The sequence below is a fragment of the Mesorhizobium sp. M0208 genome (genome assembly GCF_040322015.1).
GTDB lineage: Bacteria > Pseudomonadota > Alphaproteobacteria > Rhizobiales > Rhizobiaceae > Mesorhizobium.
The window spans coordinates 1-112,089 of record NZ_JAMYSP010000008.1; the positions used below are offsets into that span (position 1 = coordinate 1).

At 61.7% G+C, this 112,089-nt stretch carries 112 protein-coding genes, 1 tRNA gene and 1 pseudogene (1 of these 114 only partly in view); 76 read left to right on the top strand and 38 right to left on the bottom strand.

What is annotated here, in order from left to right; all coding sequences use genetic code 11:
• Positions 1-219 precede the first annotated feature (219 nt).
• A complete protein-coding gene (gene gltX, locus NKJ17_RS10490; protein WP_352688246.1) occupies positions 220-1,593 on the top strand; it encodes a glutamate--tRNA ligase in 1,374 nt (457 codons plus the stop codon).
• On the opposite strand, the gene NKJ17_RS10495 is transcribed toward gltX, so the two are convergent.
• The gene (locus NKJ17_RS10495; protein ID WP_352688248.1) at positions 1,511-2,713 is read right to left on the bottom strand and encodes a DUF2865 domain-containing protein; all 1,203 of its coding nucleotides are present in this window, start codon (positions 2,711-2,713) and stop codon (positions 1,511-1,513) included. The genes gltX and NKJ17_RS10495 overlap by 83 nt on opposite strands.
• Positions 2,714-2,970: 257 nt before the next feature.
• Between NKJ17_RS10495 and NKJ17_RS10500 the strand changes: the two genes are divergently transcribed.
• A complete protein-coding gene (locus tag NKJ17_RS10500) occupies positions 2,971-3,591 on the top strand; it encodes a DUF1287 domain-containing protein (protein ID WP_352688250.1) in 621 nt (206 codons plus the stop codon).
• Between the two features lie 12 nt (positions 3,592-3,603).
• Here the strand turns inward: NKJ17_RS10500 and NKJ17_RS10505 are convergent, their stop codons facing one another.
• The gene (locus tag NKJ17_RS10505) at positions 3,604-5,928 is read right to left on the bottom strand and encodes an NADP-dependent malic enzyme (protein WP_352688252.1); all 2,325 of its coding nucleotides are present in this window, start codon (positions 5,926-5,928) and stop codon (positions 3,604-3,606) included.
• Between the two features lie 399 nt (positions 5,929-6,327).
• On the opposite strand from NKJ17_RS10505, the gene NKJ17_RS10510 reads away from it, so the two are divergent.
• Positions 6,328-7,728 carry a selenium-binding protein SBP56-related protein gene (locus tag NKJ17_RS10510; protein WP_352688254.1) on the top strand — a complete coding sequence of 467 codons (1,401 nt, stop codon included), beginning with the start codon at positions 6,328-6,330 and terminating at the stop codon, positions 7,726-7,728.
• Positions 7,729-7,752: 24 nt separating this feature from the next.
• Entirely contained in the window at positions 7,753-8,418 is a 666-nt protein-coding gene (locus tag NKJ17_RS10515; protein WP_254820173.1) for a hypothetical protein, read from the top strand.
• Positions 8,419-8,558: 140 nt separating this feature from the next.
• On the opposite strand, the gene NKJ17_RS10520 is transcribed toward NKJ17_RS10515, so the two are convergent.
• Positions 8,559-9,338, bottom strand: a complete 780-nt coding sequence (locus NKJ17_RS10520; RefSeq protein WP_352688257.1) for an SDR family oxidoreductase — start codon at positions 9,336-9,338, stop codon at positions 8,559-8,561.
• 120 nt (positions 9,339-9,458) lie between these two features.
• Here NKJ17_RS10520 and NKJ17_RS10525 point away from each other — a divergent pair, with 120 nt between their 5' ends.
• Together NKJ17_RS10525 and NKJ17_RS10530 are read left to right on the top strand one after the other, a co-directional pair.
• A complete protein-coding gene (locus NKJ17_RS10525) occupies positions 9,459-10,280 on the top strand; it encodes a UDP-2,3-diacylglucosamine diphosphatase (RefSeq protein WP_352645534.1) in 822 nt (273 codons plus the stop codon).
• A gap of 127 nt (positions 10,281-10,407) precedes the next feature.
• Positions 10,408-11,625 carry an MFS transporter gene (locus NKJ17_RS10530; protein WP_352478998.1) on the top strand — a complete coding sequence of 406 codons (1,218 nt, stop codon included), beginning with the start codon at positions 10,408-10,410 and terminating at the stop codon, positions 11,623-11,625.
• Here NKJ17_RS10530 and dgcA read toward each other — a convergent pair.
• Positions 11,596-12,579, bottom strand: coding sequence for an N-acetyl-D-Glu racemase DgcA (gene dgcA / locus NKJ17_RS10535; RefSeq protein WP_352688259.1), 984 nt, complete (start codon positions 12,577-12,579; stop codon positions 11,596-11,598). The two genes, NKJ17_RS10530 and dgcA, sit on opposite strands and share 30 nt — an antisense overlap.
• A 77-nt stretch (positions 12,580-12,656) precedes the next feature.
• Here dgcA and NKJ17_RS10540 point away from each other — a divergent pair, with 77 nt between their 5' ends.
• The 4 genes from NKJ17_RS10540 to NKJ17_RS10555 all read left to right on the top strand — a co-directional run bounded on the left by NKJ17_RS10540 (position 12,657) and on the right by NKJ17_RS10555 (position 16,742).
• Positions 12,657-13,841, top strand: coding sequence for an ABC transporter permease (locus NKJ17_RS10540; RefSeq protein WP_352645537.1), 1,185 nt, complete (start codon positions 12,657-12,659; stop codon positions 13,839-13,841).
• Between the two features lies 1 nt (position 13,842).
• Positions 13,843-14,661 (top strand): ABC transporter ATP-binding protein, encoded by an 819-nt coding sequence (locus NKJ17_RS10545; protein ID WP_352507853.1) that lies wholly within the window; start codon positions 13,843-13,845, stop codon positions 14,659-14,661.
• A gap of 13 nt (positions 14,662-14,674) precedes the next feature.
• The gene (locus NKJ17_RS10550; protein WP_254820180.1) at positions 14,675-16,048 is read left to right on the top strand and encodes an MlaD family protein; all 1,374 of its coding nucleotides are present in this window, start codon (positions 14,675-14,677) and stop codon (positions 16,046-16,048) included.
• A 127-nt stretch (positions 16,049-16,175) separates the two neighbouring features.
• Positions 16,176-16,742, top strand: a complete 567-nt coding sequence (locus NKJ17_RS10555) for an ABC-type transport auxiliary lipoprotein family protein (RefSeq protein WP_352688261.1) — start codon at positions 16,176-16,178, stop codon at positions 16,740-16,742.
• 105 nt (positions 16,743-16,847) lie between these two features.
• On the opposite strand, the gene NKJ17_RS10560 is transcribed toward NKJ17_RS10555, so the two are convergent.
• Positions 16,848-23,234, bottom strand: coding sequence for an apolipoprotein A-IV repeat region-like domain-containing protein (locus NKJ17_RS10560; protein WP_352507855.1), 6,387 nt, complete (start codon positions 23,232-23,234; stop codon positions 16,848-16,850).
• A gap of 286 nt (positions 23,235-23,520) precedes the next feature.
• Between NKJ17_RS10560 and NKJ17_RS10565 the strand changes: the two genes are divergently transcribed.
• The 3 genes from NKJ17_RS10565 to NKJ17_RS10575 all read left to right on the top strand — a co-directional run bounded on the left by NKJ17_RS10565 (position 23,521) and on the right by NKJ17_RS10575 (position 25,417).
• The gene (locus NKJ17_RS10565) at positions 23,521-23,889 is read left to right on the top strand and encodes an Hpt domain-containing protein (RefSeq protein WP_352507889.1); all 369 of its coding nucleotides are present in this window, start codon (positions 23,521-23,523) and stop codon (positions 23,887-23,889) included.
• 97 nt (positions 23,890-23,986) lie between these two features.
• Positions 23,987-24,307: a 2Fe-2S iron-sulfur cluster-binding protein gene (locus NKJ17_RS10570; RefSeq protein ID WP_352688263.1), complete on the top strand. Its 321-nt coding sequence runs from the start codon at positions 23,987-23,989 to the stop codon at positions 24,305-24,307.
• Positions 24,308-24,388: 81 nt separating this feature from the next.
• Positions 24,389-25,417 carry an NAD(P)/FAD-dependent oxidoreductase gene (locus NKJ17_RS10575; RefSeq protein ID WP_254817396.1) on the top strand — a complete coding sequence of 343 codons (1,029 nt, stop codon included), beginning with the start codon at positions 24,389-24,391 and terminating at the stop codon, positions 25,415-25,417.
• A 27-nt stretch (positions 25,418-25,444) separates the two neighbouring features.
• Here the strand turns inward: NKJ17_RS10575 and NKJ17_RS10580 are convergent, their stop codons facing one another.
• Positions 25,445-26,926 (bottom strand): MDR family MFS transporter, encoded by a 1,482-nt coding sequence (locus NKJ17_RS10580; protein ID WP_352507856.1) that lies wholly within the window; start codon positions 26,924-26,926, stop codon positions 25,445-25,447.
• 224 nt (positions 26,927-27,150) lie between these two features.
• Positions 27,151-27,768 carry a DUF922 domain-containing Zn-dependent protease gene (locus tag NKJ17_RS10585; RefSeq protein WP_352507857.1) on the bottom strand — a complete coding sequence of 206 codons (618 nt, stop codon included), beginning with the start codon at positions 27,766-27,768 and terminating at the stop codon, positions 27,151-27,153.
• Positions 27,769-27,864: 96 nt separating this feature from the next.
• Between NKJ17_RS10585 and folP the strand changes: the two genes are divergently transcribed.
• From folP to folK, 3 genes are read left to right on the top strand one after another with little or no spacing between them, the layout of a single operon-like run.
• Positions 27,865-28,710: a dihydropteroate synthase gene (gene folP, locus NKJ17_RS10590; RefSeq protein ID WP_352507858.1), complete on the top strand. Its 846-nt coding sequence runs from the start codon at positions 27,865-27,867 to the stop codon at positions 28,708-28,710.
• Positions 28,711-28,713: 3 nt separating this feature from the next.
• A complete protein-coding gene (folB, locus tag NKJ17_RS10595) occupies positions 28,714-29,073 on the top strand; it encodes a dihydroneopterin aldolase (RefSeq protein ID WP_023674838.1) in 360 nt (119 codons plus the stop codon).
• Positions 29,057-29,569, top strand: a complete 513-nt coding sequence (gene folK, locus NKJ17_RS10600) for a 2-amino-4-hydroxy-6-hydroxymethyldihydropteridine diphosphokinase (protein ID WP_352507859.1) — start codon at positions 29,057-29,059, stop codon at positions 29,567-29,569. The genes folB and folK overlap by 17 nt, the downstream gene beginning before the upstream one ends.
• A gap of 24 nt (positions 29,570-29,593) precedes the next feature.
• On the opposite strand, the gene NKJ17_RS10605 is transcribed toward folK, so the two are convergent.
• Together NKJ17_RS10605 and NKJ17_RS10610 are read right to left on the bottom strand one after the other, a co-directional pair.
• Positions 29,594-30,145 (bottom strand): DUF924 family protein, encoded by a 552-nt coding sequence (locus NKJ17_RS10605; protein WP_502896223.1) that lies wholly within the window; start codon positions 30,143-30,145, stop codon positions 29,594-29,596.
• A 17-nt stretch (positions 30,146-30,162) separates the two neighbouring features.
• Positions 30,163-31,998, bottom strand: a complete 1,836-nt coding sequence (locus tag NKJ17_RS10610; RefSeq protein WP_352507860.1) for a monovalent cation:proton antiporter-2 (CPA2) family protein — start codon at positions 31,996-31,998, stop codon at positions 30,163-30,165.
• Between the two features lie 228 nt (positions 31,999-32,226).
• On the opposite strand from NKJ17_RS10610, the gene NKJ17_RS10615 reads away from it, so the two are divergent.
• Entirely contained in the window at positions 32,227-32,493 is a 267-nt protein-coding gene (locus NKJ17_RS10615) for a hypothetical protein (RefSeq protein ID WP_352688266.1), read from the top strand.
• Between the two features lie 62 nt (positions 32,494-32,555).
• On the opposite strand, the gene NKJ17_RS10620 is transcribed toward NKJ17_RS10615, so the two are convergent.
• The 4 genes from NKJ17_RS10620 to NKJ17_RS10635 form a co-directional block, all read right to left on the bottom strand.
• Entirely contained in the window at positions 32,556-33,110 is a 555-nt protein-coding gene (locus tag NKJ17_RS10620; protein WP_352688268.1) for a hypothetical protein, read from the bottom strand.
• Between the two features lie 87 nt (positions 33,111-33,197).
• A complete protein-coding gene (locus NKJ17_RS10625; protein ID WP_352507864.1) occupies positions 33,198-34,292 on the bottom strand; it encodes a YcjF family protein in 1,095 nt (364 codons plus the stop codon).
• Entirely contained in the window at positions 34,289-35,767 is a 1,479-nt protein-coding gene (locus tag NKJ17_RS10630; protein WP_352688270.1) for a YcjX family GTP-binding protein, read from the bottom strand. The genes NKJ17_RS10625 and NKJ17_RS10630 overlap by 4 nt, the downstream gene beginning before the upstream one ends.
• Positions 35,768-35,829: 62 nt before the next feature.
• A complete protein-coding gene (locus NKJ17_RS10635) occupies positions 35,830-36,333 on the bottom strand; it encodes a SixA phosphatase family protein (RefSeq protein WP_352478984.1) in 504 nt (167 codons plus the stop codon).
• A gap of 263 nt (positions 36,334-36,596) precedes the next feature.
• Between NKJ17_RS10635 and dksA the strand changes: the two genes are divergently transcribed.
• Positions 36,597-37,013: an RNA polymerase-binding protein DksA gene (gene dksA, locus NKJ17_RS10640; protein ID WP_023674847.1), complete on the top strand. Its 417-nt coding sequence runs from the start codon at positions 36,597-36,599 to the stop codon at positions 37,011-37,013.
• Between the two features lie 82 nt (positions 37,014-37,095).
• Here the strand turns inward: dksA and NKJ17_RS10645 are convergent, their stop codons facing one another.
• Positions 37,096-37,854: a hypothetical protein gene (locus NKJ17_RS10645; RefSeq protein ID WP_352478983.1), complete on the bottom strand. Its 759-nt coding sequence runs from the start codon at positions 37,852-37,854 to the stop codon at positions 37,096-37,098.
• A 201-nt stretch (positions 37,855-38,055) separates the two neighbouring features.
• Between NKJ17_RS10645 and cckA the strand changes: the two genes are divergently transcribed.
• Together cckA and NKJ17_RS10655 are read left to right on the top strand one after the other, a co-directional pair.
• Positions 38,056-40,629 (top strand): cell cycle histidine kinase CckA, encoded by a 2,574-nt coding sequence (gene cckA / locus NKJ17_RS10650; protein WP_352507866.1) that lies wholly within the window; start codon positions 38,056-38,058, stop codon positions 40,627-40,629.
• Positions 40,630-40,712: 83 nt separating this feature from the next.
• A complete protein-coding gene (locus NKJ17_RS10655; protein ID WP_254817383.1) occupies positions 40,713-41,423 on the top strand; it encodes a purine-nucleoside phosphorylase in 711 nt (236 codons plus the stop codon).
• 49 nt (positions 41,424-41,472) lie between these two features.
• Here the strand turns inward: NKJ17_RS10655 and NKJ17_RS10660 are convergent.
• Positions 41,473-41,867, bottom strand: a pseudogene (locus NKJ17_RS10660) (hypothetical protein).
• A gap of 301 nt (positions 41,868-42,168) precedes the next feature.
• Between NKJ17_RS10660 and urtA the strand changes: the two are divergent.
• From urtA to NKJ17_RS10690, 6 genes are all read left to right on the top strand, one after another.
• Entirely contained in the window at positions 42,169-43,479 is a 1,311-nt protein-coding gene (urtA, locus tag NKJ17_RS10665; protein WP_502894309.1) for an urea ABC transporter substrate-binding protein, read from the top strand.
• Positions 43,480-43,580: 101 nt separating this feature from the next.
• Positions 43,581-45,197: an urea ABC transporter permease subunit UrtB gene (gene urtB, locus NKJ17_RS10670; RefSeq protein ID WP_352507868.1), complete on the top strand. Its 1,617-nt coding sequence runs from the start codon at positions 43,581-43,583 to the stop codon at positions 45,195-45,197.
• Positions 45,194-46,426, top strand: a complete 1,233-nt coding sequence (gene urtC, locus NKJ17_RS10675) for an urea ABC transporter permease subunit UrtC (RefSeq protein ID WP_352688273.1) — start codon at positions 45,194-45,196, stop codon at positions 46,424-46,426. Before urtB ends, urtC begins: the two co-directional genes overlap by 4 nt.
• Before the next feature lie 7 nt (positions 46,427-46,433).
• On the top strand, positions 46,434-47,180 hold the full coding sequence (gene urtD / locus NKJ17_RS10680) for an urea ABC transporter ATP-binding protein UrtD (protein WP_352478979.1): 747 nt from the start codon (positions 46,434-46,436) through the stop codon (positions 47,178-47,180).
• Positions 47,181-47,250: 70 nt separating this feature from the next.
• Positions 47,251-47,946 (top strand): urea ABC transporter ATP-binding subunit UrtE, encoded by a 696-nt coding sequence (gene urtE / locus NKJ17_RS10685; protein ID WP_352688276.1) that lies wholly within the window; start codon positions 47,251-47,253, stop codon positions 47,944-47,946.
• Positions 47,947-48,162: 216 nt separating this feature from the next.
• Positions 48,163-48,363, top strand: coding sequence for a hypothetical protein (locus NKJ17_RS10690; protein WP_352507871.1), 201 nt, complete (start codon positions 48,163-48,165; stop codon positions 48,361-48,363).
• Between the two features lie 43 nt (positions 48,364-48,406).
• On the opposite strand, the gene NKJ17_RS10695 is transcribed toward NKJ17_RS10690, so the two are convergent.
• From NKJ17_RS10695 to NKJ17_RS10735, 9 genes are all read right to left on the bottom strand, one after another.
• Entirely contained in the window at positions 48,407-49,213 is an 807-nt protein-coding gene (locus NKJ17_RS10695) for a DUF72 domain-containing protein (RefSeq protein ID WP_352507872.1), read from the bottom strand.
• A gap of 28 nt (positions 49,214-49,241) precedes the next feature.
• A complete protein-coding gene (locus NKJ17_RS10700; protein ID WP_502896224.1) occupies positions 49,242-49,712 on the bottom strand; it encodes a GNAT family N-acetyltransferase in 471 nt (156 codons plus the stop codon).
• Complete coding sequence (locus NKJ17_RS10705; RefSeq protein WP_352507874.1) at positions 49,709-50,119, bottom strand: DUF302 domain-containing protein; 411 nt, start codon at positions 50,117-50,119, stop codon at positions 49,709-49,711. The genes NKJ17_RS10700 and NKJ17_RS10705 overlap by 4 nt, the downstream gene beginning before the upstream one ends.
• Positions 50,119-53,040 carry an excinuclease ABC subunit UvrA gene (uvrA, locus tag NKJ17_RS10710; protein ID WP_352507875.1) on the bottom strand — a complete coding sequence of 974 codons (2,922 nt, stop codon included), beginning with the start codon at positions 53,038-53,040 and terminating at the stop codon, positions 50,119-50,121. Before uvrA ends, NKJ17_RS10705 begins: the two co-directional genes overlap by 1 nt.
• A 705-nt stretch (positions 53,041-53,745) precedes the next feature.
• Positions 53,746-54,042, bottom strand: a complete 297-nt coding sequence (locus NKJ17_RS10715; protein WP_352479042.1) for a hypothetical protein — start codon at positions 54,040-54,042, stop codon at positions 53,746-53,748.
• 98 nt (positions 54,043-54,140) lie between these two features.
• Positions 54,141-54,746 carry an ATP-dependent Clp protease proteolytic subunit gene (locus tag NKJ17_RS10720; RefSeq protein WP_254817374.1) on the bottom strand — a complete coding sequence of 202 codons (606 nt, stop codon included), beginning with the start codon at positions 54,744-54,746 and terminating at the stop codon, positions 54,141-54,143.
• A gap of 25 nt (positions 54,747-54,771) precedes the next feature.
• Positions 54,772-55,296: an SRPBCC family protein gene (locus NKJ17_RS10725; protein WP_352507876.1), complete on the bottom strand. Its 525-nt coding sequence runs from the start codon at positions 55,294-55,296 to the stop codon at positions 54,772-54,774.
• Positions 55,293-55,607: an ArsR/SmtB family transcription factor gene (locus tag NKJ17_RS10730; RefSeq protein WP_352478973.1), complete on the bottom strand. Its 315-nt coding sequence runs from the start codon at positions 55,605-55,607 to the stop codon at positions 55,293-55,295. The genes NKJ17_RS10725 and NKJ17_RS10730 overlap by 4 nt, the downstream gene beginning before the upstream one ends.
• Positions 55,608-55,688: 81 nt before the next feature.
• On the bottom strand, positions 55,689-56,078 hold the full coding sequence (locus tag NKJ17_RS10735) for a cupin domain-containing protein (protein ID WP_352478972.1): 390 nt from the start codon (positions 56,076-56,078) through the stop codon (positions 55,689-55,691).
• Positions 56,079-56,289: 211 nt separating this feature from the next.
• On the opposite strand from NKJ17_RS10735, the gene NKJ17_RS10740 reads away from it, so the two are divergent.
• Complete coding sequence (locus NKJ17_RS10740) at positions 56,290-56,802, top strand: single-stranded DNA-binding protein (RefSeq protein ID WP_352448761.1); 513 nt, start codon at positions 56,290-56,292, stop codon at positions 56,800-56,802.
• Between the two features lie 123 nt (positions 56,803-56,925).
• Positions 56,926-57,351: an OsmC family protein gene (locus NKJ17_RS10745; protein WP_352507877.1), complete on the top strand. Its 426-nt coding sequence runs from the start codon at positions 56,926-56,928 to the stop codon at positions 57,349-57,351.
• An 8-nt stretch (positions 57,352-57,359) separates the two neighbouring features.
• Here the strand turns inward: NKJ17_RS10745 and NKJ17_RS10750 are convergent, their stop codons facing one another.
• Positions 57,360-57,989 (bottom strand): MarC family protein, encoded by a 630-nt coding sequence (locus NKJ17_RS10750; RefSeq protein ID WP_254817370.1) that lies wholly within the window; start codon positions 57,987-57,989, stop codon positions 57,360-57,362.
• 74 nt (positions 57,990-58,063) lie between these two features.
• The gene (locus NKJ17_RS10755) at positions 58,064-58,594 is read right to left on the bottom strand and encodes a hypothetical protein (protein WP_352507878.1); all 531 of its coding nucleotides are present in this window, start codon (positions 58,592-58,594) and stop codon (positions 58,064-58,066) included.
• A gap of 86 nt (positions 58,595-58,680) precedes the next feature.
• On the opposite strand from NKJ17_RS10755, the gene NKJ17_RS10760 reads away from it, so the two are divergent.
• Positions 58,681-59,508 (top strand): helix-turn-helix transcriptional regulator, encoded by an 828-nt coding sequence (locus NKJ17_RS10760; protein WP_352507879.1) that lies wholly within the window; start codon positions 58,681-58,683, stop codon positions 59,506-59,508.
• A 148-nt stretch (positions 59,509-59,656) separates the two neighbouring features.
• Entirely contained in the window at positions 59,657-62,464 is a 2,808-nt protein-coding gene (gene gyrA, locus NKJ17_RS10765; RefSeq protein ID WP_352688280.1) for a DNA gyrase subunit A, read from the top strand.
• A 54-nt stretch (positions 62,465-62,518) separates the two neighbouring features.
• Here the strand turns inward: gyrA and NKJ17_RS10770 are convergent, their stop codons facing one another.
• Positions 62,519-62,671 (bottom strand): hypothetical protein, encoded by a 153-nt coding sequence (locus NKJ17_RS10770; RefSeq protein ID WP_352478968.1) that lies wholly within the window; start codon positions 62,669-62,671, stop codon positions 62,519-62,521.
• A 195-nt stretch (positions 62,672-62,866) separates the two neighbouring features.
• Here NKJ17_RS10770 and coaD point away from each other — a divergent pair, with 195 nt between their 5' ends.
• The 7 genes from coaD to tgt all read left to right on the top strand — a co-directional run bounded on the left by coaD (position 62,867) and on the right by tgt (position 67,467).
• Complete coding sequence (gene coaD / locus NKJ17_RS10775) at positions 62,867-63,367, top strand: pantetheine-phosphate adenylyltransferase (RefSeq protein ID WP_352507881.1); 501 nt, start codon at positions 62,867-62,869, stop codon at positions 63,365-63,367.
• A gap of 74 nt (positions 63,368-63,441) precedes the next feature.
• Positions 63,442-64,032 (top strand): peptidylprolyl isomerase, encoded by a 591-nt coding sequence (locus tag NKJ17_RS10780; RefSeq protein ID WP_254817364.1) that lies wholly within the window; start codon positions 63,442-63,444, stop codon positions 64,030-64,032.
• Between the two features lie 28 nt (positions 64,033-64,060).
• Positions 64,061-64,573, top strand: a complete 513-nt coding sequence (locus NKJ17_RS10785) for a peptidylprolyl isomerase (RefSeq protein WP_352688283.1) — start codon at positions 64,061-64,063, stop codon at positions 64,571-64,573.
• Positions 64,570-64,968, top strand: a complete 399-nt coding sequence (locus NKJ17_RS10790; protein WP_352507882.1) for a hypothetical protein — start codon at positions 64,570-64,572, stop codon at positions 64,966-64,968. Before NKJ17_RS10785 ends, NKJ17_RS10790 begins: the two co-directional genes overlap by 4 nt.
• A gap of 12 nt (positions 64,969-64,980) precedes the next feature.
• Complete coding sequence (gene queA / locus NKJ17_RS10795; protein ID WP_352507883.1) at positions 64,981-66,069, top strand: tRNA preQ1(34) S-adenosylmethionine ribosyltransferase-isomerase QueA; 1,089 nt, start codon at positions 64,981-64,983, stop codon at positions 66,067-66,069.
• Positions 66,059-66,328 (top strand): hypothetical protein, encoded by a 270-nt coding sequence (locus tag NKJ17_RS10800; RefSeq protein WP_352507885.1) that lies wholly within the window; start codon positions 66,059-66,061, stop codon positions 66,326-66,328. Before queA ends, NKJ17_RS10800 begins: the two co-directional genes overlap by 11 nt.
• Positions 66,329-66,336: 8 nt before the next feature.
• Positions 66,337-67,467 carry a tRNA guanosine(34) transglycosylase Tgt gene (gene tgt, locus NKJ17_RS10805; protein ID WP_352507887.1) on the top strand — a complete coding sequence of 377 codons (1,131 nt, stop codon included), beginning with the start codon at positions 66,337-66,339 and terminating at the stop codon, positions 67,465-67,467.
• 8 nt (positions 67,468-67,475) lie between these two features.
• Here the strand turns inward: tgt and NKJ17_RS10810 are convergent, their stop codons facing one another.
• Positions 67,476-67,895, bottom strand: a complete 420-nt coding sequence (locus tag NKJ17_RS10810) for a DUF4864 domain-containing protein (RefSeq protein ID WP_352688286.1) — start codon at positions 67,893-67,895, stop codon at positions 67,476-67,478.
• Positions 67,896-68,131: 236 nt separating this feature from the next.
• Between NKJ17_RS10810 and NKJ17_RS10815 the strand changes: the two genes are divergently transcribed.
• The 15 genes from NKJ17_RS10815 to glpK all read left to right on the top strand — a co-directional run bounded on the left by NKJ17_RS10815 (position 68,132) and on the right by glpK (position 84,530).
• Entirely contained in the window at positions 68,132-68,368 is a 237-nt protein-coding gene (locus NKJ17_RS10815) for an Lrp/AsnC ligand binding domain-containing protein (RefSeq protein WP_023674883.1), read from the top strand.
• 172 nt (positions 68,369-68,540) lie between these two features.
• The gene (locus tag NKJ17_RS10820) at positions 68,541-69,953 is read left to right on the top strand and encodes a circularly permuted type 2 ATP-grasp protein (RefSeq protein WP_352478961.1); all 1,413 of its coding nucleotides are present in this window, start codon (positions 68,541-68,543) and stop codon (positions 69,951-69,953) included.
• A gap of 149 nt (positions 69,954-70,102) precedes the next feature.
• On the top strand, positions 70,103-71,044 hold the full coding sequence (locus NKJ17_RS10825; protein WP_023674885.1) for an alpha-E domain-containing protein: 942 nt from the start codon (positions 70,103-70,105) through the stop codon (positions 71,042-71,044).
• A gap of 61 nt (positions 71,045-71,105) precedes the next feature.
• On the top strand, positions 71,106-71,900 hold the full coding sequence (locus NKJ17_RS10830) for a transglutaminase family protein (RefSeq protein WP_352507888.1): 795 nt from the start codon (positions 71,106-71,108) through the stop codon (positions 71,898-71,900).
• 31 nt (positions 71,901-71,931) lie between these two features.
• Entirely contained in the window at positions 71,932-72,663 is a 732-nt protein-coding gene (locus NKJ17_RS10835) for a proteasome-type protease (protein ID WP_254817354.1), read from the top strand.
• 58 nt (positions 72,664-72,721) lie between these two features.
• On the top strand, positions 72,722-74,134 hold the full coding sequence (locus NKJ17_RS10840) for a pyridoxal phosphate-dependent decarboxylase family protein (RefSeq protein ID WP_352508448.1): 1,413 nt from the start codon (positions 72,722-72,724) through the stop codon (positions 74,132-74,134).
• Positions 74,135-74,244: 110 nt separating this feature from the next.
• Positions 74,245-75,012: a DeoR/GlpR family DNA-binding transcription regulator gene (locus NKJ17_RS10845; RefSeq protein ID WP_254817352.1), complete on the top strand. Its 768-nt coding sequence runs from the start codon at positions 74,245-74,247 to the stop codon at positions 75,010-75,012.
• Between the two features lie 126 nt (positions 75,013-75,138).
• Positions 75,139-76,665 carry a glycerol-3-phosphate dehydrogenase gene (gene glpD / locus NKJ17_RS10850; protein ID WP_352508449.1) on the top strand — a complete coding sequence of 509 codons (1,527 nt, stop codon included), beginning with the start codon at positions 75,139-75,141 and terminating at the stop codon, positions 76,663-76,665.
• A gap of 39 nt (positions 76,666-76,704) precedes the next feature.
• The gene (locus tag NKJ17_RS10855) at positions 76,705-77,784 is read left to right on the top strand and encodes an ABC transporter ATP-binding protein (protein WP_254817350.1); all 1,080 of its coding nucleotides are present in this window, start codon (positions 76,705-76,707) and stop codon (positions 77,782-77,784) included.
• A 9-nt stretch (positions 77,785-77,793) separates the two neighbouring features.
• On the top strand, positions 77,794-78,861 hold the full coding sequence (locus tag NKJ17_RS10860; RefSeq protein ID WP_352508450.1) for an ABC transporter ATP-binding protein: 1,068 nt from the start codon (positions 77,794-77,796) through the stop codon (positions 78,859-78,861).
• Position 78,862: 1 nt separating this feature from the next.
• Positions 78,863-79,729 carry a carbohydrate ABC transporter permease gene (locus tag NKJ17_RS10865; protein ID WP_023674893.1) on the top strand — a complete coding sequence of 289 codons (867 nt, stop codon included), beginning with the start codon at positions 78,863-78,865 and terminating at the stop codon, positions 79,727-79,729.
• A 1-nt stretch (position 79,730) separates the two neighbouring features.
• Complete coding sequence (locus tag NKJ17_RS10870) at positions 79,731-80,645, top strand: carbohydrate ABC transporter permease (protein ID WP_352478954.1); 915 nt, start codon at positions 79,731-79,733, stop codon at positions 80,643-80,645.
• A 173-nt stretch (positions 80,646-80,818) separates the two neighbouring features.
• Positions 80,819-81,085: a DUF2160 domain-containing protein gene (locus NKJ17_RS10875; RefSeq protein WP_031193610.1), complete on the top strand. Its 267-nt coding sequence runs from the start codon at positions 80,819-80,821 to the stop codon at positions 81,083-81,085.
• A 78-nt stretch (positions 81,086-81,163) separates the two neighbouring features.
• Positions 81,164-82,891: an ABC transporter substrate-binding protein gene (locus tag NKJ17_RS10880; RefSeq protein WP_352688289.1), complete on the top strand. Its 1,728-nt coding sequence runs from the start codon at positions 81,164-81,166 to the stop codon at positions 82,889-82,891.
• A 145-nt stretch (positions 82,892-83,036) separates the two neighbouring features.
• Complete coding sequence (gene glpK / locus NKJ17_RS10885) at positions 83,037-84,530, top strand: glycerol kinase GlpK (RefSeq protein ID WP_352688291.1); 1,494 nt, start codon at positions 83,037-83,039, stop codon at positions 84,528-84,530.
• Between the two features lie 79 nt (positions 84,531-84,609).
• Here glpK and NKJ17_RS10890 read toward each other — a convergent pair whose 3' ends face one another.
• Together NKJ17_RS10890 and NKJ17_RS10895 are read right to left on the bottom strand one after the other, a co-directional pair.
• The gene (locus NKJ17_RS10890) at positions 84,610-85,089 is read right to left on the bottom strand and encodes a BA14K family protein (RefSeq protein WP_254817344.1); all 480 of its coding nucleotides are present in this window, start codon (positions 85,087-85,089) and stop codon (positions 84,610-84,612) included.
• Positions 85,082-85,348 carry a hypothetical protein gene (locus tag NKJ17_RS10895; protein ID WP_352688293.1) on the bottom strand — a complete coding sequence of 89 codons (267 nt, stop codon included), beginning with the start codon at positions 85,346-85,348 and terminating at the stop codon, positions 85,082-85,084. Before NKJ17_RS10895 ends, NKJ17_RS10890 begins: the two co-directional genes overlap by 8 nt.
• A 49-nt stretch (positions 85,349-85,397) precedes the next feature.
• Here NKJ17_RS10895 and NKJ17_RS10900 point away from each other — a divergent pair.
• The 3 genes from NKJ17_RS10900 to NKJ17_RS10910 all read left to right on the top strand — a co-directional run bounded on the left by NKJ17_RS10900 (position 85,398) and on the right by NKJ17_RS10910 (position 86,782).
• Positions 85,398-85,473, top strand: a tRNA-Lys gene (locus NKJ17_RS10900).
• A 233-nt stretch (positions 85,474-85,706) separates the two neighbouring features.
• Positions 85,707-85,901 carry a hypothetical protein gene (locus NKJ17_RS10905; protein WP_352688295.1) on the top strand — a complete coding sequence of 65 codons (195 nt, stop codon included), beginning with the start codon at positions 85,707-85,709 and terminating at the stop codon, positions 85,899-85,901.
• 53 nt (positions 85,902-85,954) lie between these two features.
• On the top strand, positions 85,955-86,782 hold the full coding sequence (locus NKJ17_RS10910; RefSeq protein ID WP_352688423.1) for a restriction endonuclease: 828 nt from the start codon (positions 85,955-85,957) through the stop codon (positions 86,780-86,782).
• 169 nt (positions 86,783-86,951) lie between these two features.
• Here the strand turns inward: NKJ17_RS10910 and NKJ17_RS10915 are convergent, their stop codons facing one another.
• From NKJ17_RS10915 to NKJ17_RS10935, 5 genes are read right to left on the bottom strand one after another with little or no spacing between them, the layout of a single operon-like run.
• Positions 86,952-87,347 carry a hypothetical protein gene (locus tag NKJ17_RS10915; protein WP_254817343.1) on the bottom strand — a complete coding sequence of 132 codons (396 nt, stop codon included), beginning with the start codon at positions 87,345-87,347 and terminating at the stop codon, positions 86,952-86,954.
• A 45-nt stretch (positions 87,348-87,392) separates the two neighbouring features.
• Positions 87,393-88,517 carry a DNA-processing protein DprA gene (gene dprA / locus NKJ17_RS10920; protein WP_352688297.1) on the bottom strand — a complete coding sequence of 375 codons (1,125 nt, stop codon included), beginning with the start codon at positions 88,515-88,517 and terminating at the stop codon, positions 87,393-87,395.
• Positions 88,514-89,101 (bottom strand): glycerol-3-phosphate 1-O-acyltransferase PlsY, encoded by a 588-nt coding sequence (plsY, locus tag NKJ17_RS10925; protein ID WP_352688299.1) that lies wholly within the window; start codon positions 89,099-89,101, stop codon positions 88,514-88,516. Before plsY ends, dprA begins: the two co-directional genes overlap by 4 nt.
• Before the next feature lie 57 nt (positions 89,102-89,158).
• Complete coding sequence (locus tag NKJ17_RS10930; RefSeq protein ID WP_352688301.1) at positions 89,159-90,445, bottom strand: dihydroorotase; 1,287 nt, start codon at positions 90,443-90,445, stop codon at positions 89,159-89,161.
• Positions 90,442-91,407 carry an aspartate carbamoyltransferase catalytic subunit gene (locus NKJ17_RS10935; RefSeq protein ID WP_352688303.1) on the bottom strand — a complete coding sequence of 322 codons (966 nt, stop codon included), beginning with the start codon at positions 91,405-91,407 and terminating at the stop codon, positions 90,442-90,444. Before NKJ17_RS10935 ends, NKJ17_RS10930 begins: the two co-directional genes overlap by 4 nt.
• Before the next feature lie 155 nt (positions 91,408-91,562).
• Here NKJ17_RS10935 and NKJ17_RS10940 point away from each other — a divergent pair, with 155 nt between their 5' ends.
• The 8 genes from NKJ17_RS10940 (at position 91,563) to NKJ17_RS10975 (ending at position 97,841) form a co-directional block, all read left to right on the top strand.
• Positions 91,563-93,191, top strand: a complete 1,629-nt coding sequence (locus NKJ17_RS10940; RefSeq protein WP_352508461.1) for a DNA alkylation response protein — start codon at positions 91,563-91,565, stop codon at positions 93,189-93,191.
• 159 nt (positions 93,192-93,350) lie between these two features.
• Positions 93,351-93,905 carry a hypothetical protein gene (locus tag NKJ17_RS10945; protein WP_352688305.1) on the top strand — a complete coding sequence of 185 codons (555 nt, stop codon included), beginning with the start codon at positions 93,351-93,353 and terminating at the stop codon, positions 93,903-93,905.
• The gene (locus NKJ17_RS10950; RefSeq protein ID WP_352478942.1) at positions 93,905-94,216 is read left to right on the top strand and encodes a DUF6105 family protein; all 312 of its coding nucleotides are present in this window, start codon (positions 93,905-93,907) and stop codon (positions 94,214-94,216) included. The genes NKJ17_RS10945 and NKJ17_RS10950 overlap by 1 nt, the downstream gene beginning before the upstream one ends.
• A gap of 17 nt (positions 94,217-94,233) precedes the next feature.
• Complete coding sequence (locus NKJ17_RS10955) at positions 94,234-94,668, top strand: hypothetical protein (protein ID WP_352688307.1); 435 nt, start codon at positions 94,234-94,236, stop codon at positions 94,666-94,668.
• Entirely contained in the window at positions 94,653-94,919 is a 267-nt protein-coding gene (locus tag NKJ17_RS10960; RefSeq protein WP_352508463.1) for a hypothetical protein, read from the top strand. The genes NKJ17_RS10955 and NKJ17_RS10960 overlap by 16 nt, the downstream gene beginning before the upstream one ends.
• Complete coding sequence (locus NKJ17_RS10965) at positions 94,916-95,236, top strand: hypothetical protein (protein WP_352508464.1); 321 nt, start codon at positions 94,916-94,918, stop codon at positions 95,234-95,236. The genes NKJ17_RS10960 and NKJ17_RS10965 overlap by 4 nt, the downstream gene beginning before the upstream one ends.
• A gap of 503 nt (positions 95,237-95,739) precedes the next feature.
• Positions 95,740-95,985: a hypothetical protein gene (locus tag NKJ17_RS10970; RefSeq protein ID WP_352508465.1), complete on the top strand. Its 246-nt coding sequence runs from the start codon at positions 95,740-95,742 to the stop codon at positions 95,983-95,985.
• The gene (locus NKJ17_RS10975) at positions 95,982-97,841 is read left to right on the top strand and encodes a hypothetical protein (protein ID WP_352508466.1); all 1,860 of its coding nucleotides are present in this window, start codon (positions 95,982-95,984) and stop codon (positions 97,839-97,841) included. The genes NKJ17_RS10970 and NKJ17_RS10975 overlap by 4 nt, the downstream gene beginning before the upstream one ends.
• Before the next feature lie 276 nt (positions 97,842-98,117).
• Here the strand turns inward: NKJ17_RS10975 and ruvX are convergent, their stop codons facing one another.
• Positions 98,118-98,594, bottom strand: coding sequence for a Holliday junction resolvase RuvX (gene ruvX / locus NKJ17_RS10980; RefSeq protein WP_352508467.1), 477 nt, complete (start codon positions 98,592-98,594; stop codon positions 98,118-98,120).
• A 116-nt stretch (positions 98,595-98,710) separates the two neighbouring features.
• On the opposite strand from ruvX, the gene NKJ17_RS10985 reads away from it, so the two are divergent.
• The 6 genes from NKJ17_RS10985 to NKJ17_RS11010 all read left to right on the top strand — a co-directional run bounded on the left by NKJ17_RS10985 (position 98,711) and on the right by NKJ17_RS11010 (position 103,076).
• On the top strand, positions 98,711-99,418 hold the full coding sequence (locus NKJ17_RS10985) for a metal-dependent hydrolase (RefSeq protein ID WP_352508468.1): 708 nt from the start codon (positions 98,711-98,713) through the stop codon (positions 99,416-99,418).
• Between the two features lie 23 nt (positions 99,419-99,441).
• Entirely contained in the window at positions 99,442-99,858 is a 417-nt protein-coding gene (locus NKJ17_RS10990; protein ID WP_352478939.1) for a hypothetical protein, read from the top strand.
• A gap of 76 nt (positions 99,859-99,934) precedes the next feature.
• A complete protein-coding gene (gene gatC / locus NKJ17_RS10995; RefSeq protein ID WP_352508470.1) occupies positions 99,935-100,222 on the top strand; it encodes an Asp-tRNA(Asn)/Glu-tRNA(Gln) amidotransferase subunit GatC in 288 nt (95 codons plus the stop codon).
• Between the two features lie 7 nt (positions 100,223-100,229).
• Complete coding sequence (locus NKJ17_RS11000; RefSeq protein ID WP_352508471.1) at positions 100,230-100,688, top strand: GNAT family N-acetyltransferase; 459 nt, start codon at positions 100,230-100,232, stop codon at positions 100,686-100,688.
• A complete protein-coding gene (locus tag NKJ17_RS11005) occupies positions 100,688-102,253 on the top strand; it encodes an amidase (protein ID WP_352508472.1) in 1,566 nt (521 codons plus the stop codon). The genes NKJ17_RS11000 and NKJ17_RS11005 overlap by 1 nt, the downstream gene beginning before the upstream one ends.
• A gap of 28 nt (positions 102,254-102,281) precedes the next feature.
• Positions 102,282-103,076 carry a YdcF family protein gene (locus tag NKJ17_RS11010; RefSeq protein WP_352688311.1) on the top strand — a complete coding sequence of 265 codons (795 nt, stop codon included), beginning with the start codon at positions 102,282-102,284 and terminating at the stop codon, positions 103,074-103,076.
• Here the strand turns inward: NKJ17_RS11010 and NKJ17_RS11015 are convergent.
• Positions 103,025-103,768 carry a DUF599 domain-containing protein gene (locus NKJ17_RS11015; protein ID WP_352508474.1) on the bottom strand — a complete coding sequence of 248 codons (744 nt, stop codon included), beginning with the start codon at positions 103,766-103,768 and terminating at the stop codon, positions 103,025-103,027. The genes NKJ17_RS11010 and NKJ17_RS11015 overlap by 52 nt on opposite strands.
• Positions 103,769-103,938: 170 nt before the next feature.
• On the opposite strand from NKJ17_RS11015, the gene NKJ17_RS11020 reads away from it, so the two are divergent.
• The 4 genes from NKJ17_RS11020 to NKJ17_RS11035 all read left to right on the top strand — a co-directional run bounded on the left by NKJ17_RS11020 (position 103,939) and on the right by NKJ17_RS11035 (position 107,416).
• Positions 103,939-105,342, top strand: a complete 1,404-nt coding sequence (locus NKJ17_RS11020; protein WP_352688313.1) for an L-serine ammonia-lyase — start codon at positions 103,939-103,941, stop codon at positions 105,340-105,342.
• 85 nt (positions 105,343-105,427) lie between these two features.
• Positions 105,428-105,865, top strand: a complete 438-nt coding sequence (locus NKJ17_RS11025; RefSeq protein WP_352508476.1) for a DUF1489 family protein — start codon at positions 105,428-105,430, stop codon at positions 105,863-105,865.
• Positions 105,866-105,986: 121 nt separating this feature from the next.
• On the top strand, positions 105,987-106,718 hold the full coding sequence (locus NKJ17_RS11030) for a vWA domain-containing protein (RefSeq protein ID WP_352508477.1): 732 nt from the start codon (positions 105,987-105,989) through the stop codon (positions 106,716-106,718).
• Positions 106,718-107,416, top strand: a complete 699-nt coding sequence (locus NKJ17_RS11035; protein WP_254817325.1) for a DnaJ domain-containing protein — start codon at positions 106,718-106,720, stop codon at positions 107,414-107,416. The genes NKJ17_RS11030 and NKJ17_RS11035 overlap by 1 nt, the downstream gene beginning before the upstream one ends.
• 48 nt (positions 107,417-107,464) lie before the next feature.
• Here NKJ17_RS11035 and NKJ17_RS11040 read toward each other — a convergent pair whose 3' ends face one another.
• Positions 107,465-108,853, bottom strand: coding sequence for an SPOR domain-containing protein (locus tag NKJ17_RS11040; protein ID WP_352508478.1), 1,389 nt, complete (start codon positions 108,851-108,853; stop codon positions 107,465-107,467).
• Between the two features lie 298 nt (positions 108,854-109,151).
• On the opposite strand from NKJ17_RS11040, the gene NKJ17_RS11045 reads away from it, so the two are divergent.
• From NKJ17_RS11045 to clpA, 3 genes are all read left to right on the top strand, one after another.
• Positions 109,152-109,481 (top strand): phasin family protein, encoded by a 330-nt coding sequence (locus NKJ17_RS11045; protein ID WP_023674920.1) that lies wholly within the window; start codon positions 109,152-109,154, stop codon positions 109,479-109,481.
• A gap of 274 nt (positions 109,482-109,755) precedes the next feature.
• Positions 109,756-110,082: an ATP-dependent Clp protease adapter ClpS gene (gene clpS / locus NKJ17_RS11050; RefSeq protein WP_023717744.1), complete on the top strand. Its 327-nt coding sequence runs from the start codon at positions 109,756-109,758 to the stop codon at positions 110,080-110,082.
• Positions 110,083-110,088: 6 nt separating this feature from the next.
• Positions 110,089-112,089, top strand: partial view of an ATP-dependent Clp protease ATP-binding subunit ClpA gene (gene clpA, locus NKJ17_RS11055; protein WP_023674922.1) — the 5' portion only. It continues 468 nt past the right edge of the window; only the first 2,001 of its 2,469 coding nucleotides appear in the window; its start codon is at positions 110,089-110,091; its stop codon lies off the right edge, out of view.

Genomic DNA, 112,089 nt, shown 5'->3' on the forward strand with positions numbered 1-112,089 from the left:
CCCCGCGGTGCCGGGGCCATGGGGGAATCTCCCGCGGGCTTTGCGACCCCCTGGGGGTTTAATTGACAATCGCCGTGGTTTTGTCCGGGGTGCGGCGCGGCAGGTTTTTATATAGGTGCGGCGCTGCAGTCTTTTCTTAGCCTTTGTCATGTTCTATGTCTGCCGCCGAGCGCGGGGGCGCGTCTTGTCAACAGCAAAACCATCCGGTACGCCCCCCTCATGACAGTTACCGTCCGTTTCGCCCCGTCACCGACCGGCCGCATCCATATCGGCAATGCGCGCACCGCTTTGTTCAATTGGCTGTTCGCCATCAAGAACAAAGGCCGCTTCATCCAGCGCTTCGACGACACCGACGTTGCCCGTTCGACGCAGGAGTTTTCCGACGCTATCCTGTATGACCTGCATTGGCTGGGCATCTTCCCCGACGCCACGGAGTACCAGTCGCGGCGCGTGGAAATCTACGATTCCGCACTGGAGAGGCTGAAGGAGGCGCGCCTCGTCTATGCTTGCTATGAGACGCCCGAAGAGCTCGACCTGAGGCGCAAGGTGCGCCGCACGCGTGGCCTGCCGCCAGTCTATGGCCGCGAGGCGTTGACGCTGACAGCTGAGCAGGTGGCGGAATATGAGGCCGATGGGCGGCGGCCGCACTGGCGCTTTCTGCTGCCCAACTTCACCGGTGATCCGCTGCAGCCGGAGCGCACCGAAATCCACTGGAACGACCTGGTGCGCGGCGAAGAAACCGTCGACCTCGCCTCGCTTTCAGACCCGGTTCTGCGGCGTGAGGACGGCACCTACCTCTATACATTACCTTCGGTCGTCGACGACATCGACATGGGCGTCAGCCATGTCATTCGCGGCGACGACCACGTCACCAATACCGGCGTCCAGATAGCCCTGTTCCAAGCACTTGGCGCGGAGCCGCCGGCGTTCGGCCACCACAATCTCCTGACAACGGCATCAGGCGAGGGACTTTCGAAGCGCACCGGCGCGCTGTCCATCCAGAGCCTGCGTGAGAGCGGCATCGAGCCGATGGCGGTGGCTTCGCTGGCGGTGCTCGTCGGTACCTCGGAAAACGTCGTAGCGGTGCCAGCGATGGCCGAGCTAGCCGAGCGCTTCGATCCGGCTGCAACATCGAAATCCGCCGCCAAATTCGACCCGGACGAGCTCTTCGTGCTTAACCGCACGCTGCTGCACCACATGCCGTTTTCAGAGGCGCGCGACCGGCTGATCGTGCTCGGCATCTCCGGCGAACAGGCCGAGCCTTTCTGGCTGGCGGTGCGCGGCAATCTCGACAGGCTGGCCGATGCGGCGATCTGGTGGCGTACGCTTCGAGACGGTCCAGAGGAGCCGGCGGAGTTTTCCGACGAGGACCGCGACTTTCTTCGCCAGGCATTCGAGCTGCTGCCGGAAGAGCCTTGGAACGGCACTGTCTGGAAGGACTGGACGGGCAAGATCCGAGCGGCGAGCGGCCGCAAGGGCAAGGCCCTGTTCATGCCGCTCAGGCTGGCGCTTACGGGACAGTCTTCCGGTCCGGAGCTTGCAGATCTGTTGCCGCTGCTGGGTCGGGAAGGAACGTTGGCCCGACGACCCTGACCTTGCGCTGCTCCGGCGGCGGCAGCGACGTCGGCGAGGGCACAGGTTTGGCGGCAAGCCGTCTGATCGCCTCACGGTTGAGGCCGCCTTGCGAATTGGCCAAGGTCTCCGGGTCGGCGCCCGGATCAGGCTTGGCAACCGGCAGCGGAATGAACGGGGTGGTCTCCACGCTCGCCTTGGATTGTGCCGGGGTTGGCGGGTTGCCGGCGATGATCTGGAAATTCTGCACGGCATTGCAGCCACAGGTCGGCGGCCGGGGCGTGTCGGATTGCTTGTAAAGGTAGGCCGTCGACAGTTCGATATAAGGCCTGCCGGTCACTGAAGACGTCATCGACGCCGAATCGTCGTTCATGCCGCGCGTGTAGAAAACCTGCATCTCGGTGCCGGGGCAGCTCGATTCGCAGTTCTTCTGGTCGCGCTCGAAATCGCCCAGCGAGGCAGCATTCGACATCGGGAAGAAATAGCCGTCGCAGGTCCGCACGCACATGGTGCGGAATTCGCGTCGCGGCTGGCCCAACTCGTCGGCGTTGTTGAGGATGCTGCGGATGTTGCGCGGCTGACTTAGCTCTTCAGCCTGGTCGAGCTCTTCGGGCTGGTCGGGCGCACCAGGTTCACTGCCCAGAAGCTGGTCGAGCAGGCTTCGGTTGCCGTTTTCACGGCTGGCTTCGCGGTCAGGTGTGGGCGTCGACGCCGCATCATCGCGGCAGCCATTGGCGTCAAGCGAGGCCAATATGCGCGCGCGATCGCGTCGCGAACCACCGTCGGCAAGCTCACTGCGCTTGGCCTGCAAGGCGTCGAGATTGGCAGCCATGCGATCGATGGTGGCGTCGAGTGCCGCGCATGCGTTGGCGTTGCGGCGAGACAGCGAGAAGCCGCAGCCGGCGCTGCTGGACTGGCTGACGGCTTTTGAAATCTGCTGGCGCTGCCGGACGATCGCGTCGTCGTATTTCCTGAGCAGGCCCGGCTTGCCGCCGCCACCACGAGAAGCGGCGCCAAGATCGGCTTCAAGCTGGCGGCAGAGGCGCGAAGCGGCCTGCGACTGAGTGACGGCAATGCCGCACAGTAGCAGGACGCCGAGCAGCGCGGCTGCCCGCGTCAGCTTGCAATGTGCGCCCGTCATCCCTCCGGACCTCCACCTGCCTGTCATTCAGAACTACCGCGCTCGCGGTTAACCGTTCGTTTAGCATACCGCCGATTCCGGCTTCGGCTCAAATCGGCGATGGCTTGCGCCTGTGCGCGATCACGACGAGGGCTGTCATGCCGACCACCCCCACGGCCTTTTCGCACAGAGCCAGTACCGCGACATCCTGGCGTTGCACGAAAAAGGCGTATTCGCCGAGAAGAATGCCTGGATTCAGTAATGCCCGGAGGCTTGGGATGACCTCGATTACCCGTCGAGCCGCGGTGCAATTTGGTCTTTTATGCCTGGCGATGCCGGTCGCCATGTCGCAGGAAAAGCTTGTCACGCCGGATTGGGGCACCAGATTGGTCGAAGCCGCTCGTGAGCAGATCGGCGTCACCACGCTCTACGATCCGACCTATACACGCCTGGCCTATCCTGGCGGGGACGTTGAGCCAGAGCGGGGTGTGTGCACGGATGTCGTGATCCGTGCCTATCGCCGCGCCTTCGATCTCGACCTGCAAGAATTGGTGCATGAGGATATGCGGGCCAATTTTGCCGCCTATCCGAAGGCTTGGGGCTTGAAGGCGCCTGACCGCAACATCGACCACCGCCGTGTGCCCAATCTTGCGGTCTATTTCGAGCGGCGCGGTGCTGCCTTGCCCGTCACCCAAGACCCCGCCGATTATCGGCCTGGGGATCTCGTCGCTCAGATGCTGCCCGGCAATCTGTCGCATATTGCCATCGTGTCGTCCAATCACCCCACTGTGGTGCCGACAAGAAGGCTGGTTATTCACAACATCGGCGACGGCGCTAGAGAAGAGGACACTTTGTTTGCCTTCAGGCAGACAGGGCATTTCCGGTTCAAGCCAGTCTGAGAAGGCCCATCGCTAGCCCAGATCGATGATGGCTTGCGCCTTATGCGCGGCTTCGACCACTGCCAGTGCCGTCATGTTGACGACGCCGCGCGAGGTGACCGACGGTGTCAATATGTGCGCCGGGCTGTCGGTGCCGAGCAGGATCGGGCCGACATGCAGCGCGTCCATCATCGTGCGCAGCGCGGTCAGCGTGATGTTCGCCGAATCGAGATTGGGAAACACCAGCAGATTGGCTTCGCCCTTCAGCCGCGAATGCGGATAGACGCGTTGGCGCAGCTGCTCCGATAGTGCCGAGTCGGCATGCATCTCGCCGTCGCATTGCAGGTCGGGCGCGATGCGCGCCAGGATCGCCGCCGCCTGCCGCATCTTCATGGCGCTTGGCGAATCGCGGGAGCCGAAATCAGAATGCGACAGCAGCGCTGCCTTGGGCTCAATGCCGAAACGCTGAATTTCCTCGGCCGCCAAAACGGTCATTTCCGCAATTTCTTCGGCGGTCGGATCGACGGAGACATGGGTGTCGGTGAGGAAAATGATGCCGCGCTGCGAGATCAGCATGGACAGCGTCGACAGGTCGCGATCCCTAATGCCGGGGCGCGGCCCGATGATCAGCGTTACGTTGCGCAAATGGCGCTCGAAACGGCCTTCGAGCCCGCAGACCATGGCGTCGGCGTCGCCGCGCTTCAGGGCAAGGGCCGCGATCACCGTATTGTCGGTGCGCACCATGGTGCGCGCGGCTTCCGTCGTCACCCCACGCCGGCCGGCAAGCTCGATCAAAAGGTCGACATAGTGGCGGTAACGCGGATCGTCTTCCGGGTTGATCAAGCCGAAATCGACGCCCGGCTTGATGCGCAGCCCGTAGCGCTTCAGCCGCACCTCGATGACATGCGGGCGGCCGATCAGGATCGGTTCGGCAATGCCTTCCTCGAGCACGACCTGGGCGGCGCGAAGCACGCGCTCGTCCTCGCCGTCGGCATAGATGACGCGTTTGGCGCTCGACGTCTTGGCCATCGAGAACACCGGCTTCATGACCAGGCCGGAGCGGAAGACGAAGCGGTTCAGCTTGTCGATATAAGCGGCGAAATCGGTGATCGGCCGGGTCGCGACGCCGGTCTCGCAAGCTGCCTTGGCGACAGCAGGGGCAATGCGCAGGATCAGCCGCGGATCGAAAGGCGAGGGGATCAGGAACTCCGGACCAAAGATCGGCGTCTCGCCGGAATAGGCACGCGCGGCAACGTCGGACGGCTCTTCGCGGGCGAGCGCTGCAATCGCTCGCACAGCAGCCATCTTCATCTCTTCGTTGATGGCGCTTGCGCCGCAATCCAACGCGCCACGGAAGATGTAAGGAAAACAGAGTACGTTATTGACTTGATTGGGGAAATCGGAGCGGCCGGTGCAGATCATCGCGTCGGGCCGCGCCGCCCGTGCTGCTTCCGGCATGATTTCGGGATTGGGATTGGCCAGCGCCAGGATCAGCGGCTTTGGCGCCATGTGGTGGAGCAATTCCGGCTTCAGCACGCCGGCAGCAGACAGGCCGAGAAACACGTCGGCGCCGGGCAGAACGTCGGCCAGCGTACGCGCCTCGGTGTCCTTCACATAAGGGTCTTTCCAGCGGTCCATCTCCTCGACGCGGCCCTTATGGGCGACGCCGAACCGGTCCGTGACCCAGATGTTTTCGACCCGCGCGCCGAGCGAGACCAGCAGGTTGAGGCAGGCAAGCGCCGCAGCACCAGCGCCCGACGTGACGATCTTGATGTCCGAGATGGACTTGCCGGCGAATTCCAGCCCGTTGAGCACGGCGGCGGCGACGATGATGGCGGTGCCGTGCTGGTCGTCATGGAAGACTGGTATGCCCATGCGGGCTTTCAACTGCTCCTCGACTTCGAAGCATTCGGGCGCCTTGATGTCTTCCAGGTTGATGCCGCCGAAGGTTGGTTCCAGCGCCGAGATCGTTTCGACCATGCGCTCGATGCCCGGTGCGTCGATCTCGATGTCGAAGACATCGATGCCGGCGAACTTCTTGAACAGCACCGCCTTGCCTTCCATCACCGGCTTGGAGGCGAGCGGACCGATATTCCCGAGGCCCAGCACCGCCGAACCGTTGGTGACAACTCCGACCAGATTGGCGCGGGCTGTATAGTCGGCGGCGGTTGCCGGGTCGTCGCGGATTTCAAGGCAGGGGGCGGCGACGCCCGGCGAATAGGCAAGCGCCAGGTCGCGCTGATTGCCCAGCGGCTTCGTCGCCTGGATTTCAAGCTTTCCGGGACGGGGGTGCTTATGGAAATAGAGCGCCGCTTCGTCGAGGTCGGATCGGGCCGCCTTCTTGCTTTCGCCTGTCATGACGGCCGCCTCCTCAGTTCAGTCCGTTTGGTGTTTTGAGTCTCTTAGCATGCAGCCGAGGCTTTTCGAGAGGTGATATGTCGCAAGCGCGAGCTTGCGGCTTGCACCCCCGCCCTCCTGTGCGGTCTGCCATTGAGATGTTGGGGCGATAGGCGGGGTGCTGCGGCGAGGTACGCCGCCCAGTTCGAATGTCTGGTGGCGCTCGTCGCTCACAGAGGCCTTGCGGCGAAACAAGTCGACATTGCAGTTCTCCAAAATCCGTGAGATTCTTCGAAAAGTCGCACGAAATAGCGTGCGAACAACAAAGCGCCCCGACGTTTTCGGCGGACATCCAAACGCATCACAGATCGTGCCCCTGATTGTCGGTCGGACTGCTTAACCTGCCAAGGGAGGACGACAATGACTGTACGGCCAGACCCGACTTTCCACGCGACTGCCAAGCTCGCAATGCAGGCGCCAGTCGAAAATTTTGCCTACACTTTGATGTTGAGTCCCGACTTCTCTCAGCCAGATGGACTAGCCATAGTTGACGTAAACCCGAAGTCGAAGGACTACGGCAAGGTCGTCCATAGCGTGATAATGCCGAACAAGGGCGACGAGTTTCACCATTTCGGCTGGAACGCGTGCTCTTCGGCCCTTTCGCCGCTGAATGGTCACCCGTTTCTCGAGCGCCGCTTTCTGATCATTCCCGGTATTCGATCTTCGCGCATTTACGTCATCGACACCAAGGGCGGACCGACCAAGGCCAAGATCCACAAGGTCATCGAGCCAGAAGAAGTGTTTGCCAAGACGGGCTATTCCAGGCCTCATACGATTCACTGCGGTCCGGAAGGTATTTATGTCTCGACGCTTGGGGGCGGTGGCCCTGACGGCACCGACGGACCTCCCGGCATCTTTGTCATGGATTGCCAGACGTTCGACGTCATCGGGCGCTACGAGATCGATCGCGGGCCGCAGGACAAGCAGTATGATTTCTGGTGGAACCTGCCACGCGACTACATGGTCTCGAGCGAGTGGGCCCTTCCGCCCCAGTTCGAGCAGGGCATCGTGCCTGAAGACCTCCTGTCGAACAAATACGGACACCGGGTGCATTTCTGGAATTTGCGCGAACGCAGGAACGTGCAGACCATCGATCTGGGCGCCAACCACCAGATGGCGCTGGAAGTCCGCCCCGCCCATGACCCGGTCAAGGAATACGGTTTCCTTGGAGTGGTCGTCGACACGACAAACCTCGAGGGATCGATCTGGACCTGGTGGCGCGAGGGCGGCAAATTCCATTGCGAAAAGACGGCGACCATCCCGCCCGAGGCAGCCGCCAAGGATGACCTGCCGCCGTTGCTTCAGGGCTTCGAGGCGGTGCCGCCGCTAGTAACCGACATCGACCTGTCGCTCGATGACCGATTCCTCTACGTATCCTGCTGGGGCACCGGCGAGATGCGCCAATACGATGTGACCGATCCGATGAAGCCTAAGCTTGCAGGGTCCATCCATATTGGCGGCATCACGCGCAAGGCCAAGCATCCCGGCGGCGGCGACTACAGGGGCGGACCGCAAATGGTCGAGATCAGCCGCGACGGCAAACGCGTTTACTGGACCAACTCCCTGTATTCGACTTGGGACGATCAGTTCTATCGCGATGGTATTCCGGCAGCCATGGTCAAGGCCAATGTCGGCGAGAACGGTGGAATCACCCTGGACAAGGACTTTTATGTCGAGTTCCCCGAGGGGTATCGCTCGCACCAGATTCGTCTGGAAGGTGGCGATTGCTCGACGGATTCGTTCTGCTATCCGTCGGTGTAACCGACTGCCCGGGTCAATGAAGCGATGAGCGAGTGGACGACGGCCGGTCTCTGGCTGGCCGTCGTCGCCAGCGGCATTTATCACGGCATCAATCCTGGCATGGGCTGGCCGTTGGCCGTTTCGGCCGGCCTTTTGGACAGACGTGCCGGCGAATTGTTTCGGGCGCTCGGCCTTTTGGCAATAGGCCACTTTGTGGCGATGATCGGTATCCTGCTGCCCTTCGGCGCGATGCTGACGCTCATCGTCTGGGAACGACAGATTCGCATCGCGGCGGGGTTGATTGTGATCGCAGCCGGGATCTATCTCCTGATCAACCGGCGCCACCCGCGTGTTCTTGCCCGTATCCCGCCGGCGCAATTGGCCTTGTGGTCTTTCGCGGCCGCCACCGCGCATGGCGCCGGGCTGATGCTGGTGCCGATTTATCTCGGCTTGTGCCAGGCAGGCGATCTCGATGTTGGACACCAGGCGGCTACCACGCTCATGGCCGGTAATCTGATCACCGCCACCACCGTCTCCGTGGTCCATACGGCCGCGATGATTGTAAGCGGCGGTGTTATCGCCATTGCCGTCTATCGATGGCTCGGACCCAAGTTCATCTCACAAAGCTGGTTCAATCTCGACACTGTGTGGGCCCTGAGCCTGATCCTGGTGGGCGGAATTGGGATCGCGAGTATCGGATTCGCTCGCTAGCTTGCATGCATTGGCAAAGGAATTCTCCCTTCTGCGAATGTCAGGAAGGTCAGATCGCATCATGCGGCGCTCGCACCCAACAACCGCAAAGGGTCGTTCTTCCGCCGTCCAGAGGGTAACCAAGCGTTTGGATTCTACCACTAGAACGCGCTGACGTAGAGGCCGCCGTCGACCGGTACGTTCTGCCCGGTCAGGTAGCCGGCATGGACCGAGCACAGGAAGGCGCAGATCTGGCCGAATTCCTCCGGCGTGCCGAGCCGTTTGGCCGGAACATTGGCTGCTGCTTGCGCCTTGCGCGCGGCAGCTGCCGCCGGATCCTCGACACTGCCGGGTTCATGCGGGCCGCGCAGCCGGTCGGTGTCGAGTTTTCCCGGCAGCATGTTGTTGATCGTCACATTGCGGTCGATCACCGTCCGCGCGACGCCGGCGAGGAACGAGGTGAGGCCGGCGCGGGCGCCGGACGACAGGTCGAGGCCGGGGATAGGCACATAGACGGACAGCGAGGTGATGTTGACGATGCGGCCGAAGCCGCGCGCCGCCATGCCGTCGATCACGGCCTGAACCAGTTCGACAGGGGTTACCATGTTCTGGGTGACGCCCTCGAGGATCTTTTCGCGGTCGAGCGCGCGGAAATCGCGAAACGGCGGACCGCCATTGTTGTTGACGAGGATGTCGGGATCGGGGCAGGCGGCAAGCAGCGCCTTCTGGACATCGGGCTTGGATATGTCGCCGACGATCTCGGTCACCTTGACGCCGAATTTCTCCCGCAGTTCAGCGGCGGTTTTGGCCAGCACGTCGGCGCTGCGGCCATTGACTACCAGATCGCAGCCTGCCTCCGCCAGTGCCATGGCGCAGCCGCGTCCCAAGCCTTTGCTCGAAGCGCAGACGATGGCCTTCTTGCCGCGAATGCCGAGATCCATGGTGATTTTCTCCTCTGATTGCCGCGGCAACCTATCCGGATGGCTGGACCAATCGCAACCGTCATACGGTTGTTGCATGAATCGGGGCATAGCCTCACGCGAAAGCAACGGTGACAAATGATGTCCGGCGCAGAGCCCCGCACTTTCCGCAGCATGTTCATCTCCGACGTCCATCTCGGATCGAAAGCGGCGAAGGCCGAGTTCCTGATCGATTTCCTGCGCCATCACGATGCCGATATCATCTATCTCGTCGGCGACATCGTCGACGGCTGGCGCTTGAGACGAAGCTGGCATTGGCCGCAGAGCCACAATGACGTCGTCCAGAAATTGCTGCGCAAGGCGCGCAAGGGCGCCAGCATCACCTACATCGCCGGCAATCACGACGAGTTCGCGCGCCAGTTCCAGGGCGTGCATTTCGGCGGCATTGTCGTCGCCGACCGCGCCATCCACGAGACCGCCGATGGCAAACGCCTTCTTGTCATTCATGGCGACCAGTTCGACACCGTCGTCCACAATGCGCGCTGGCTCGCCTATCTCGGCGATTACGCCTATGACGCGGCGATGCTGGTCAACCGCGTCATCACGCGCCTGCGCCAGGTGCTCGGCCTGCCTTACTGGTCGTTCTCGTCCTGGGCCAAGGTCAAGGTCAAGAAGGCGGTGAATTTCATCGGCTCGTTCCAGACCGTGCTGACCGAGGAGGCGCGCCGCTCGCACGTCGACGGCGTCATCTGCGGGCACATCCACCACGCCGCGATCGAAAGCTACGAGGACGTGCAGTACATCAACACCGGCGACTGGGTGGAGAGCTGCACGGCGGTGGTCGAGCATTTTGACGGCCGGATGGAAATCCTGCACTGGGCGCATGTCCTGCCGGAGACTCCGGTCGGCGGCGAGGTGCTCGTGCCGATCGACATCAAGGGCAGGGCAGTCCAGGCGGCTTGACCAAAACCCGGCCGCCCTCGCTTCAATCGGTTAGTCCAGCGGTTTCATCGACTTTTTCGCCGTGTTATGCAGCGGCAGATGTGGTGGGCCGACCCGGCTGAATGCCGTGCCGACGGATCGCCTGTCAATGTCCTCGCTGCCGCCGCTTTCGCCCGAACAGCTCGTCAAGCCACGCCATTTCGAACTGCGCATGAGCTTGATCTTCTTCACGCTCTTCGTGCCGCTCGGAACGCATGTGCCGTATTTTCCCCTGTGGCTGCAGGCCAAGGGGTTCCACGCCGAGCAGATAGCCGTGATCCTCGCCGCGCCGATGTTCCTGCGTGTGGCAACGACGCCTTTTCTTACCGCGCTGGCAGACAAAGCGAGCGACCGCGCCAATGTCTATGTTGCGCTGGTCGCCGCATCGCTGATCCTGTCCGCCGGCTACCTCCTGCCGCCGACCTACGCAATGGTACTTGCCGTATCCCTGGCGCTGACGGTCGTTTGGACGCCGCATTCGCCGATTGCCGATTCGCTCGCCCTTTCAGGCGTTCGCCGCTTCGGCTCGAACTACGCCGGTATGCGCAAATGGGGCTCGATCTCCTATCTCTGTGCTAATCTCGCCGGCGGTTTCATCTTGTCGGCGAGCGGTGCTCAGGCTGTCCCGGTGATCATCTTCGTGTCGTTATGCGCTGCGCTAGCCGCCGGGCTGATTGCGCCGCGCCTCGGCCGCCCGCGCCGCGCCTCGCCGCTTTCGGCTGCCGACATTCAGCAATCGGCGTCAAAACTCCTCAACCCGTATTTTCTTTATTTTTCGACCGGGGTCGGCGTCATCACCGCCAGCCACGCGTTTCTCTACGGCTTCGTGTCGATCTACTGGAAGTCGATCGGCATCAGCGATTCGGTTGTTGGGCTGCTGTGGGGGTGGGGCGTCGTCGCCGAGATATGCATGTTCGTCGTCTTCACCCGGGCTTTCGCCTCCTTCTCGGTCGTGTCGATCATGCTGATTGCCGGGACAGGCGCTATCGTGCGCTGGATCGCCTTCCCTTTGATCTGGCCGCTTGGGCTTGGCGTTGGCGGGTTTTTCGCGATCCAGACGCTGCACGCGGTTTCGGTGGCGCTGGTGCTAATTGGCCTGCAAAAGATGATCGGTGAGACCGTCGTGGAAGAACGCACCGGGGCGGCGCAAGGCATCGCCTACTTTTCCAACGGCTTCTTCATGGCGGTGGCGACGCTGATTTCCGGTCCTCTTTACGACCGCTTCGGCGCGAGCGGCTTCTTTGCTATGATCCCGATCGCCCTGACGGGCCTGGCGCTGATCGGGCTTGCGGCGCGTTCAGCCCCACAGCGCCGGCTCGGGCGGTGACACCAGCGACCCTCGATAGACGAGACCGGGAACGCGGTCGCGGGCTAGCAGCAACGGACCGTCGAGATCGACGAAATCGGCATCCTGCGCCAACAGAACGGCCGGCGCCATCGCAAGCGATGTGCCGACCATGCAGCCGACCATAACGCCAAGACCCAGTTCGCGGGCGCGGTCGCGAAGCACGAGCGCTGCGGTCAGGCCGCCGGATTTGTCGAGCTTGATGTTGATGGCGTCGTAGAGGCCGACAAGCGCTCCAATATCCTTCGCCTCGTGCACGCTTTCGTCGGCGCAGATCGGCACCGGATGCGCGATGTGGCGAAGAATACCGTCATGTCCCGCCGGCAGCGGCTGTTCGATCAAGGCGATACCTTGCGCAGCGGCAAAGGCGAGGTTTTCTACGATGTTATCGTTCGTCCAGCCTTCGTTGGCATCAAGAATGATTCGGCTGTCGGGTGCCGCCGCCGTCACTGCGCGGATGCGGGCGATGTCGTTGTCGCCGCCGATCTTGACCTTGAGCAGCGGGCGCTGGGCGTTGGCGCGGGCCTGCGCCGCCATCGCTTCCGGCTCGGCGAGCGACAATGTGTACGCCGTCTCAAGCGGTCGTAACGGAACGCTTCGTATCGTATGCGCCACCGGTGTTCCGCTGATCTTCGCTTCCAGGTCCCAGAGCGCGCAGTCGATGGCGTTGCGTGCCGCGCCGGCAGGCATGGCACCGAGCAGGGCGATGCGGCTGATGCCGTGCGCGATCTCACTGCGCATCGCCTCTATCGCGCCACGCACACCCTCAACGGTCTCGCCATAGCGCTTGTAAGGAACGCATTCGCCGCGCCCTGTACGGCCGTTTTCGGTGATGGCGCAGGAAATCACCTCCGCTTCGGTCTTCGAGCCGCGCGAAATGGTAAAGGTCCCGGCTATCGGAAAGCGCTCGGCCTCGACCGAAATGACACGCGCCATATTTTTCTGCTCCGGCTGTGCACAAGGAGGATGTCGGCAAATCGACAGCTCGGCCCCGTCAGGCTAAACAGGACGCCATGTTGACCATCCGCAAACGCGACGCAAGCGGCCCTGCCAAGGAGCCCGACCACCAGCCGCGCATCGCGATCGGCGAGGAGGGCGGCGTTCTCGGCTGCGCTTTCTCGGGAAGCTGGACGACACGCACCGTGGCGCTGGTCGATGCCGAGATGCGCAAGATCGAGAAGCGCAGCGGCTTCCAGACGCTGGCGCTCGATCTGTCGCAGATCGAGAAGATGGACACTGCCGGGGCGTGGCTGATCGATCGCCTGGTGAGCAGCTTCGAAAAGAAGGGCGTCGAGATCAAGATGCAGGGGCAAAGCGAGATTGCCTCGATCCTGCTTGGCGCCGTCGGCGATGCGGTTCGACGCGAGCCCGGATCCGGTCCGGCAAAGCCGCCCAACTTCATCATTCGGGGGCTCGAGGCGGTAGGCCGTCGCGTCTATGAGATGCGCGACGATTTCCTGGCCGCAATGAACATCCTCGGCGCCACGATACGCGGCTCTCAGATGAAGCTTGGCCGTGGCCATGCCGTCAATATGGCGGCGATCTTCAACCAGATCGATCGCATGGGCGTCGGCGCCATACCGGTGGTGGTGCTGATGTCGGCCATCGTCGGTGCGATCGTTGCCCAGCAAGGCGCCTATCAGCTCAGTTATTTCGGCGCCGACATCTTCGTCGTCGACCTGGTCGGCGTGCTGATCCTGCGCGAGCTCGGCGTTTTGATGACGGCGATCATGATCGCCGGCCGCTCCGGTAGCGCGATTACCGCCGAGATCGGCTCGATGAAGATGCGCGAGGAGGTCGATGCGCTGAAGGTGATCGGTCTTAATCCAATCGGCGTGCTGGTGTTTCCGCGGTTGGTCGCGCTGGTCGTCGCGCTGCCTTGCCTGACGATCATCGCCAACTTTGCAGCACTGGGCGGCGGCATTTTGGCTGCATGGCTCTACTCTGATATTGCACCGGCAGCGTTCATCGATCGGCTGCGTGTCGCAATCGACCTCAGCACCATCTTTGCGGGCCTGATCAAGGCGCCGTTCATGGCCATGATCATCGGCATAATCGCCTCGGTCGAGGGCATGAAGGTTGGCGGCAGCGCCGAATCGCTCGGCCAGCATGTCACCGCCTCAGTGGTGAAGTCGATCTTCGTGGTCATTATCCTCGACGGGCTTTTCGCCATGTTCTATGCAGCGATCGAGTTCTGAGATGGAGCTGCCGGGCACAAACACGACCAAGGTGGCGACGAAGGCCAAAGAAGACGAGATCGTGCTGTCAGCACACGACATCACCGTATCGTTCGCCGACCAGGTCGTTCTCGACAAATTGTCGCTCGATATCTGGCGCGGGGAGATTCTCGGCTTTGTTGGTGCCTCCGGTGCGGGCAAATCTGTTCTCTTGCGCACCATCCTTGGCTTGACGCGCAAGCAATCGGGAACAATCAAACTGTTCGGCGTCGACGTCGAGAAGGCAACCGAAAGGGAGCGCCTTCGCATCGACATGCGGCTTGGCGTGCTGTTCCAGCATGGCGCTCTTTTTTCGGCGCTGACGGTCCTCGAAAACGTCCAGGTGCCGATGCGTGAATATCTCGATTTGCCGAAGAAGCTGATGGACGAACTTGCCATGCTTAAGGTGGAGTTGGTCGGACTGCCGCCGGAGGCGGCGCAGAAATTCCCCTCCGAGCTCTCCGGCGGCATGATCAAGCGTGCCGCCTTGGCGCGCGCCCTGGCGCTCGATCCGGACATCGTTTTCCTCGACGAGCCGACGTCCGGCCTCGATCCAATTAGTGCGGCTGAATTCGACGAATTGGTCGTCAAGCTGCGCGATACGATGGATTTGACCGTGTATATGGTCACGCATGATCTCGACACGCTGTTTACCGCGTGCGACCGCGTGGCGGTGCTTGGCAACAAGAAAGTGCTGGTCGAGGGCACGATCGACGACATGCTCAGGAGCGAGGAACCCTGGGTAAAATCCTATTTCCGCGGAAAACGCGCCCGGCAACTTGATCTTGCGGCGCGCGCATAGCCATAAGTGAGCAATGGAAACCAGGGCCAACTACGTCATTGTCGGCATTTTCACGCTGGCCGCGATCCTCGCGGCTTTCGCTTTCGTCTATTGGACGGCGGCTATCGGCGAAAGGGGCGAGACGGCGGTGCTGCGCGTGCGCATTCCAGGCTCCGCTTCGGGGCTCGGCCGTGGCAGTTTCGTGCTGTTCAATGGCGTCAAAGTCGGCGACGTGCGCCGTGTCTATATCGACGTCGACAATCCGACTGCTGCTATCGCCGACACCGAAATAGACCGGAATACGCCTATCACCAAGTCGACGCAGGCCGATATCGGGCTTGCCGGCCTCACCGGCCAGGCCAACATCGAGCTCAAGGGCGCCGACCCCAAGGAGCCAAAACTCCTCGACGAGGCGGAAAAGGAAGGCCGCGTCGCCGAGATCGTTGCCAACCCGTCGGCGGTCACCAACCTGTTGCAGACGGCGCAGAACATCTTCACCCGGGCCGACAAGGTCCTTTCGGAGCTCGAAGGCTTCACCAAGGATGTGCGCGGGCCGCTGACGCAGACCGTCAACAATGTCCAGACCTTCTCCGATGCACTGGCCAGGAATGCGGACGGCGTCGACAAGTTCCTGGCCAGCGTCAGCTCGCTGGCGGATGAACTGAAGGGTGTTTCGGGCAAGCTCGACGGCACGCTGAAGGCGGCGGAAGGGCTACTCAATGCCGTCGATAAGGACCAGATCAAGAGCATCGTCGCCAACGTCGACACGGTCACCGCCAATCTCAAGGAAACCAGCAAGCAGTTCGACACGGTTATCAAGAACGTCGACACGGCGGTCGGCTCGATCAACGACTTCGCCCAGAAGACGCAAGGCACGCTGGCCAAGGTCGACGGCGTTCTCGACGGCATCGATCCGGCTGAGGTGCGCACCGCGCTGGCCAATATCCAGAAGGCCAGCGAAAACGCCAACGAGGCTGCCGCCGACATCGCCAAGGTGACCAACAAGTTCGCCAACCGAGCCGATGACATCGATGAAACCATCAAAGACGCGCACCAGCTCGCAGGACGCCTAAACGATGCCTCGGTGCGAGTCGACGGTATCCTTGCCAAGGTCGACAAACTGCTCGGCTCCGGCCAGGCCGACGGCGTCATGGCCGACGCCAGAGCGACGCTGAAATCGTTCAAGCAGGTCGCCGACACGCTGAACGCCCGTCTCGGTACCATTACCGACAATCTGGCGCGGTTCTCGGGACAAGGGCTGCAAAACGTCGAAGCGCTGGTCCAGGACAGCCGCCGTTCGATCAATCGCATCGAAGAGGCGGTAACCGATCTCAGCCGCAACCCACAAAGGATCTTGTCCGGCGGCGAGGGCGAGGTCCGGCAGTTCGACGGCAGGGTGCGCCGTTGACTTCGATCCCCGACCACCGCAAGAACATAGCTGGCAGATGCGCATTGTTTCCACGATCCGGGGGGGATCGCGTTTGAAGTCGATCAGTTCAGGCAGCATCACATCGGGTGGGTCTAAGGTCGGGGCGATGTTGCTGGCGCTTTCGCTTGCAAGCTGCGCGGCCTTGCCGGGCGGCAGACCGGCGCCGCTGGATACGTTCGAGCTTTCGGCGCCGTCGCTGGAAGCGCGTGCCCACAGCCGTCGGCAGATACTCATCGCCCAGCCTTCGGCGCTCAAGGCGCTGGATAGCCAGAACATCGTCATCAAGCCATCGCCGCGATCGATCCAGTATCTCAAGGGCGCGCAATGGGCCGACCGGCTGCCGATGATCGTACAGGCGCGGCTGGCAGAGACGTTCCAGCGCTCGGGCAGCTTCACCGGCGTCGGCAAGCCGGGCGAGGGGCTGGCGATCGACTATCAGGTGATCGTCGAGATCCGCTCGTTCGAGGTGCGTGTCGATGGCGGCGAACATGCCGAGGTCGAGCTGTTCGTGCGCCTGTTGAACGACCGCAACGGTGAAGTGCGCGCTTCGAAGACGTTTAGCGCCATCGCGCCCGTTTCGGGCAATGGCAACCAGGCCTATGTCGGCGCGCTCGATGCCGCGTTCGGCGATGCGGCCGGGCAAATCGTCCGCTGGACCGACACTGTGATATGACGCGGCCGGAACTGCTGGCACGGCACTCTACAGCGCCAATGGAATTCAGTACGGCATGAAAAAGGCGGGAAATCCCGCCTTTTCATTTATTCTCTATCGCCCGCTCTAGTGAAGGCGGCCGCTGGCGTGTGCCAGCATCGTGTAGACCTTGCCGGTATCCGAGGTCAGGTAGGTCTGTGCCATGATGTTGTCGCGGTCGTTGCGCGACACGTCCTTGAGCAGCTTTTCGAAATCGTCGCAGTAACGATCGACAGCAGCTCGGAACTCCGCCTCCGACTGATATTTGCGGCGGATCTCGTCGAACGTCTGCTGGCCCTTCAGCGTGTAAAGTCGGCGCGTGAAGACGTCGCGTTCGCCGCGCCGGTAGCGGTTCCACAGCTCGATCGAGGCATCGTGATCGATGGCGCGGGCGATATCGACCGAGAGCGAGTTCAGCGATTCCACGACATGAAGCGGCGAACGCGCAGCGGGAGCCGGGCGCGGCGCTTCGGCGGGTGCCGCCGGCTTGGCATCGTCTTCGCGCGATGCACCGGTCAGGAGGTCGCGCACCCAGCCGCCTTGCGGCGTGCGGCCGTTGGGGTCGCGCTGGCGCGGCGCTTGGTCTGCGGAGCGTTCGAGGTCGAGCGTGCCGCGCAGCGCCGTCTCGCCCGAAGGCGCCTGCGGGGGACGGCGTTGTTCTGGAGCCGGAGCCGGGCGACGTGGCGGCTCAGCGGCGCGTGCGGCAGGCGCTTGCGGCGCCGGACGCAGGTTGCGCTGTTCCGAACTGTCGGCGCTACGGCCAGATTTCGCAACGATTTCAGAAAGTTCCTTCAGCGCGTTGATCTGCTCTGAAACGGCACGGCGGATAGCCGTGGTCGATTCCTTTGCCTCTTCCGGCATCTCGATGACGCCTTTCTTGAGCTCGGCGCGGGTGAGGTCGAGCTCGCTCTTGATCGAGCCGGCGGTACGCCGCATCTCCTCGGTCGCATCGGCAAAGCGCTTGGTGGCCGAATCGACCACTTCGGAAATCGCGATACGGATCTTGTCGGCGGATTCCAGCGTCTTGCCTTCGGCGTTCTGCAGCGTTTGGCCGACCAGATTCTCGAACGAGCGCATGACCCTTTCGAGATCTTCCGATTTCTTGACAAGGCCGACGGCGAGGTCCTCCAGCGACGATTGCCTTTCGAGCGTGTGCTCGAGATTGCTCTGGGCCGAGCTCAACAGGTCCGAGGCACTGGAAAGCAACCGGCTGTGCTCGTCGAACTTGGTGGCGATGGAAGCAACCTCTCGCAAGGTCGAGGACGACAGCTCGGTGAGCCGCGTCGTGTTCGAATCGACCAGGCGCGCCGAACTGGCGAAGGTCTGCGCGGTCTTTTCCGTGGTCGCTGCGAAGCTTTGCGTGCTCCCGGTCAGGCGTTCTTCAACCTGGCCGAGATTGCCTGCCGCCTGCTCGATCAATTGACCGAGCTGCGAGCTGGAAGTGGTCATGCGGCCGATGAGGTCGGCAACGCTGTCGGCAAGCGTCGAGCGCGCGCCTTCGACGGCCGACAGGGTTTCTGCCGTGCGGCTGGCGAGGGCGTCGACGAGGGCGGCGTTTTGAGTGCGCAGCTTCTCGGTCGCACGTTCTGTGACCTCTTCCATGCTCTTTTGCAGCTCGGAGCCGCCCTGGGCAAAGCGCTCGACCAGAGGCCGTGCCGTCTCGTCCAAGATTTTCGATATTTCAGCCGAACGTGCCGCAAGCATCGTATTGAGCTCGCGAGTATTGGCACCGATGGTCTTTGCAGCGTCATTGGTGCTCTGGCCGATATGCTGGCCGACCGCGGTGAAGGTTTCGGCGATCGTGTTGGCACGCGAGACCAACTGCGCCTCGGCGTTCGCGACCTGCTCGTTGAGCTTTTGGCCCATTGTCTCGGCGGAGTAGGCGAGGCGGTTCTCGACGCCGGCGACCTGCTCCTCGACGCGGGCCGCTGTGGCAGCCGCACTCGATGCCAGGCGTTCGTCGGCACCGGCGAGCACCTGCTCGATTTCACGGGCATGGACGGCGAGTTCCTGGCCAGTCTGTCTGGCGCGCTCGGCAACCCGCTGCTCGGTGCTGGTGAAGGCGCCGACAATGGTGTCGGCATGTTCGCCGATGGCAGTGCTGCTGTCGGCGATACGGGATACCAGGCGATGATCCGCCTCCTCGAAGATGCGGCCGATCTCGGACGCACGGGCCGAAAGTGCTTCGGAGCCTTCGGCAATGCGCGAAATAAGTTGCTGGTCGGCGGCATCGAAAATGCGACCCAGATCCGACGCGCGTGCCGCGAGCGCTTCGGCGGATTCGCCGATGCGCACGCCCAGCCGCTCGTCGGCCGTTTCGAAATTGCGCAGGATGTCGCCGGCACGTGCCGCCAGCGACTGGGCCGTTTCGATGGCGCGAGAGACCAGCCTGTGGTCCGCCGCGTCGAAGGTGCCGGCAATCTCGCTTGCTCTGGCTGCCAGCTGATCGGCCGTTTCCTGCGCGCGCGCGAGCAAGGTGTTCGACGTGTCGTCGACGCGGGCAATCAAGGCGCTCGACGCATCCTCGGCGCGCGCGGCAAGACGACGGTCCGCCTCTTCAAAGGTGCGGGCGATGTCCTCCGCCCTGGCGAGCAGGGCAGCCGAGGTCTGCTCGGCACGCTCGGCGATCTTGCGGTCGGCATCGCTGAATGCCGCGCCCGCCTGCTCATGCAGCGCGCTGGTGACTTCCAGGACCTTTTCGCGCAGCGCCCCGGCGACGAAGACCGCGCTTTTTTCGAGCACACTGCGAACGTTGTCGACACCCGTCGACAGCGCCCGCTCCATGGTGCTGGCGCGCTCCTCGATGATGCCTGTCTGCCGGCTGAACGCCTGCTCGATCTTTTCTACGTCGGCAGCGATTGCATCGGAGATGTCGGTGCTCCTGGCGGCGATCTGGTCGATATGGCCGGACAGCGAACGGTCGACATCCTTGCGCGTTTCGGCGAGCCTGGAGAGATCGTCCTGCAATGCGCGGGTCAGCATGTCGCGGCCCTCGCTCAGCTTGCCGACATGACCGGCGACGATCTCGTCGACCTCGCTGCGGCTCATTGCAAGCCTCTCCAGGTCGGCTTCCAACGCGCGCCTGAGGATGTCGCGGCCTTCCGCCAGTTTCTCCACCTGGCCGGCAACCAGCCCATCGATGCTCGAACGGCTTTCGGCCAGCTTGGCGAGATCGTCCTCGAGCGCCTTCGACAGGGTCGAGCGGTCCTGGACGAGCTTCTCTGCGTGGGTTGCGACAAGGCTGTTGACGTTGCCGAGATCGGCTTCCAACGCACGCGAAAACTGCGCGCGATTATCGGTCAATAGCTGCGACTGATCGGCGATGGCGCCCCTGATCGTGTTGAGATCGGCCTCCAAGGCGCGCTTGAGGATATCGCGGCCTTCGGCCAGTTTCTCGACCTGGCCGGAAACCAGTCCGTCGATGCTCGAGCGGCTTTCGGCCAGCTTGGCAAGATCGTCTTCCAAGGCGCGCTTGAGGATGTCGCGACCCTCGGCCAGCTTCTCGACCTGGCCGGCGACCAACCCGTCGATGCTCGAACGGCTCTCTGCCAGCCTGGCAAGATCGTCCTCGAGCGCTTTCGAGAGGGCCGAACGCTCTTCGGTAAGCTTGTTCATATGTTCGGAGACGACGCCCCGCACGGTCTCGAGATCGGTCTCCAGTGCCCGCGACAGCTGACCACGGTCTTCCGCCAGCTTTTCGGACTGGCTGGCGATGACGCCCTTGACAGTGCTCAGATCGGCTTCGAGCGCACGCTTGAGGATGTCGCGGCCCTCTGCCAGCTTTTCGACCTGGCCGGCAACCATCACATCGATGCTCGAGCGGCTTTCGGCCAACTTGGCGAGATCGTCTTCGAGCGCCTTCGAAAGGGTCGAACGGTCTTCGGCAAGCTTGTTCATGTGATCGGAGACAACGCCCCGCACAGCCTCCAGGTCGCTCTCCAGCGCCCGTGACAACTGGCCACGGTCTTCCGCCAGCTTTTCAGACTGGCTGGCGATGACGCCCTTGATCGCGTTCAGGTCCGATTCGAGCGCGCGCTTGAGGATGTCGCGGCCTTCCGCCAGCTTCTCGACCTGGCCGGCAACCAGCCCATCGATGCTCGACCGGCTTTCGGCCAGCTTGGCAAGATCGTCCTCAAGCGTCTTCGAAAGCAGGCTGCGGTCATCGGCGAGCCTGCCAGAATGATCAGCGATCAGACTCCTGATGTCGGAGAGGTCGTTATCGAGTGACTGGGAAAGGCCGCTGCGGTCTTGCGCCAATTTCGCCGAATGCGCCTCGATGAGGCCATTGATGCCGGCGATGTCGGCTTCCAGCGCACTGGCGAGTATGGCGCGACCCTCGGCGATCTTTTCGACCTGACCGGCGACGAGGCCGTCGATGGCGGCGCGATTCTCTGCCAACTTGCCGAGGTCGGCCTCGAGCGCGCGCGAAAGGATGCTGCGGCCTTCGGCGAGCTTGCCGACGTGCCCGGCAACCATTTCATCAATTATCGTACGAGCTTGCACGAGTTTTCCGGAGTCTTCGTTCAGGGCCTGGGCCAGCCTGTTGCGACCCTCTTCAAGGCTTTCGAGATGGCTGCCCAGTGAAGCGTCGATCGCTGCGCGCGATTCGTTGACCTTGCGCAGATCCTCCTCAAGGGCGCGCGAGATAAGGCTGCGGCCTTCGGCAAGCTTCTGCACCTGGTTGGCCACCGCTGCGTCGATTTCGGCGCGACCCTCGGCGAATTTCGCCAGATCGGCCTGCATTGCCGCCGCCATCCGGTCGCGGCTTTCGGAAAGCTTGCGGCTATGGTTTTCAACGGCTTCCTCTATGCCGGCGCGAGCATCGGCAAGCCGCTGGATGTCCGTGTCGAACGAACGCGATACGACATGGCGTGCCGCTTCCATGCGCCCGGCGAAATCGCCGGCGCGGGCTTCAAGCATGGTCGAGGTCGATGAAATGATGTCGGCCATGTCGGCACCGATCTGGGTCTTGCCCTGATCGATCATTGCCGACAGCGTCTCCTTGCTATCCTGGAAGGTGTGGGCGATTTCGCGCGCGCGCTCGACCAGCGTCTCGTTGATCTGGCGTGCGCGAGCCTCCAGCGCGGCGTTGAGCTTCTGCGTGCCGGTGTCGAGCGCCTCGGCGCGGGTCTGGAACTCGCTGATCAGCGCCTGGCCACGTTCGGCAAGCGTCCGCTCAATGCCGTTGAGGCTGGCTTCGAATTCCGAATTGAGTGTGCGGGCGGCGCCGCCGAGCAGCGACACCATGCCGCTTGTGCGGTCGTCGAGCAGGTCGGTCAGCGACCGCGTCAGGCCATCGGTGGTGTCCGTCAGCTTGGCGATGCGGGTGTCGAGCAGGCTGGCGAAGGCCTCGCCCGACGTCGACAGCCGATCGGTGATCGATTCGAGCCGGCCTTCCACCGAATCGAAGATCGACATCGAGCTTCCGTTGATCCTGTCGATCAGCGTGTCGCCGGATTCGTTGATCGTCATCGACAGCTTGGTCGAGGCATTGAGAATGCTGTCGCGAATGATATCGCTGGCGGCGTTGATCTCGTCTTTCAGTGTCTCGTGGGCGCCGGTGATCGAAGCGCGCACGCGCTCGGCATGGGTGACGACTGCTTCGCGCTCGCTGCCCAGCCCATCGACCAGCGAGCGGATGCGGGACTCGTTCTCTGAATAGGAGCGCTCGATCTGGTTCACCTCGCTGTGAACCAGCGTTTCGAGCTCGACGGCACGCGCAAGCGTGCGTTCGATGCCTTCGCCCATGGCTGCCACCTCGCGGCGAACCGCTTGGCCGATCATCATGACGCGATCCTGGGCAAGATTTTCCGGCTCGGCCAGACGGAAGGCCACCTCGGTCATCGACTGCGCGGCAAGGCGCATCTCCTGAGCGCGGCGAATCATCACTGCGAATGCCCAGAACAGGATGACAGGCACGATTGCCGCGACCGCCAGGCCGATCAGCTCGGGACGGGCGAAAAACTGATCGAAGGTGCGGATGTTCCAGATGCCAGGTCCGAACAACAGGTTCGCAAGGCCGCCAGCGCCGGCGATCCAGGCCAGCGAAACGAAAGCCACGACCCAATAGATCGTGTTCGAGGCGCGCCGATTGAGGGTGTGCAGGAGCGTTTTATAGTCTTTTTGACGATCGTCGTTGGCCGGCGAGAAAGCTGCCGGCTGCGAGCCATTGCGCGTTGCGACAGGACGCAACTCAGCCGGCTTGGCCTTTGGCGCGGAATTTGCGTTCTGGCGTTGATTGGCGGCTTGTGCCGCGCTCTGGGTCTGGTCCGGGGCAGGCGGTTCGTTCTGGCTGCGACCTTCGCGCGCCAGCTCGTCGGCGGCTTGCGATATTTGCGCTTCCAGATCTTCCATGGATGCCGCCATGTCGAAGTCGCCGCCGGCATCGCCGCTCAGGTCGATATCGAGTGCCTTTTCGAGTTCTCTGGCTACGTCGCTGTCGAGCGTTCTTGTCGTCGTTGGTTTCTTCGCCATGCCTTCGCTACCCTGTACAAGCTGCGGCGGGACTTATGGTTCTGCTTATTGATTCTGCCTAGCGTGTCCCGCGCAGGAGGCTGAAAATGGACCCTGTCGTATCGTAATGACACAGCCGGGTAAAGAAAACATGCATTCCGCCCGATACGTAAAACTTTAAATATAAGGTTAACACAGCCGTGATTCCGGCGCCGTTATCGCGACATTTTTCCGGGCCAATCATTAACCCGTTGTCCACCGGATACGCCTAGTTTTTGCGGCGGTCGAAGAACGGAGTCTCAAAGTGATACGTGGCGAAAACGGCATTGCCTTCTCGATGCCCGGCGGCGATGTGTCGGGGACAGCCGGGGCGCGGCCGATCGACCTGGCGCATCTTGCGCGCCAGACGATGGGCGATCGGAGCCTCGAGCAGGAGGTGCTGGCTCTGTTCGTGCAGCAGGCGCTGTCGGTGCGCGACAAGATCGTCGATGCGGATGTCGGGCAGCGGCTGCTATTGGCACACGGGCTCAAAGGCTCGGCGCGCGGGGTCGGCGCCTTCGCCATCGCCGATTGCGCCAGTGCGATCGAATGCCGGCCCGAAGACGCCGGCACGCTGAAGCGGCTTGGCTCGCTGATCGAAGAAGTGCGCGACTTCGTCGCCGCCATCAGCCGATAGCACTTATTCCCGAAACGCCACACAGCGGCGCTTTGGCGCCGCAGTTGACTTGTCCGGCAGAGTGATTATGTCGGCTCAGACTCCCTTCAGGTGACAAATGACCAAGCTGACCTTCATCGCCCATGACGGCACGCATTTTGACGTGGATGCCGAAAACGGCTCGACCGTCATGGAAAATGCGATCCGCAATGCGGTGCCGGGAATAGAAGCGGAATGCGGCGGCGCCTGCGCCTGCGCGACCTGCCATGTTTATGTCGACGAAGCCTGGACGGCGGAGGTCGGCGAGCCGGAAGCCATGGAAGAGGACATGCTGGATTTCGCCTACGACGTCCAGCCGAATTCGCGGCTGTCATGCCAGATCAAGGTGCGCGACGCCCTCGACGGGCTGGTCGTGTGCGTGCCGGCCCGCCAGGGCTGAAGCCGATTTTTGCCGCTGCCGCTTGGCAGCGGACCAATGGTCATGCAGTGTCGCGCCGTTTCCCATAAAGGCGCATGCTTCATGACCGCTATCATCAAGACAGACGTACTCATTGTCGGGGCAGGGCCTGTCGGTCTGTTTGCGGTATTCGAGCTCGGCCTCTTCGACATGAAGTGCCATCTGATCGACATACTCGACCGGCCCGGCGGGCAGTGCGCCGAACTCTACCCGGAAAAGCCGATCTACGACATTCCGGGCTGGCCCTCAATCTCGGCGCAAGGTCTGGTCGACAAGCTGCTTGAGCAGATCGCGCCGTTCAAGCCCGAATTCACCTATAACCGCATGGTTTCGGGCCTGGAAAGACTGGAGGACGGCAGCTTCCGCGTCACTACCGACGAAAACGAGGTGTTCGAAGCCAAAATCGTCGTGATCGCCGCTGGCGGCGGCTCTTTCCAGCCGAAGCGGCCGCCGATCCCGGGCATCGAACCCTATGAAGGCAAGAGCGTGTTCTACTCGGTGCGCCGGATGGAGGACTTTCGCGGCCATGACCTCGTCATCGTCGGCGGCGGCGATTCGGCGCTCGACTGGACGCTGAATCTGCAGCCGGTGGCCAAGAGCGTGACACTGGTGCACCGGCGGCCCGAATTCCGTGCAGCGCCCGACAGCGTCAACAAGATGTATGCCATGCAGGAGATGAAGCAGCTGGAATTCCAGGTTGGACAGGTGACTGGCCTGACCGGCGCCGACGGCCAGCTCGCCTCCGCCATCATCAAGGGACCGGAGGGCGATATCGAAGTACCGTGTACGCGGATGCTGCCATTCTTCGGCCTGACGATGAAGCTCGGCCCAATCGCCGAATGGGGCCTCAATCTCCACGAGAACCTGATCCCGGTCGACACCGAAAAATTCCAGACGTCGGTGCCTGGCATCTTCGCCGTAGGCGACATCAACTGGTATCCCGGCAAGTTGAAGCTGATCCTGTCAGGCTTCCATGAGGTCGCTTTGATGGCGCAAGCAGCCAAGCGCATCGTCAGCCCCGGCGAGCGCATTGTGTTCCAGTATACGACCTCGTCGACCAGCTTGCAGAAGAAGCTCGGCGTGGTCGACTGAACCTCGCTGTATTTTCGTCGGGCCGGTCTACTCCGCCAACGCTGGGGCCACAGCCTCGGCGTGGCCGCGAAGCGTTTTTTCCGGCATCAACCAGAGCGTGATGAACGACAACAGCAAGGTTGCGGCCGCTGCAAGAAAGATCATCACGAACGGCATGGCCGAGGCAACATGGCCGGCCGGCTGCGTGCCTTCGCTGGCCAGCGGCAGGCCGTAGCCAAGGGCGACGGCACCAAGCATGGCGACGCCAAGCGCACTGCCCAGCGAGCGGAGGAAGGTGAGAACGCCGGTCGCCACGCCAAGGTGCATACGATCGACGGCGTTCTGGACCGAGACAGTGGCAACCGGAAAGGTCGTGCCTGTGCCCAGGCCTACGCAGGTCGTCAACACCTCGACGAGCAACAGTGAGGCATGGCCGGCGACCAGGCTGAGCACGCCGAGGCACAGGATCGAGAAAACCGTTCCGATCATGGCAATGCGTTTATAGTGGAAAAAGCGCGGGATCATTCGCGCGCTGAAGGTCGCACCGGCCACCGTGCCGAGCATCAGCCCAAGCAACGCGGTGCCCGATTCGCTGACCGACAGGCCGACGACCGATTGCAGGTAGACCGGCAGATAGACCGACAAGCCGACATTGGCGGCCTGCAGCAGGAACATCGACAGCGTCCCGGCGAGAACGATCGGATTGCCGAGCACTTCGAGCGAGATCAGCGGTTCGGCCGCACGCAGCAGCCTCAGCGCGAACGCGCTCCAGAACACCGCTGAGCAGAAGAGCAGTCCAAGGATTTCAGGCGACAGCCAGGGATACTCGCTGCCGCCCCAGTTCAAGGCAAGCAGCAGCAGCGAGGTGGCCGCGACCAGAAGCAGCGCGCCGAGGCCGTCGATGCGGTGATGTTTTGCGGCGATCGGCAGCTTCTTGAGCGGGTTGTTGATGATCGCCATCGCCAGCAGGCCGAGCGGAATGTTGATCCAGAAGATCAGCGACCAATGCAGATGTTCGGCGAAGGTGCCGCCGAGCAGCGGCCCGGCGATGCTGGCGACGGCCCAGGTGCCCGAGATCCAGGCGGCGTAGCGAGCCCGCTCGCGCGGCGGCACGAGGTCGCCGATCACGGTCTGCGTCAGGGCGAACAGCCCGCCGCCGCCGGCGCCCTGGATCGCCCGGCCGACAACCAGGACCAGCATGTTGGGGGCGGTGGCGCTGACCAGCGAGCCGGCGAGAAAGATCAGGATTGCAGCATAGACGGTCGGCCGGCGACCATAAATGTCGGAGATCTTGCCGTAGAGCGGCGCCACGGCGGTCGCGGTCAGAAGATAGCCGGTCACGATCCACGGCAGATACTCGGCATGCCCGAGCAGACGTGCCATCGTCGGCATCGCCGGCGCGACGATGGTCTGGTCGAGCGCTGCCAGCAGCATCGACAAAAGCACGCCGCCGATGATGGCGTTTTTCTCGGTTTCGGTCAGCGGCGTGCTGGTTTCCACCATCGCTTGCTTGTCGATAGCCTGGTCCATATCCATCATCCCATTACGCTTGGGTGCACGTCCGCGAGGCGCTGGACTGCGTCGAGTGTACAGATTGGCCGTGTTCTCGTGCCTTTGAGATGAGCCCTGCGAACTCGATATATGTCGTTCGCTATAGGCCGATTTCGACAGCGGCTCGAAAGTTTTTCGAAGCTGGCACCATGTTTCGGCAAAATTGGCTTTGGTCCAAATTGGCTTTTCCGACGACGCGGAGTTCAGCCGGGAGCGAGTCGGCCGTTCTCAATGCGCTCGATGCGGTAATTCAAGAGCCGCAGGATGCGGCTTTGGAAATTGACGCTTTCCACACGATCGAAGCGCATCTGCTCCTGGTCGTGCTTGGCGAGCATGGCCGCCGTTATTTTTGCGGCCTTGGCCTTGGCCAGTTCGCAGGTCTTTTCCGGGTAGCTCGCCTTCAAGGCGTCTTCGAGTTCGCGGCCATGGTTCTTGGCAATCTCGACGTGGCGTTCCTCATGGCGCTTGATGTCGGCGGACAACGTATCCCAGAACAGCCTGACGCCTGCATCGGCTTTCCGCGGGCGGCGCCACTGCGGAAGGATCACCTTGACCTTGACGATGACGACAGCGTCGGCAATCCAGCACGAGCCCGGCTTTTGCGCATAGCTGACGCGGGTGGTGAACGCCATCTGGGTAGCGCCTGGATGCCGCGACCCGGTGCTTTTCACCTGAGGCCCGAGTTTCGACAGCTGGGTCTCGATGTCGTCGAGCGTCCTGCCGCCGATCGGGAAATAACTATATGTCTTGACGAGAGTTGCAGCGCTGGCCGGGAATGCGGTCAGGGCGAGCATCAGGGCGCAAAGGAAGGATCGTTTCATCGTGTTGCCTCTTTGCCCACCTTGCTTTACCGCCGTCTCCGGCGCAACGGAATTGATCCCCGGCCACGCCGCGGGATCGGACATGGTTGATGGGCAATGATGACAGGGCGATGGCAGTTGGCCCACGGACGCCATCTCGACATTGGTGGCAAGGCCGTGGTCGTCGGCATCCTCAACATCACGCCGGACAGTTTTTCCGACGGCGGCCTGTTCGATGCGCCTGAAAAAGCAGTTGACCAGGCGCGCCGCATGGTCGGGGAGGGGGCCTCCGTCATCGACATAGGCGGAGAATCGACACGTCCCGGGGCGTCTGCGGTCTCCGCAAAGGAAGAGCAGGCTCGCATATTGCCGGTCATCGAGGCGCTCGCGACGTCTGTCGGAACGCTGATCTCGGTCGATACCTATCGCGAGGATACGGCCCGGCTCGCCGTCCAGGCCGGCGCACATATCGTCAATGATGTCTGGGGCCTGCAGCGCGAACCGGGCATTACCCGCATCGCGGCCGAAACCGGCGCCGGGCTTGTCATCATGCACACGGGACGGGATCGACAGAAACTGCCTGACGTGATTGCCGATCAGCTCTTCTTCCTCAGGAAGTCGCTGGAAATTGCGCGACGGAGCGGTGTTGCCGACGACCATATCGTGCTCGACCCGGGCTTCGGCTTCGCCAAGGAGACGGCCGCTGAAAATCTTGACCTGATGGCACGGTTTTCCGAGCTTCGTGCGCTGGGTTTTCCACTGATGGCCGGCACATCGCGAAAGCGCTTTATCGGCACCGTCACCGGCCGCGATGCAGCCGCAAGGGGCGCCGGAACCGCGGCCACCAGCGTCATCCTGAGGCTCAAAGGCGCGCATCTCTTTCGCGTCCACGATGTCGCAATCAACGTGGATGCGTTGGCCATTGCCGATGCTATGCTGGCGCGTGAGATCGGGGAAAGCTGAGCCATGTATGTCATCCGCATGAAAAACTGCGCTTTCTTCGCTCGGCACGGTGTGCTGGACGAAGAAGAGACGCTCGGCCAGCGCTTTTATGTCGATGCGGCACTCACGGTGGATCCCGGACGGGCGCTGGTCGAGGATTCCATCGAGGACACCGTCAATTACGGCATCGCTTTTGCGGTCATCGAGAAGATCATTACAGGCGAGCGGCGCTTTCTGATCGAAGCGCTGGCGCTCGAAGTGGCGAGGGCGCTGACGGCGCGGTTTCCGCAGATCAAAAAGGCCGAGATCACCGTGCGCAAGCCGAATGCCCCGGTGCCGGGTGTGCTCGATCATGTCGAGGTGACCGTTGTCTGGCCAGAATAATACCGTCTATCTCAGTCTCGGCGGCAATCTCGGTGATCCGGCGAGGTCGATGGCTGCGGCACTGGGCATTCTGGATGCCGACGAGAGCACGCGCGTCGTTGCCGTTTCGTCGCTCTACCGCACGCCGCCTTGGGGCAAGCTCGATCAGCCGGATTTCCTCAATGCGGCGGCCGAAATCTGGACCGCGCTCGCACCGCGAGAGTTGCTGGACCTCTGCCTTGATGCCGAGCGAAAACTGAAGCGGGTGCGCGAGGAGCGCTGGGGGCCGCGCCTGATCGATATCGACATTCTGGTGTTCGGCGACCGCGTTATCCACGAGACCGGGCTGGAGGTGCCGCATCCGCGCATGCTGGAGCGCGCCTTCGTGCTGGCACCGCTGGCAGAAATTGCGCCGGAGCTCGTGGTCGACAGCAAGAGCGTGTCGGAGCGGCTGGCCGCAGTCGACACATCGGGCATTGAACGGCTGCCGTCAGGCCGGGATTGGTGGAAGGCCTGACGCTGCCGCCATCGGAGCCCGAAATCAGCCGGAAAACCCACCTCCGTCGAGGAACATTTGTTCGTCCGGTGTCGTCTCGCGGCCAAGCATCCTGTTTCGGTGCGGAAAACGGCCGAAGCGCTGGATGATGTCGCGATGCTCGCTCGCATATTTCAGGTAGGATGGCGCCTTGGCGGCTGTAAGCTCCACCGATTTGAGCTGATCGGCGAGGTCCTCCGAATGCTCATAGGGCAGATAGAGAAAAACGCGGAGCTCTTCGTCGAGCGCCAGGTCATGGCCGTCAGCGATCGCCTTCCCGGCGAAATGCCGCGCCAGCGGGTCCGTGGCGTACATGTGGCCGGTGCCGCGAAAGCAGTTTCGCGGAAACTGGTCGAGGAGGATCATCAGTGCCAGCGACCCTTCGGCGTGTTCAGACCAGCCGTCGCATTCGCGGCCGGCGGCGGCGAAGTGCAGATCGAAAAACCGGGTGCGGAAGTCGGCATCAAAGGCGTCGTTCTTCTCGAACCATGCCTCCTCCCCGGCGTCGCGCCAGAATCTGGTGACGGAGAGAGCGCGCTCGTCCAGTTCGTTCATCATTCGCGTCATTCCAAGGTTTAATCGGCCGGTTCGGATTTCTGCAGCACGCCGGCGGTCTCTTCGTTGAGCGCCTGGCCCGCGCGTCGTGGCGTGCTGAGCGGCGTCGGAATGGGGGTGCCGATATTGCCTTTGAGAAAGCGTCGCCCGGCGCGGATGCCTTCGGCCAGCTGAAGTTCGAAACGGGCAGTGTCGCGGCGACGGACATCCTCGATGACCTCGGCGACCTCTTCCGGGTCGACGCCAAGGGCTTCCAGTGTCGAGCCGCCGAAGACAAGCGCCGATTCGAAGGTCTCGCGGAGCTGATAGTCGACGCCGGCACGAATGAGCTGCAACGCCGTACCGCGGTCGAAAGCCCGTGCCAGCACCGTCAGCAAGGGAAATTCCGCCTTGATCAGTTCGGCGATGCGCACGGCGGCATCGGGCTTGTCGACGCAGATCAGCACTGCGCGTGCCCGCCCGGCTCCCGCGGCACGCAGGATGTCCAGCCGCGTGCCGTCGCCATAATAGACCTTGAAGCCGAAATCGGCTGCCGCCTGGATCATTTCGACCTCATTGTCGATGATCGATACGTCGATGCCGCGCAACAAAAGCGGCTGGCTGGCGATCTGGCCGAACCGGCCAAAGCCGATGATCAGCACGCTGCCGGTCAGGCCGTTGGCGACATCGACGCCTTCAAGCGACTGCTCGTCGCGCGGCGTCAGATACCGCAGGGCTATGATTGCCAACGGCGTCAGCACCATGGAAATGATGACGATAGCGGTCAGCATCGCATTGGCCTGGCTATCGATGATCCCGACTGCCGCTGCTGCGGAATAGAGGACGAAGGCGAATTCGCCGCCTTGCGCCATGAAGACCGCGCGCTCGAGCGCTTCCCGGTGGCCGGTTTTGAGGACGCGGGCAACGATATAGATGCCGATCGCCTTCATCATCATGTAGGCGACGACATAGATGGCAATGAGCTGCCAGTTGACGACGACCACATGCAGGTCAAGTGACATGCCGACGGCGAGGAAGAACAGCCCGAGCAGAATGCCGCGGAACGGTTCGATGTCGGCCTCCAGCTGGTGGCGGAAGGTCGATTCCGACAAGAGTACGCCGGCCAGGAAGGCGCCCATCGCCATCGACAAGCCGGAAAGCTGCATGGCGAGCGCCGATCCGAGAACGACCAGAAGGGCGGCTGCGGTCATCACCTCGCGGGCGCGCGCATCCGCCAGGATACGGAAGAACGGATTGAGCAGATAGCGTCCTGCAAGCACCAGCCCGACGATCGCGGCAAGGCCGATACCGACCTCCGTCAACCGATCCGACAGGCTCATATCGGCACCGCCCGGCGCGAGGAAGGCGATCAGCGCCAGCAGCGGCACGATGGCCAGGTCTTCCAAAAGCAGGACCGAAACGATGCGCTGGCCCTTGGGCGTGGCCAGCTCGCCGCGTTCTTCCAGCAATTGCATGACGATGGCCGTCGAGGTGAGCACGAAACCGGCGCCGGCGACGAAGGATTGCGCGATAGGAAAACCTCCCGCCAGCCCGACGCCGGTCAGCAGGACCGCGCAGACGCCGACCTGCAGCGCGCCAAGCCCGAAAATCTCGCGGCGCAGGCCCCACAGCCGTGACGGCTGCATCTCCAGTCCGATGATGAACAGGAACATGACGACGCCGAGTTCGGCGACATGAAGAATGGCTTCCGATTCGGAAAAGATGCGCAGCCCAAACGGGCCGATCACGACGCCGGCCGTCAAATAGCCGAGGATGGAGCCAAGTCCCATGCGCCTGAAGATCGGCACCGCAACGACGCCGGCGGCAAGCAGCGCCACCACCTGGATCAGATCGCTGTTCGATGCCTCCGCCGCCATGCCTGCCGTTCCGCTCTCTTGCAACAAGCGGCCAAGATAGGGGCTTCGGAGCGGATCGAACAGTGCGAATCCGGTGCGTCGTGGAAGCGATATTGCAGGCGCACTGCACAGGATAATGGGCCTCCGGGCGTTGCTTGTTCCAGCGATCCGGCGCTAAGGACGCCCGGCTTCGGCCAGTGGAGGGTGAGCGACGATCAAGTCGCGGCCCTTTTTGAGGAGATGACTGACATGAAGACGTTTTTGCTGGTTGCCGTTGGTATCGCGGCACTTGCCGGCTCCGCCTGTTCCAAGGCACCGGAGTGCACGACCGAGATGCTGAGCAAGAAGGCTCAGGACATGACTGCAGCGCTTCAGGCTGCGATTACCAAGGATCCGGCCAAGGCAGCCGATCTCACAGCCAAGGTCCAAGCGGTCACAACCAAGTATCCGGGTAGCACAACAGCGGCTGACGCCTGCAAGGCCTATGACGAGCTGACTGCGGCGATCAAAGGCTGAGCGCCCATTGCATGTCAAAGAGGGCGGCGCCGTTTGGCTGCCGCGTTTTTCATGCCGGAGACTCAGTTCGGAGCGATGGAGCCAACTTCTACCGCATCGACCCGCTTCAACTTCATGCCGATGACCGGGACCAGTTGCTGGTCGACGCGCACGGCAACGGTCACCGTCATCGAATTGTCGTCTGGGACAAGCGCCTGCATTACGCCGCGCAACTGATTGCGATTGATGGTGAAAACCACCTTGTGCGCATCGACGACATTGCCACCGATAATGTCGAGGCCGGACCCGGCGGCGCCGCCCATGAAGCTGCCCTTGTAGCCCTGGCGGCCCTTGTGCTCGATCGTTGCCGACATCTGCTGGGTGAACATGCCGACCCGGCAGCCGCCGTCGAGCGACATGCCGACTTTGCCGTCAGGCGTCGAGCCGGTGAAGCTGCAGGTGAATTTCGTGGCCTTGTATTTGCCGGCGACGATTTCTCCGGGGCCGACCCATTTGCCTTCGACCGATCGAAAGAACTGCTTGTCCGGTTCCGCCCCCGTAGCCTTTCCGGCAATGCCGACGGTTGCGACAAGCGCGAGCGCCACGGGCAGCCCGCTGGACAGAATAACGCTTTTCATCGACGACACCCGGCAACAAAGAGACTGGTTTGGACACTTCCGACCATGAACAAGATTGGTTAATGCTTTGTCACCCCAAGGCAATAGTCACGTTCGGGAAACGGATGTTTCTTTTTCTTTCTTTGCTGCAAAGGACGTCAGTGCGGAGAGAAAATCGCCTAATCCGGGCCGCCTGACAGCGTAAAAGGGCAGGGGCCTTGCGGTTTCCATCGCTGCAATGCCGATACGCGCCGTCATCATGCCGTTGACGACGCCTTCGCCGAGCTTGGCCGAGAGCCGGGCGGCAAGGCCGTGGCCGACGATCTGTTGGACGAAACTGTCGCCGACGGCGATCGACCCGGTGACCGCGAGATGGGCAAGAACGCTGCGCGCCAGGCGAAAGAAGCCAAGCGTGCCCGGGCGGCCGCCATAGAGCTCCGACAGTCGCCGAATCAGCCGGCCGGCTTCGAATACGACATAGGCGACGTCGACCAGCGCGCGCGGGCTGACCGCGGTCACCAGGGACACACGCTTTGCCGCCTCGAGGATCATCACCTTCGCGCGGGCGTCGAGCGGGCCGAGGATCTCGGTCTCGGCCAGGCGCACCAGATTGCCGCCGTCAATGATCTCGCCGCGCAATTCGGCCAGCGAGCGCCTGCCGGCCGCGGTTTCGGGCTTGGCCGAGACAAAGACCGACAACTCGTCGACCACGGCTCGGGCGGTCTTCGGATCGTCACGGGCAATCGCATCGAGCGCCCGCTTCTGCAACTTTTCGACCTCGGCAAGCCGGGCAATCGCCATGAACTCGCGCACGAGGATGATCAGAAGCGCCAGGATGGCGATCGCGGCCATGCCGGCGGCCAGCCAGCCCAGCCACTCGGCGCGCTCGAACAGGTCGCGAATCAGCTGGTCGGTCCAGAGGCCGACGGCGAGCGAAACCAGAACGCCCAGCGCGCCGAAGAACAGGCTGCCAAGCAGCGAACGTTTTCGCGGCGCAATCGCCGGCGGCGGCTCGGCAGCAACGATATCAGGCTCGTCGAAGACGTCGATCTCCGCCGGTGTGACCACAGCTAGATCCGCCTTCACGGTACGCGGCTTTCGCGCCGGCGCGGCCTCGGACGCAGCATGGCGAGCCGTCGAATCTTGCTTCTGCTGGGGCTCCGGCTCGATGCGAAAGGCCGCCGGTCTGCGGGGCGCACTCATGCGAGATGATCTCCGATCAGGAACTGCAGCGCGCGGTCGAGCCTGATATGTGGCAGCGACAGCGTGACGCCCTCGGCGGTGCGCTCGAGCTTCGGCGGGCGAAAGCGCACGAAGCGGATTGCGGGGTCGTCATTGTTCTGCCGGCGGATCGATTCGGCAACGTCGAACAACGCATCAACTTTCTCCGGCAAGTCTCCGGGAAATATGGCTGTTTCGGTCTTTCCGTCAAAGGTTTCGCCGTTGATTTTTTCGCCACGCAATGGCGTGCCGATAATGACCGGCAAAGTCTCGCGGCCCTGCTTGACCGCGCCTTCACGGGTCGCGCGCATGGCCGCCATGGCGACGACGTCGACGTCGGCTCCGGTGTAATTCGCCCGCGCCCCGGCGCGGTCGGCTAGCCGCCGCACGATGGCCTGCAGGCGGTCGTGGCTTTCGTGGTGCAGGTGGTCGGCCTTGGTCGCGGCCACCAATATGCGGTCGATGCGCCTCGAAAACAGGTCGGTCAGGAGGTTGCCCCGGCCGGGCCGGAAACAGGACAGGATTTCGGTGACCGCGCGCTCCAGATCGGCCATCGCGCCGGGGCCCGCATTCAATGCCTGCAATGCGTCGATGAGCACGATCTGGCGGTCGAGACGCGTGATGTGTTCGCGAAAGAACGGTTTAACGACATGCGTCTTGTAAGCCTCGTAGCGCCGCTCCATCATAGCCTGCAGCGATCCCGAGCGGGAGCGCCGGCCGTCCAGATTCGGCAGCGGCGCGAAGGTGAGAGCGGGCGAGCCTTCAAGATCGCCGGGCATCAGAAAGCGGCCGGGCGGCAAGGTCGAAAGCGCCCGCTCATCGAGCTTGCAGGCCTTGAGATAGGCCGCGAAGCTCTCGGCGAGACGGCGCGCCGTCATCTCGTCGGCGTCGGCGTTGGGGTCGACCGGATTGGAGAGCGCCCGCCATTCCCGCGAAAGATCGACACGCACCGGCAACACGGCCATCTCGAAGGCCTCACGCGAAAAATCGGCGTAGGACTTGCCGAGCAGCGGCAGGTCGAGCAGCCATTCGCCGGGATAATCGACGATGTCGACCGACAATTTGCCGGCGGAAAACATGCGGCTCCAGCCAGAGGCCGATTCGTATTCGATGGTGAGCCTCAGTTCGGAAATCGCACGCGTCGAATCCGGCCAGACGCGCTCGTCGACAAGAGCCGCGATGTGATCCTCGTACTGGAAGCGTGGTACGGCGTCGTCCGGCTGCTCTTCGAGAAAAGCCCGGGCGATGCGCCCCGATTTTTGTGCCTCAAACAGCGGCAAGCGTCCACCATGGACCAGATTGTGTACAAGGGCCGAGATGAACACCGTCTTGCCGGCGCGGGACAGCCCGGTCACGCCAAGCCGCAGCGACGGAGCGAAAAGCCCGGCAGCGCGGCCTGACAACGTATCCAAGGCAATCTTGGCCTCGTCGGTAAAAGTCGTCAGCGATGATGCCAAATCTGTTCTCGCGGGCCGGTCAGGCTCCGATATAGGCTTTGATGCGCGGCTTTGAAATGGCCTCAGATATCCGCAGGCGTCAGGAAGGCTTCGAGATAGCCGGTGCCTGGCGCAGCCTCGGCAAGTCCGCCGTTGAACCGGACCACGGCAAGTGCGGAGGTCGGGAAGCCGTGGTTCAGCATGGCCCGCGCGGTCTCGTTGCCGTCGCCCGACAGCGCCATGGCGAGATCCTCAATCATCGGATTGTGGCCGATGGCGAGCAAGGCATCCAGCCCGCCATTCTGCCGGATGGCAGTGAGGTATGCGGCGGCATCGTCGCTGTAGAGGGTGTCACAGAACAGCACCCGGCCCGTGTTGGTATGGCCAGCCAAGCTTTCCAGCGTCTGGCGGGCGCGCTTGGCGCTTGAGCAAAGGGTGAGGGCCGGTGCGTATTTGCGGGAACGCATCAGTACGCCCATCGCTTCGGCGTCGGCGAAGCCGGATTGATCGAGCGGGCGGTCGAAGTCAGCCACACCAGGCAGCGCCCAGCCGGCCTTCGCATGCCTCAGCAGGTAAAGTCTGGTCACGGAACCCCCGATAATGTCGGGTACCGACCGGTCAAATGCGGCCGCAGGAATTAGCCATCAGAAGCGTTTCGCGCGCAATGCCGATGCCCCCTCAAGCATAATGAATCATGCGCGAATTCGGGCGTGCCGTTCATGCGAATGATGTCGCCAATGTCGGTTTGTCCCACATAAACAAATGCGTGAAACTGTCGTCGATTGCGCTTGTGCAGTTTTCGGTCCGCGAATATATAGGCGCCAAATTTGGGGTTTGTTGGGTGAGTCGAATGAACGACATCGTTACCGCCGATTACGTACCCTCCGAAGACGAGCCGTTTATGAACGAGCGGCAGAAATCCTACTTTCGCATGAAGCTCGTCACCTGGAAGAACGACATCTTGCGCGAAGCGCGCGAAACTCTCGAAATCCTGCAGCAGGAAAACGCCAACCACCCTGACCTCGCCGATCGCGCCTCCTCCGAAACCGACCGCGCCATCGAACTTCGCGCCCGCGATCGCCAGCGAAAACTCATCTCCAAGATCGATTCGGCCCTCCAGCGCCTTGACGAAGGCACTTACGGTTACTGCGAGGAGACGGGCGAGCCGATCGCGCTGAAGCGGCTCGACGCGCGCCCGATCGCCACCTTGTCGATCGAGGCACAGGAGCGCCATGAGCGGCGCGAGAAGGTCTACCGCGACGACTGAGCAGGCGGGAAAAACACGGCATCGGTAGAGCGTTCAAAATGGCCGGTTTTCCGGCCATTTTCATTGGCCGTTCGCTATCGCCCTATCTTTTCTGATTGGACAACTCGCCGAGGAGCTTCGTCATCTCGTCGTCGAGAGAGGGCGATGCCTTCGCCACCGGCTTGCTCGCCGTTTGGCTGAAGCGTGGCTCGTCGAGGGAAACCTCCAGCTCCTTCATCAGCGCATCGTCGATCGACTCATGCTGTGCCGGCGGCTCGTATCTTGCCGGGGAGTCCTGTCTTGCCGGCTGCGGCGCATGCCGCGAGGCATTGGCATTGACGGATCCATAACTTGGCAACGGTGTAACGTTCGATGCCGGTTTCGGCGCCGGCGTAGGCGCCGGCATTGTTGCCGCCATCGTCGCCGTCTGGCGGGCTCGGACAGGGGGTGCGGCCGCGCTTGCCGGCTGCGGCGGCGCTTGCCTCGCCGGCGCGGCTGTGGTCTGAGCTGGCCTTGCTGCCGGCTGATGGCTGTTGTCTCCGGTCAATGCCGGGCGGCGCAGCGCCGAGAGCCTGATGTCGCGCTCGACGACGACGTCGGTCGGACCACCGATCAAGAGCAGGTGCTCGATATCGTCGCGGCGCACCAGCACCAGCCGCCGGTGACTGTCGACCGCTGTGGCATCCATGACAGCCAGCCGCGTCTTGCGGTTCCTGCCCCCGGCGACGAATGTTCCGAATGTCAGGCTGCGGACCAGCCTGATGATAAGAAGAATGATGAGCAGCAGGACAAGTACTGCAAACGTCCATAGGATTGCTGCGGCATAACCAGGCCCCGCCACGCCATCCAGCCATTGCAGCATTGGTTCCCCCAAAATCAGCTTTCGAAGAGAGGCGACACTAGACTGTTGCGGCAGGCCACCGCAAGTTGCCTTTCACGCTTCGTGAACAGCTCGAAACCGGGAGCCGAACGGCGTCATTTTTAGCGGACATCTGCCGCCGGGCCTTTTCCCGACCCTGAGAATATGATTCAACCGACGCCGGAATTCACGAGCAGGGGGCACATGGCCAAGGAAGCGCGCGGCGATTTCTATCCGGTACCTATCGTCGACCAGAACACGCGACCGGGCGCGGTCACCCGGCTCATCGTTTTCATCGTCGTCCTGACAGGGGCAGCGATCGTCTTCGGCCTTTTCCGAGAGCGACTTGGCGATCCATTCCTGCTCGGCATGCTTGGCGTGCTGGCGATGATCGGCGTCGGCTTTCTATTCGCCACTGCGATCGGCTTCGTGCATATCACGCCGCGCTCGACAAGCGACGAACTGTCGAAAGCTTTCGTCGATTCGATGTCACAAGGTCTCCTGGTCACCGACACCAAAGGCCGTATCATCTACGCCAACCGGACCTATGCCGATATGACGGGTGCCGAGTCGGCCGCCGACATCAAGACGGTCGAAGGTTTGCTTTCAGACGTTCCCGAGGCCTCGGTGACCATATACCGGCTGGTGTCGGGCCTGCGCGACGGCCAGCCGGGCGACGGCGAGTTTCGGCTTGCGCAGTCCATTCGGCCAGGCGCCGAACCGGGCGCGCGCTGGTACCGCGTCCGGGCCCGCGCGTTCAGCGTTCCAGGCCAGCGGCTGCCGATGCTTGCCTGGCAGCTTGCCGATATCTCGCAGGAACGGGCCGAGCAGGAGCGGTTCTTTCTCGACCTGCAAAAGGCGATCGATCACCTCGATCACGCGCCGGCCGGTTTCTTTTCGGCCGACCAGGAAGGCCGCGTCACCTATATCAACGCGACCCTTGCGGAGTGGCTGGGCATCGACCTGGCCAGCTTCACTCCCGGCGCCATCACGCTGCCGGAGATCGTCGCCGGCGACGGCATGGCGCTGGTCCGTTCGGTCAAGGCCGACGCTGGTACCACGCGCAATGCCGTTATCGACCTCGATCTGACGACGATGACCGGCGAGGCGCTGCCGGTGCGCTTCATGCATCGTGTCTCGGCCAGCCGAGAGGGGCTCAACGGCCCGACTCGCACCATCGTGCTCAACCGGACGCAAGGCGAGGACGCTTCGGCCGACCTCCGTGCATCGGAAATACGCTTCACGCGGTTCTTCAACTCGACGCCGATGGCGATAGCCGGCGTCGATCATGCCGGCCGCATCCTGCGCACCAATGCGCCGTTCCTGTCGCTGTTTTCCTCGGTCGTCGACCGCGACGCGGTCGATCGGCGTGTGCGGCTGGATACGGTGATCCACGAGCGCGACCGGCCGGCTTTCGCCGCGGCCTTTGAAAAGGCACGTCAGCAACAGGCTGACATCGAGCCGATCGATACGGTGCTGCCCGGCAATGAGGAGCGCCACATACGCTTCTACGTCAATGCGGTCGCTGACGGCACCGGCGGCGAGGGCGCCGAGGAATCGGCCATCGTCTATGCCGTGGAGACCACCGAGCAAAAGGCCCTCGAGGGCCAGATGGCGCAGAGCCAGAAAATGCAGGCGGTCGGCCAACTCGCCGGCGGCATCGCGCATGATTTCAACAATGTGCTGACCGCCATCATCATGGCCTCGGACCTGCTGTTGACCAACCACCGGCCGTCCGATCCGTCATTCCCGGACATCATGAACATCAAGCAGAACGCCAACCGGGCGGCCTCGCTGGTGCGGCAGTTGCTGGCCTTCTCGCGCAAGCAGACACTGCGGCCGGAGGTGCTCAACCTGACCGACGTGCTCGCGGATCTAAGGATGCTGCTTGCCCGGCTGGTCGGCAACGACATCAAGCTCAAGATCGACCATGGCCGCGACCTGTGGCCGGTCAGGGTCGATATCGGGCAATTCGAGCAAGTGGTGGTCAATCTGGCGGTCAATGCGCGCGATGCGATGCCGGCCGGCGGCGAACTCACCGTACGTACCCGCAACGTCAGCGCCGGGGAATGCAAGACCTTTTCCTATCGCGAACTTACACCGGCCGACTATGTGCTGGTCGAGGTCGAGGACAGCGGTAGCGGCATTGCGCCTGATGTGCTGAAAAAGATCTTCGAGCCCTTCTTCACGACAAAGGAGGTTGGCAAGGGAACCGGCCTCGGCCTGTCCATGGTCTATGGCATCATCAAGCAGACAGGCGGCTTCATCTTCTGCGATTCCGAAGTCGGCAAGGGATCCGTGTTCCGCATCTTCCTGCCGCGGCACATTGCGGAGGCAAGGAAGGCGGGCGAGGCTGGAGAGGCGCCGGCCGCACCTGCCAAGATCGCCGACTCAGCCAAGGACCTGTCGGGCTCGGCCACGGTGCTGCTGGTCGAGGACGAGGACGCCGTGCGCATGGGCGGCATGCGGGCGCTGAAATCGCGCGGCTACACCGTCCACGAGGCGTCGTCGGGCGTCGAGGCGCTTGAGGTCTACGAAGCGCTCGGCGGCAAGGTCGACGTCGTGGTGTCGGACGTGGTGATGCCGGAAATGGACGGCCCGACGCTGCTTGGCGAATTGCGCAAACGGCAGCCCGACATCAAGTTCATCTTCGTGTCCGGCTATGCCGAAGACGCGTTCGCCAGGAACTTGCCGGCCGACGCGCATTTCGGCTTCTTGCCGAAGCCGTTTTCGCTCAAGCAATTGGCCACGATCGTAAAGGACATGCTGGAATCCTGACCCTTCCAACGCTCCGCTTGCGCAATGTCGTGAGACTGCCATGATGGCAGGCGAAACGGGCGACGGGTTTTGGAAAGCATGCCGTGACGCCACACAACGAAGCTAGCAAAGGCGACTACGCAAGCACGGTGCTGCTGCCGGGCGACCCGCAGCGCGCTGAATGGATGGCGGAAACCTTTCTGGAAGCGCCGCGCTGCGTCAACCGCCGCCGCGGCGCGCTCGGCTTTACCGGGCTGTTTCGCGGCAAACCTGTCAGCATCCAATCCACCGGCATCGGCGTCTCTTCGTTCCTGGTCTATGTGCATGAGCTGCTGGACTTCTATGGTGCGAAAACACTGATCCGCACTGGTACCTGCGGTGGCCTGACCGCCGAGATGGCGCTGCGCAGCCTGGTGATCGCGCAATCGGTGCGTGGCGAAAATGCGGAGAGCGGCCAGGTTTTTGGGCTCTATCGTGCCGATGCCGGCCCCGATCCGGCATTGTTGACCCAGGCATTGGCCCGAGCTTCGGAACTCGGCATCGACCATCGGGCCGGGCTGACCATTTGCAGCGATATTTTCTATCATCCGCTGGGGCGCGAACGCTTTGCCGAAGCACAGGCACAGGGCGCGCTCGCCGTGGACATGGAAACCAGCGCACTTTACCGCATTGCGGCCGATTTCGGCGCTCGGGCGCTGTCGATCCTGACCGTCGTCGACAACGTGGCAACCGGCGAGCAGACCGACTATTCCGAACGCCAGGGGCTTTTCACCGATATGACCCGGCTGGCGCTCGATCTGGCGGCGGAGAGCTAGGCGGCTTTGTGCTTCGGAGTACGGAACCTCGCCAGGTTCCGTACTTTTTTCAACGCTTCGTGCAGGTCGAGGCGGTAAAGGCGCCGTCTGGCTGCTTCATGATGATGTCGAAGGACGGGGTGGTTCCGCTTTCCAGCGTCGCCTGCGTAAGCGAGATCGAGTTGCCGCCACTGGTATAGCCACCCAGCGGACCTAGCCAGGTGATCACGCCGTCTGCATCCATCTGGTAATTGTAGCTCTGCGGCGCGATGCCCAGCTCACAGGACCGCTATAGACGTTTCCCTTGATGGTGATGTCGCCGAGGCTGAGGAACATGCCAAGCAGATAGACTTCGCAATGATAGGAGCCGTCCGGCAGCTTGCCGTCGCTGAAGCCGGCGCGCGCTACGGTCGTCGCCGCCAGCAGAAGCATGGCGGTGAAAATGCAAGAAGCTCTGAAAGCCATTTGATCGCTCGTTAAAGGGGTTCAAACTTGCCCATTTCGCCGCGGCGCTGCAATCCTCGCCAGCACTCATATGATGCTGCTCAAAATTCAGGCATTGGCCTATATGTGAGCAAAACTTAGGCTGATATGGGTGATCCTTTCTCGTTTCGAACATAGCAGGCGAGGTTCATCTCCTGCAGCTAATACATTAACCGACTGACAGAGCTGGGAAATCTCAAATCCTCCGACCTTGCTCCGGTGATTGGCACAGCCGTTGCATGGTCTGTCCCGATGCAGTTAACCAGCTTGGGAGTTTAAAAGTATGAGGGGCAGTTTCTCGACAATAGCAAAAATGTTTTCGGCCGGCGTGGTCACCGCCGGCCTGCTGATGAGCGTTCCCGCCAAGGCGGCCGACGACACCATCAAGGTCGGCATCCTCCATTCGCTGTCGGGAACCATGGCGATCTCGGAGACAACGCTGAAGGACGCCATGCTGATGCTCATCGAAGAGCAGAATGCCAAGGGCGGCCTGCTCGGCAAGAAGCTCGAGGCGGTGGTCGTCGATCCGGCTTCCAACTGGCCGCTGTTCGCCGAAAAGGCGCGCGAGCTGATCTCGAAGGACAAGGTCGCCGCGGTGTTCGGCTGCTGGACCTCGGTGTCGCGCAAATCGGTGCTGCCGGTGTTCAGCGAGCTCGACAACATCCTGTTCTACCCGGTCCAGTATGAGGGTGAGGAAAGCGAGCGCAACGTGTTCTACACCGGTGCGGCGCCGAACCAGCAGGCCATTCCGGCCGTCGATTATCTGATGAGCGAGGATGGCGGTTCGGTGAAGCGCTGGGTGCTCGAAGGCACCGACTACGTCTACCCGCGCACCACCAACAAGATCCTCGAGGCCTATCTGAAGGCGAAGGGCGTTGCCGCCGAAGACATCATGGTCAACTACACGCCGTTCGGTTTCTCCGACTGGCAGACCGAAGTCTCGGCGATCAAGAAGTTCGGCTCGGCCGGCAAGAAGACCGCCGTCGTCTCGACCGTCAATGGCGACGCCAACGTGCCGTTCTACAAGGAGCTCGGCAACCAGGGCATCAAGGCCGAGGACATCCCGGTCATGGCCTTCTCGGTCGGCGAGGAAGAGCTTGCCGGTCTGGACACTGCGCCGCTGGTCGGCCATCTCGCCGCCTGGAACTATTTCGAAAGCGTCGATACGCCCGAGAACGCGAAGTTCATCGCCGACTGGCACAAGTTCATCAAGAACGACAAGCGCACCACCAACGATCCGATGGAAGCCCACTATATCGGCTTCAACATGTGGGTGAAGGCGGTCGAGAAGGCCGGCACCACCGATCCGGACAAGGTCATCGACGCCATGGTCGGCGTCTCGGTGCCGAACCTGACCGGCGGTTATTCGACCATGATGCCGAACCATCATATCACCAAGCCGGTGCTGATCGGCGAAATCCAGGCCGACGGCCAGTTCGAAACCGTCTCGCAGACGCCGGGCCTGGTGATGGGCGACGAGTGGTCCGACTACCTGCCTGACTCCAAGGACCTGATCTCCGATTGGCGCGCGCCTCTGTCCTGCGGCAACTTCAATGTCGCCACAGGCAAATGCGGCGGCAAGGGAACCAACTGATCCTCCCGGTCTGTCCTCCCAGACCGCAAAAGCCTCCGGGCGGGCTCGTCCTCCAGCCTGCCCGGAGGCGACATTCAACCTCCAAGAGCCACCAGAAACCGATGATCCTGATCCGCGCGATTGGCTTGATGCTGCTCCTCCTTCTGGGAATGCTGCTGCCGTCGAACGCCAGCGAATCCGATCTGCGCGCGGTCGTCGCCAAACTCGCCACCGCCTCCAATTTTTCAGCGATCGAAGCCATCGTGCGCGAGCTTGCGGCAACCGGCGACACAGCCGTCGAACGGCCGCTTGCCGCGCTTGCGGAGGGCAGCCTTTACGTCCGCAAGGCCGATTCAGTAGTCTTTGTCGGCAAGGAGAGCGGCGACAGCATCGAACTGCTCGATGCGCTCACCGGCGAAAAGTCTGGCGAAGCAGCCAAGGCCGACATCACCAAGATCAAGGTCAACAACACGCTGCGCCGCGTCATCCGCGACGCGCTGGGCACGCTGACGCTGGGCTCCAAGGATCCGGCGGTGCGCATTGCCGCCGCCGACACCATGTTCAAGACGCCGGACGCGGCAAACATCGAGCCGCTCGACACCGCGATCGCCAATGAGAGCGCGGCAAGCGTCAAGGCGCTGCTCGAACAGGCCCACGCCGCGTCGGTTCTCGTTTCAGACAGGCCGGAGGCCGACAAATTGGCGGCGATAGCGCTCATCGGTGCGCGCGGCGACCGGGATGCGGTGTCGCTGCTCACGTCGGTGGAGGCCAGTTCCGAAGGTGCGGTGAAGGACGCGGCGACTGCGGCGATATCCAACATCAATTCGACGCTGGCGCTGTGGGACGCCGGCCAGAATATCTGGTACGGCATATCGCTCGGATCGGTGCTGCTGCTGGCGGCGATCGGCCTTGCCATCACTTTCGGCGTCATGGGCGTCATCAACATGGCGCATGGCGAGATGGTCATGCTGGGCGCCTACACGACCTTCGTCGTGCAGGAGGTTATCCGCAATTCCTTTCCCGGCCTGTTCGACTGGTCGCTGGTCATCGCCCTGCCGCTGGCCTTCCTGGTGGCGGCGCTCGTCGGCCTTATCATAGAGCGCGGGCTGATCCGCTTCCTCTATGGCCGGCCGTTGGAGACCCTGCTAGCGACATGGGGTGTCTCGCTGATCCTGCAGCAGGCCGTGCGCACCATCTTCGGGCCGACCAACCAGGAGGTCGGCAACCCATCCTGGATGTCAGGTTCGTTCGCGATCGGCCAGCTTTCGGTCACCTGGAACCGGCTCTGGATCCTGGCTTTTGCGCTCGGCGTCTTCGCTGTGCTGCTTTACGTGATGAAACGCACGCCCTGGGGGCTGCAGATGCGTGCCGTCACGGCCAATCGCCGGATGGCCGCCTCTATGGGCATCAGGACGCCGTGGGTCGATGCCCTGACCTTTGCATTGGGGTCCGGCATTGCCGGCATCGCCGGCGTCGCGCTCAGCCAGATCGACAATGTCTCGCCCAATCTCGGCCGCGGCTACATCATCGACAGCTTCATGGTCGTCGTCTTCGGCGGCGTCGGCAATCTCTGGGGCACGCTGGTCGGCGCCTTCTCGCTCGGCATTGTCAACAAATTCCTCGAACCGTATGCCGGAGCGGTGCTCGGCAAGATCGTCGTTCTGGTGCTGATCATTCTGTTCATCCAGAAACGCCCGCGCGGCCTGTTCGCGCTCAAGGGCAGGTCGGTGGAAGCATGATCACGCGACGCTTCTTTGCCGCCGGCGCCGACCGCCGCGTCGCCATCACCATCTTCATCCTGCTGGCGGTTGCGATCGTCGTGCCGCTGCTCAATCTTGCGGTCTCGCCGACAAGTGCGTTTTACGTGCCGTCCTATATCGTCGCGCTCACCGGCAAATATCTCTGCTATGCGCTGCTCGCCTTGGCCCTCGATCTCGTCTGGGGCTATTGCGGCATCCTCTCGCTCGGCCACGGCGCCTTCTTCGCACTCGGCGGCTATGCGATGGGCATGTATCTGATGCGCCAGATCGGCTCGCGCGGCGTCTACGGCAATCCGCTGCTGCCGGACTTCATGGTGTTCCTGAACTACAAGGAACTGCCGTGGTTCTGGTACGGTTTCGACCATTTCTGGTTTGCCGCAATCATGGTGCTTGCAGTACCCGGCCTGCTCGCCTTCGTCTTCGGCTGGTTTGCCTTCCGCAGTCGCGTCACCGGCGTCTATCTGTCGATCATCACCCAGGCGATGACCTATGCGCTGCTGCTTGCCTTTTTCCGAAACGACATGGGTTTCGGCGGCAATAACGGCCTGACCGACTTCAAGGATATTCTAGGCTTCAACGTGCAGGCCGACATGACACGCTCGGCGCTGTTCGCGGCTAGCGCCGTCATGCTGGCGCTCGCCGTCTTCGTCACCTGGGCAATCGTCGGTTCCAAATACGGCAAGCTTTTGATGGCGGTGCGCGACGCCGAAAGCCGCACGCGCTTTCTCGGCTGGCGGGCGGAGAACGTCAAACTGTTCGCCTTCACCGTGTCGGCGGTGATGGCCGGCATCGCCGGTGCGCTTTACGTACCGCAGGTCGGCATCATCAACCCTGGCGAATTCGAGCCGTCCAATTCGATCGAGGTGGTGGTGTGGGCGGCCGTCGGCGGGCGCGGCACCATCGTCGGGCCGATCATCGGCGCGCTTTTGGTCAATGCCGGTAAATCCTGGTTCACCGGCGTGCTGCCTGAATTCTGGTTGTTTGCGCTGGGCGGACTGTTTGTCGCCGTCACGCTGTTCCTGCCCAAGGGCATCATCGGCATGTGGGATTCCTGGCGCGGCAACGCCAAGGCGTTGCGGGCGGCCTCGGTTGCCGAGGAAGCCGGGATCGATCCCGATGCGCCGGTGCCGCCGAAAACCGACCGTTCGGCGGCGAGAAGGCCGGGCGACTGGTCGGCCTCCAGCGCCGAACCGCAGCCGGCGGAGTGATGGTCTGATGTCGAAGAGCAACACCATCCTCTATCTCGACGGCGTTTCGGTTTCCTTTGACGGTTTTCGCGCCATCAACAACCTTTCGCTGGTGCTCGACAAAGGCGAGATGCGGGCGATCATCGGCCCCAACGGCGCCGGAAAGACGACGATGATGGACATCGTCACCGGCAAGACGCGGCCCGATGCGGGCGAGGTTTTCTTCAACGGTGAGGTCGATCTGACCAAACACGACGAGGCCGAAATCGCCATGATGGGCATCGGCCGTAAATTCCAGAAGCCGACCGTCTTTGAAAGCCACACGATCGAGGACAATCTGATGCTGGCGCTGAAAGGCCCGCGCTCGATCTTCCCGGCACTGTTCCATCGTCGCTCGGCCGCGGAAGTGCGGCAGATCGACGACATCCTCGGCATCATCCGGCTTGGCGACAAGCGCGACGAACTCGCCGCCAATCTGAGCCACGGCCAAAAGCAATGGCTCGAGATCGGCATGCTTCTGGCGCAGGATCCGCTGCTGCTGCTGGTCGATGAGCCGGTTGCCGGCATGACCGACGCCGAGACCGAGGAAACCGCGCGGCTGCTCAGGGATATCGCGCGCGACCATTCGGTCATCGTCGTCGAGCACGACATGCATTTCGTGCGCGAGCTCGGCGTCAAGGTTACCTGCCTGCACGAAGGCTCGGTGCTTTCCGAGGGCAGCCTCGACTTCGTTTCGGCCGACGAGCGCGTCGTCGAAGTCTACCTGGGGAGATGATCATGGTCTGGCGCGTTCCGTTCCATCATTTCGACCTTTCGTTCTTCACGCGTTGGAGAAAGCGCTGACCATGCTCGAAGTCTCCAATGCCACGCTGCATTACGGCGCCGCTCAGGCGCTGCGCGGTGTCTCGCTGACAGCCCGCGCCGGCAAGATCACCTGCGTGCTCGGTCGCAACGGCGTCGGCAAGACCAGTTTGATGAGATCGATCGTCGGCCATCATCGGCTGACGAGCGGAAGCGTTGCCTTCGAGGGGAAGGCGCTCGACCGGAGCGCGGCGTATGATCGCGCCCGGTCGGGCATCGCATTCGTGCCGCAGGGCAGGGAGATATTTCCGCTGCTTACGGTGCGGGAAAACCTCGAATCTGGCTTCGCGCCGCTGAAGCGCGCCGACCGCAACATTCCCGGTCACGTCTTCGAATTGTTTCCGGTGCTGAAGCAGATGCTCGCGCGCCGAGGCGGTGATCTTTCCGGCGGCCAGCAGCAGCAGCTTGCCATCGGTAGGGCACTGGTGATGCGGCCTAAACTGCTGGTGCTCGACGAGCCGACCGAAGGCATCCAGCCGTCGATCATCAAGGATATCGGCCGCGCCATCCGCTATCTGCGCGACCAGGCCGGCATCCCCGTGCTCCTGGTCGAACAGTATCTCGACTTCTGCCGGGAATTGGCCGACGAGGTCAACATCATGGACCGTGGCCAGATCGTTCATACCGGCTCGGCCGAGGATCTCGACCGGGCGGACGTCCGCAAATTCCTGACCGTCTGAATTCTTATTGATTCTATTACTTTGCAACTCTGGCGCGCTGCAGATTGCGTGCTAGATTTTGCTTGGCCTTGGTGAGTCGGCCGCTTTCCGTACCAGTTTCAACTTGGCAGATCAGGGGAAGGCGCGGATGCGTCGGCACGCTTGCGCGCAAGCCCTTCCCTTCGAGCGATCTGTTGTCGTCCAACATTTCGGGTGCTTGGGAGCCAGGGCCAGTCAATGGAGTGCTATGTCGAGGACTATCAGAAACGACGGCTCACGGAGCGCGTCGACATCCTGACAGCCATCAACATTCTGAAATCGCAGGGGTATGACCACGACGAACTCATCGCGGAGATCACCAAGGTCTTCTATGTCGATCTCGATGCTTTCAATGAGATCGTCAGGGTTGATCGGCGTCCGGACGAACGCGCCGCATAGCCGGTAGTTTAGGACCAAGCCAGGCGGACCACCGACAGCGGCGTCAGCCTGCGACCCGCTTCATCAGGGCGATGGCGCCGAATGGAGCGCGGACCTTGCCCTCTGTGATGAAGTAGACGAACACATCGCGTGGCTTGACCGGCGCGTCGGTTGAAGGATCGGCACGCGACAGGTCGACCGGCACCTTGCCTTCCGCCCAGGTGTTTGCGCGCGCCGCCCATTCGTCGAGCGCCTTTGGCGTGTAGCAATCGGGATTGTCGTCGCTGCCGGTCTGCAGCCGCGCATAGATGAAATCGCCGGTAACGTCGCCAATCCCAGGATATTTGGCGTGGTCGGCATAGACGATGGCGGCCTTGTGCTTTCGCGCCAAGGCGGCGAACTCCGGCACGACGAAGCTGTCGTTGCGCACCTCGACCGCGTGGCGCAGCGCAACGCCGTCCTGCTTTTCCGGCAACAGCTTGAGGAAGGCCTCGAAATCGTCCGGGTCGAATTTCTTGGTCGGCGCGAACTGCCACAGGATCGGCCCGAGCTTGTCGCCAAGTGCGGCGACGCCCGACCCGAGGAAGCGCATGATCGATTCCCCGGCCTCGCCGAGCACGCGGCGGTTGGTGACAAAGCGGTTGCCCTTCAGCGAATAGACGAAACCATCCGGCACCTCGTTGGCCCATTTGACGAAGGTCGGCTCCTTGAAGCTCGAATAATAGGTGCCGTTGACCTCGATGGTGGGCACCTGCCGGCTGGCATAATGCAGTTGCTTGGCCTTCGACAATTTGTCCGGGTAGAAGGACGTGTCCCACGGCTCGAAGGTCCAGCCGCCCATGCCGGCGCGGATTGTTCCTGATTGAGTCATGGTCGTCCTCCCGGTTTGCAGAAAAGGATCACGCGATGGCGGTCGTCTCGACGGCTTTCGCCATGTCGACGACCGTCCATCCTGGCCGATATGGATTGGGCCGGCGACCCGTTTCGCGAAAGCCGTAGGCCTTATACAACGAAACGTTCCGTTCCATTCTGGCATTGGTGTAGAGTCGGATCTCAGGCAAGCTCCACAAGCGCGTCTGTTGCTCGGCCCAGTCGAGCAGCCCGATGCCGAAACCCTTGCCCTGAAAGGCTGGCGCAACGGCAACGCTGAAGATCATTGTATGGTCCGCATTTCGTTCGAGAACGATCAAGCCGGCCGGCTGTCCATTCTGCTCCAAAAGCCAGACCTCGCCGCGTTGGATGCGCGGCGCATAGTCCTGTGTGACGGGGATCGGCGGCGCTCCGAACAGGGCAGTGTAGGGCGCGTAGGCGTCGGTGGTGAGCGAAATCACCGTGGAGAGATCATCGGCCCGAGCGGCTCTCGTCATCAAAACTGGCCCGCGCCGGCAGCGGCCGCAATCACCTTGTCCATGCCGTCGGCGATCGCAGCGACGGCATTGCGACTGGCGTCGCCCAAGCCGTGGCGCTCAGCGAGCCAGTGCGCGTCATTGTAGGAGAGCCAGACCTTGCCTTGCCCGTCCTCCCAAGCCAGTGCCTTGACCGGCAAATCGATGCCGGCAAGCTGCCGGTCCTGCATCAGTGGCGTACCGCCTTTCGGATTGCCGAAAATCAGGAGCTGGGTTGGACGCAGTGATGTTTCGACGCTGCGCGCACCAGCGGCGTGATCAATGCGGGCGAAGACCAGCAATCCTGCACGTTCGACAGTTTCGACCAGGCGATCGATGGTTTCGGTCACGCCGAAGCGGCTTTGGACCGTGATGAGACCGTTCTTTGCCATCACTCCGCCGCTTCGCGCTTGCCTCCGGGGCGCCGCTCCAGCAATTCCCTCAGGAACTGCCCGGTATAGCTGCGTTTTTCGCGGACGATGTCCTCCGGCGTGCCGGACGCCACCAGCTCGCCGCCGCCGTCACCACCTTCGGGGCCAAGATCGAGAACCCAGTCAGCGGTCTTGATCACCTCTAGATTGTGCTCGATGACGACGACCGTGTTGCCCTGGTCGACCAGCTCGTGCAGCACTTCAAGCAACTTGGCGACGTCGTGGAAATGCAGGCCGGTGGTTGGCTCATCGAGAATGTAGAGCGTCTTGCCGGTCGCCTTGCGCGACAGTTCCTTGGCAAGCTTGATGCGCTGCGCCTCGCCGCCCGACAAGGTCGTTGCCTGCTGGCCAACATGGATGTAGCCGAGGCCGACCCGTTTGAGTGTCTCCAGCTTGTCGCGCACGCCGGGCACGGCGGCGAAGAAATCGACGCCTTCCTCGACCGTCATGTCGAGAACGTCGGCGATCGACTTGCCCTTGAACAGGACGTCCAGTGTCTCGCGGTTGTAACGCTTGCCGTGGCAGATGTCGCAGGTGACGTAGACGTCGGGCAGGAAGTGCATCTCGATTTTGATGACGCCGTCGCCCTGGCAGGCCTCGCAGCGGCCGCCCTTGACGTTGAACGAGAAGCGGCCCGGCTGGTAGCCGCGCGCCTTCGACTCCGGCAAGCCGGCGAACCAGTCGCGGATCGGCGTGAAGGCGCCGGTATAGGTGGCGGGGTTGGAGCGCGGGGTGCGCCCGATCGGCGACTGGTCGATGTCGATGACCTTGTCGAGGAATTCGAGCCCCTCGATGCGGTCGTGCTCGGCCGGATGCTCGCGCGAGCCCATGATGCGGCGCGACGCCGCCTTGAACAGGGTCTCGATCAGGAAGGTCGACTTGCCGCCGCCGGACACGCCGGTGACGGCGGTAAAAGTGCCGAGCGGGATTTCAGCGGTGACGTTCTTCAGATTGTTGCCGCGCGCGCCGACGACCTTCAGCCGGCGGCTCTTCTTGGCCTCGCGCCGCACTGCCGGTGTCGCCACTTCGAGCTCGCCCGACAGATATTTGCCGGTGATCGAAGCGGGCGTCGCCATGATCTGCTGCGGCGTGCCCTGGGCGATGATGTGGCCGCCATGAATGCCGGCGGCCGGGCCGATATCGACGACATAGTCGGCGTGCAGGATGGCGTCCTCGTCATGCTCGACGACGATCACTGTGTTGCCGATGTCGCGCAGATGCTTCAGCGTATCGAGCAGGCGGGCATTGTCGCGCTGGTGCAGACCGATCGACGGCTCGTCCAGCACGTAAAGTACGCCGGTCAGGCCGGAGCCGATCTGCGAGGCAAGACGGATGCGCTGGCTCTCGCCGCCTGACAGCGTGCCGGAGTTGCGCGACAGCGTCAGATAATCGAGCCCGACATCGTTGAGGAAGCGCAGCCGCTCGCGGATTTCCTTGAGCACGCGCACCGCAATCTCGTTCTGCTTGTCGTTGAGCGAAGCGGGCAGATCGGTGAACCACTGGTCGGCCTTGCGGATCGACAGCTCGGTGACCTCGCCAATGTGCTTGCCGGCGATCTTGACCGCGAGCGCCTCGGGCTTCAGCCGATAGCCGCGGCAGGCCGGGCAGGGCGTGGCCGACATGAAGCGCTCGATCTCCTCGCGCATCCAGGCGGATTCGGTTTCCTTCCAGCGGCGCTCGAGGTTGGGGATGACGCCCTCGAAGGTCTTGGTCGTCTTGTAGGAGCGCAGGCCGTCATCGTAGTGGAAGGTGATTTCGCGCTCGCCGGTGCCGTGCAGGATGGCTTGCTTTGCCTCTTCGCTCAGATCCTTGAACTTGTCGCCGAGCTTGAAGCCGTAGGCAACGCCCAGCGCTTCCAGCGTTTGCGCATAATAGGGCGACGTCGATTTCGCCCAAGGGCTGACGGCGCCGGCGCGCAGCGAGACATTCTCGTCGGGCACGACCAGGCTGGCATCGATGGCGCGTTGGCTGCCGAGCCCATCGCAGGTCGGGCACGCGCCGAACGGATTGTTGAAGGAGAACAGCCTGGGCTCGATCTCGGGAATGGTAAAGCCGGACACCGGGCAGGCGAACTTTTCCGAGAACAGCATGCGTTCATGCGTCTCGTTCTTCGATTTGTTGACCGAATCCTCGCCGGTCTGGCTGGCGTCGAGCGGCCTGTCGGCAAATTCCGCTACCGCCAGTCCGTCTGCAAGCTTCAGCGCGGTCTCGATGGAATCGGCGAGCCGCGTCGCCAGATCGCCGCGCACGACGATGCGGTCGACGACAACGTCGATGTCATGCTTGTACTTCTTGTCCAGCGCGGGCACGTCGGCGATCTCGTAGAAGACGCCATCGACCTTGACGCGCTGAAAACCCTTCTTCTGCAGCTCCAGCAGTTCCTTGCGGTACTCGCCTTTGCGGCCGCGCACCATCGGCGCCAGGATGAACAGCCGGGTGCCTTCCTCGACTGCAAGCACCCGGTCGACCATCTGCGAGACCGTCTGGCTCTCGATCGGCAGGCCGGTGGCCGGCGAATAAGGTACACCGACGCGGGCGAACAAAAGCCGCATATAATCGTAGATCTCGGTGACGGTGCCGACAGTCGAACGTGGGTTCTTCGAGGTGGTCTTCTGCTCGATGGAGATGGCTGGCGACAGGCCGTCGATCTGGTCGACGTCCGGCTTCTGCATCATTTCGAGGAATTGTCGTGCATAGGCCGAAAGGCTCTCGACATAGCGGCGCTGGCCCTCGGCATAGATCGTGTCGAAGGCAAGCGACGACTTGCCTGACCCCGACAGCCCGGTCATGACGATCAGGCTGTCACGCGGCAGGTCGAGATCGACATTCTTCAGATTGTGTTCGCGTGCCCCGCGAATGGAGAGATATTTATGGTCGGCCATCGCCGGTCGCCGCCTCAGAATCTGGAATTCGTGGGATGGGCGGGTTTTCCCGACCATCCCCTATGTAGGTAATTTCGCCGCCTTTTCGAGAGACGCCACAACTCTCGACCAAAGCGTTTAACCGCCTTTCGCGCGAACGGGCAAGCGGAAAGAACAAAGGCCGAACACGCTCCTGACAAAAGCTGCCCGTGCGGCTGGGTTCACCCGGGGTTCACAAAGCGTCTCGCGATCACATTTTTCGGTAATCGGCCATTCAAGGTTGACGTCCATCTGTCACGGGGGCAGACTCCAAACGTCAACGAAGCCGGCCGTCTTTCGATGGCCTCGCGGCCTGGGGCTAGCCTGCGAGACGCCGCGGGTTATGCGATGAGCGCTTCGACGACAGTCGCAACGAACAGAAGGAGAGCAGAGGCATGACTCCACCGGACAGTTCCTTGAGGCTCCACGTGTCGCTGGAGCCGCGGCAGGTATAAGTGGCTAGGCCAAGCGTTTTGCGCTACCTGCCAACGTTGACCTGCCGATCCCCACAACAATCAGAGACTGCTAGTCGGATCGTCGGCTGAACGCCGCGAAGCATCCGAAATAAAAAGCCGGCAGTACACTCCCGGCAATTTGGATTTTAGATCCAAGAAGCCCCGTCAATTGCACAAGCAATGACGGGGCTGTTCGTTTGAAGGGCACATTTGTGGTGCATGCCAGGCGAACTTACCGGCTGGGGGGCCTGATTCCGCCGGTAGCGACATCGATGGTTATGCTGCCGGAAATCCGAACGTCGGTATCGCCGATCTTGAACGTGCCGTTGCCGCTGCTTGGAACCGCGTCGTCGGGCTCAGGCTGCGGCCCTGGCTCGGCGATGCGATAGTCGCTGGTCACGCCGGGCAGGGCGCCCTTTTGCGAAGACGTCGAATTATCTTGGGCAAATGCCATGTCCACCAGCATGTTCGTGCCGGCCACAGTAGCGATAGCAAGGCACAACAGGCTGGATGAACGGCTGGCGGTCATCGCCGGACTATAGTGCCGTGATGGCGGCAAGACCAGACCGATGGCGCTGAAATTGCGGGCGCTCAATCGCGTCGGTTGCGTCCGCCGGCCCTGCTCGTTCATGCGGCCTGCTTGCGGGTGTCGAAAACATGGTCGACGAGTCCCCAATCCTTGGCCTCCTGGGCGGTCATGAAAAAGTCGCGGTCGAGCGTGCGTTCCACTTCTTCGTAGGTGCGGCCGCAATGATGGGCGTAAAGATCGGTCATGCGCCGCTTGGTGCGAAGGATGCCCTCGGCATGGCGCTGGATATCGGAGGCTTGGCCTTGGAAACCGCCGAGAGGCTGATGCAGCACGATGCTGGTGTTGGGTAGCGCGATACGCCGCCCTGGCGTGCCCGCCATCAGGAGAAACGAGGCCATCGAGGCGGCGAAGCCCATACAAACGGTGGAGACCGGGCAGCTGATATACTGCATCGTATCGTAGATGGCGAAACCGCTGGTCACCACGCCACCCGGCGAGTTGATGTAGAGCGAGACCTCCTTGTCGGGATTGTCGGATTCCAGCGACAGAAGCTGGGCGCAGACCAGCGCCGAGGTGCCGTCGTCGATCGGCCCGTTGATGAAGACGATGCGCTCGCGCAGCAGCCGCGAAAATATATCGAAGGCACGTTCGCCGCGACTCGACTGCTCGATCACCATCGGCACCAAATTGGCAAGGCCGCTCATCGTTATCTCCTTTGACTGTCGTCGTTCAGGCCGCGCGCATAAAGAGGCGCGCGGTGTTTGCGGCGATCTGCTTGTACTTGGGAGTACGCGCTTCAAACGAAAGTCGGCAACCGGCGCCTGCCATGGCGATCTCCGGCACTGCTGCCCGAGCAAAACCATCATGGACGATGCGCAGATGCGTGCCGCCGGAAACGGTGCGGTCGAGCGTAAAGGTGACGATGCTATCCACTGGCCTATCGTTCATTGGGCTTTCCACCGGGCTGCCGGGCGGCACCCGCGTATCGCCGGGCGCCGGCCGCTCCCGCCAGGAATAGCGCAGCAGCCGTCCGGGATCCGCGTCGAGGATTTCGCACTCGATCGGCGCATCCGGCGCTTTAAAGGCAAAGCGGTTGCCGACCTTTGGTTCAATGTCGTTTGGCATCATCCAGGCCGCGAGCAGGTCCGGCACTGTCAGCGCCCGCCACACTTTTTCCGGCGGCTCGGGCAGCTCGCACTCGAACTCGATCTTGTCTGCCGCCATTTCCGCGCGTTCTTTGCCTCGGCTGGTCATTGGTCCATGTCCTTCAAAACCGTCTTGAGCCTTTCGATGCGCTCTGGCCAGAACGCGCGGTAGCGTTCGATCCAGCCGAGCAGCGGCGCAAGCCCGTTCGGATCGGCGCGATAATAGGCATTGCGGCCGGCCCGGCGTTCGACCACGAGGCCGGCACCTCGCAGCACCGCGAGATGCTGCGATACTGCCGGCTGCGAAACCGGCATGCCATTGCGGAGTTCCGATACCGTCATCTCGCCGTCGGCGAGCCGCTCATAGACGGCGCGACGCGTTGGATCGGCCAGTGCCCGAAAAATCTCTGCTTCGATCATTCCAGAAGCATAAGTCGATACTTATCGGTTTGGCAAGTCGCGTTTTTAAGACAGGCAGTGTTTTTTGCGACGGGCGAGATTTTACAAACGCGTCGGAAGCCAGCGTCTCACCATGTCTGGCGATCCGTTAAACGTTGCCTCAAAAACTGGTGACGCGAGCACGGCATGGATATGAAGCAGTTCGGAGCCGACGTTTCGGAAGCCATGTTGCCTGTGCGCGGCAACAACAAGCGACTGTCCGGCAGTCAAGACGAGATGCTCGTCATCGATCCACATCTCGGCCCTGCCAGCGATGACGGTAAGCACTTCCTCGACCGGGTGCCAATGTGTCGGGGCGCCAACCGCGGGTTCGACCCATTGTTCAAATATGCAAAGTTGAGTTGCGCCGTTGCAGGCCGAGACATGCATGCGGGTCTTTACTCCCGTCCGCCATTCTTCTTGCGGCTGATCGTCATGCTCGACCATCTTCATTGAGTTCGCCTCGATCTCAGGGTTCGTGGAAAATTCGGCGCCAAGACCCTACTTGTTACTGACATCTATTGACAGTGCAGGACCTTTAAACTAGAACGAAAAGAGAACAAAAACCTTGTGGGAAAAGGCAGCCACGGCAGGCAGGGATTGTCCATAGCCTGTAAGGTGGAGCGACAAGGAATTTGGTTTCGGATGAGCGCGGAGAAGTGTCATGGCGGGTAGCGTCAACAAGGTCATTCTGGTGGGCAACCTCGGGGCGGACCCTGAAATCCGCCGCCTGAATTCGGGTGACCCGGTCGTCAATATCCGCATCGCGACGTCGGAAAGCTGGCGCGACAAGACATCTGGAGAGCGCAAGGAAAAGACCGAGTGGCACAATGTCGTGATTTTCAACGACCAGATCGCCAAGGTGGCCGAGCAGTATCTGAAGAAAGGCATGAAGGTCTATGTCGAGGGCCAGCTGCAGACGCGCAAATGGCAGGACCAGACCGGCAATGACCGCTATACGACTGAAATCGTGTTGCAGAAATTCCGCGGCGAGCTGCAGATGCTCGACGCACGGGGCGAGGGCGGCGGCCAGGTCGGCAACTATGCCGGTGGCGGTGCGAGCCGCGGTTCCGATTTCGGCCAGTCCGGCCCGGGCGAAAGTTTCAATCGGGGTGGCGCCAACAAGGGCGGCGGCGGTGGTTCATCGCGCGAGCTGGACGACGAAATCCCGTTCTGATTTCTCGGGGCGGACTGCCCTTGCGGCGACAAGCGCCAGCACCTTGGCCACGAAATGGCGTCCCGAAAATCTGTCTTGGATTTTCGGGACGTTGTGCGTTTGAGCGGTGAAAGGACGTATCAAGTGAAAGCAAGGGTCAAATGGGTGGAGGAGCGCACTTTTGTTGGCGAGTCCGCCAGTGGGCACAAGCTGGTGCTAGGCACGGCGTTCGGGCTGGAGGGCAAGACGCCGGGGCCGAGCCCAATGGAACTGGTGCTGATCGGCACCGGAGGCTGCTCGGCCTATGACGTGGTCCATATCCTCGAAAAGGGGCGCGAGGCGGTCGAAGATTGCGTGGTCGAACTCGATGCCGACCGTGCAGAAGCCGATCCCAGGGTGTTCACCCGCATTCACATGCATTTTGTCGTCAAGGGCCGGGCGCTGTCACACGACAAGGTGAAGCGGGCGATCGGGCTTTCGATCGAGAAATACTGCTCGGCCTCGGCAATGATGGCCAAGACTGCCGAGATTACCCATGACTTCGAAGTCATTGAAACGACAGCGAAGTAGGGCAGTTCCTAGGTCGCCATCAGCGCCTTGATGCCGTCGGCGACGAACTGTATGGCGAGCGCCGCCAGGATGACGCCGAGCAGCCGTGTCAGGATCGAACGGCCGGTTTGGCCGAGGATACGATCGATGCGCTCTGACAGCACGAACACCAGGTAGGTGATGACGAGGCAGATGGCGATGATGCCGACAAGGGCTGTCTGCGCGCCAAAACCCTGAAACGAGCTTGAGAGCAGGACGGTCGCCGAAATCGCGCCGGGACCCGCAATCAGCGGGATCGCCAGCGGAAAGGCGGCGATGTTGTGGATCATGTCCCTGGTGATGGCGACGTCGCCGATCTTCTCCTTACGGTCCTGCCGGCGCTCGAACACCATTTCGAAGGCGATGAAGAACAGCAGAAAGCCGCCGGCGACGCGGAAGGCCGGCAGGGTGATGCCGAAGACCGACAGGATCGACGCGCCGGCGATTGCGAACAATGCCATCACCAGGAAAGCGATGATCGAGGCGCGCACGGAGACCTGGTTGCGCTCCTCGCGGTTCATGCCGCGGGTCACGGCAAGGAAGAGCGGCGCCAGGCCGGGCGGATCGATCGTCACCAGTATGGTGACGAAGGCGTTGAACAGGCTGTCGAAGCTCGGCATGCTGACCCTCCCCGCCGGCAATGCCGGTTAACGGGATTGGTAGAGCAAAGCGAAGCCAGTGGAAACCGTGCGGATCAGGGGCTGGCGGTGCGGCGCGCCAGAAACTCGACTTCGAGACGCCAGGTGGCGCCGTCGTCAAACGAACGCTCGCCCAGCCAGCGGAAGGAATCTCCGGTGATCCGGGAAAAGCTCCAGCGTACCGAAGGGCCGGTGCCGTCTGCGCCTAATTGGACGATCGTGTCGCCTTCGACGCGGCCCAACTGGCGGCTGTAATACCGGTTGCGCGGGTCGCTCCAGAAGATGTGCCAGGCGTCGACGCCTGGGTCATAGACGCGCAACGTCGTGCCATAGAAGGTCCATTTGCCGAGCGAAGGGGAGGAACCAGCGTCACGAGCTGGCAGGATCCATACGTCCTGGATCGCGCGGCCTTCAAGGACCCAGCCGAAATGCACCTCGCCGCGCCCGGTCAGCACCTGACCGTCTTCGAGATGGCGCGTGGCGTCGAACGTCCAGGCGCCGACGAAGCGGCCGTAAAGGTTCAGTTTCTCGGCAAGGGCCGGTGTGGGCCCATCGCTGTGCAGGGCCTTGGCAAAGGAATTGGACATGGCTTCGCTCTCATCTTGTCAGGAGACCGGCAAGCATAGAGGCCGGCAGGGGTTCTGCGCTTGGGAAAAATTGCTATGTTTGGGCGATGACGACGAGCGCGCATAGGCTGGCGTCGGGCCGAGGCTGGCAGGTGTCGGATGTCATCTGCACCGCCAGCGCCGCCGACAGGCCATTCGAGGAGGAGCATCGGCATTTCTGCGTTGCTGCCGTAACCAGCGGCACCTTCCGCTATCGTGCCCGCCAAGGCACGGCGATGCTGGCGCCGGGCGCGCTCCTGCTCGGCAATCCCGGCACATGCTACGAGTGCGGGCACGAGCATGGCGCCGGCGACCGCTGCCTCTCCTTCCATTTCGGACCGGCCTGTATGGAGCGGATCGTCGCCGACGTGCCGGGCGCCAAGACGCTCGATTTCAGCACGCCGCGCCTGCCGCCCTTGCCGGCGCTGGTGCCGCTGCTCGCCGAAGCGGAGGCGGCGCGCGAGATGGCCGACACCGGCGCGTTCGAGGAACTCGCCCTGCGCATTGCCGGTGCCGCGGTAACAGCGGCTTGCAGCGCCACGGATCGGGGACGGACCCCGAGCCGCCGCGACCAGAAGCGTGTCGCCGAAGCGGTGCGGCGCATTGAAGTCGATGCCGACCGGCCGATCTCGCTTGCCGAACTCGCCGACGAGACCGCCACCAGCCCTTACCATTTCCTGCGCACCTTCCGGCACGTTGCCGGCATGACGCCCTACCAATTCCTGCTGAGAACGCGGCTGCACAGGGCAGCCGTGCGGCTGCGGACGTCAGATAACACAATTTCGGCGATCGCCTTTGCGGCGGGATTCAACGATCTATCAACCTTCAACCGCCGTTTCCGGCGGCTGATGGGCGAGGCGCCGGGTACTTATCGCGCCCGCCGGCGACGCCGGTGAAAGGGTGCCACGGCCATATCGTCGCAATTGGTGTATCCTTTTGAATTTGCCGCTAAAAACCACATTGGAAAACTGCCGCGATTGTTGGAGTTTCGAGCCGGCTTCCTATATAAGCACCAAGTGATTCCTGATTAGATTGTGATCCGATTTGACCGACCAGAAGACACCGCGCGGCGCCGACGGCGGCCCCACCGGCATCGAGCCGATATCCATCATCGAGGAGATGCAGCGCTCCTATCTCGATTACGCCATGAGCGTGATCGTCAGTCGCGCGCTGCCGGACGTGCGCGACGGCCTCAAGCCGGTGCATCGCCGCATCCTCTACGCCGCCTATGAGAGCGGCTATCACTGGAACCGTAAATATGTGAAATCGGCACGCCCGGTCGCCGACGTGATGGGTAAATACCATCCGCACGGCGACGCCTCTATCTACGACGCTTTGGTGCGCATGGCGCAGGACTGGTCGCTGCGCGTGCCGCTGATTGACGGGCAGGGCAATTTCGGCTCGATCGACGGCGATCCGCCGGCGGCGATGCGCTACACGGAATCGCGGCTGACCAAGGTCGCGCATGAGTTGCTGGAAGACATCGACAAGGACACCGTCGATTTCCAGGACACTTACGATGCGTCGGGCAGCGAACCGAAAGTCCTGCCGGCGCGCTTTCCGAACCTGCTGGTCAACGGCTCCGGCGGCATCGCCGTCGGCATGGCCACCAACATCCCGCCGCACAATCTGGGCGAGGTCTGCAACGGCGCCATTGCCCTCATCGACAATCCAGCGATCGATCTTCCGGCGCTGATGGAGATCATTCCGGGACCGGATTTCCCGACCGGCGGCATCGTGCTTGGCCGTTCCGGCATCTACAGCGCCTATTCGACCGGCCGCGGCTCCATCGTCATGCGCGGCCGCGTCAACATCGAGGCGCGCGGCAACGACCGTGAATCGATCGTCATCACCGAGGTTCCCTATCAGGTGAACAAAGCATCGATGATCGAGAAGATGGCCGAACTGGTGCGCGACAAGCGCATCGAGGGCATTTCCGACATTCGCGATGAGAGCGACCGCCAGGGTTACCGCGTCGTCATCGAACTGAAGCGCGACGCCGTCGCCGACGTCATCCTCAACCAGCTTTACCGCTTCACTCCGCTGCAGACGTCCTTCGGTGCCAACATGGTGGCGCTGAACGGCGGCAAGCCGGAATTGCTGACGCTCACCGACATGCTGAAGGCGTTCGTCGCCTTCCGCGAGGAGGTGATCAGCCGGCGCACGAAATTCCTGCTCCGCAAGGCGCGCGACCGCGCCCATGTGCTGGTCGGCCTTGCCATCGCTGTTGCCAATATCGATGAAGTCATCAAGCTGATCCGCAGCGCTCCGGACCCGCAGACGGCGCGCGAGCAGTTGATGGAGCGGCGCTGGCCTTCGGGCGACGTGGAATCGCTGATTCTTCTGATCGACGACCCGCGCCATCGCATCAACGAGGACGGTACCTACAATCTCTCCGAGGAGCAGGCGCGCGCCATCCTCGAACTGCGCCTGCAGCGCCTAACCGCGCTCGGCCGCGACGAGATCGCCGACGAGCTGAACACGATCGGCGACGAGATCAAGGACTACCTGGACATCCTGTCGTCCCGCGCCCGCGTCCAGCAGATCGTCAAGGACGAGCTCATCGCCGTGCGCGACGAGTTCGGCACGCCGCGCCGCACCGAGCTCGCCGAGGGCGGGGCGGACATGGAAGACGAGGACCTGATCCAGCGCGAGGACATGGTCGTCACGGTCAGCCATTCCGGCTACATCAAGCGCGTGCCGCTGTCGCTCTACCGGGCGCAGCGCCGCGGCGGCAAGGGCCGCTCCGGCATGTCGACCAAGGAAGAGGATTTCGTCACCCGGCTGTTCGTCGCCAACACGCACACGCCGGTGCTGTTCTTCTCCTCGCGTGGCATCGTCTACAAGGAAAAGGTCTGGCGCCTGCCGATCGGCAACCCGCAATCGCGCGGCAAGGCGTTGATCAATATGCTGCCGCTCGAACAGGGCGAGCGCATCACCACGATCATGCCGCTGCCGGAGGATGAGACGAGCTGGGGCGAGCTCGACGTCATGTTTGCCACCACGCGCGGCACCGTGCGTCGCAACAAGCTGTCGGACTTCGTCCAGGTCAACCGCAACGGCAAGATCGCCATGAAGCTGGACGAGGAAGGCGACGAGATCCTCGGCGTCGAGACCTGCACCGATAATGACGACGTGCTTTTGACGGCAAGTTCCGGCCAGTGCATCCGCTTCCCGGTCAGCGACGTACGCGTCTTCCAGAGCCGCAATTCGGTCGGCGTGCGCGGCATCGCCATGGCCGATGGCGACCGGGGGATCTCGATGGCGGTGATCGAGCATGTCGACGCGCCGCCGGCGGAACGTGCCGCCTACCTTAAGCGGGTGGTGGCTGAACGCCGGCTCGCCGCCGACATCGCCGCCGGTGAGGAGGAAGAAATCCAGCTTACCAACGAAGAGGTCGGCGAAGAGGCGGAGCTTTCCGACGAGCGCTACGAATTCCTCAAGGCACACGAGCAGTTCGTGCTGACGGTGACGGAATATGGCTACGGCAAGCGTTCGTCGTCGTACGATTTCCGCCTGACCGGTCGCGGCGGCAAGGGTATCCGCGCTACCGACGTTTCGAAAACGGCCGAAATCGGCCGTCTGGTGGCGACCTTCCCGGTCGGCAATGATGATCAGATCATGCTGGTTTCGGATGGCGGAACCGTCATTCGCGTCCCGGTTAACGGCATTCGTTTCGCCAGCCGCGCCACCAAGGGCGTTACGATCTTTAATACCGCAGAGGGCGAGAAGGTCGTTTCGGTGGAGCGGATTTCGGAGCCGCAGGCAGACGAAGAGATCGAAGAGAGTGTCGAGGCTGAAAGCGGCGCTGCTACCGAAGGTGGGGAGCCTGACAACAACAACGTCGAGTGAGTTGCCACGACGCCGCCAGCCCGATAGGTCGGTCCGGCGTTGTCAGCAAACGCTCTAGAAATGCCGATAAGGCCTACGGATGCCGAAGCCTTCGAACTGCTTGGTATTGGCCTTGGCGCGGACGCGCTGTGCCTCCTGATGCAACCCGAATACGGTAGCGATCAGCATGGCGACGGTCATTGCGGTGGCAAGCATGTAGATCAGCATGTGCGTGTTCTCCTGCGCCTAACAACGATTAGATGGGTGTTTGGTTTCATCTTCTGCAGCTGCAACTTAGTGAACACTGCGTGAAGCTGTTGTGAGCGGCACATTCATCTGTCGTTTACGTCGGCCAAAGGGTTCACGAGGCGGGCTGGTGATCGGATTTGCCTTTAGGAGAGAGGCTCGCTAGAAGCACCTGCCATGACCGAACGCATCGCCCTTTATGCCGGCTCTTTCGACCCGCTGACCAACGGCCATCTCGACGTGCTGAAGGCATCGCTGGCCGTGGCGGATACAATCTATGCGGCGATCGGCACCCATCCCGGCAAGAAGCCGTTGTTTTCCTTCGAGGAACGGGTTGGCCTGATCGAAACGGCCGCGAAGGCGGAATTCGGCAGCGACGGTGCGCGTATCAAAGTGGTCGCCTTCGACGGGCTGGTCATCGATGCGGCCAGGAAGCATGGCGCCTCGATCATGATCCGCGGTCTGCGCGACGGCACCGATCTTGACTATGAGATGCAGATGGCCGGCATGAACGAGACCATGGCGCCGGAGCTGCAGACGGTGTTCCTGCCCGCCAGCCCCTCGGTGCGCACCATTACCGCCACACTTGTGCGCCAGATAGCTTCGATGGGAGGCGACATCCGCCCCTTCGTGCCGGCGGCCGTGGCCGGCGCGCTCGCCGCCAAATTCGCGAAATAAATGCATGTCACCCAAAAGTGGAACCCGGCTTTGGGTAACGACATGCATGAACGAAGATATTCGGAGAAAGATCCATGCAGCTGAAAAAGCTTGCCTTCTTGCTTGCCGTGTTTGCCGGTCTTGTGACCGCATCCGTGTCGGCCTTTGCCGCTGATCCGGAAAACACCATGATCGTAACGCTGAAGGACGGCGACGTGACCATCGCGCTGAGGCCCGACCTTGCGCCGAAACACGTCGCGCAGATCAAAAAGCTGGTGCGCCAGGGCGCCTACGACAACGTCGCCTTTCACCGCGTCATCGACGGCTTCATGGCGCAGACCGGCGACGTCAAGTTCGGCAACATGAAGAGCGGCTTCAATGCCGACGCTGTCGGCACCGGCGGCTCCGATCTTCCCGACCTGCCGGCCGAATTCTCCAGCACCGAGCACTACCAGCGCGGCGTGGTCGGCATGGCCCGCTCCGACGATCCGAATTCCGCCAATTCGCAATTCTTCATCATGTTCGCGCCGGCACCGCCGCTCGATGGCCAGTACACCATCGTTGGCAATGTCGTCAGCGGCATGGAGCTGGTGGACCACATCAAGAAAGGCGACGAGGCGCAGAACGGGACGGTGACCGATCCCGATCGCATGATCAAGGTGCGCATCGCCGCCGACGGCAAGTAAACCCAAGTTTCAAAAGGATATTTCTGACATGGCCGAAATCAAGGACCGCGAGAACGCGCTTATCATGGACACGACGAAGGGCAAGGTCGTCATCGAATTGTTTCCAGATCTGGCGCCCGGCCATGTCGGCCGTATCAAGGAGCTGGCACGCGAAGGCGCCTATGACGGCGTGGTCTTCCACCGCGTCATCGACGGCTTCATGGCGCAGACCGGCGACGTGAAGTTCGGCAATTCCAACAAGCCGTCTTTCGCGCCGTCGCGCGCCGGCACTGGCGGTTCCGCCAAGCCCGATCTGAAGGCCGAGTTCTCCAACGCCAACCATGGCCGCGGCACCTGTTCGATGGCGCGCTCGCAAAACCCGAACTCGGCCAATTCGCAGTTCTTCATCTGCTTCGACGACGCCGCCTTCCTCAACCGCCAGTACACTGTATGGGGCCAGGTCATCGAAGGCATGGACAATGTCGACAAGATCAAGCGCGGCGAACCGGTGCAGGACCCCGACAAGATCGTATCGCTCAAGGTCGCGGCCGACGTGAAATGACCAGCCGGGCTGTCGCGGCCATCGTACTTGTGCTCGTCGCGGCGGCCACTCCGGCGTTGGCGACGGAATCGATCGTTTGCAGCGCCGACGGCGGCGCGGCATCGATTGATGTTTTGATGGGACACACGGCCGTCATTGCGGTGGCGCGGGTGTGGCTGGATGCCGGCGGCAAGACATGGACCACGGACGGCCAGCCAGGCTCAACGAAAGTCATCGTTGGACAGGCATTCGAAGACGACGAGCGCATGCTGATCGATCTCACTGATGAGGGCCTCAGCTCGATCGTCGCCAAATTGCGGCTGGTCAAGGCCAGCGAGCAGTCCAGTTTCGCAATGGGCGGCACGTTGAGCATTGACGGTGTCAGTGCCTGGGCGGTGACCTGCCCGGAACCTTGAGGCGGGGTTTTCTTGCGCGTCGACCTTTTCGACTTCGATCTGCCGGAAGAACGCATCGCGCTTCGCCCAGCCGAGCCGCGCGACAGCGCCAGGATGCTGGTGGTCAGGCCGGGTGAGGGGCTCGAAGACCTGACGGTGCGCGACCTGCCGGCCCTGCTCAAGGCCGGTGATGATGTGCTGGTCTTCAACGACACCAAGGTCATTCCGGCACAATTGAAGGGCATCAGGCGGCGCGGCGAAGCAGCAGCGCAGGTCGAAGCCACGCTGCATATGCGGGTGGCGCCCGACCGGTGGCTCGCCTTCATGCGTCCGGGCAAGCGCATCGCCGCCGGAGATCGCATCCATTTCGGTCATGATGCCAATTCCTGCTTTCTCGGCCAACTCGATGCGACCGTGATCGAGAAGGGGGAAGGCGGCGAGGTGCTGCTCGGCTTCGACCTGTCAGGTCCGTTCCTCGACGAGGCGCTGCACGCTGTCGGCCACATCCCGCTGCCGCCCTACATCGCCTCCAAACGTGACGACGACGAACGCGACCGCAGCGATTATCAGACCATTTATGCTAGGGAGGAGGGCGCGGTCGCCGCGCCGACGGCAGGGCTGCATTTCACGCCGGAGCTGTTTGCGACGCTCGACGCCAAGGGCATAGAGCGCCGTTTCGTCACGCTGCATGTCGGCGCCGGTACATTCCTGCCGGTGAAGGCGGACGACACCGCGGACCACAAGATGCACGCCGAAACCGGTTCGGTCAGCGCGGAAACCGCCGAGGCGCTGAATGCGGCGAAAGCAAAAGGAGGGCGCATTATCGCTGTCGGCACGACATCGCTGCGCTTGCTGGAGAGCGCGGCTGGCGAGGAGGGCAGGCTGGCCGCATGGTCAGGCCTGACCGACATCTTCATCACCCCCGGCTATCGCTTCAAGACCGCCGACATGCTGATGACCAATTTCCATCTGCCGCGTTCGACGCTGTTCATGCTGGTTTCGGCCTTCTGCGGTTTGCAGACGATGCGGGCGGCCTATGCGCATGCCATCGAGAATCGCTACAGGTTTTATTCCTATGGAGACGCAAGTCTTCTGTTCAGGGAGGATAGTAATGGACGATGACCTGGAAACCTTCGACCGCGAAGCATTGATCGGCGAGGTCAGGAAATTACGCGCCGGCATCCGCCAACACCGCGACGCCACCGGCCATGATCTGTGCTGGCATCATCCCGACCTGTGGTCGCTTTTGCCCGAAAAGACCGAGCCGGCGATTGCCGTGCCGCCGTGGCCGAAATTCATGCGCGGCTGCATCCGCTACCGTCAATCGCTCGATAAGCAGGCTGCGGACGCGCCGGTATTTGACAAGGAGTTCGATGGCTAGGGAATTCAATGACTGACGCATTCACCTTCAAGGTGCTGGCGACCGACGGCAGGGCGCGGCGTGGTGCAATCACCATGCCGCGCGGGGAAATCCGCACGCCTGCCTTCATGCCGGTCGGTACCGGCGGCACGGTGAAGGCCATGTATATGGATCAGGTGCGCGGCGTCGGCTCGGACATCATCCTTGGTAATACCTACCACCTGATGCTGAGACCCGGCGCCGAGCGCGTGGCGCGGCTCGGCGGCCTGCATGAGTTCGCCCGCTGGCCGCATCCGATCCTGACTGACAGCGGCGGCTTCCAGGTGATGTCGCTATCGAAGCTGAGGAAACTGACCGAGAACGGCGTGACCTTCCGTTCGCATATCGACGGCGGCGCCTTCGAGATGTCGCCGGAGCGTTCGATTGAGATCCAGGGGCTGCTCGATTCCGACATCCAGATGCAGCTCGATGAATGCACGGCTCTGCCGGCCAAGCAGAACGAGATCGAGCGTGCCATGGAGTTGTCGTTGCGCTGGGCCGAGCGTTGCAAGACGGCATTCGGCGAGCAGCCCGGCAAGGCGATGTTCGGCATTGTACAAGGCGGCGACGTGCCGGATCTGCGGCTGCGCTCGGCGCAGGCGCTGAAGGCAATGGAGCTGAAGGGCTACGCGATCGGCGGGCTGGCTGTCGGCGAGCCGCAAGCGGTGATGCTGGAGATGCTCGACATCACTTGCCCGGAGCTGCCGGTTGAGCGGCCGCGCTACCTGATGGGTGTCGGCACGCCGGACGACATCTTGAAGTCGGTAGCGCGCGGCATCGACATGTTCGATTGCGTGATGCCGACGCGGGCAGGGCGCCACGGTCTTGCCTACACGCGGCGCGGCAAGGTCAATCTTCGCAACGCCCGCCATGCCGACGATCCGCGTCCGCTCGATGAGGAAAGCGACTGCCCGGCCGCACGCGACTATTCGCGCGCCTATCTGCACCATCTGGTGCGCTCGCAAGAGGCACTTGGGGCGATGCTCCTTACCTGGAACAATCTGTCCTATTACCAGCAGCTGATGCGCGACATTCGTGAAGCGATCGAGGCTGGCAGGTTGGAAGCACGCTCAGCTGAGATTTCCGAAAGCTGGAGGCGGGGCGATCTCCCAGTGAGGTGATCGAAGGCTCAAGTGCTGAGCGACGTGGACGCGCGCAGGCTGCAGCCGGTGATCCGAAAGCTGCCGTCAGGCTGTAGTTCGAGCGTGTAGACCGCCTCGTAGTCCTTGCCATCCGGGCCGACGATCAGCACTTGCTGGATGATCGAGGTCGGGCTCGTCTCGCGAACCTTGCCGAAGGAGTAGGTCTGCGGCTGGCGCACCGGCGGATAGCCGTTGGTCACCATGTTCATGAAGGTATCGACGGTCGGAAAGATGCGCTTCACATTCGGTGCGGCAAAGCTGTAGGCCGTCATTCCGTCATTGGCGATGAAGGCCCTCAACTGACCATCGATGACCGTCTGCGCCGCTTTGACTTCGGCGTCGCCAGAAAAGGCCTGGGATGCGAAAATGAATGGAAGGACTGTGAATGCGAAAAACGCGCGGCGCATGGCCTGTCTCCGTTGTCCCCGAGAAATCGCTGCCTGAAGGTACATGATACCATACGCTTTGCCGTGCTTCAGGGTTTCAGCCGAGCGTAAACATTCGGCGTGGCAGTCCGTGTCCGAGCCGAGAAAGCATTGTCGAGGCGAGACAGCCTGAGCGATTGGCGATGCTTGAAAGCCGGGCGGCAGTCTGCCACAAGGGCCGCTCGATTAGAGCGTGCGATGTTGGACAGGACCAGGCAATGAAGGCATTTTTCGTGCAGATAAAGTGCGATCTGGGCAAGGCCTACGACGTTGCCAGCGCCCTGGCCGATGCCGAGATTGCTTCGGAAATCTACTCGACAGCCGGCAACTACGACCTGCTCGCCAAATTCTATGTCGACGACGAGGAAGACATCGGCCACTTCGTCAACGAGAAAGTGCAGATTCTCCCGGGAATCAAGGATACGTTTACGGTCGTCACCTTTCGCGCGTTTTGATCTCCATCCGACATTTGCCCGGACACAAGGCAAAGCCTGATCAGGGCCCTATTGGTGCTGCCTTAATTTTAGGCAACCGCGATATACTGATCGCCGGCGCCCGCCAAATCGCCGATTGCGCTTGATTTTCTCCAGCGAGGCCAGTGAAATGGCGTCACAGGGGAGTATGCGATTGGCAGCGTTCGACGAAATGCTTCCGGAAGTTTCCGGGCTGAGAAAACCGTATTCGGCTTACGATCGCTGGCTGAAGGAACAGGACCCGGCCAGACTTACCGAGAAGATGCAGGACGCCGAACGCGTCTTTCGCAAGACAGGCATCACTTTCGCCGTCTACGGCGAGCAGGAAGCATCGGAGCGGCTGATACCCTTCGACATCGTTCCGCGCATCATTTCGGGCAATGAATGGCGACGGCTAACGCAAGGCATCGAGCAGCGCGTCCAGGCGCTGAACGCCTTTCTCGACGACATCTACCATCGCCAGGAGATCTTGCGCGCCGGCCGGGTGCCGAAGGAGTTGATCGCCAGGAACGAGGCGTTCCTGCCCGAGATGATCGGGGTGCGGCCGCCGGCCGGCGTCTATACCCACATCATCGGCGTCGACATCGTACGCATTAGCGAGAACGAGTTCTACGTACTGGAGGACAATGCGCGCACGCCGTCCGGCGTCTCCTACATGCTGGAAAACCGCGAGACGATGATGCAGCTGTTTCCCGAGTTGTTCCAGCAGATCAAGGTGCGGCCGGTGGAGAATTACCCGCAGCTCCTGCGCCAGTCGCTGGCGGCGGTACGGCCGCAAAGCACCAAGGGCACGCCGACGATTGCCGTGCTGACGCCGGGCAGCTTCAACTCAGCTTATTTCGAACATGCTTTCCTTGCCGACCAGATGGGCGTGCAGCTCGTCGAAGGGCAGGATCTGCGCGTCGTCGATGGCCATGTCGCGATGCGCACGACCGAGGGCTACAAGCAGATCGACGTGCTTTACCGGCGTGTCGACGACTCGTTCCTCGATCCGCTGACCTTCCGCCCCGACTCGGCACTTGGCGTGCCGGGCATTATGGACGTCTACCGCGCCGGCAACATCACGATCGCCAATGCGCCGGGAACCGGCATCGCTGACGACAAGGCGATCTATTCGTACATGCCCGAGATCGTCGAATTCTACACCGGCCGCAAGGCGATGCTCGGCAACATCCCGACCTGGCGCTGCTCGGAGCCGGACAGCCTGAAATACGTGCTCGAGCACATTGATGAACTGGTCATCAAGGAGGTCCACGGGTCCGGCGGTTACGGCATGCTGGTCGGTCCGGCGGCGACCAAGAAGGAATGCGAGGATTTTTCCAAAAAGCTCGCGGCAAAACCATCGAACTACATTGCTCAGCCGACGCTGGCGCTGTCGACCTGTCCGATCCTGACGGACAAGGGGCTGGCGCCGCGTCATGTCGATCTGCGCCCCTATGTGCTGGTTTCCGACCGTATCCAGATCGTGCCCGGCGGGCTGACCCGAGTAGCGCTCAAGGAAGGCTCGCTGGTCGTCAATTCCTCGCAAGGCGGGGGCACGAAGGATACCTGGGTGTTGGATGATTAGAGTGGAAGTAGTGAATAGTGAATAGATAAGGATATGGGTCGTAATGTTGGTGAAATGCCCTGAAATGAAGCACGCGGCATCGTGGCTTAGGTTCTGGATAGTCACCATTCACCGTCCACCGTCCACCATTCGCCTCAGGGCCGCCTGACATGCTTCTCGGTCGCACCGCCAACGGGCTCTATTGGATGAACCGCTATATCGAGCGGGCGGAAAACATGGCGCGGCTGGTGGATGCTGGCTTGCGCATGGCGCTAACCCGTACTCAGAACGCTTCGGAGGAGTGGAATTCGGTGCTGCTTAGCGCCGGTTCGGACGCCAGCTTCACGCAGAAATATTCCGACTACACCGCCGCCAATGTCGCCGACTATCTGCTGCGCGACACATCGAACCCGTCGAGCACGATGTCGTCTATCGAAACGGCCCGTAACAATGCCCGCATGGTGCGTACCGCGTTGACGCGTGAAACCTGGGAAAGCATCAACGAAGCCTGGATGTCGCTGAAGCGGATGCTAGCCAAGCCGATCGACGAGCGCGACCTGCCCAACGCGCTCGACGCAATCAAACGCGAGACGGCGCTGATCCGCGGCTCGTTCTACGGCACGATGCTGCGCAATGAGATTTTCGATTTTTCGCAGCTCGGCACTTATGTCGAACGCGCCGACAACACCGCGCGCATCCTGGATGTGAAATACTACGTGCTGTTGCCGTCGATTTCCTGGGTCGGCTCGACGCTCGACAACTACCAGTGGGAATCGATCCTTCGCTCTGTATCGGCGCACCGCTCCTACCGCTGGGTCTATGACGCCGACTACAAGCCGAGCAACATCGCCGACTATCTGATCCTCAATGTCCGCATGCCGCGCTCGCTGACCTTTTGCTATCGCTTCCTGACGGAGCATCTCAAATTCCTGGGTGACGACTATGGTGAGCGCCACGCCTGCCATGCGACGGCTGCCAAGACCCAGGCCATGCTTACCGCCGGCTCGATCAAGGATATTTTCGACGCCGGCCTGCATGAATTCCTGGCCAATTTCATCCGCGACAACACCAGACTCGGCGACGAGATCGCGCAGGATTACAGGTTCTATTGAGCATGACCCCAAAAAGCGGAGACCGGTTTTCGGAAAAGCTCATGCTCCAGGGACGAGTGCGATGCGGCTGAAGATCACCCACCGGACCGAATACCGCTACGATGCGCCGGTGCATTATTTGTTGCAGCGTTTGCGGCTGCTCCCGGTAAACGGGCGCACCCAGACGGTACTGTCCTGGGCGCTGAAGATCGAAGGCGCACGCGAGGAAGTGCGCTTCACCGACCATTTCGGCAATGATACCCGGCTGTTGAGCGTCGAGGGCGAGCGCGACTTCATCACCGTCGAAGCAGCCGGCGAAGTGGTGACGCGCGACACCGCCGGCGTCTGCGGGCCGCACCAGGGTTTCGTGCCGCTCTGGCTGTTCGGCCACGAAACGCCGCTGACGATGATCGGCAGCGGCATTCGCGAGCTTGCTGCCTCGGTCGGCAAGGGCACCGACATCGAAAGGCTGCACCGGTTGATGGCGATGATCGGCGAGCGCGTCGCTTATACGCCGGGCACCACCAACGCGACGACGCCGGCCGAAGAGGCCCTGGCGCTCAAGACCGGCGTTTGCCAGGACCACAGCCACATCTTCGTTGCGGCGGCGCGCGCCATGGATTTTCCGGCGCGCTATGTCAGTGGCTACCTTATGATGAATGCAGCGATCGAGCAGGCGGCAAGCCACGCCTGGGCCGAGGCGCATGTCTCGGGCCTCGGCTGGGTCGCCTTCGACGTCGCCAACGGCATTTCTCCCGACGAGCGTTATGTAAAGGTGGCGACTGGCCGCGATTATCGCGACGCCACACCGGTATCGGGAATTCGGCTGGGACAGGCGGAAGAACAGCTTGCCGTCACCGTCACCGTGGAGCAGTAATCTCCGCCAAGATTGTTGCCAAAGAGATTCGATGACCTATTGCGTCGGCCTGAAGATCGATCGCGGGCTCGTGTTCATGTCGGACACGCGCACCAACGCCGGCATGGATTCGATCTCGACCTTCAGGAAGATGCATGTCTGGGAAGAGCCGGGCGAGCGCGTCATCGTTTTGATGTCGGCCGGCAATCTGGCGACGACGCAGGCCGTGGTCAGCCTGCTCGACGAACGCACCAAGGCAGTGGCGGAGCGCCGTGCCACGCTGCTCGAAACGCCTTCCATGTACCAGACAGTGCGGCTGGTCGGAGACACCGTCAAGGAGGTCATCGCCAGTTCGTCGCCGGCGGGCGAAAAGGCGGATTCCTATTTCAACGCCTCCTTCATCCTCGGCGGTCAGATCAAGGGCAGCGCGCCGCGCCTGTTCATGATCTATCCGGAAGGCAATTTCATCGAATCCACCGACGACACGCCGTTCTTCCAGATCGGTGAGACCAAATACGGCAAGCCGATCATCATCCGCGCTTATGAAAGGACGATGAGTTTCGCCGAGACGGTGAAGTTGCTGCTTGTGTCGTTCGACTCGACGCTGAAGTCGAACCTGTCGGTCGGCCTGCCGCTCGACCTGCTGTTCTATGAAAAGGACACCTTCAAGGTCGGCCTCAAAAAGCGAATAACCCAGGATGATCAATATTATCGCACGATCTCGGATAGCTGGTCGAACGCGCTGAAGACTGCCTTTGCCAGCTTGCCTGATTTTCCCGAATGAAAACCTTCGTTTTTCGTGCTCTTTGATGGCGGCTCGACGAGGCGCTACGGAGGCGAAGATGAATAGCAACGAATTCCGCGAATGGTCGCTGCGAGCGGCCGAATGGGGCGCCGACTACAGAGACAGCCTTCGCGAAAGACCGGTGCGGCCGTTTGTCGAGCCGGGCGAAATCTTCAAAAGCATCGATGTCGCACCGCCGGAAAATGGCGAAACGATGCAGGCAATCTTCGCCGATTTCGAGCAAAAGATTCTGCCGGGCATGACGCACTGGCAGCATCCGCGTTTCTTCGCCTATTTCCCGGCCAATGCGGCACCGGCCTCGGTCGTGGCCGAGTATCTGGTTGCCGCCATGGCCGCGCAATGCATGCTTTGGCAGACCTCGCCGGCGGCAACCGAACTCGAGACGCGTGTCGTCGACTGGATGCGGCAGGCGCTTGGTCTGCCGGAGGGATTTTCCGGCGTCATGCAGGATTCGGCTTCGTCGGCGACGCTTGCCGCCGTGCTGACCATGCGCGAGCGCGCGCTCGACTGGCAAGGTAACAAGAACGGCTTGCAACGCCAGCCGGTCGTGCGGGTCTATTCTTCCGGCCAAGTCCATACTTCCATCGACCGGGCGATCTGGGTGTCGGGCATCGGCGAGGCGAACCTCGTGCGCATTCCGGTCGCCGGACGCTTCCGCGCCATGCAGACGGCGGCTCTGGAAGCCGCGATCGTCACCGACCGCGAAAACGGCATGCTGCCGGCGGGGATCATCGCCAGCGTCGGCGGCACAAGTACCGGCGGCACCGACGATGTGGCGGCTGTTGCCGCGGTGGCTAAGCGGCACGGGCTCTACCTGCATGTCGATGCCGCATGGGCTGGCTCCGCCATGATCTGCCCCGAGTTCCGGCATTTCTGGGCAGGCGCCGAACATGCGGATTCCATTGTCTTCAACCCGCATAAATGGCTGGGCGCACAGTTCGATTGCTCGATGCAGTTCATCCGTCAGCCGGAAGACCTCGTGCGCACGCTGGCGATCAAGCCCGAATTCCTGAAAACGCATGGCCGCGACGGAGTCATCAACTACTCCGAATGGTCGGTGCCGCTTGGCCGGAGGTTCCGCGCGCTGAAACTTTGGTTCCTGCTGCGTGCACATGGCTTGGAAAATCTGCGGACCATGGTCCGCAACCATGTCGCCTGGAGCGAGAGCCTCGCCGCAAGGCTGGCAAAGGAACCGGATTTCGAGATCGTCACCGAGCCGATGCTGTCGCTGTTCTCGTTCCGGCATCTCGCGGCTGCGGGCGCCGACTCTGACGAGCACAATTTGCGGTTGGTCAGCGCGATCAACGATGACGGCCGCATCTACCTGACGCAAACCCGGGTGGACGGGAAGGTGGCGATCCGCTTTCAGGTCGGGCAGTTCGAAACGACAGCGGCGGATGTCGATACTGCTTTCGAGGTCATTACTGAAATTGCGCGCGGCCTGGGCTGACCGGCATCATCGAGGGTGCGCCGGGGCTTTTCTTGCAGTCACCTGATCTTCCTGTTCATGGCTTTCGTTTTCCGTTATAGACAAGTAAAACGAAAACGAGAGGTTGCTAGATGTATCTGTCGCCGCGTCATTCCGAAATCATCCAGATGGCCAAGGACCATGGCCGCGTACTGGTCGAGGAGTTGGCGACGCATTTCAACGTGACGCCGCAGACGATCCGCAAGGATCTCAACGATCTCTGCGACCAGCGGCTTTTGTCTCGCATTCATGGCGGGGCATTGTTCCCGTCCGGCATCGAGAACATGGAGTATGAGGCTCGGCGCAAGATCGCCGCCGAGGAGAAGGAGGCGATCGGCCGCGCAGCAGCCCGGCTGATCCCCGACAACGCGTCTCTTTTCATCAATATCGGAACAACGACGGAAGCTGTCAGCAAGTCGCTGCTCGATCACAGCGGCTTGATGGTCATCACCAATAACATCAATGTTGCCAATAGGATGCGCGTTTATCCTTCGATCGAGGTGGTGATCGCCGGCGGTGTCGTACGCGGTTCCGACGGCGGTGTGGTCGGCGAGGCAGCGGTCGATTTCATCCGGCAGTTCAAGGTCGATTTTGCGGTGATCGGCGCCTCGGCCATCGATCACGACGGCGCACTGCTCGACTTCGATTTTCGCGAGGTGAAAGTCGCGCAGGCGATCATCGCCAACGCGCGGCATGTGATCCTCGTGTCGGACCAGACCAAGTTCGAGCGCACCGCGCCCGTCCGCATCGGCCATCTGTCGCAGGTCAACACCTTTATCACCGATCGTTGCGACATCCCATCGGTGCGTAAGATCTGCCAGGAGGCAGAAGTTCAGCTGATCGAAACGTCGCTCTCCTAGAGATGCCGTTGCGGCATCCTGTCGCCAATCATATTTCGTTTGACATTCGTTATCATTTCGAAATAATTCCCGTACGGTTTCGCAAGAACCCAAAAATGCTGCAATGCGAAATCGAGGGAGGATTGTTTGGGCGCATCACCGATCCATGACATTTTCGTCATCGGTGGCGGCATCAATGGCTGCGGCATCGCCCGCGATGCCGTTGGGCGTGGGTTTTCGGTATTTCTTGCCGAGATGAACGATCTGGCCAGCGGAACCTCTTCCGGCTCGACCAAACTGATCCATGGCGGCTTGCGCTATCTCGAATTCTACGAGTTCCGCCTGGTGCGCGAAGCGCTGATGGAACGCGAGGTCCTGTGGAGGAACGCGCCGCATATCATCTGGCCGATGCGCTTCGTGCTGCCATACGCCAAGGGGCTGCGTCCGGCCTGGCTGATTCGTCTCGGGCTTTTCCTCTACGACCATATCGGCGGGCGCAAATTGCTGCCGCCGACGAAAACGCTGGACATGGCCAAGGATCCGGCCGGCAAACCGCTAAAGCCGCTGTTTCGAAAGGCGTTCGAATATTCGGACGGTTGGGTCAACGATGCCCGGCTGGTTGTGTTGAACGCCCGCGACGCTGCCGAACGCGGCGCAACCATTCGAACCCGAACAAAGGTCGTCAGCGCACGCCGCGAAGGCAATCTCTGGACGGTCAGGCTTGAAAACGTGCGGACCGGCGATACCGAGGAGGTCAAGGCGCGGCTGCTGGTCAATGCCGCCGGCCCGTGGGTCGATCAGGTGCTGTCGGCCACCGTCGGCTTGAACGACGTGCACAATGTACGCCTCGTGCAAGGCAGCCACATCGTCGTTGGCAAGAAATTCGACGACCCACGCGCCTATTTCTTTCAGAACAAGGACGGGCGCATCATTTTCGCCATCCCCTATGAAGACGAGTTCACGCTCATCGGCACCACCGACCGGGACTATCCCGGCGATCCGCACGACGTCAGGATCAGTGATGTCGAGATCGACTATCTCTGCGCTGCGGCAAGCGAATATTTCGCGCAGCCGGTCAAGCCGTCGGATATCGTCTGGACCTATTCCGCGGTGCGCCCGCTCTACGACGATGGCGCCTCAAAGGCGCAGGAAGCCACCCGCGACTATGTGCTGAAGGCCGATGGAGGCGAGGGTGCCGCCCCGATCGTCAATGCCTTTGGCGGCAAGATCACCACCTACCGCCGATTGTCGGAATCGATGCTCGAGAAGATCGAGGGTTTTCTCGGCAGGCGCGGCAAGCCATGGACGGCAAACGCGCCGCTGCCGGGCGGTGACTTTCCCGTCACTGGCTTCGATACCGAGCTGGCGAAACTGAAAACGGCGTACCCGTTCCTCGACGCCCGGCTGGCCCGCCGGTTGACCCGGCTCTACGGCACCCGCGCAAGGAAGCTGCTGGGCCTCGCCAAATCGAACGTCGATCTTGGCCGCAACTTCGGCGCCGATCTCTACGAAGCCGAGGTGCGCTACCTCGCCGAAAACGAATGGGCAATGACTGCCGAGGATGTATTGTGGCGCCGGACCAAGCGCGGCCTGCGTCTCAGCCGTGAGCAGGCGGCAGTGCTCGAGGAGTTCATGCGCGGAATAAGCCGGCAGCACGTAGCGGCTGCCGAATAGGAACGGCCGACTGATGCAGAAAGCCTGGGAGGAGGCATCATGCTTGAACTGAGAAACGTGACGAAGACGGTGGGCGCGGCGGAACATATCCGCGATGTCTCGCTGACGCTTCAGCACGGCTCGCTCAACGTCCTGCTCGGGCCGACGCTCTCCGGCAAGACCAGCCTAATGCGGCTGATGGCGGGCCTCGACGTGCCGACCTCGGGCTCAGTCTGGTTCGATGGCAAGGATGTCACCGGCATGCCGGTGCAAAAGCGCAACGTCGCCATGGTCTACCAGCAATTCATCAATTATCCGGCGATGACGGTCTACGAAAACATCGCCTCACCGCTGCGGGTAGCCGGCACGGATCAGGCAACGATCGACAGGGAGGTGCGCAATGCGGCCGCCCTTCTCAAACTCACGCCCTATCTCGACCGGACGCCTCTCAGCCTGTCGGGCGGCCAGCAGCAGCGCACCGCGCTGGCCCGCGCCATCGTCAAGAATGCCAGCCTCGTGCTGCTCGACGAGCCGCTCGCCAATCTCGACTACAAGCTGCGTGAAGAATTACGCGCGGAACTGCCGAAAGTCTTCGCGGCCGCCGGCACAATCTTTGTTTATGCCACGACCGAGCCGCACGAGGCCTTGCTGCTCGGCGGCAACACGGCAACGCTCTCCGAGGGTAGCATCACCCAGTTTGGGCCGACCATCGAAGTGTTCCGCAAACCGGTCGATCTGGTGACGGCGAGGACCTTCGCCGATCCGCCGCTCAACACCATCGTGCTTGCCAAGAAGGGCCTGGATTTCCTGCTCGAGGGCGGCGTGAAATTGCCGGTGCCGGCGGAACTCTTCGGCATTGCCGATGCGATCTATACGATCGGCTTCCAGCCGCATCATCTGTCCCTCGATCGGCCCAACGCCGCCGCAGTGCCGGTGCGCGCAAAGGTGACGATCACTGAGATCACCGGATCGGAAAGCTTCATCCATCTCGATTTTGCCGATGCGCGCTGGGTCATGCTGACCCACGGTATTCGCGACTTCGAGCCGGACGAGGAGGTCGAGGTGTTCATCGACCCGCGCCACATCATGGTCTTCGACGAGCACGGCCGCGCCGTGGCCGCGCCGAAGCTGGCGGCTTAGGAGGAAGCGATGGCGCGCATCGATGTCAATCATATCCGTCACTCCTATCTGCAGAACCCGCGCACGGATGCCGATTTCGCGCTGAAGGAAGTGCACCACACCTTCGAGGATGGCGGCGCTTATGCGCTGCTCGGCCCGTCCGGCTGCGGCAAGACTACGCTGCTCAATATCATTTCGGGATTGCTGCATCCCTCACACGGCCAGTTGCTGTTCAACGGCAGGAACGTGACCAATCTGTCGACCCAAGAGCGCAACATCGCCCAGGTCTTCCAGTTCCCGGTGATCTACGACACGATGACGGTCTACGACAATCTGGCGTTCCCGCTGCGCAATCGCGGCGTGCCGGAGGCCGACGTCGACCGTAAGGTGCGCGAAACGCTGGAGATGACCGGGCTGGCCGATATGGCCAAACGAAAGGCCCGCGGACTGACAGCCGATCAGAAGCAGAAGATCTCGCTCGGGCGCGGGCTGGTGCGCTCCGACGTCAACGCCATCCTGTTCGACGAGCCTTTGACCGTCATCGACCCGCATATGAAATGGGTGCTGCGCTCCCAGTTGAAGCAGCTTCACCGCCGCTTCGGCTACACCATGGTCTATGTCACGCACGACCAGACCGAGGCGTTGACCTTCGCCGACAGGGTGGTCGTCATGTATGACGGCGAAATCGTACAGATCGGCACACCGGCAGAGCTGTTCGAGCGCCCGCGCCACACCTTTGTCGGCTATTTCATCGGCTCGCCCGGCATGAACGTCATGCCGGTGGCGATCGACGGCAAGACTGCGCGGCTGGGCTCGCAGCAGATCGAACTGCCGGGCGTGCCCAAGGCGGGTGAGGGCGCCATCGAGCTCGGCATCCGTCCCGAATATGTGCGCCTGGGCAGACAGGGCATGGCCGTCCGGATCAGCAAGGTCGAGGACGTCGGCCGCCACAAGGTGGTCCGTGCCAATCTCGAAGGGCGCGAGATCGCCGCCGTCATCGGCGAGGACGAGACAGTTCCGGCTGATCCGAAGGTGCGGTTCGACCCAGCCGGCATCAACATCTATGCCGATTCCTGGCGCGTCGAGATGGGAGCCTGAAGTGGAAAAGACCTGGAACAATAGAGCCTGGTTCCTGGTGTTGCCGGTGCTGCTGCTGGTGGCGTTCTCGGCGGTCATACCGCTGATGACGGTCGTCAATTATTCGGTGCAGGACACTTTCGGCAATAACGTCTTCTTCTGGGCCGGCACGGAATGGTTCGAGGAACTGCTTTCCTCGAGCCGCTTCTGGCAGGCGATGATCCGCAACCTTGTCTTCTCCTTTATCATCCTGGCGATCGAAGTGCCGCTCGGCATCTTCATTGCGCTCAATATGCCGAAGAAGGGTTGGGGCGTGCCTGTGTGCCTTGTTTTGATGGCGTTGCCGCTGCTGATCCCGTGGAACGTCGTCGGCACCATCTGGCAGGTGTTCGGGCGCAACGACATTGGCCTGCTCGGCTATTACGTCAACGCGCTCGGCATCGACTATAATTATGTGCAAGACCCATATGACGCCTGGGTCACGGTCATCATCATGGACGTCTGGCATTGGACCAGCCTCGTGGTCCTGCTCTGCTATGCCGGCCTGGTCTCGATTCCGGATGCCTTTTATCAGGCAGCCAAGATCGACGGTGCCTCGCGCTGGGCGGTGTTCCGCTACATCCAGCTGCCGAAGATGAACCGCGTGCTGCTGATCGCCGTGCTGCTGCGCTTCATGGACAGCTTCATGATCTACACGGAGCCGTTCGTGGTCACTGGTGGCGGCCCCGGCAACTCGACGACCTTTCTTTCGATTGATCTCGTCAAGACCGCGCTCGGCCAGTTCGACCTCGGCCCGGCGGCGGCGATGTCGCTGGTCTACTTCCTTATCGTCCTGCTGTTGTCGTGGGTGTTCTACACCGTGATGACCAATTATGACGCGGAGCGTTGAGATGAGCCGCACCGAAGAGAGAGCCGATAGGGTGAGCGAGACGACAGCTTCGGAAGGGCTCGCCAGCACGCTACGGCAGGACGAGATCGCACGGCTGATGCGCCGTCGCGGCGAGGAGTCGCGCTGGTGGTGGATCGTGCCGACGCTCTACATCGTCGTTCTGCTTTTGCCGATCTACTGGCTCATCAATATGAGCTTCAAGACCAATGGCGAGATCGTCTCGTCGCTGACTCTCTACCCGCACGCGCCGACATTGGCGAATTACCGCACCATCTTCACCGACGCGTCCTGGTATTCGGGCTACATCAACTCGATCACCTATGTGGTTATGAACATGGTGATTTCGGTGGCTGCGGCACTGCCTGCTGCTTATGCTTTTTCGCGCTATCGCTTCCTCGGCGACAAGCATCTGTTCTTCTGGCTGCTGACCAACCGCATGGCGCCGCCGGCGGTGTTCGCGCTGCCATTCTTCCAGCTTTATTCGGCCTTCGGCCTTATCGACACCCATATCGCCGTGGCTCTGGCGCATTGCCTGTTCAACGTGCCGCTGGCGGTGTGGATCCTCGAAGGCTTCATGTCGGGCGTACCCAAGGAGATCGACGAGACCGCCTATATCGACGGCTATTCGTTCCCGCGCTTCTTCATCAAGATCTTCATGCCGCTGATTGCGAGCGGCATCGGCGTGGCGTGCTTCTTCTGCTTCATGTTCTCGTGGGTGGAGCTCTTGATCGCCCGTACGCTGACGACAACCGATGCCAAGCCGATCGCCGCGACCATGACCCGCACCGTTTCGGCCGCCGGCATGGATTGGGGGCTGCTCGCCGCAGCCGGCGTCCTGACGCTGATTCCCGGCGCGCTCGTCATCTGGTTTGTGCGCAACTACATCGCCAAGGGCTTTGCCCTGGGGAGGGTATGATGGAGCAGGTCGACAGAAGCCCATGGTGGTGGGCCGTGCTGCTTCTCGCCCTGGTCGTCGTGGCCTGGGTGGCACTTCAAATCGATTTCGTGGCAATAACGGTAGGCTTCAGCGATCCGGCTAATATCCGCCTGTGGGGATTTAACCTCTCGTCCAACCTCGATTTTTCGTGGATGGCTTGGACGTGGCCGACCGCGGCCTTCTTTGGAACCATCTTTCTGCTGCTTTGCGGCATGGCGGTGTGGGAATACGTCTCGCCGGGCGGCAATCCGCGCGTCGGCGTGCTGCGGTTCGAAACGACGCGTGGCGACCGCCTGTTCCTGTCGCTGCTTGGCAGCGCCTTTATCCATCTCGCTTGGCTGGGTCTAGTCGGACCCAATCTGTGGTGGGCTCTCGCTCTCTCCGTGGTCTACGCCGTCGGCGTGTTCCGCTACGTATAGAGGGGGAAACTGTTGGAACGGCGGCGTGCCGGCCGCCGATCCAGATCGCACTTTGAACTTTAACAGTGGAGGAAATACATGCGACGGCAATTCTTGACATCAACAACTGCGCTTGTCCTATTGCTCGGGGCAAGCAATGCCTATGCCGGAATGGACGAGGCCAAGGCCTTCCTCGATAAGGAAATCGGGCCCCTTTCGACGCTTTCGCGCGCCGGCCAGGAAGCCGAGATGCAATGGTTCATCGATGCCGCGAAACCTTTCGCCGGCATGGATATCAAGGTGGTTTCCGAAACCATCGCCACGCATCAGTATGAATCGCAGGTGCTGGCGCCGGCCTTTACGGCCATCACCGGCATCAAGGTTACGCATGACGTCATCCAGGAAGGCGACGTCGTCGAGAAGATCCAGACCCAGATGCAGACCGGCCAGAACCTCTATGACGGCTGGGTCAACGATTCCGATCTGATCGGCACGCACTGGCGCTACCAGCAGGTGCGCAACCTGACCGACTGGATGGCAGACGACGGCAAGGATGTCACCAATCCGAATCTCGACCTGAAGGATTTCATCGGCACCTCGTTCACCACCGCGCCCGACAAGAAGCTCTACCAGCTTCCCGACCAGCAGTTCGCCAACCTCTACTGGTTCCGTTACGACTGGTTCAACGACGAGAAGAACAAGGCGGACTTCAAGGCCAAATACGGCTACGACCTCGGCGTGCCGGTCAATTGGTCGGCCTATGAGGACATCGCCGAGTTCTTCACCGGGCGTGAGATCGATGGCAAGAAGGTCTACGGCCATATGGATTATGGCAAGAAGGACCCGTCGCTCGGCTGGCGGTTCACCGATGCATGGCTGTCGATGGCCGGCAATGGCGACAAGGGCATTCCGAACGGTCTGCCCGTCGACGAATGGGGCATCAAGGTCGACGAGAATTCGCGACCGGTCGGTTCCTGCACGGCGCGCGGCGGCGACACCAATGGTCCGGCTTCCGTCTATGCCATCCAGAAGTACCTCGATTGGCTGAAGGCCTATGCACCGGCGGAAGCCCAGGGCATGACCTTCTCCGAGTCAGGGCCGGTGCCGGCGCAGGGCGCGGTTGCCCAGCAGATCTTCTGGTATACCGCCTTCACCGCCAGCATGGTCGACGCCAGCGCCAAGGCGGTGCTGAACGACGACGGCACGCCGAAGTGGCGCATGGCGCCGTCGCCGCATGGCGTCTACTGGAAGGACGGTATGAAGCTCGGCTATCAGGACGTCGGTTCCTGGACGCTGATGAAGTCGACGCCGACCGACCGCGCCAAGGCCGCCTGGCTCTACGCGCAGTTCGTCACCTCGAAGACGGTCGACGTGAAGAAGAGCCATGTCGGCCTGACCTTCATCCGCGAGAGCACGATCCACGACAAGAGCTTCACCGAACGTGCGCCAAAGCTCGGCGGCTTGATCGAGTTCTACCGCTCGCCGGCACGCGTCCAGTGGTCCCCGACCGGCACCAACGTGCCGGACTATCCGAAGCTGGCACAGCTCTGGTGGCAGGCGATCGGCGATGCTTCGTCGGGCGCCAAAAGCGCGCAAGAAGCAATGGACTCGCTCTGCGCCGAGCAGGAAAAGGTGATGAGCCGCATCGAGAAGTCGGGCGTCCAGGGCGATATCGGCCCGAAGATGGCCGAAGAGCATGACCTCGCCTACTGGAACGCCGATGCGGTCAAGAAGGGCAATCTCGCTCCTCAGGTCAAGATCGAAAACGAGAAGGAAAAACCGGTCACCATCAACTATGACGAGCTGGTGAAGAGCTGGCAGCAATAGGGCCGTTTGATGCGGGCGTTCGCGTCCGCATCGCCATACTCAGGGGAGGCGGCATGTTGCCGTCTCCCCTGTTTGCGTGAACGGCTTCGCGCCATCTGGCGTCGAGACATCGCAGCACCTTGAATTCGCTTCGACGGGAGAGAGAATGACCGGATATATCCTTGCAATCGACCAGGGGACGACATCGAGCCGGGCGATCCTGTTCGACGACAAGATGAAGGTCGTCGGCAGCGGGCAAAAGGAATTCACCCAGTATTATCCGGCCTCCGGCTGGGTCGAGCACGATCCCGAGGAGATATGGGCAAGCGTCGTGGAAACGGTGAAGGCCGCGCTGAAGACAGCCGGCCGCAACGCAGCGGACGTCGCCGCGATCGGCATCACCAACCAGCGCGAAACGGTCGTCATCTGGGACAAGGAGACCGGCGAGCCGATCCACAACGCGATTGTCTGGCAGGACCGCCGCACCGCGCCGCTATGCCAGAAACTGAAGAAGCTGGGGCTGGAGAAGAAATTCACGAAAAAGACCGGCCTGCTGCTCGATCCCTATTTCTCCGGCACCAAGATCGCCTGGATGCTGGACAAGGTGAAGGGCGCCAGAAAACGCGCCGAGAAGGGCGAACTGCTGGCCGGCACCATCGACAGTTTTCTGATTTGGCGCCTGACTGGCGGCAAGGTCCACGCTACTGACGCCACCAATGCCTCGCGCACGCTGGTCTACAACATCGAACAAAACGCCTGGGATGACGAGTTGCTGGCCATTCTTGGCATACCTGCAAGAATGATGCCGCAGGTGAAAGACTGTGCCGATGATTTTGGAATAACCGACAAAAGCCTGTTTGGTGCAGAGATCAGAATCCTCGGTGTGGCCGGCGACCAGCATGCGGCGGCGATCGGCCAGGCCTGTTTCGAGCCGGGCATGATGAAATCCACCTACGGAACCGGTTGCTTCGCGTTGCTCAACACCGGCAGCGATCTGGTGCGTTCGAAGAACCGGCTTTTGACCACCATCGCCTACAGGCTGAACGGCAACACCACCTATGCCTTGGAGGGCTCTATCTTTATCGCCGGCGCCGCCGTGCAGTGGCTGCGGGACGGCATCAAGGTGATCGGCAAGGCCGAGCAGAGCGGAAAATTGGCGGCGGAGGCCGATCCGACGCAGAACGTCTATCTGGTGCCGGCTTTCGTCGGGCTCGGCGCACCGCATTGGGATGCCGAGGCGCGCGGCGCCATCTTCGGGCTGACCCGCAATTCCGGGCCGGCGGAATTTGCCCGCGCGGCACTGGAATCCGTTGCGTTCCAAACGCGCGACCTGCTTGACGCTATGCGCAAGGACTGGAAGGGCGCCTCGGCCAAGACCGTGCTCAGGGTCGATGGCGGCATGGTGGCGTCGGACTGGACCATGCAGCGGCTGGCCGACATTCTCGATGCGCCGGTCGACCGGCCGACAATTCTCGAGACGACCGCGCTTGGTGCGGCATGGCTGGCCGGCTCGAAGGCGGGTGCCTGGCCGAAGGCGCGAGAATTCGCCAGGAGTTGGGCGCTCGAGCGCCGGTTCAAGCCGGACATGGATGCTTCGACACGTGCCGCCAAGCTGGCAGGTTGGCGCCACGCTGTGCGCAGGACGCTAAGTTCGCCATAAGCAGGGATGGCACGGGATTCGCACTCATGAAAAACCCGCGCCGTTTCGGGCGCGGGCCTTGCAGCCTCTAATCAAAGACTCAGTAAGGCGACCGGCACTGCCGGCGCGGGCCGTAATTGGGCTGGTACGTGTTGTCAGACGCACGATAGCTCCGGTAATGGTCATAGCACCACTGCACGTGTGCATCGCCACGATAGACACGATTCTGGTTGTTGATGATAGCGCCGGTAATCAGCGCACCGGTGGCGAAAGCGGCCAGCGGGAACCAGTAGTCGCCATGGCGGCGATAGCCGCGACGATATTCGCGATAGCCGCGATGGCCACGCCAATACATGCCGTCGTCACGCGCAAAACTGCGCCGGGAGAAATCGCGACGCGAGAAATCGCGATTGAAATTCCGGTGCCTCCGCCACGGCTCGTACTGGACGGTCTGGACATTCGAGGTGAGCCCTTGGGCAGGGGGCGCATAGCTGGGCTGAGCGTTGACTGGCACGATCTCCGCGGCAGCGAATGAGATCGAAAGGGTGGTCGCCAGCAGGCCCGACATGATCCTATTCATGATCTTCTCCTTGAAACGCGTGTCCCTTGTCGCGGAAAAACGGGCAGGCTGCGCAAATTGTTCCGCTAAGAATCCCAAGTTGCTGATCTGCAAAGGTTCTCTCGATTCGCTGCTTGCGCTTGTCCCGCAAAGCGCGAGCTTCGGACTTGCGCCAGACGGAGGCAATTGCGTCGACGCCGAAGCGCACCGCACGGCATGATGACGCGACAGGAAAGTCCGGTTTGGGAGCCGTCTTTTTCCGGTTGACCGGCAGAGGCACTCTCCCTATGTTCCGCGCAATTTCGAGGGCGGCCTTTCTGAGCCCGCGGGAGCGCGTAGCTCAGCCGGTAGAGCAACTGACTTTTAATCAGTAGGTCATGGGTTCGAATCCCATCGCGCTCACCAAAGTTTCACATGAAATTTCAATGCCTTAGCGTTTTCCCCTACGGAGCACATGCGGAACCGTGCGACTTTTTGCGACCCGTGCGACCTTAAAAGTCGCACGCGTCGTCGCTACTTTTCCGGCGGTCAGGCGGCAGCAACACCTGCCTAGCTCCTTTGCAAGTCTTTAAATTCAGATCGACTTGCGCAATCGGGTCTTTTGCACGATCCTATCTCAAAATGTGACGGAGGGGATTATGAGTGTCGAAGAAAAACTTCGTGTTTTAGCCGATCGTATCAAAACGCATTCCAGCGCAATGCTTACCGAGGAGGCTTTAAAGACAGCAATAGTACTGCCATTTTTAGCAGCTTTAGATTACGACGTTTTCAATCCGGATGAGGTCATTCCCGAGTTCTGTGCCGACGCGGTCGGAAAGAAGGGGGAAAAGTAGACTATGCTATCAAAATCGACGGGGAGATCAGGATTCTTGTCGAGTGTAAACCGATCACCACCGTACTCGATCGGGTTCATCTCGCGCAGTTGTACCGGTACTTTTCCGTCACCAACGCCAAATTCGCCATCCTGACAAATGGCCGCGCTTTCCACTTCCACACCGACCTAGTTGCACCGAACAAGCTCGACGATCGTCCGTTCCTCACATTCGATCTGTCAGACCTACAAGGTCAATTGACATCCGAACTGAAGAAATTCGCGAAAGCTGATTTCAATGTAGATGGAATCCTGCAGTCCGCTCACCGGTTGAAATACACTTCTGCAATAAAGAAAGAGATCGGGAGTGTGATGGAGAATCCGCCTGAGGATTTTGTTCGGATGGTGACAGTTGGACTTTACCAGGGTCGATTCACTGGCCAGGTGAAGGAGCAATTCACACCTATGGTCAAAGCAGCTTTTCGCGAGATTGTTCGGGAATCCGTCCAGTCGCGTCTATCCACTGCGTTGGCTGAAACCGAGGTCTCGGAGATTGGCGCGGACGGAATTGGCGCCGAAGAAGAAGTCGTGACCACTGAGGACGAACGCGAGGGGTTCATGGTCGTCCGCGCAATCGTTCGCGACCTTCTAAAACCGGCGAGGGTAATCATGCGCGACCAGAAAAGCTATTGCGGCATCCTTGTCGATAACAACAATCGCAAGCCATTGGCGCGACTATGGTTCAACAGGACCGTAAAATATCTCGGGCTTTTCGACGGCGAAAAGGAAGAGAAGGTGAAAATCGATTCGCTGGACGAAATCTACGACCACGCCGATCGCTTGCGAGCTACGGCGAAGGAATACCTTTCTGGAGCTGCCGCCGCGCCATCGATAGTTTCCTGACCTTCTGCATTCTCCATGCTTACTGAATGGGGACCGGTACACTAGGTTCGCTGACGTCCGGCAACCGCTATCGCCCTGGAGTACGGGGGAGCGCGATGGGATCACGACCATGCATGCCTCAGCGTGGTGTCCTCGCCGGCTTGCAACGTTGCCGAATCACGCCTTCTAGCTAGCCGCCCGCGCCATCGTCCATCATCGTGCCGGTGAGCGCCTCATAGGCTCTGCTGCACACCTGAGAACCCGGACAATCCTTCACGATAAGTACTGGCGCCACGGTAAGAACCGCCGCGGCAAGGATTTGCAGGAAAAGACCGACGGCGCTTACCTTCCTGCCGAACGCGCCGGCCAAGAAAAAGTAGAGACCCTGGGCCATGCAGGCTGCCGTCAGAATGCCCAGAAGCGTGCTGGTCGCTCTTGCGAAGGGCGTTATGTAGCCGTCGGGAAAACCCGACATGCCGAGATCCATCGACCATTGCAGCGCCAGCATGACGCTCAGCGCTGACCAGACAAGGGCCGTCGTACGAGTGAACAGCGTCTGCTTTGGTTTGTTGCTCGGATCGGCCATCGGATCACGTCGGAATTGCTTGCCGGGACATGCGCAAGTTCTGGGTCAAATCAGTGAGACGTTGCCGCCGGCATGGCGTTCGAGCCGGGCGGCGAGGTCGAGCTCCAGCAGCACCATGAACACTTGGGCGGGATGCAGGCCGGTGTGGCGGATGATCTCGTCCACTGATACCGGCGTCGGGCCGAGCGCTTCGACGACGCGGTCGCGATCGTCCTCGCGCGGCGGCGGTGTTGCCGAAAAGTCGGGCGGCTCTTCAAGCGGCGATGTCCTTGGCGACCAGCCGCCGACCAGCGGCGCTATGGCACTGGTGATATCGGCGGCCTCGGTCACAAGGGTGGCGCCGTCCTTGAGCAGGCCATTGGCGCCGGCGGCGCGCGGATCGAGCGGTGAACCGGGAACGGCGAAAACCAGCCGCCCCATCTCGCCGGCGAGGCGGGCGCTGATCAGCGAGCCGGAGCGCTGTGCGGCCTCGACCACTACCAATCCCAATGCAGCACCGGCGACGAGCCGGTTGCGGCGCGGAAAGTCCTGTGCGCGCGGCTGCCAGCCAAACGGCATTTCGGAAATGATGGCGCCGCCATGCTCGGCGATCTCGTCGCACAGGTCGGCATTTTCGGGCGGGTAGGGCAAATCGAGGCCGCCGGCGAGCACGCCGATCGTGCCGGTCGAAAGGCTGCCCTGGTGCGCGGCTGTATCGATGCCGCGCGCCAGGCCGGAAACAATGCCATAGCCGTCGCGGCCGAGATCCGCCGCCAGCATCCGCGCCATCTTGATGCCTGCCAGCGATGCGTTGCGAGCGCCGACGATGGCGACCGCTGGCAAGCGGAACACCGCGCTGTTGCCCCTGACCGCGAGCAGCGGCGGCGGATGATCCATGCTTTTCATCAGTGGCGGATAATCCGCCTCGCCGATGCCGACGAAGCGGGCGCCGGCCCGCCGGGCCGTCTCCAACTCCGCCTCGACCTCGGCAATGGACGGGATGCGGACGATTTTTCTGGCGCCACCCGAAATCATCAGCTCGGGCAGCATCGATAACGCTGCTTCGGCCGAACCGAACCGGTTGATCAGGTCGCGAAAGGAAGCCGGGCCGACATTCGGCGTGCGGATCAGACGAAGCCAGCTCAGCCGCTGCCGGTCGCTGAGGCGCGGCCCGGCGTCGGGCTCGCTCACTCTTTGGCCCCGATCTTACCCTCGGTGCCGGCAAGCAGCCGCGCAATGTTGGCGCGGTGCTTTACGATGACGATGAGGCTCATCGCCGTGAAAAGCCCGGCAATCTGCTGGGTGCTCAGGAAATACAGGGCAACGGGCACGACGACCGCTGCCGTCAGTGCCGCAAGCGAGGAGAAGCGGAACAGGAAGGCCACCGCCAGCCAGACGACGGCGAAGATAAGCGCCACTTGCCAGGCAAGGCCGATTAGCACGCCGAGGTAAGTGGCGACGCCCTTGCCCCCCTTGAAGCCGAGCCAGACCGGAAAAAGATGACCTGAAAACGCGCCGAATCCGGCCCAAAGTCCGAGCTCGGGCGCAAAGCGGCCTGCGATCAACACCGCCGCGGTGCCCTTCAGCGCATCGAGCAGCAGCGTGGCCGCGGCCAAGCCCTTGTTGCCGGTGCGCAGCACATTGGTGGCGCCGATGTTGCCGGAGCCGATGTTGCGCACGTCGCCGAGGCCGGCGGCACGGGTTATCAGCAGGCCAAACGGGATCGAGCCGAGAAGATAGCCGAACACCAATGCCAAGACGGGACTGTAAACCATTGTTCCCCCGAACTTTCCTTGGCTGAGCGAAGTTGAAGACCTGACACCCGCTTCGTCTTAGGCCGAAAACACTGTGCGGCCCGCCACCATCGTTTGCAAGACCTTGCCTTGCAGTCGCGCGCCTTCGAAACAGGTGTTTTTCGAGCGTGAGCGGATGCCGCTCTCGCTAACGACCCATGGCTCGTCCAGATCGACGAGCGCAAGGTCGGCCAATGCCCCCGGTTTCAGCGTGCCGCCGGGCAGGCTGAACAATCTTGCCGGCGCGGTCGACAGTGTCTCGATCAGCCGCAGCAGCATCACGTCGCCATTGTGATAGAGCCGCAGCGCTGCGCCCAGCAGCGTTTCCAGCCCGATGGCGCCGGCCGCAGCATCGGCAAAGGGCAGGCGCTTGGTGTCGACGTCCTGCGGGTCGTGCGAGGAGACGATGAGGTCGATGGTGCCGTCCTTGATCGCTTCGATCATCGCCAGCCGGTCTTCCTCGGCGCGCAGCGGCGGCGTCAGCCGGAAGAAGGTGCGGTACTCGCCGACATCGTTCTCGTTGAGCGACAGATTGTGGATCGACACGCCGGATGTGACATTGGCGCCTTCGGCCTTGGCTCGCGTCACAGCAGCCGCCGCCATCGCCGTCGAGATCTTGGCCGCGTGATAGGCGCCGCCGGTCAGCCGCGCCAGCGCCAGATCGCGCTCCAGCGGGATGGATTCGGCCTCGCGCGGAATACCGGCAAGGCCGAGCCAACTTGCATATAGGCCTTCATTCATCACGCCTGACGAGGCGAGATCGGCATCCTGGGTTTCGTGGGCGATCACGCCACCGAAATCGCGCGCATAGGTCAGCGCCCGGCGCATCACCAGCGCGCTGGATATGATGTGGCGACCGTCAGTGAAGGCGACCGCGCCGGCTTCGAGGAGCAGGCCGAACTCGGTCATCTCACGGCCTTCGAGACCCTTGGTGATCGCCGCTGCCGGAAAGATGTTGACGATGGCTGTATCCTTGGCGGTGCGCAGCACAAACTCGACCAATGCGACATTGTCGATCACCGGGTCGGTATCGGGCATCATCACAATCGAGGTGACGCCGCCGGCCGCTGCCGCCACGCTGGCCGAGGCGATGGTCTCCCGGTGTTCGCCGCCCGGTTCGCCGATGAAGACACGCGCATCGATCAGGCCGGGGATGATCGCCTTGCCGGCGCACTCGATGATCGTGGCGGCTTCGGGCGCGCCCTGGTTCAAGGCCGCCTTGCCAGCGGCAACAATTTTGCGCCCTTCGACGATGACGGTGCCGATCTCATCGATGCCGCGCGATGGGTCGACGATGCGGGCGCGGCTGAAGACCGTTATGCTCATCGGCCCCGACCCTCGTGGTTTCGACGCGGGTCGAGCAGCGCTTCCATCACCGCCATGCGTACGGCGACGCCCATCTCAACCTGTTCCTGGATGACGCTTTGCGGGCCGTCGGCGATCTCCGAGGCGATCTCGACGCCGCGGTTCATCGGGCCGGGATGCATAACCAGCGCACCGTCCTTGGCCGCCTTCAGCTTCTCGGCGTCGAGGCCGAAATAGCGGAAATATTCGCGCACCGACGGTACGAAAGCGCCTTCCATGCGTTCGCGCTGCAGGCGCAGCATCATTACCACGTCGGCGTCCTTCAGACCCTCGGCCATGGAACGGGTGACGATGACGCCCATCTTCTCGATGCCGGCGGGCAAAAGCGTCGAAGGGGCGACGACCCTGACCTGGGCACCAAGCGCGTTGAGCAGGATGATATTGGAGCGGGCCACGCGCGAATGCAGGATGTCGCCGCAGATCGCCACGATCAGCTTCGACAGCGGACCCTTGGCGCGGCGGATGGTCAGTGCGTCGAGCAGCGCCTGGGTAGGGTGCTCATGGGCGCCGTCGCCGGCATTGACCACCGAGCAGCCGACTTTTTGGGCAAGAAGTGCTGCCGCGCCGGCCGATTGATGGCGGATGATCAATATGTCGGGACGCATGGCATTCAGCGTCATCGCAGTATCGATCAGCGTCTCGCCCTTTTTCACCGAAGAGCTCGCTACGGACATGTTCATGACGTCGGCGCCGAGCCGTTTGCCGGCCAGCTCGAACGACGATTGCGTACGGGTCGAGGCTTCGTAGAACAGATTGATCTGGGTGCGGCCGCGCAGCGTCGATGTCTTCTTGTCCGATTGCCGCGAGATGGCAACGGCCCGGTCCGCCCGGTCGAGCAGAAGCTCTATGTCGGCGGGGGAAAGATCGCGGATGCCCAGAAGATGGCGGTGGGGATAAAGTGGCAGGGACGATGCGTCGGTCATCTCAAGTCGCTGCTATAGGGGGGAGGCTCCGCGGCTGCAAGCATCGGCTTGGGATTGGATCGGTTCTCCCCGGGATTTTCGTCGCGCGCCGCTGGCCATAGGCTATAAACCGCCTTGGCTTTGGATTCGCAGCCTTCAGGTGATAAGGACGAAGCGTGACTGACGACGTGACCAACCAGCCGCCGCCGCTGGCCGGCGGCAACGCCTGGCGGGGCGATCCGTTGCTGATCCAGCTTGCCGAGCGCTTTTCCGATCCGGTGCGTAAGGACCTCGACGGGCTTGGCCGTTTCGTTCTGACCCATGAAGCGCAGGAACTGGCTCGTCTTGCCAATGTCGAGACGCCGAAGCTCAGGACCCATGATCGCCAGGGCCGGCGCATCGACCAGGTCGAGTTCCATCCCGCCTATCACGCGCTCATGCGCCGCTCTGTTGCCAACGGGCTGCATTCGTCGGTTTGGGAGAATGGCGACGCCGAGATCGGCCGTCGCCACCAGGTGCGCGCCGCGCGCTTTTATCTCACGGCTGAGCTCGAGACCGGGCATCTCTGCCCGATCACCATGACCAGCGCTTCGCTGGCAGCGCTGATGGCCAGCCCGAAGCTGTTTCGCGAATGGGCGCCGCGGGTGACGACGCGCAAGTACGATCAAAGCCAAAAGCCGCCGGTCGAAAAAGCAGGGCTGACACTCGGCATGGGCATGACCGAGAAGCAAGGCGGCACCGATGTCCGCTCCAACGTCACCAAGGCGGAGCGCGCCGGCAGCGGGTTTTATCGCCTGACCGGCCACAAATGGTTCATGTCGGCGCCGATGTCGGATGCCTTCCTGGTGCTCGGACAGGTGCCGGAGGGACTGTCGTGCTTTCTCGTGCCCCGCTTGCTCGGCGACGGATCCGGTAACGGCTTCCGTTTTCAACGGCTGAAGGACAAGCTCGGCAACCGCTCCAATGCCTCGTCGGAGGTGGAATTCGTCAGTGCCATCGGCGAGATGGTCGGCGAGCCCGGCGCCGGCGTGAAGACGATCATGGATATGGTGACCCTGACGCGGCTCGACTGCGCTGTCGCCTCGTCGGCGATCATGCGGGCCGGACTGGCCGAGGCTGTCCACCACACGCGCCACCGCAAGGTGTTTGGAACCAATCTGATCGAGCAGCCGCTGATGCAGCGTGTGTTGGCCGATATGGCGCTCGACGTTGCCGCCGCTACCGCGCTGTCGTTCCGGCTGGCGCGCTCCTTCGACGAGGCGGCCGGCGACCGCGGCGAGGCGGCCTTCGCCCGCGCCATGACGCCTGTCGTCAAATACTGGGTCTGCAAGATTGCGCCGCCGCTGCTCTATGAAGCGATGGAGTGCCTCGGCGGCAATGGCTATGTCGAGGAGGGGCCGCTCGCCCGCTACTATCGCGAAGCTCCGGTCAACGCGATCTGGGAAGGTTCAGGCAACGTCATGGCGCTCGACGTGTTGCGCGTGCTCGGCCGCGCGCCGGGCCTGTTCGACGACGTGCTGGCCGGCATCGACCGCGATCTAGGCGCCGGCGGACGCGGCACCGTCGGCGTGCTCAAGGCGGCAATGCAGGTCGCAGCAACCGACGAGGGCTCGGCGCGGCTGTTGACCGAGCAATTGGCATTGTCGGCGGCGGCGGCAGAGCTTCGCAGGCTGGGGGCAGGGCGGATCGCCGACGCCTTCGTGGAAACGCGCCTCGCCGGCCAGTGGCGCAATACCTATGGCATGATCGATTCGCGCCATGATGCCCGCATGATCATCGATACGCTCTACCCGCCGATCAACTAGGTGCCGTCGCCAAACTCGCTGCCGCTCTCGCGCCCCTGTGGATGGCCGTTAACCTTAACGAATGGTTTCCGTTGCGGCGGCCGGTGGCAAAGCCCAATGTTATGGTTAAGGCAAGGACTGTTCAGCTTGAGCGGCTTTGCCCTGCGAAGCGGGAGCGTCATGCGGCATATTCTGAGCTCTTTTCTGGCATTGCATTGGGCGGCCGTTTTCGCCCTGCTGGCGTTCATCTGCATCGACGGGAATCGAGGCGTGGCGACGGCCCTTGGCGTACTGGGCGTTCCCGTCCAGAACACTCGATTTGCCGATCTCGAAAACGCCGTCGTCGTGGCACCGCTCGCCGTGGCACTGCTTGTCGTCGCGGTGTTGTTCTGCTGGGCCTTTGTTGAAGCACTGACCAGCCACGCGACCAACCCGGATCCTGCCGACAGCGTCGTGCGGATCGCCTTCATCTCCGCCTTGGGCGTGCTGTCGCTGATAGTCATCGGCGGCGCCGCGCAAGGCATCAATGGGCTGTTCATGGTTGTTGCGGTGCAATTGGCGGCACCTCTGGCGTCCTATGTCGCGATGCTCGCCGAGCGGCGGTCGGCCGTTGCCGCGGCAGTTCCAGGGACCGGCGACATCCGAGCGGCCGCGCATGTCATGGCCAAGGCAGCGGCGCATAATTCCTCGCTTGCCCGCATTTCCGGCCGGCTGGATTCGAGGGACGACCGCTGATGCGCACCTTGTTCGCGCTTTGGGCGGCTCCGCTCCTCTTGTTTTGGGGCTGGTTCTTTCTGTCGCTCAACGACATCAATTTCGGCTACGTCATGCTGAGCCGTCAATTGCACGATCTCGTCTTCCAGCTCTATGGACAGATGCTCGGCGTCGATCCGGCACTCATTCCGGGCATGGTGGCGAAAGCTTGCGTGTTCGATGGGCTGCTGCTGACGGGGTTCTGGGCATTTCGCCGCCGCAAGGCAATTGGTGGCTGGATCACGGCGATGCGCAACCGCTATTTCGACCAGGCATCGACGCCGAGCACCTGAAGCATATGCATGAGGCTTTGAAAAATATACCCGCTCGAATCCTCGACGTAGCGATTGGGGCGCTAACCCAAGCTAATCAACATGCGGTTTATTACGATCCTGGCATGGATCACTGGACCGATATGTCTGTTCTAAACGCCGCCATGGCCGGCGAATTGTTCATCAAAGCGATCGTAGCAAAGGAGCATCCGCTCCTAATATTTCGCGACCTATTTCAACTCGACGACCCGGTCAATCAAGATTTAAAAATCGAACATATCATCGAGAAGGGAAAGACCTACAATTTTGAACATCTTGCAAAACTGCTCTGGGTAGCTACCGGCGAACGCCTTCCCGACTTGGATAGCTTTGAAAAGTTGCGCAAAGCGCGCAATGCTATCCAGCATTTTTGCTCGCCTGGCGAGAACGTGGACCTTCGTAGGCTCGCGCTAAGTTCTTGTACAAGAATATAAATCCACTCATAAACAAACATTTTGGTCTGTGCGCTGTCGAACATCACGAAGATCACAGTGTTGGCTACGACTATGTCGTTGACTGCGTCATCGGCCACGAACTGCTTTTCTCAATTCCCGATAAATTCGAGGTTACTGAGATCGATCTAGCTGAAGCAATTGACGGCACGAGCCAGGAGTACCGCAAAGTGCTCAAGGCACATTTCGCGGCCAGTGGGCTGAACCTGGAGGAGATAGCTCGACGCTCATGAGCAAAAGGGCACCACTTGATGCTCAAGGCTTTCGCACGATTGTTGCGCAGGAAGAGGACATCAACGCCGAACGAATTCACTATTGCTACCAAATTGGTTCCACGTTCGTGCATCTCTCTCTGATGGAGGATGCCATCATCAATGCGATGTCGATTTGTGGCCGGATTAAGGTGTCGAAGCTCCTCGGAGCCGATAGCGCCGCGTGGGAACTGATCCAGAAGCGAGACCAGCTTCAAAGCTCGACCCTAGGAAATCTTATCACGACCTTGTCGAAGCATGGGGTGGCACATGCAGGTATCGCATACCTCAATGGGTGAAATCGAAACGCGACTTCTTCGTTCACCGCCTCTTCAATGAGGGCGCGTGGCCGGGAGAGCTAGGCTTTCGGGCCCTTCAACGGCAGTGTCGAATGCTCCTTTTTCTAGACTAGAGGCCATTTTCGCACGCGCAAGCCAAAAAATCTGGAAGATTTTTAGCCGTGCGAATCTGATGGAGTATGTCGATCTCGGCCCTGATGGAGCTCTCTTGATACCAACAGATTTGGCCAAGAAGCTTCAAAGCTAGCTTTCTCAGCAAAGAATCCCGGTCGGACGGGGCACGCAGCAACGTGCGACAATACAAACATCGCAATCCGTGTTTCGCGATATGGAATTCTCCAGCATGCCAAGGCGCGCCAAGCGATAGGGGTCACGCATCTCCGCCACTTAGCATTTTCCGTAATTCATGATGTGAATATCATCGTGAAATTCATGAAAATATGTTTGACTTTTGCCGAGCGTCTTGGCTATCTGATATTCATCGGATGTATGCGGAGGAAGATTTGGCAGGAAAAAATGAGAAACGTGAAAATTTTGTAAGACTGGCGGAAGGGCGTACCCAGCTTGCGCTGGACGCTATCAGGAAAATCGGCAATCTTTCGAACAGTCGAGCGTACGAATACACGGATGCTGATGTTAAAACGATCGTCAAAGCCTTGCGTGACGCGACGACGGAAATAGAGCGAAAATTCAGTTCCACCACAGGTGAGACTTTCAACAAGTTCAAGCTCAAGGGGCAACCGCAGTGAAAGCCGAACCGCTTAACATCAACGACAAACGGTTCCTTATTAATCGCCTGATTGAACAGGCGCCTGTCAGCACCCTAATTCGAGAGTTCTTCAAGAACGCAGATGAAAGCGCGGCGCTGGCACCGGTCGGAAATCGGCGCATCGAGATTTATCCTGTCGAGATCGATAGAGTGCGCAAATTAGCCTTCTGGAATACCGGTCCTGGCATGGACGGTGCGGAGCTTAAGAGGGCGACCGACCTATCCTCATCGATCGGCAAGGACATGGCTCTTGATGCCAATTTTGGGATCGGAGCCAAAGTGTCCGGACTGACGATGTCTAAGGCCGGGATCAGATATCGTTCATGCAAGAACGGCTCAGTGTCCGAAATAACCATCGGCTACGACAAGGAAGAAGGCACATATGTCCGCTTCCCTGCGATGCTGCCGGACGGCAGTTACGATACCGTCTATGACGTCACTGCGGCGGCTGTCGCCGAAGGCAGACAAACGCAATACGACTGGACCGAAGTGATTCTTTTCGGTGAAAGCGAGGATCATGACACCGTCGCGGAACCTTTGGGCAGAGGAAAATCTGTCGATCGCAGCTATGTACCAAGTACCATCTTTCGTCGCTTCGCCGCCTTCTCCGAGGGAGTTGAAGTTCGCATCGACGTCGCGATGACCAAAGGAGGCGGCAAAGATGAAACTGGCAAATACCGGCAACTCAGACCACTCGCGGACGTTCTCGATAAGCTGCCCAATAGCCAGCGCGTCCACGACGCTGACACCGGCCTGACTATCCATTACATTCACGACCCGAAGCACCCGATGTCGAGTCATTCGCTCAGTGCTCGAGCCAATCCGGCAACCTCGTCCACCACCTTCTGCGCGGTGGTGCATAAGAGCGAACGCTATGACATCAAAACCAGCAAAGCTTGGTCAGCAGCAGCACCGAAATTCGGTATCCCGTTTGGCTCGAAGGTGCTTACGGTTGAAATCGAAATCCCTGACACGATGGCGCTTTCCAACCAATATCGCGATGGGCTCATGTGGCCCAAAGACCGTGCACCACTGACCGCAGAAGACTTTGTCGACTATGTCCGGGAGTTGATGCCGGATTGGGTGAAAGATGTCATTCGATCCGAGTCACCGGAATCCGATGACAATCTGGATGACATCCAAACCGACCTCCAAAAACTTTTAGATGAGTTTCGCGTGCCTACGGTGGCGTTCAAACCTTCTAGAAACTTTAGCGCGTTGAACATGGAAAGCCACTTTGAGGGTAGCGACGCAAGCGAGCGCGTAGATATCGACCAAGATCTTCCTGGGAACACTGAATTCATCGGCCCCGATGAGCCGACTGGCCGCAGTGGTGCACGTGCTACGCAGGAAAAAGTTCGCAAAGCACCAGCCGGTTCTAAGCCCTCCAAAGCGATGCAGGCGCTGGAGCGCGTGCCCACCATCACGATCCTGTTAGACCCCGATGAGATTTCGGACAAGGGCGTAAAAGGCCGTGCTGGACGATACTACAGCGAATCTCAAACGCTCTTTGTCAATGGCCTGTACCCAATCATAGAACGTATGGCCGCCGATTTGGAACGGGAACTCGTAGGCACGGGGGAGCCCGAGGTTGTGCGATCGGAATGCCTCCGTGCAGCACGCCGATCAGCGGCGTTTCGCGTCGGGAAAGTGACTTGCTACGCCATCAGCAAGCGTCTTTCTGACGACTGGTCGGCCGACGATCTTGAAGGGGCAACATCTCCCGAATCTCTTTCAATGGCGGCGGACGATTACAAGCAAGGTCTACAAACAGCCAAAAAATTGGCGCGCGAAATGATTAAAGCTTCCAAGCTCGAAAGGGTTGATGCAGCGTGACGGGCCACTGATGTGCACGGAGGAGCCTTTTCCCGATTGCGCCAATCGCACCGCGGCAGGTAAGCGATGATGACGGCTTCAGAAGATCAATACAGAGGGCATTTCAAGATTGGCAGGTGCAATCTTCCAGACAAGTTGACAACTTGTCGGCCCTCAGTCGCGTCGAAGTCCTTTCGGAAAAATTCGTTCATATTCGCGACGAACAGATACGGGCCATCCTTGGCGTGTCGAAGGGTGGTGAAAAACTAGCGATCTGCGAAGCAATTGGTCTTGGCGTTAAGGGTTTGCAAGCAGGCTCTGAAGCCGGTCGAGAACACCCTGTAGGATGAAGGCCGCAGCTGCCGAATCGATCTTGCCGGCGCGTTTCTTGCGGGAAAAATCCATCTCGATCAACGTCCGCTCGGCCGCCACCGTCGACAGCCTCTCGTCCCAGAAGACGAAGGGCAGATCGGTCAATCCAGCCATATTGCGCACGAAAGCGCGGGATTTTTGGGCGCGCGCGCCTTCCGAGCCGTCCATATTGATGGGGAGGCCGATCACCACGGCGCCGGCATTTTCCTTCTGTAGCAGAGCGAGCAGCACTGCGGCATCGAGCGAGAATTTCCTGCGCATGATGACAGCGCGCGGGTGGGCGAAGGACAAGCCGCGATCGGAAACCGCCACGCCGATCGTCTTATCGCCGAGGTCGAGACCGGCCAGGGTCTTGCCGCCGCCGAGCCGGGCCGGCAACTCCTCGATGGTGATGATGCCCAATGGCTTTTCCTTTGACCGCGACGCCGCACGTCCTATACGCGCAAAGCGTGCGCGGCACTTTAATTTCGCCGTCGGCGTTCTATCCTCTACCGAAGCAAAAATCGAGGAAAGCATTGATGAAACTGACCTGGTACGGACATTCGGCATTCCGAATCGAAATCGAAGGCGCGAAAATCCTCATCGACCCCTATCTGGTCGGTAATCCGTCGTGGACGGGTGGGTGGGAAGGGCCGGCCGAAGGGGTCACGCACGTGTTGCTCACCCATGGCCACAGCGACCACATCAGCGGCGCCATCGAAGTGCTCAAGAAGAGCGGCGCGATGCTGGTCGCCAATTTCGAGATTTGCATGTACCTGGTCGGCAAGGGCGTCGGTAACAAGCAGATCAATCCCGGCAATATCGGCGGTACGGTCGATTGCAGCGGCTTCACCACCACCTTCGTTCAGGCTCTGCATTCATCGTCGTTTCCGGGCGAGGGCGGCCAGAATACCTATCTCGGCAATCCGGGCGGGCTTGTCCTGCACTTCCCCGAGGACAAGACGCTTTATCACATGGGCGACACCGACATCTTTTCCGACATGGCCCTGATCAACGAGTTGCATGAACCGAAGATCGGCATCGTGCCGATCGGCGATCGCTTCACCATGGGCGGCGCGGTGGCAGCCCTTGCCTGCCAGCGTTTCTTCAAGTTCGAGACGGTCGTTCCCGCTCACTTCGGCACATTTCCGATGATAGATCAGACCGCCGACAAATTCGTGGCCGGGCTGGACGGATCGGGTGTGAAAGTGGCGTTGCCGAAGATCGGCGAGACGATTACGCTGTAGCGACAGCGAACCGGAATGACGACATGGATCTGAGAAACTCTCTTTGCATTTCCATGCTGGTTGCCGCGTCGCCGGCGCTGGCCGCCGAGGATTTCATCAACGGGGTCTATCTGCAATCGGAGGATCTCTGCGCGCAGGCCAAAAAGGATACGCTGCAGACGGTGATCGAGGGCGGCAATATCGTGCTGTCGGCAAATGGGCTGGAAAGCATCGAATATAATTGTGAATTCCTGCAGATCACCAAAGCGACACGCTCACCAAGCTGGGCGGTGACCGCTATATGCCAGGAGCCGGGCTACGTCTTTCCCGATGTTCTCTCACTGACACAGATGAGCCCGAAGCAGATCGACCTGGTATCGGTACGGCCTGCCGCCGACGAAGGCGAGCAGAGCGGTAACGGCGGCAGTTATTTCCTCTGCGACGGCGTCACGATGCCATAGGGCAGTTGTCGGCACGATGCATGTTGCGCGGCACGCGCTGCGCCGCTATAGCGCTGGTTTTCCCCGAGGCACAAACATGTCCGTTGATATAAAAACCGTGAAGCGCGTCGCGCACCTTGCCCGTATTGCGGTGAGCGAGGAGGATGCAGAGCGTATGACCGGCGAATTGAACGCCATTTTGGGCTTTGTCGAGCAGTTGAATGAGGTCGATGTTTCCAGCGTCGAGCCGATGACCTCGGTCACGCCGATGGCAATGAAAAAGCGCCAGGACGTCGTCACCGACGGCGGCAAGGCAGCTGACATCGTCGCCAACGCGCCAGCGACCGACGAGAATTTCTTCCTTGTGCCGAAGGTCGTGGAGTAGCAGGCCGATGGCAATCGACATCGCCGCTGAGACGCCGCTGCAGGACGATGTGCGTGGGCTGGTCGAAGAGCTGAACGCCACATTGCTGGAGCTGACGCCGCCGGAGCATTGCTATCATTTGACCGTCGAGCAGATGGCGGATCGCGACACGACCGTTTTCATCGCCCGCGATGACGGCCTTGCCATCGCTTGCGGCGCACTGAAGCGCCACGATGCTGTGGTCGGCGAGGTCAAGCGAATGTATACGCGACCTTCGCATCGCGGCCGCAAGATCGGCGCGAAGATTGTCGAGCGTATCGAGGCGCTGGCGCGCCAAGAAGGGCTTAAGCGTCTGGTGCTGGAGACGGGGGACCGTCATCCCGCCGCCTGGACCGTCTACGAACGCGCCGGTTTTTCCCGCTGCGGCCCGGTACTGGATTATCCCGATTCCGAGTGGTCGGTATTTTACGAAAAGAGCCTTGCCTGATGACCGACCTGACCCAACTGACGATTTCGCAGGCCCGCGCCAAATTGCGTTCCAGGGAGATCACCGCCACCGAAGTCACCGAGGCCTATCTATCGGCGATCGAGCGAGCCAATCCGGCGCTCAATGCCTATGTCGTGGTCACCGACGACAAGGCGCGCGACATGGCCAAGGCCTCCGACGCGAAATTGGCCAAGGGCGAGGGCGGGTCGCTCGAGGGTATCCCGCTCGGCATCAAGGATTTGTTCGGCACCGAAGGCGTCCACACCCAGGCCTGCAGCCATGTGCTAGACGGCTTCATGCCGCGCTACGAATCGACGGTCACGGCCAATCTGTGGGCGGATGGCGCCGTCATGCTCGGCAAGCTCAACATGGACGAGTTCGCCATGGGCTCGTCCAACGAGACCTCGTATTATGGGCCCGTGATCAACCCGTGGCGGCGTTCGCGCCTCGACACGGTGGTGATGCCGACGACACATCAGGGCGAGGGTGGCTTCGTTTCGGCGTGCGGCACCAGGACCGCGCGCACGTTGGACAATGCCCAACTGGTGCCGGGCGGTTCGTCCGGTGGATCGGCATCAGCCGTCTCGGCCTTCCTGTGCGCAGGCGCCACCGCCACCGACACCGGCGGCTCGATCCGCCAGCCCGCCGCCTTCACTGGCACAGTCGGCATCAAGCCGACCTATGGCCGCTGCTCGCGCTGGGGGATCGTAGCGTTCGCCTCGTCGCTCGACCAGGCCGGGCCGATCGCGCGCGACGTCCGCGATGCCGCGATCCTGTTGAAGTCGATGGCTTCGGTCGACCCGAAGGACACGACGTCCGTCGACCTGCCGGTGCCGGACTACGAGGCGGCGATCGGCCGCCCGATCAAGGGCATGAAGGTCGGCATCCCCAAGGAATATAGAGTCGACGGCATGCCCGCGGAGATCGAGGCGCTGTGGCAGAAAGGCATTGCCTGGCTGCGGGATGCCGGCGCCGAGATCGTCGATATCTCGCTGCCGCACACCAAATACGCGCTGCCGGCCTATTACATCGTGGCGCCTGCCGAAGCCTCGTCCAACCTCGCCCGTTACGACGGGGTCCGCTATGGGTTGCGCGTGCCCGGCAAGGACATTGTCGACATGTATGAAAAGACCCGCGCCGCCGGCTTCGGGCGCGAGGTCAAGCGCCGCATCATGATCGGCACCTATGTGCTTTCCGCCGGCTACTACGATGCCTACTATCTACAGGCGCAGAAGGTTCGAACCCTGATCAAGCGCGACTTCGAAAATGTGTTCGCCGCAGGCGTCGACGTCATCCTGACGCCGGCAACGCCTTCCGCCGCCTTCGGCATCGCCGACGAGGACATGGCCGCCGACCCGGTCAAGATGTATCTCAACGACATTTTTACGGTGACAGTGAACATGGCCGGCCTGCCCGGCATAGCGGTTCCGGCTGGGCTCGACGCCAAGGGGCTGCCGCTCGGCCTGCAGCTGATCGGCCGGCCCTTCGACGAGGAAACGCTGTTCCAGACCGCCCATGTCATCGAACAGGCGGCCGGCACATTTCAGCCGGATAAATGGTGGTAGGATCGTTTCTCATCTGAGGGGGTGAGGGATGTTCTTCTATGTCTCCAAGATTCTCTGGTTCTTCGTTCAGCCGTTGAATCTCGCGATCTTCCTGCTGCTGGCGGGGCTGGTCGCGGCGATGTTCGGCCGGCGGCGATTGGCGGCCGTTGGCAGCACTCTTGCCTTCCTCATCCTTGTTGTTGCGACATGGAGCCCGCTCGGCCCCATGATGCTAAATCCGCTGGAGGAGCGCTTCCCCAGGCCGCCGCTGCCGGAAAAGGTCGACGGTATCATAGTGCTTGGCGGCAGTCTGGATGGTGCCGTCAATCTGGTGCGTGGCAGCTATGAAATGAACTCCAGTGGCGACCGGATGGTCGAGGCGGCCGTGCTGGCGCGGCGGTTTCCGACAGCGAAAGTCGTTATCTCCGGTGGCAGCATCGAAATCTTCCGCGGAGGCGAAGGCGATGCAGATACCGCACCGCGTCTTTTTGCCGCTCTCGGCGTGGCGGCCGATCGGCTGATCCTCGAGAGCAAATCCCGCAACACCTACGAGAACGCTGTCTTTACCAGGGAACTGGTGATGCCGAAACCAGGCGAGACCTGGTTGCTGGTGACCTCGGCCTTCCACATGCCACGCGCCAAGGCGCTGTTCGACAAAGCCGGCTTTTCGACCATTCCGTGGCCAGTCGACTATCGCACCTCCGGTAGGGAAGGCATCGCCACGTTCCCCTATCCCGGCGACTGGCTGGAGGTCACCACTGTTGCGATCCGCGAATGGATAGGGCTCACCGCCTACTGGCTGTCGGGCCGCATCGATCGGCCTTTTCCCGGGCCGGGCGGCTGACCGAGCACCGCCTGCCGCGCCGCCGAGAAAAACTGGCGGCGCACCAGCACCGCCAGCAGCAGCAGCGTCGAAAGCACGAAAACGGCGGGATCGACGAACCAGCCAAGATAGCCAATCGAGAAGAACACGCCGCGCAGGCCCGAATTGAAATGCTTCCCGGCCAGCATGTTCATGCGCGCCGCACGCCAGACTGCCGTTTCGGTGACCGGATTGCGCGACGCCTCGCCATGCGGAATCGGCACGGCGCCGATCAGGATCGAGCAATAGTTGAACAGCCGGTAAGCCCAGCCGAACTTGAAGAAGGAAAAGGCCAGGATCAGCACCAGGCCGAACACCTTCGTCTGGAACGCCGCGCGTGAGGACGTGGCGCCAAGCGGCAGGTCACTCAGCACGGTCAGAACCTGGTCGGAGGCGCCGAGCAAAGCAAAACAGCCGCCGATCGCAATCAGCGAACTGGAGGCAAAGAAGGCGGTTCCCTGCTGCAGGCCGCTCATGATGGCGGTGTCGACGATGCGGATCTCGCGCTCGGCCATGGTCCGCATCCAGGCCTCGCGCTGCGCGTTCATCGCCCTCGTCAGCGAGACGCGGCTGACCAGCATTCCGTCCGCGGCGAGCGTATGCAGCACCCACGCGGCAAGGAAGAACCCCAGCGCCGCAAGGTCGGCCATCGATAGATGAAAGGAATCGCTCATGCGTTGCTTTTACCACAGGCGGAGGGGACGCTTCGATGGCCGAAGCTGGAATGTCGCTGCCGGAGCAAACAAGGTCGGCAGGTGCAGCGCCGCAATCTTCAAAACAGCGGACAACACCATGGGAATTCCTATATGTAGACCTCAACAAGGTCCCAGGAGAAAACGCCCACGTGTTCCTTTCGGTTTTCGACCTGTTCAAGATCGGCATCGGCCCATCGAGTTCGCACACGATGGGGCCGATGACGGCTGCACGGCGGTTTCTCGACGAGATTGCGGGAGACGACTGGCCGCGCCCGGCCGGCGCCAAGGTCGACCGGATCGCGGCCAGCCTGCATGGCTCGCTCGCCTATACCGGCATCGGCCATGGCTCCGATCGTGCCGTGGTGCTCGGCCTCGCCGGCCAGACGCCGCAGACGGTGGATCCCGACCAGGCGGACGGCATCGTCGCTCGCATCGCCGCCGAGAAGCGGATCTCGCCGCCCGGCCATCCGTCCTATCGTTTCGACCCGGCAATGGATCTGGTGCTGGATCGCAAGACGCCGCTGCCGGGTCACGCCAATGGCATGGCCTTCTCTGCCTATGACGCCGGCGACCGGTTGCTGCTGAGGCGCGTCTATTATTCGATCGGCGGCGGCTTCGTAGTGTCCGAGGAGGAACTGCAGCGGATGAAAGCAAGGGGCTCGGCGACAACCGAAGGCAAGAAGGTTCCGTATCCGTTCAAGAACGCCGTCGAAATGCTGTCCATGGCAGCGAAAAGCGGGCTTTCCATTGCCGAGATGAAGCGCGTCAACGAGGAGACGCAGATGTCGCGCGAGGAGCTCGACGCCGGCCTCGACGGCATCTGGAGCGCCATGAAGGGCTGCATCGAGCGCGGCCTGTCGCAAGGCGGCATCATGCCGGGCGGACTCAAGGTGCGCCGCCGTGCCCGGATGCTGCACGACAAGCTGCAGGAGCAATGGCAGCAGAACCGGCCCAACCCGCTGCTCGCCAACGACTGGCTGTCGATCTATGCGATGGCGGTCAATGAGGAGAACGCCGCCGGCGGCCGTGTCGTCACCGCGCCAACCAATGGGGCGGCCGGCACTCTGCCCGCAGTGCTGCGCTACTGGTTGCATTTCCATCCAGAAGCCGACCAGCCCAGCATACGCGATTTCCTGCTGACGGCGGCGGCCGTCGGCGGCATCATCAAAACCAATGCTTCGATCTCGGGGGCGGAAGTCGGCTGCCAGGGCGAGGTCGGTTCGGCTTCGGCAATGGCTGCGGCGGGATTGTGCGCCGTCATGGGCGGCACGCCCGAGCAGGTCGAGAACGCTGCCGAGATCGCGTTGGAACATCATCTCGGCATGACCTGCGATCCGGTCGGCGGGCTGGTGCAGGTGCCGTGTATCGAGCGCAATGCGCTTGGTGCCGTCAAGGCGGTGACCGCCGCTTCGCTGGCCATCAAGGGCGACGGCGTTCATTTCGTGCCGCTCGATGCCGCGATCGAGACGATGCGCCAGACCGGCCTCGACATGAACGAAAAGTACAAGGAAACCAGCCTTGGCGGATTGGCAGTCAATGTCGTGGAGTGCTGAGAGCCAATCTGGTGGCCTGGACCACCACTGTGGAGAAGTCGATCAGGCCGTTGACGCGTTCGCGTGCTGGACTAAACCTTAAACGATGTCTCTCAATCTCATAAAGCTTTGCGTCGGCTGTGACAGCGTCGAGGATCTGGAAGAGTGGATTGCCTTCCGTCTCGACGAGCGGCGCCGCGCCGGCGAACCGGCCGAGCACTACCACACCACCCGCATGGTGCCGACACGCGGCGTCGAGATTACCGACGGCGGCTCGCTCTACTGGGTGATCAAGGGCAATGTCCAATGCCGCCAGCTGATCACCGAAATCCGCCCCTTCACCGATGACGAGGGCATCGGCCGTTGCCATCTGATCCTCGATCCCGACGTCGTGCGCACTGACTGGCAACCGCGCCGTGCATTCCAGGGATGGCGCTACCTGAAGCAGGCGGACGCGCCGGCCGATCTCGGCAAGGGCAAAGCCGGGCTGATCGAGATGCCGCCGAAGCTCAGGCGAGAGCTTGCCGATCTCGGCCTGCTCTGACGCCGAGAACCGCAACGCCAAGACCGCCAGCCGAAGTGCTTGTCCGCAATTGCATCATCGGTCCTCCAGGTCGCCTCATCTGGGCTTGCAAGCCGGGGAACAACGCCACATCTTGAATGTCATGAGCGACAAGAAGCAGCCCGTGCCTGCAAGGGCCAATCCTGCACCGGTCGAGTCTCAATCGAGCACCGGCGAGATCGACGCGTTTCTCCGTCAGGCAAGGACGCTCGCTGCATCCGCCACCGGGTCAGGCAGGCTGATCCTGTCCCTCGACGCGACGATGAGCCGCCAGCCGACCTGGGATCTCGCCTGTGCGCTGCAGGCCGAGATGTTCGACGCCGTCGGCAAGGCCGGGGCGCTCAAGGTTCAACTTGTCTATTTTCGCGGCCTTGGCGAGTGCCGCTCCTCCGCATTCGTCACCGATACCGAAGCTCTGAAGCAGCTGATGACGCGCATCGACTGCCGCAGCGGCCATACCCAGATCGGCAAGGTGCTCGCCCATGCCCTGAAACAGACGGCGGCGGCCAAGGTCAACGCGCTGGTCTATATCGGCGACGCGATGGAAGAAAACATAGATGATCTGGCCGAAAAGGCCGGCAGCCTCGGTCTGCACGGCGTTCCTGTCTTCGTCTTTCAGGAGGGCGATGATGCCGCCGCGGAAAAGGCGTTCAAGGAGATTGCGCGGCTGTCGAAAGGGGCCTGGTTCCGCTTCGATCGGCGGGCTGCCGCAACCTTGGCCGGCCTGCTTTCGTCCGTCGCCGTGTTTGCGACCGGCGGGCTGAAAGCACTGGAGGCCCGGGGCAGACCGGAAGACCGGCTGATGATCGAGCATATGCGGGGCGGCGGAAACTGATGAGCGCAATTATCGCTTTTGTAGCGTTGCTTCTAGTGCTTCTCGGCATGCTCACCATCTTCCTGCGCGCCGATGCGGCGAAGCTTGCAGGCGGCATGAGAACGCTTGGACCTGTACTGCTCGGGCTGGTCGGCGTCGCCGTGCTGCTGGTCGGGCGCGAGGGCATCGGCGGCTTGATCCTGTCGGTTGCGCTCGCCTGGTACGGCTCCATGCGCATGAATCGGCCGGCGGCAAAACTGGCACAAGGCAAGCGTTCGACAGTTCGTACCGCGGCGCTTGAAATGGAACTCGATCACGATACCGGCGGCCTCGAAGGCCTCGTGCTGGCCGGGCGCCATGAAGGCAAGATGCTTGGCTCGATGGGGCGTGCCGAATTGCAGCAACTCTATCGCGAACTCTCCGGCGATCCGGAGAGCCGCCAATTGCTAGAGACGTATCTTGACGGCAGATTTCCCATCTGGCGCAAAGACGCTGATGCGAATGACGGCGAAGGGCTGGGTGTTGCGCCAGGTTCTGGCGCCATGACTAAGGAGGAGGCCTACAAGATCCTTGGTCTTGAAGCGGGGGCTGCCGCGGCGGATGTCCGCAAGGCGCACCGCCGCCTGATGCAGCGCCTGCACCCCGATATCGGTGGCACGTCTTTCCTGGCGGCGCGGATCAATGAAGCCAAGGACGTCTTGCTCTCCAATCACAACTAGTCTCCTTCGACGCAGAACTTTCGGGAAAGATATCGTTTCGCGCGCCGCTTACTGCTGGACGGCGTAGCACTCGATCTTCTTCTTTTTCAAAGCGTTGCAGGCCTTCCAGGCAGCGGTCTTCGAACCGAAACCACCGAACCGGGCGCGGTAGTAGGTGACGCCGTCCTTGTCGAAGGCGACGGTGAAACCGGAGGCATCGGCCAGAACGGAGGGTGCCTGCTTCGTCGCCTTGTCGAGGAAAGCCTTCGCTTCGGCCTGTTTTGGCGACGAGGCGACCTGTATTGCCCAGCCGGATGGCACCGAGGCCGTGCTGACCGGATCGACCTCTGCCGCCGGTTCGGCATAGGCTGCGGCGACCCGGGCTGTCGCCACGTCGTCCACGGTCGCCGCGGCCGTCGTCTTGACCCTCTTGGCCTGAACGACCGGAGTGGTTTCTTCAACGACGGGCGCATTTTCCTCGACAAGGGAGGCAACGGCATCGTCGTTCGGCTTACTGTCCGGTGTCGGCGCGTCATGGTTCGGTAGAAATACCTTGGCCAAGGCTGAAATCGGATTGCCACCGCCAGCCTTGGCAATCAGCACGCCGCCGCCGCTCGACGAGGCCTTCGGCATGTAGGCATTGATCAACCCGGCCATCTGGCTGTCGCGGCTGCCGCCGGATCTGCCGCCCATGACCACCGCTACGATCCGCCGATCGCCATCCGAGACCGAGGAGACCAGATTGTAACCGGAGGCGCGGGTGTAACCGGTCTTGATGCCGTCGACGCCCTTGATGCGTCCGAGCAGACGGTTATGGCCGTTGATGCGCTGCCGCCCATAAAGAAAGGAGCGCTGCGAGAAATAGCCGTAATATTGCGGAAAATGCTCTCTCAGGGCGATGCCGAGCATCGCCATGTCGCGCGCGGTTGTGAACTGGCCGGGATCAGGCAAGCCGTTGGCGTTGCGGAAAACGGTTCCCCTCATGCCCAGCGCCCGCGCCTTGGCGGTCATCATGCGGGCGAAATTGGCTTCATTGCCGCCGAGCATCTCGCCAAGCGCCGTTGCGGAATCGTTTGCCGATTTGGTCACCATCGACAGGATCGCGGTCTCGACCGTGACCGAGCTGCCGCGCTTGACGCCTAGCTTCGTCGGCGGCTCGGCAGCGGCATTGGCCGAGAACACGACCGGGGAATTCTTGCTGATCCTGCCCTTCGCCAATGCCTCGAACGTCAGATAAAGCGTCATCATCTTGGTAAGCGAAGCCGGATAGCGCCGGCCATCGGCATCCGACGAATAAAGCACCTTGCCGGTCTTGGCATCGATGACGATGGCCGCCGACTTGGCCGCCATGGATGAAGCCGCGTCCGCGACGACGAAGCTCATCGCCATAGCGAGGATCATGATCGTTTTGAGGGGGGACGCGGATTTGGAAACGAAGCCCGACAACGCCTTACGCACTGATAGTTCCTTTGAATTTCCGTTGCCTTGGAGGCGGCAAAGGGGTCCTGCCTCACCTTCGGCCACGCTAACGCGGGCAGCGTTACCAATCCGTTTATGGTAACCGCCGCGTTCACCATTTTCTGCGGGATTGAGCTTCTCTTTATTCGAATCTTAGCGATTGCCGGCAGCTCACGATGCGCATTGCCGCGGGAATCTTGACTTTTGTGCACTGCACAATATATTTACACGCATTGCACAACGCGGCCCGACAAGGCGCGTCTATCGTCCAAGGCAACCGTTCAAGGGAAAGCGTGAAATGACCCAGACCTATGAAGATTTCAGCAAATACGGCAAGGAATTTGCGGACACCGGATTGAAGAGCTTCGCCTCGCTGTCCAAGGGTGCACAGGCTATCGCCGCCGAGGCGGGCGAGTACACCAAGAAAAGCTTCGAAGCCGGTAGCGCCGCTGTCGAGAAGCTCTTTTCCGCCAAGTCGCTGGACAAGGCGATCGAGATCCAGTCCGACTATGCCAAGCAGTCCTATGAGAGCTTCGTCACCGAGGCCACCAAGCTTGGCGATCTCTATGCCGAACTCGCCAAGGAAGCTTACAAGCCGTTCGAATCGATCGTCGCCAAGGCGAAGTAAATTCGACGAACATTCCGAGCCGGCCCCTGGGCTTGCAAAGACAAACCCGGTCGCGAACGCACGGCCGGGTTTTTTCATGCCAGCTCGAAATCGGGGGCCTACGGTCTTCACGATTTGAAAAATCGGGCAAGTTTGGCCACCTAGCCATATTGTCAGCTAAACAGAAGGGCTTAAAATCGTCCATCGAACACCTACATGTCGAGCATGCATGAGGATTCGAAAGAGGCAGGACTACGTGACTACAGGTTTGACTGCCACGAGCTACGTGGTGCGAATGCAGAACGGCAGCAACGGCAATGAGGCCGGTCGCGGCACGGCCGTCATCACGCGCACAAAAACCAAGACCAAGAAGCCCAGTCTGTATCGGGTCCTCATTCTTAACGACGACTACACACCCATGGAATTCGTGGTCCACGTGCTGGAGCGCTTTTTCCAGAAGGACCGCGAAGCCGCCACACGCATAATGCTTCATGTTCACAATCATGGGGTGGGCGAGTGCGGGGTCTATACATTCGAGGTGGCCGAGACCAAAGTGTCTCAGGTCATGGATTTCGCCCGACAGAATCAGCATCCGCTGCAATGCGTGATGGAGAAGAAGTGAGGTAACATGCCGGCTTTCTCCCAAGGCCTGGAAAAGGCGCTTCACCAAGCGCTGACGCTCGCCAATGAGCGGCACCATGAATATGCAACCCTTGAACATTTGCTGCTCGCCCTGATCGACGACACCGAGGCGGCGGCCGTCATGCGTGCCTGCAACGTCGATCTCGACGAGTTGAAGCATACGGTTCTCACCTATATCGACACCGAGCTCGACAATCTCGTCACCGGCTACGATGAAGATTCCAAGCCGACTGCCGGTTTCCAGCGCGTCATCCAGCGCGCGGTGATCCATGTGCAGTCGTCAGGCCGCGAGGAAGTGTCCGGCGCCAACGTGCTCGTCGCCATCTTCGCTGAGCGTGAAAGCCACGCCGCTTACTTCCTGCAGGAACAGCAGATGACCCGCTACGACGCGGTCAACTACATCTCGCATGGCATCGCCAAGCGCCCCGGCGCTTCCGAGACGCGTACCCCGCGCGGCGCCGACGACGAGCAGGGCAGCCAGAGCGGAGCCGAGCCGCAGGAGGAAGGCGGCAAGAAGAAGCAGCAGCAGGACGCGCTGACTGCCTATTGCGTCAACCTGAACAACAAGGCCAAGGCCGGCAAGATCGATCCATTGATCGGTCGCGAGAGCGAGATCAACCGGACCATCCAGGTGCTGTGCCGCCGCTCCAAGAACAACCCGCTCTATGTCGGTGATCCCGGCGTCGGCAAGACGGCTATCGCCGAAGGCCTCGCTAAGCGCATTGTCGAGGGTGACGTTCCCGAAGTGCTGCACAATGCCACCATCTTCGCGCTCGACATGGGCACGCTGCTGGCCGGCACCCGCTATCGCGGCGATTTCGAGGAGCGGCTGAAGCAGGTCGTCAAGGAGCTCGAGGATTATCCCGGCGCCGTGCTGTTCATCGATGAAATCCACACCGTGATCGGGGCAGGGGCCACCTCCGGCGGCGCCATGGATGCATCGAACCTGTTAAAACCCGCACTGTCGTCCGGCGCCATCCGCTGCATCGGCTCGACCACCTACAAGGAATTCCGCCAGTTCTTCGAGAAGGACCGCGCGCTGGTGCGGCGCTTCCAGAAGATCGACGTCAACGAGCCGACGGTCGAGGACGCCATCGAGATCATGAAGGGCCTCAAGCCTTATTTCGAGGAGTTCCACAAGGTCCGCTACACGAGCGAGGCGATCAAGGCTTCGGTCGAACTCTCGGCGCGTTACATCAACGACCGCAAGCTGCCGGACAAGGCGATCGACGTGATCGACGAGACCGGCGCCTCGCAAATGCTGGTGCCGGAAGCCAAGCGCAAGAAGACCATCGGCATCAAGGAGATCGAAGCGACGATCGCCACCATGGCGCGCATCCCGCCGAAGACGGTTTCCGCAGACGACGAGAAGGTGCTGCAAGGCCTCGACATCGAGTTGAAGCGCGTCGTTTACGGCCAGGACACCGCGATCACAGCGCTGACCTCGGCCATCAAGCTGGCGCGGGCCGGCCTGCGGGAACCGGAAAAGCCGATCGGCTCGTACCTGTTCTCGGGCCCGACCGGTGTCGGCAAGACGGAAGTGGCCAAGCAGCTCGCCGCCTCGCTCGGCGTGGAGCTGATCCGCTTCGACATGTCGGAATATATGGAACGCCACACCGTTTCGCGGTTGATCGGCGCGCCTCCCGGCTATGTCGGCTTCGACCAGGGCGGCCTTCTGACCGACGGCGTCGACCAGCATCCGCATTGCGTGCTGTTGCTCGACGAAGTCGAGAAGGCGCATCCGGACCTGTTCAACATCCTGTTGCAGGTCATGGACCACGGCAAGCTGACCGACCATAACGGCAAGCAGATCGACTTCCGCAATGTCATCCTGATCATGACTACCAATGCGGGCGCATCCGATGCGCAGCGCGCGGCGATCGGTTTCGGTTCGACCAAGCGCGAAGGCGACGATGTCGAGGCGATCAACCGGCTGTTCACGCCGGAGTTCCGCAACCGTCTCGATGCGATCATTCCGTTCGGCTCG

What these genes read in the sequence shown, in the direction of transcription:
- gltX (WP_352688246.1), top strand. Translation starts at nt 220, where the DNA reads ATGACAGTTACCGTCCGTTTCGCCCCGTCACCGACCGGCCGCATCCAT.
- NKJ17_RS10495 (WP_352688248.1), bottom strand. Translation starts at nt 2,713, where the DNA reads ATGACGGGCGCACATTGCAAGCTGACGCGGGCAGCCGCGCTGCTCGGC.
- NKJ17_RS10500 (WP_352688250.1), top strand. Translation starts at nt 2,971, where the DNA reads ATGACCTCGATTACCCGTCGAGCCGCGGTGCAATTTGGTCTTTTATGC.
- NKJ17_RS10505 (WP_352688252.1), bottom strand. Translation starts at nt 5,928, where the DNA reads ATGACAGGCGAAAGCAAGAAGGCGGCCCGATCCGACCTCGACGAAGCG.
- NKJ17_RS10510 (WP_352688254.1), top strand. Translation starts at nt 6,328, where the DNA reads ATGACTGTACGGCCAGACCCGACTTTCCACGCGACTGCCAAGCTCGCA.
- NKJ17_RS10515 (WP_254820173.1), top strand. Translation starts at nt 7,753, where the DNA reads ATGAGCGAGTGGACGACGGCCGGTCTCTGGCTGGCCGTCGTCGCCAGC.
- NKJ17_RS10520 (WP_352688257.1), bottom strand. Translation starts at nt 9,338, where the DNA reads ATGGATCTCGGCATTCGCGGCAAGAAGGCCATCGTCTGCGCTTCGAGC.
- NKJ17_RS10525 (WP_352645534.1), top strand. Translation starts at nt 9,459, where the DNA reads ATGTCCGGCGCAGAGCCCCGCACTTTCCGCAGCATGTTCATCTCCGAC.
- NKJ17_RS10530 (WP_352478998.1), top strand. Translation starts at nt 10,408, where the DNA reads ATGTCCTCGCTGCCGCCGCTTTCGCCCGAACAGCTCGTCAAGCCACGC.
- dgcA (WP_352688259.1), bottom strand. Translation starts at nt 12,579, where the DNA reads ATGGCGCGTGTCATTTCGGTCGAGGCCGAGCGCTTTCCGATAGCCGGG.
- NKJ17_RS10540 (WP_352645537.1), top strand. Translation starts at nt 12,657, where the DNA reads ATGTTGACCATCCGCAAACGCGACGCAAGCGGCCCTGCCAAGGAGCCC.
- NKJ17_RS10545 (WP_352507853.1), top strand. Translation starts at nt 13,843, where the DNA reads ATGGAGCTGCCGGGCACAAACACGACCAAGGTGGCGACGAAGGCCAAA.
- NKJ17_RS10550 (WP_254820180.1), top strand. Translation starts at nt 14,675, where the DNA reads ATGGAAACCAGGGCCAACTACGTCATTGTCGGCATTTTCACGCTGGCC.
- NKJ17_RS10555 (WP_352688261.1), top strand. Translation starts at nt 16,176, where the DNA reads ATGTTGCTGGCGCTTTCGCTTGCAAGCTGCGCGGCCTTGCCGGGCGGC.
- NKJ17_RS10560 (WP_352507855.1), bottom strand. Translation starts at nt 23,234, where the DNA reads ATGGCGAAGAAACCAACGACGACAAGAACGCTCGACAGCGACGTAGCC.
- NKJ17_RS10570 (WP_352688263.1), top strand. Translation starts at nt 23,987, where the DNA reads ATGACCAAGCTGACCTTCATCGCCCATGACGGCACGCATTTTGACGTG.
- NKJ17_RS10575 (WP_254817396.1), top strand. Translation starts at nt 24,389, where the DNA reads ATGACCGCTATCATCAAGACAGACGTACTCATTGTCGGGGCAGGGCCT.
- NKJ17_RS10580 (WP_352507856.1), bottom strand. Translation starts at nt 26,926, where the DNA reads ATGGACCAGGCTATCGACAAGCAAGCGATGGTGGAAACCAGCACGCCG.
- NKJ17_RS10585 (WP_352507857.1), bottom strand. Translation starts at nt 27,768, where the DNA reads ATGAAACGATCCTTCCTTTGCGCCCTGATGCTCGCCCTGACCGCATTC.
- folP (WP_352507858.1), top strand. Translation starts at nt 27,865, where the DNA reads ATGATGACAGGGCGATGGCAGTTGGCCCACGGACGCCATCTCGACATT.
- folB (WP_023674838.1), top strand. Translation starts at nt 28,714, where the DNA reads ATGTATGTCATCCGCATGAAAAACTGCGCTTTCTTCGCTCGGCACGGT.
- NKJ17_RS10605 (WP_502896223.1), bottom strand. Translation starts at nt 30,145, where the DNA reads ATGATGAACGAACTGGACGAGCGCGCTCTCTCCGTCACCAGATTCTGG.
- NKJ17_RS10610 (WP_352507860.1), bottom strand. Translation starts at nt 31,998, where the DNA reads ATGGCGGCGGAGGCATCGAACAGCGATCTGATCCAGGTGGTGGCGCTG.
- NKJ17_RS10615 (WP_352688266.1), top strand. Translation starts at nt 32,227, where the DNA reads ATGAAGACGTTTTTGCTGGTTGCCGTTGGTATCGCGGCACTTGCCGGC.
- NKJ17_RS10620 (WP_352688268.1), bottom strand. Translation starts at nt 33,110, where the DNA reads ATGAAAAGCGTTATTCTGTCCAGCGGGCTGCCCGTGGCGCTCGCGCTT.
- NKJ17_RS10625 (WP_352507864.1), bottom strand. Translation starts at nt 34,292, where the DNA reads ATGAGTGCGCCCCGCAGACCGGCGGCCTTTCGCATCGAGCCGGAGCCC.
- dksA (WP_023674847.1), top strand. Translation starts at nt 36,597, where the DNA reads ATGAACGACATCGTTACCGCCGATTACGTACCCTCCGAAGACGAGCCG.
- NKJ17_RS10645 (WP_352478983.1), bottom strand. Translation starts at nt 37,854, where the DNA reads ATGCTGCAATGGCTGGATGGCGTGGCGGGGCCTGGTTATGCCGCAGCA.
- cckA (WP_352507866.1), top strand. Translation starts at nt 38,056, where the DNA reads ATGGCCAAGGAAGCGCGCGGCGATTTCTATCCGGTACCTATCGTCGAC.
- urtA (WP_502894309.1), top strand. Translation starts at nt 42,169, where the DNA reads ATGAGGGGCAGTTTCTCGACAATAGCAAAAATGTTTTCGGCCGGCGTG.
- urtB (WP_352507868.1), top strand. Translation starts at nt 43,581, where the DNA reads ATGATCCTGATCCGCGCGATTGGCTTGATGCTGCTCCTCCTTCTGGGA.
- urtC (WP_352688273.1), top strand. Translation starts at nt 45,194, where the DNA reads ATGATCACGCGACGCTTCTTTGCCGCCGGCGCCGACCGCCGCGTCGCC.
- urtD (WP_352478979.1), top strand. Translation starts at nt 46,434, where the DNA reads ATGTCGAAGAGCAACACCATCCTCTATCTCGACGGCGTTTCGGTTTCC.
- urtE (WP_352688276.1), top strand. Translation starts at nt 47,251, where the DNA reads ATGCTCGAAGTCTCCAATGCCACGCTGCATTACGGCGCCGCTCAGGCG.
- NKJ17_RS10690 (WP_352507871.1), top strand. Translation starts at nt 48,163, where the DNA reads ATGGAGTGCTATGTCGAGGACTATCAGAAACGACGGCTCACGGAGCGC.
- NKJ17_RS10695 (WP_352507872.1), bottom strand. Translation starts at nt 49,213, where the DNA reads ATGACTCAATCAGGAACAATCCGCGCCGGCATGGGCGGCTGGACCTTC.
- NKJ17_RS10705 (WP_352507874.1), bottom strand. Translation starts at nt 50,119, where the DNA reads ATGGCAAAGAACGGTCTCATCACGGTCCAAAGCCGCTTCGGCGTGACC.
- uvrA (WP_352507875.1), bottom strand. Translation starts at nt 53,040, where the DNA reads ATGGCCGACCATAAATATCTCTCCATTCGCGGGGCACGCGAACACAAT.
- NKJ17_RS10715 (WP_352479042.1), bottom strand. Translation starts at nt 54,042, where the DNA reads ATGACCGCCAGCCGTTCATCCAGCCTGTTGTGCCTTGCTATCGCTACT.
- NKJ17_RS10720 (WP_254817374.1), bottom strand. Translation starts at nt 54,746, where the DNA reads ATGAGCGGCCTTGCCAATTTGGTGCCGATGGTGATCGAGCAGTCGAGT.
- NKJ17_RS10725 (WP_352507876.1), bottom strand. Translation starts at nt 55,296, where the DNA reads ATGACCAGCCGAGGCAAAGAACGCGCGGAAATGGCGGCAGACAAGATC.
- NKJ17_RS10730 (WP_352478973.1), bottom strand. Translation starts at nt 55,607, where the DNA reads ATGATCGAAGCAGAGATTTTTCGGGCACTGGCCGATCCAACGCGTCGC.
- NKJ17_RS10735 (WP_352478972.1), bottom strand. Translation starts at nt 56,078, where the DNA reads ATGAAGATGGTCGAGCATGACGATCAGCCGCAAGAAGAATGGCGGACG.
- NKJ17_RS10740 (WP_352448761.1), top strand. Translation starts at nt 56,290, where the DNA reads ATGGCGGGTAGCGTCAACAAGGTCATTCTGGTGGGCAACCTCGGGGCG.
- NKJ17_RS10750 (WP_254817370.1), bottom strand. Translation starts at nt 57,989, where the DNA reads ATGCCGAGCTTCGACAGCCTGTTCAACGCCTTCGTCACCATACTGGTG.
- NKJ17_RS10755 (WP_352507878.1), bottom strand. Translation starts at nt 58,594, where the DNA reads ATGTCCAATTCCTTTGCCAAGGCCCTGCACAGCGATGGGCCCACACCG.
- NKJ17_RS10760 (WP_352507879.1), top strand. Translation starts at nt 58,681, where the DNA reads ATGACGACGAGCGCGCATAGGCTGGCGTCGGGCCGAGGCTGGCAGGTG.
- NKJ17_RS10770 (WP_352478968.1), bottom strand. Translation starts at nt 62,671, where the DNA reads ATGCTGATCTACATGCTTGCCACCGCAATGACCGTCGCCATGCTGATC.
- coaD (WP_352507881.1), top strand. Translation starts at nt 62,867, where the DNA reads ATGACCGAACGCATCGCCCTTTATGCCGGCTCTTTCGACCCGCTGACC.
- NKJ17_RS10780 (WP_254817364.1), top strand. Translation starts at nt 63,442, where the DNA reads ATGCAGCTGAAAAAGCTTGCCTTCTTGCTTGCCGTGTTTGCCGGTCTT.
- NKJ17_RS10785 (WP_352688283.1), top strand. Translation starts at nt 64,061, where the DNA reads ATGGCCGAAATCAAGGACCGCGAGAACGCGCTTATCATGGACACGACG.
- NKJ17_RS10790 (WP_352507882.1), top strand. Translation starts at nt 64,570, where the DNA reads ATGACCAGCCGGGCTGTCGCGGCCATCGTACTTGTGCTCGTCGCGGCG.
- NKJ17_RS10800 (WP_352507885.1), top strand. Translation starts at nt 66,059, where the DNA reads ATGGACGATGACCTGGAAACCTTCGACCGCGAAGCATTGATCGGCGAG.
- tgt (WP_352507887.1), top strand. Translation starts at nt 66,337, where the DNA reads ATGACTGACGCATTCACCTTCAAGGTGCTGGCGACCGACGGCAGGGCG.
- NKJ17_RS10810 (WP_352688286.1), bottom strand. Translation starts at nt 67,895, where the DNA reads ATGCGCCGCGCGTTTTTCGCATTCACAGTCCTTCCATTCATTTTCGCA.
- NKJ17_RS10815 (WP_023674883.1), top strand. Translation starts at nt 68,132, where the DNA reads ATGAAGGCATTTTTCGTGCAGATAAAGTGCGATCTGGGCAAGGCCTAC.
- NKJ17_RS10825 (WP_023674885.1), top strand. Translation starts at nt 70,103, where the DNA reads ATGCTTCTCGGTCGCACCGCCAACGGGCTCTATTGGATGAACCGCTAT.
- NKJ17_RS10830 (WP_352507888.1), top strand. Translation starts at nt 71,106, where the DNA reads ATGCGGCTGAAGATCACCCACCGGACCGAATACCGCTACGATGCGCCG.
- NKJ17_RS10835 (WP_254817354.1), top strand. Translation starts at nt 71,932, where the DNA reads ATGACCTATTGCGTCGGCCTGAAGATCGATCGCGGGCTCGTGTTCATG.
- NKJ17_RS10840 (WP_352508448.1), top strand. Translation starts at nt 72,722, where the DNA reads ATGAATAGCAACGAATTCCGCGAATGGTCGCTGCGAGCGGCCGAATGG.
- NKJ17_RS10845 (WP_254817352.1), top strand. Translation starts at nt 74,245, where the DNA reads ATGTATCTGTCGCCGCGTCATTCCGAAATCATCCAGATGGCCAAGGAC.
- NKJ17_RS10855 (WP_254817350.1), top strand. Translation starts at nt 76,705, where the DNA reads ATGCTTGAACTGAGAAACGTGACGAAGACGGTGGGCGCGGCGGAACAT.
- NKJ17_RS10860 (WP_352508450.1), top strand. Translation starts at nt 77,794, where the DNA reads ATGGCGCGCATCGATGTCAATCATATCCGTCACTCCTATCTGCAGAAC.
- NKJ17_RS10870 (WP_352478954.1), top strand. Translation starts at nt 79,731, where the DNA reads ATGAGCCGCACCGAAGAGAGAGCCGATAGGGTGAGCGAGACGACAGCT.
- NKJ17_RS10875 (WP_031193610.1), top strand. Translation starts at nt 80,819, where the DNA reads ATGGCTTGGACGTGGCCGACCGCGGCCTTCTTTGGAACCATCTTTCTG.
- NKJ17_RS10880 (WP_352688289.1), top strand. Translation starts at nt 81,164, where the DNA reads ATGCGACGGCAATTCTTGACATCAACAACTGCGCTTGTCCTATTGCTC.
- glpK (WP_352688291.1), top strand. Translation starts at nt 83,037, where the DNA reads ATGACCGGATATATCCTTGCAATCGACCAGGGGACGACATCGAGCCGG.
- NKJ17_RS10890 (WP_254817344.1), bottom strand. Translation starts at nt 85,089, where the DNA reads ATGAATAGGATCATGTCGGGCCTGCTGGCGACCACCCTTTCGATCTCA.
- NKJ17_RS10905 (WP_352688295.1), top strand. Translation starts at nt 85,707, where the DNA reads ATGAGTGTCGAAGAAAAACTTCGTGTTTTAGCCGATCGTATCAAAACG.
- NKJ17_RS10915 (WP_254817343.1), bottom strand. Translation starts at nt 87,347, where the DNA reads ATGGCCGATCCGAGCAACAAACCAAAGCAGACGCTGTTCACTCGTACG.
- plsY (WP_352688299.1), bottom strand. Translation starts at nt 89,101, where the DNA reads ATGGTTTACAGTCCCGTCTTGGCATTGGTGTTCGGCTATCTTCTCGGC.
- NKJ17_RS10930 (WP_352688301.1), bottom strand. Translation starts at nt 90,445, where the DNA reads ATGAGCATAACGGTCTTCAGCCGCGCCCGCATCGTCGACCCATCGCGC.
- NKJ17_RS10935 (WP_352688303.1), bottom strand. Translation starts at nt 91,407, where the DNA reads ATGACCGACGCATCGTCCCTGCCACTTTATCCCCACCGCCATCTTCTG.
- NKJ17_RS10945 (WP_352688305.1), top strand. Translation starts at nt 93,351, where the DNA reads ATGCGGCATATTCTGAGCTCTTTTCTGGCATTGCATTGGGCGGCCGTT.
- NKJ17_RS10950 (WP_352478942.1), top strand. Translation starts at nt 93,905, where the DNA reads ATGCGCACCTTGTTCGCGCTTTGGGCGGCTCCGCTCCTCTTGTTTTGG.
- NKJ17_RS10965 (WP_352508464.1), top strand. Translation starts at nt 94,916, where the DNA reads ATGAGCAAAAGGGCACCACTTGATGCTCAAGGCTTTCGCACGATTGTT.
- NKJ17_RS10985 (WP_352508468.1), top strand. Translation starts at nt 98,711, where the DNA reads ATGAAACTGACCTGGTACGGACATTCGGCATTCCGAATCGAAATCGAA.
- NKJ17_RS10990 (WP_352478939.1), top strand. Translation starts at nt 99,442, where the DNA reads ATGGATCTGAGAAACTCTCTTTGCATTTCCATGCTGGTTGCCGCGTCG.
- gatC (WP_352508470.1), top strand. Translation starts at nt 99,935, where the DNA reads ATGTCCGTTGATATAAAAACCGTGAAGCGCGTCGCGCACCTTGCCCGT.
- NKJ17_RS11000 (WP_352508471.1), top strand. Translation starts at nt 100,230, where the DNA reads ATGGCAATCGACATCGCCGCTGAGACGCCGCTGCAGGACGATGTGCGT.
- NKJ17_RS11005 (WP_352508472.1), top strand. Translation starts at nt 100,688, where the DNA reads ATGACCGACCTGACCCAACTGACGATTTCGCAGGCCCGCGCCAAATTG.
- NKJ17_RS11010 (WP_352688311.1), top strand. Translation starts at nt 102,282, where the DNA reads ATGTTCTTCTATGTCTCCAAGATTCTCTGGTTCTTCGTTCAGCCGTTG.
- NKJ17_RS11015 (WP_352508474.1), bottom strand. Translation starts at nt 103,768, where the DNA reads ATGAGCGATTCCTTTCATCTATCGATGGCCGACCTTGCGGCGCTGGGG.
- NKJ17_RS11025 (WP_352508476.1), top strand. Translation starts at nt 105,428, where the DNA reads ATGTCTCTCAATCTCATAAAGCTTTGCGTCGGCTGTGACAGCGTCGAG.
- NKJ17_RS11030 (WP_352508477.1), top strand. Translation starts at nt 105,987, where the DNA reads ATGAGCGACAAGAAGCAGCCCGTGCCTGCAAGGGCCAATCCTGCACCG.
- NKJ17_RS11035 (WP_254817325.1), top strand. Translation starts at nt 106,718, where the DNA reads ATGAGCGCAATTATCGCTTTTGTAGCGTTGCTTCTAGTGCTTCTCGGC.
- NKJ17_RS11045 (WP_023674920.1), top strand. Translation starts at nt 109,152, where the DNA reads ATGACCCAGACCTATGAAGATTTCAGCAAATACGGCAAGGAATTTGCG.
- clpS (WP_023717744.1), top strand. Translation starts at nt 109,756, where the DNA reads ATGCAGAACGGCAGCAACGGCAATGAGGCCGGTCGCGGCACGGCCGTC.